Raw genomic sequence first — 100,041 nt, forward strand, 5'->3', positions numbered from 1 at the left:
GCCGCGCCGCCGACCGTCGTCATCCCCCCTGACCGACCCGCCGCGCCGCCGACCGTCGTCATCCCCCCTGACCGACCTGCCGCGCCGCCGCCAACGACCGTTATCCCACCTGAGCGGCCTGCTACTCAGCCCACGCCGCCAATCATTCCACCCACACCGAGCGCAAGCGCGCCACCAGACCCTTTTATGCCACCGTCATCGGGGTATGGTCAACCGGGTAGCAACATCCCCTCTTACATCCCGCCAGCGCCACCGATTTCAAACAGTCAACCTAACCGGAAGCTGATCTGGGGGCTGTTAGGTGGAATTGGGTGTTTGCTAATCATCCTGGTCGCAGCCTGTGGCTTTATTCTGGTCGCACTGTATACAACCGCTACCAATGAGGTAACCAGCGTCTTTTCTACACCTGCGGTGAATGAAGGCGGAGGCGGAGCCGTCGTATCAGGCATTGGTGGAACGGAGCTGCTGCGCGACGATTTTGATAACCCCACAACAAGCAGCCTGGGTGTTCGTAATGACAGCAGCTCAAGCTATTCCTTTGAACAGGGAAGCTACGTGATCGAGGTCAAGGAGCCAGAATTGCTGGTGTGGGCATTGATTGAAGGTAACTATCGGGATGTCGTGATTGAGACCAGTTACTCAACGCCACTTAACGCGCCAAATCTGGCTGCCGGACTGATCTTCCACTATCAGGATGAAGATAACTTTTACCTGTTTAGTGTCTCGAATGACGGTTACTATGCGCTTGAGCTGCTCGAGAACAACCAGTGGATCACACTGATCGACTGGACGCAACATAATGCGATTGCAGCGGAGAGTAATCGACTGCGGGTTGAATTGAGCGGCGATCAAATCACGCTTTTCGTTAATGACCGCCGGCTAGAGCAAACCCGCGATCCAACTTTCACTCGCGGTGAAGTGGGGTTGGCAGTAACGAGTTTCGATGAAGGTGGAGCGGTTGTGCGTTACGATGAGATCATTGTGCGACAGCGCTGATCTTGTGGCACACCGACGATAGATTGCATTCGCTGCCTCCTTTCCCACGTTGCGCGAGGGGAGGCAGCGTGTATTTCTCTCGCTCTGGTCAGTATGTTCCCCATAGAGGCGCGGCACTACCGCGCCCATCCCCCCTCTACCTCCGTAAAGACTGCACTGCCGCGCCATCCCCACTACCGCGCTGCCCCGCCCGACACTCACGAAGGTACCCCTCTCGTCGCAGCGCGATAACCCTGGAAGCGCTTTCACGGTTTTGTGCAAGTGATTCGCGCTTTTTGACAAGCCAGCCGCTCCTTCTTTCGATACGATAAGCGTAGTTGGAAGCGTTCCCAGTCAGTGGCGGCAAGGCATATGAACATCACTCTTGATGACATCGCCCGGCGAGCCGGAGTCTCTCGCTCGACTGCATCGCGGGTACTCAATAATCACCCTCACGTCAACCCGGCAGTGCGTGAGCGAGTCTGGCAGGCGATCCGTGACACCAATTATCAGCCCAACCATCCGGCTCGTTCGCTGGCCAGCCGCCGCTCACAGGTGATCGGGATCGTCATTCCCCAACCGATTAATGCATTATTCGCCGATCCCTACTTCCCGCTCTTGATTGAAGGTATTGCGCAGATCTGCAACGAACGTCAGTTCTCAATCATGCTGGAGCTGGCTACTACTACCACAACCGATGGCAACCCCTATCGTCTGATCGGTCAACGCGGGTTTCTCGATGGCGCGATTGTTGCGTCAGCCGTCGAAGACGAGTTTCTTTTGCAGTGGTTGACGCGCGAGACGATACCGGTTGTGGTAGTAGGACGCATTACGTCGCATACTTCCATTCCCTACGTCGATGTTGATAATCGCTACGGCGCGCAGAAGATGATCGAACATCTGCTCGAGCAGGGGTACCGGCGAATTGCGACGATCACCGGCCCGATGAACATTGTGGCCGGGCGCGACCGCTTTGCCGGTTACTGCGATGCGCTGACGGCTGCCGGATTGCCGGTAGTGCATGAACTGGTGATTGAGGGAAATTTTAGCGAGCAGAGTGGGTACAACGCAATGCGGACACTCTTGCAGTGCGATCCGCTTCCTGATGCGGTCTTTGCCGCCAGTGACATGATGGCTCTGGGCGCGTTGAAAGCCGCGCGCGCCGCCGGATTAGATGTCCCTACTGATCTGGCGCTTACCGGCTTTGATGATATTCCACTGGCTGCCGCAATGACCCCGCCACTTACTACAGTGCGCCAGCCGATTGGCGAATTGGGCCAGAGCGCAGCCCGATTGCTGCTCGATTGGATCTCGTCCGCTGCCACGCAACCGGCAGTTCAGCAGGTAGTTTTGCCCACTGAATTGATTGTGCGCGACAGTTGTACTCGATCCTGGTGAAAGGAGGTGATGACGGCAGCTTCTCTACCCACATTTCAACGGCAGGTTTGATAACAATGGTGTAGCTGTTCCAGAGGAGGAGACGCGATGAAATCGTTCAAATTCACACTCCTGGGCCTGATGCTCATGTTTGCCACCCTGATCACTGCTTGCGGTAGCGGAACGACAACCCCATCTGCCCAACCAACCAGTGCGCCTGCGCCAACCGAGGCCGCTCAGGTACGTCAGCCAACCCAGGCGCCGGCACCGGCGCAAACTGATCGTATCAAGGTGCGCTGGTTCGTTGGTCTGGGGGCCGGTTCTGATGAGGGCGCTATTCCAGCCCAGAACGCCTTCGTTGAACGCTTTAATGCCAGCCAGGATAAGATCGAACTGGTGATCGAGATTGTCGATAACAATGTCGCTTACGATACGCTGGCCACTCAGATTGCTGCCGGTAACGCTCCCTGCCTGGTTGGTCCGGTCGGTATTCGCGGTCGTGACAGCTTCAAAGGCGCGTGGCTTGACTTGCAGCCGCTGATCGACAAATACAACTATGATCTGAGCGACTTTGACCCCAATCTGGTCAAGTTCTATCAGGTGAAAGAAGAGGGTCAGCTTGGCATTCCGTTCGCGATCTTCCCCTCATTCATCATCTACAACAAGGATCTGTTCGACGAAGCGGGCCTGCCCTATCCACCAGCCACCCATGGCGCGCCGTGGGTCGATGAAAACGGGGTTGAGCGACCGTGGAACATGGAAACCCTCACCGAACTGGCAAAGAAGCTGACCGTCGATGTCAATGGGAACGATGCTACTTCGCCTGATTTCGACCCGGAAAAGATCGTGCAGTTCGGTTGGATGAACCAGTGGACCGACCCGCGCGGCATTGGCACCTTCTTTGGCGCCGGCTCGCTGGTTGACGAGAATGGCAACGCTCAGATTCCTGACCATTGGAAGGCGGCCTGGAAGTGGACTTACGATGGCTGGTGGAAAGACTGGTTCATTCCGAATGGCCCTTACGGTGGCGCAGACTTCCTGCAAGGACCCGGTGGCCCCTTCTCGTCCGGTAATCTGGCAATGATCCACATTCATATGTGGTACGTCGCGCCGTGGGCATTGGGGAATGTTGACTTCGATTGGAATCTGGCTGCCACTCCCAGCTACAACGGCACTATCACGGCCAAGATGCATGCCGACACCTTCGGTATCCTCAAAGGGTGCCCCTATCCCGATGCTGCATTCGAAGTGCTCACCTACATGCTGAGCGCCGAGCACGTTAATGAACTGCTCACGATTTACGGTGGCATGCCGGCCCGCCTGTCATTGCAGAATGACTACTTCCAGCAGTACAATCAGACCGCCTTCCCCAACAAGAGTGATCTCAACTGGAACGTAGTGGTCGAAGCGATGGCATATGCCGATAATCCCAATCACGAAAGCTGGATGCCTAGCTTCCAGGAAACAACTGACCGCTACAACGAATTCTGGAACTATCTGGCGAATACACCTGACGCCGACTTCGAGGCTGAAGTCGCCAGGCTGAAGGACGATTTGCAGAAGATTTTTGACGCAGCAAACAAGTAGGAGCAATGACCGATCGGCAGCCCTGCGCCGTTTACACAGGGCTGCCGATTGACAAGGAGGTCGGCGATGGCGCCTTTACCAGAATTCGGTGGCATCCTCCGGCGCGGTTTAGCCAAACCGCAGCGACGAAAACTGAGCAAGCTAGAAAAGAAAGAGATCAGTTGGGGACTATTCTTTATCAGCCCGTGGATGATCGGATTTCTTCTCTTCTATTTGCTGCCGATGATTGCGTCGTTTGGCTTTTCGCTCTACGATTTCAATCCGGCTGTCCCTGATCAGGCTCGCTTTGTCGGTTTAGCCAACTGGGAACGCGCTCTGTTCAATGATCAAGAGGTCTGGCTCTCGTTGGGCCGAACCATCCACTTTGCGGCCATTTCGTTGCCGATTTCGCTCCTGTTTGCGCTCTTTCTGGCCGTTTTGCTCAATTCTGAGCATGTGCTGGGCAAAAGTGTGTACCGCACCCTCTTCTACATGCCGACGATGATCCCATTGGTGGCTACTGTCTTGATATGGAATGGAGTGCTGAACGATCAGACAGGTTGGATTAACGTTATCATCGAGCGGCTGACCGGGATTCGGGCCACCGGCACGCAGGGCTTGCGCTGGCTGGCCGACCCTAATCTGGTCTACTACGCCTACACAATGTTTGGATTGTGGGGTGTTGGGAATGCGATGATCATCTTTCTGGCCGGCCTGCAAGGCGTGCCTACCGAACTGTACGAAGCAGCTCAAATCGACGGCGCCAACTGGTTCCACCGCCTCTTCTTCATCACCATTCCGTTGATCACACCGGTGATCTTCTACCAGCTTGTGTTGGGAGTGATCGGTTCGCTGCAATATTTTCTGGCCCCCTTTGTGCTCAACGGCGGCACCGGTTTCCCTGAGGGCATGACCCGGTTTTTCATGATCTACTTCTACAAGCAGTCGTTTACCTTCTTCAATATGGGCTATGGCGCAACGCTGGCATGGTTGATGCTGTTCATCGCCATGGTGATCACGATTGTCCTCTTTGGCACCTCGCGGTTCTGGGTCTTCTACGCAGGGGAGGAACGGTGATGGTACACGCTCAACGCATGTTCGGTGGCGGCCTGCGCAAGTCAACCCAGGTCTTGATTGCTCGCATTACGCTCACCAGTCTGACTCTGGCGATCCTCGGCTTGTTTCTCATCCCGATGGTGTATGGCATCACCACGGCGATGAAGACCGATATTCAGATCTCCAGACCCGGCGCGCCGTGGTGGCCGGCCAGCACCCGCACATTCACTTATGAAGGCAAGGCGTATGAGGTCTATCTCGTGCCGATTGATGGCACAATCCGCGAGCTGGCTCTCTACCGTCCTGGTCGCCAGAGCAGTCTGTTTATCGATCCGGAAAATCCTGATGCCGGGCCGATTGAGTGGCAAGGCCAGTGGCGACAACTCGAACGGGCCTGGACGCTCGACATTCAGTGGGCCAATTTCACCCGGGCCTGGAATACGATCAATTTCCCCAACCTGCTGCGCAATACGCTGATGTACGCTGGCATTACTACCTTTGGCGCAGTGCTGTCAGCGGCGTTGGTGGCCTATGGCTTCGCTCGTTTCCGCATTCCCGGCAAGAACATTCTCTTTATGATTATGCTTTCGACGGTAATTTTGCCTGGAGCGGTGACTCTCATCCCCACCTACTTCGTCTTCCTGCGCATCGGCTGGGTCGGCACGTGGCTACCGCTGATCGTACCGGCTTTCTTTTCTTGGGGAACGAATGTCTTTCTGCTCCGTCAGTTCTTCCTTTCCATCCCACGTGATCTGGAAGAGGCGGCGATGATCGATGGCGCCAGCCCGATTCGGATCTTCTTCTCGATTATCCTGCCCATGTCGCGCCCGGCGCTGACGGCAGTCGCCCTGTTTCACTTCTTCTGGGCCTGGAACGATTTCTTTGGCCCGTTGATCTACCTGGCCGGCAATCCAGATCTGTATCCGATTACCGTTGGTCTCACCGCATTTAACAACCTCTACTCGCAATCGACCAATCTCATCCAGGCCGCGTCGCTGATTTCGGCAGTGATTCCGATTGTGGTCTTCTTCTTCGCGCAACGGATCTTCCTGGAAGGGGTTGTCATCAGTAACCTGGAGAAGTAGGCGAGCTATGCGATGGCGACTGCTCTGCCTGATCGGATTGGGGTTGTTCATTGTCGGCGCTTGTGGAGCGCCTGCCGCGCCTCCAATTGCAACCGCAGTGGTCAATCAGGCTGCCACGATGTCGATTGCCGAACGGGTTGAGGCACTCTTGCAGCGAATGACCCTGGCCGAAAAGATCGGGCAAATGACCTTGATCGAGAAGAATAGCCTGACTCCCGATCAGGTGCGGGAACTGGCGATCGGTGGCATACTCAGTGGCGGAGGTGGTTACCCAACCACCGAAAATTCACCGCAAGCCTGGGCAGCGATGGTGAACACCTTTCAGCAGGCTGCGCTTGAAAGTCGACTCGGCATTCCGATCATCTATGGCGCCGATGGCGTTCACGGGCATAACAATCTCTATGGCGCGGTAATTTTTCCGCACAATATCGGGTTGGGGGCCGCCAATGATCCATTGCTGATGGAGCAAATCGGACGGGTGACCGCGATTGAAATGGCAGCCACCGGCGTCTTGTGGAATTATGCGCCCGGGGTGATGGTGCCGCAAGATGTGCGATGGGGCCGCGCTTACGAAGGGTATGCCGAGCGGCCCGACCACGTGGCAACGCTGGCCAGCGCCTTTCTACGCGGGTTGCAGGCTGCCGATGTGGTGGCGCCGCAACGGGTGATCGGCACTCCCAAGCACTTTCTGGGCGATGGCGGCACAGCCTGGGGATCGTCGAAGACCGAAAACTATGCGCTTGATCAGGGAGAAACCATCGGTGATGAGGCATGGCTGCGGGCAGTGCATCTCCCCCCGTACCAGGCAGTGATCGATGCAGGAGCGCAGGTAGTCATGGCCTCCTATTCGAGCTGGCAGGGAACAAAGATGCACGCCAGCTCTTACTGGCTGACCGAAGTGCTCAAGGGCGAAATGGGGTTCACCGGCTTTATCGTCTCTGACTGGGCCGCGATTGATCAGATCGACCCTGATTATTATCGCGCAGTTGTGACCGCAATTAATGCCGGCATCGATATGAACATGGTTCCCTACGATGCCCGGCGCTTTATCGATACGCTGACCCGAGCAGTTCAGGCCGGTGAAGTGAGCGAGGAGCGGATCAATGACGCAGTGCGACGGATTCTCACCGTCAAGATGACGATGGGACTCTTTGAACATCCCTTCGCTGCGACCGAATTGATCGGGCAGATCGGCAGCCCCGCTCACCGCGAGCTAGCGCGCACAGCCGTGGCTAAATCGCTCGTCTTGTTGAAGAATGAGCAGCAGTTGCTCCCGCTCGCCAAATCGATCCCACACCTTTTCATCGGGGGCCAGGCGGCCAATGACCCCGGTATGCAGGCTGGCGGCTGGACAATTGAATGGCAGGGCAAAACCGGCCCGATTATTCCGGCGACGACGATTCTGGAAGGCATTCAGGCCGCCGTTGCGCCGCAGACGGTGGTGGAATATGACCGCTACGGGCGGTTTAGCGGTGATCCAGGCGCCGATGATGCGGTTTGCATCGCGGTCGTGGGCGAATTACCCTACGCGGAAGGCCGGGGCGATAGCGCTCAACTTAGCCTGCCACCAACTGAACAGCGCGCGTTGCAGCGAATGGAAGAAGCCTGCGCGCGCCTGGTGGTTGTGCTGGTCACCGGTAGACCATTGCTGATCACCGATTCGTTGCCGAAATGGGATGCGCTGGTTGTAGCCTGGCTGCCGGGGAGTGAGGGGGCCGGCGTTGCCGATGTGTTGTTTGGAGATCGCCCGTTTACCGGCAGACTGCCAGTGACCTGGCCACGCAGTCTCGATCAGCTCCCACTGGGGAGCGGCACCGGCGAGCCGCTCTTTCCGTATGGGTTTGGCTTGCAACCGTAGGGCAGGATTGCCCGGAGCGCTGCGCCAGAGTACCCGATCGAGTACCCCTCATGTTTCCGCTAGACGAGGGGATCGATGCTCAGGTGATAGACGAAGTGCTGTCATTGAACGCCTTGCCGCCGAACTTGATCTGATCAGCACAGGGAGAAGGTGAAGGACTGTGAGAGTACGTATGACCGAACGGATTATCCGTCGCTGCTGCCAGTGCTGGTTGGCGCTCCTGGCGCTGACCGGATGCACAACGACGCCTGCGGCGTCGATTGCCCCCGAACCTCAACCAACTCCATCGCCGTGGACGTTGGTTTGGAGTGATGAATTTGACGGCGAGACTCTCAATCCACGAAACTGGTTGTTTGACAAGGGCGCTGGCGGTTGGGGAAACAACGAATGGCAATTCTACACCGACCGGCCAGAAAACATTCGGATTGAGAACGGTGTCTTGATCATTGAAGCGCGTAAGGAGGAATACCTGGCCTGGGAATACACCTCAGCCCGTATCAAAACCCACTACCTGCACTCGTGGGCGTATGGGCGGATCGAGGCGCGGATCAAGTTACCGCCCGGAGGCAAGGGTATCTGGCCTGCCTTCTGGATGTTAGGCGAGAACATTGCCACAGCCCGCTGGCCGGCGTGTGGCGAGATCGACATCATGGAGAACATCGGTAATCCAACGGTTGTTTACGGCACCGTACACGGGCCAGGCTATTCTGGCGGCAATGCCATCTCGCAATCGTTTACCAGCCCGGTCTCGCTGGCCGATAATTTCCACCTTTACGCGGTGGAATGGGAAGCCGACGAAATTCGCTGGTACGTCGATGATCAACTCTACCACACCGTTCGGCGTGATCAAACGCCAGGCGAGTGGGTCTTCGATCATCCCTTCTTTATCTTGATCAATCTGGCGGTTGGCGGGAACTGGCCGGGGTATCCCGACGAGACAACCGTCTTTCCGCAACAGCTTCAGATCGACTACGTGCGGGTCTATCAGCAGAGCTAATCAGGCCGGAGGGAGCTGACGGTTTTCCGCACCTCACCTCCAGTCAGGTCAATTTGCAAGAGTTGGTCAAGTCATCACGCAGAGCACAGGTAAAGGACACAGTATGCTTCATCATGACACCGAAACAATCGACTCCCTGCTCACCCAACTAACCATCGAGGAGAAGATCGCGCTGATCGCCGGCGCTGATGCCTGGCACACCGTTGCCATCCCACGCCTGGGCATACCGGCCATCAAAGTCACCGATGGCCCCAATGGCGCCCGCGGTGTGAGCCGCAACGGCGCCCATACCTCGGCCTGCTTCCCGATTGGGGTGGCAATGGGAGCGACGTGGAATCCGTCCCTGGTGCGTCAGATCGGCGAAGCGCTGGCCGAAGAGACCAGAGACAAAGGCGCGCATATCTTGCTCGCGCCGACGGTCAACATCCATCGCTCACCGCTGGCGGGACGCAACTTTGAGTGCTTCTCGGAAGATCCCTACCTGACCGGCACTATGGCAATTGCGTACATCACCGGGTTGCAAAGTCGTGGCGTTGGCGCATGCATCAAACATTTCGTCTGCAACGACTCAGAATTCGAGCGGTTTAGCATCAGCTCTGATGTCGGTGAACGACCGCTGCGAGAAATCTATCTGCGCCCATTCGAGATGGCAATTCGGCAAGCCAAACCCTGGACAATCATGTCGGCTTACAACCGGATCAACGGCGTCTGGGCCAGCGAAAACCACCGGCTCCTGGTCGAGATTCTCAAAGGTGAATGGCAATTCGATGGCCTGGTGATGTCTGACTGGTACGGAACGTACAGCGAGCGCGCAATCAGCAACGGTCTCGATCTTGAGATGCCGGGGCCGGCGCGCTGGCTCAGCCGGGAACGGGTACTGGCAGCGCTTGAGCGCGGCGAGTTGCGTGAAGCCGAGCTTGATGACAAGGTACGCCGACTGTTGCGCGCGATCGAGCGGGTAGGCGGCTTTGAACGGCCAGCGCCTGCTGCTGAACAGGCCAATGATCGGCCCGAACACCGCGCGCTGATCCGCCGCGCTGGTGTCGAGTCAATCGTGCTGCTGAAGAACCAGGCCAATCTCTTGCCCCTCCAGACCGAACGGCTCCAAACCATTGCCGTGATCGGAGCTAACGCGCATTGGGCAGCGATTATGGGTGGTGGTAGCTCGGAAGTTGCGCCGCACTACGTGGTAACGCCCTTGCAGGGTATTCGCAATCGCGCCGGCAGTCATTGTCGCGTTGAGTATGCCATCGGCACGCCTATCTTCCGCCGCTTACCTCATCTGGATCCGGCCTGGCTGCAATTACCTGATAGTGATCGAAGCGGGGTACAGCTCGATTACTTCGCCGATCTGGATTTCGATAGCGCGCCACTGCGCACCGATACGCTGAATACCCTGGAAGCAAGCTGGTTTGGCGATCGGATTGAATATCTAGACCTTACCACCTTTGCCACCAGACTAAGCTGCGATCTGTTGCCACCGCATACCGGAACTTACCAGTTGGGGTTGTCGTGTATCGGCCAGGCTCGCATCTGGCTCGATGGCGAACTGGCGCTTGATCGGTGGCACAAAGAGGTTATGGATGGCAACGAACAGCGCCAGACGATCACGCTGGAAGCTGGACGCCGTTACCGGCTGGTCGTCGAATTTCGCTGGCCGGTTGCCGGTAACTGGCGAGGGCTGCAAGTGGGGCTATGGCCGGAAAGCGACCGCGACCCGATTGAAGAGGCTGTCGAACTGGCCAGCCGGAGCGATGTGGCGATTGTCTTTGCCGGTCTGACCAAGGAATGGGAGAGCGAAGGCTTCGATCGCAGCGATATGGAGCTGCCAGGACGGCAGAACGAATTGATTCGACGGGTAGCGGCAGCCAATCCCCGCACAATCGTTGCGCTCAACGCCGGCTCACCGCTCAGCATGCCGTGGCTTAATGACGTTGGGGCCGTGGTACTGGCGTGGTACGGCGGTCAAGAGGCTGGCAACGCCATTGCCGACGTACTGTTTGGCGATGCCGATCCGGGTGGACGCCTGCCGACCACCTTCCCCAGGCGGCTGGCCGACAACCCGGCCTATATCAACTATCCTGGCGAAAACGGTCACGTGTTGTACGGCGAAGGGTTATTTGTTGGCTACCGTTACTACGACCGGAAAGGAATTGAACCGCTCTTCCCGTTTGGCTTCGGACTGAGTTACACCGACTTCGCATACAGCAACCTGCGCCTCTCAGCCAACGCTATGCGCGCCGACGAAACGATCACCGTCAGCGTTGATGTCACCAACAAGGGAACGCGCGCCGGGATGGAGGTGGTACAGCTCTACATTCACGACCAGGCAGCCCGGTTGATGCGACCCGACAAAGAACTGAAAGGCTTTTCCAAAGTAGCCCTACAGCCAGGTGAGACAACGACCATCACCTTTACGATTGACCGACAGGCGCTCAGCTACTACGATCCGGCGGCGCCGGGTTGGGTGGCCGAACCGGGTGGGTTTACCGTTCTGATCGGTCGCTCAGCGGCTGACATTCGGTTGCAAGCGCAGTTTGAATTACTGAGCAGCGAATGAGCGATAGACACTGGTGAACGCTAAACACGACAACCGTGGGGCGAATCATTGCCTGTTCGCCTCGCGGTTGTCATATCGACCACTCCACAGAACAGAACGGTGTTCCCGTTAGCAAGATGAATGTCCGGCGGCGAGCAACTGGAACACGGGAATATCACTCGCTCCAAATGGTATCAGTTATTGAGCAGGGTATGCCATCAACATGCAGGAAGCTTCTATACTGGCGGCCAGGGCACATGGGGGCCAGGGCCGGGAGGCGGGTAGCGACCGGTTTCCAGCAGATGGTTGAGGCGGCGGCGCAATGCCCGCACCTCAGCTCGATCGAGCAGGGTATAGAGTACGTTACTCAATTGCGGATTCTGATCGAGCTGCTGGCGAAAGCTGGCAAAAGCAGCCATAACCTCATCGGGCAGCGGCTCGCCGACAAAATCCCAGAGCACGGTACGCAATTTTGGTTCGACATGGAAACAGATGCCGTGATCGATAGCCCATAAGCGGCCATCACGCCCTTGCAGGCAATGACCACTCTTGCGGTCGGCATTATTAACCAGGCAATCAAACGCGCAAAGTTGCCGAATCTCCTGTTCGTAACCGCCCTGTTTCAACATGGTAAAGAGATGCACTTCTTCATCATTATCGATGAAGAGCTGCACCATACCAATCCCATAAGGCCCGTCGCGCACCACGGTAGGAGGCACCAGGTGAAAGCCAAGCGCCTCACTCACCACGTAGGCCGCAGCTTCGCGCCGGTAGAGAGTACCACGGGGGAAATCCCACAACGGGCGCTCACCGCGCTGCGGTTTATAGACCGCCAGCAGATGCAGATCTTCGTGGACAACACTGGTGAGCAGGGTGTAGTTACTGCTATACGGCATTGCTGCTTCGACGCTCATCTCACCCTGGGCCAGCGCTGTCAATACGCGAGCGACGCTCAATTCGTGCGAGTCATGCGAGTGGCTGCGCTCCATACCATTTCCTTGCCGTAACGGAGACTGACACCGACACGCAACACTGACCAAAATACCGCAATGAGCAGCGCTGCTCTGGCGATCTGTCAACCCGGCGCGCGTCTCGCGATCACATCAACTGTAGACCGGACCGTGACCGTTGCGGTGCGGGCAGAAATGGCCGCTCGGGTCAATCGGGCGACCACAATTTCCACAGATTGGACGACCGGCAGCGACAACTCGCTCAGCATGGATGCTGAGCGCCTTCATCTGTTCGCGGGTAGCGGAAAAGCGTGCCGACAATGGCTCGTCGTCGCCTTCTGGCATCCCTTGCGCCAGTAATACCACCCGATCGCGCTCACTATCGTATCCTAACCCCAACTGGTAAATACGAAATTCTGGTTCGAGCGGCTCTTCGAGACTCATATCGGTCACCAGCAAATCGTCAGACGTAGCCAGCCGCGGGTTGCGCTCGCCAATCGTCTCGAGCAATCGGTTGATTGCGTTAGCCAGCTCGCGAATCTGTTCCTTCTCGGCCAGTAAGGTCACCAACCGGCTACCACGTCGGGCCTGCAGGTAAAAGACGCGCCGACCGCGCGGCCCGACTGCGCCGGCAGTAATCCGATGCACCGATTCCAGATCAAACGTAAACTCTGCCATGGTACTACTGAGCCTCCGTCGACAACGGGGACACTGGCGCCGGTTCCGCTGGCGCGGCAGGTGGTTTGGGGCGGAGGTGGGCCAGCGACCCGGTCTCATTGTAGGCTAACAGGCGTGGACCCATCGGCTCAAAGGCAATAGCACTCAATGAGCACGGATTGATCACCAGCCGCTGAAACAGGTCAATATGCATGCCAATATAGTATGCCAGCGCCAACCGGATCAAATCAGCGTGCGATACAACTGCAATCATCTCACCCTGATGGCGCGCGCGCAATTGATCAAGCGCGCTCACCATCCGCATTTGCGCTTCACCTAAGGTCTCGCCATTGGGGAAACGAGTGCCACTGGGATAGTGTTGCACTCCAGGCCACAACTCGTGCTTATAAAGGTCTTTCAGCTCAGCTCCCTCCCATTCACCGTAACGCACCTCACCGAGCTGCTCGACGATGCGCAACGGCAGACCACGCGGTTCGGCAATCGCGCGCGCCGTTTCCACACAACGGTCAAGCGGACTCGTGTACAGCGCCGTAATCGGCAAATCGCCGAGCCGTTCGCTGAGCGCTGCCGCCTGTCGCCGGCCCTCTTCGCTGAGATGAACACCCGGTAGCCAGCCGGCCAGCCGGCCATGCACCCAGTCGTTCATACCGTGGCGAATTAACAGCAGGATGGTTGGGCGGCGTTCTGGTTCTGACACAACTGCACCTGTCATCTTTCTGTGTTTGGAAATTACCAGGCGTGGACAACAATCAAGGGCTCAATCTGCTACGTTCGCCCTTGAGACGTTCGGCAAGGCAACTAACGACCGCGCAAAGCTCTTGCATTACGTAGAACACTACTCACGGGCTGAAAGTCAAGTGGCTCCTGCGCGCGATGATTGTGCCCTACCTTCACCCTGGCTTTGGTGAATAGAACTTTTCGCTCTATGTCATGATACCATGGATATCCGTCACAACGAACGTACTAGGCCGGCTCTACCCCGCTCGTAGACAGCGATGCGGTTAGTCTGGCCGCATCGAGAGTGAAGGCGCGCCCAAAGCCACCTACGTAACGCGCTTCGCGCAACTCAACCCGGAACAGGGTGAAATCAGGCAAAGAGAAGAGATGCTGCTGGCCGGGCAACCGCGCCAGATAACAAGCCTGCGCCTCTGCATAATCGGGCGCATCGCGGAAAACTGGCTGCGCAACACCTTGCAAGGTCACCCGCGCTACTGCCTGCGGATCAGGCACACTATCCGGCGAGGCAGTGATCAGGAGGGAGAGTCGTGGATCGGCCCGCAGATGGCCGGTATGCGCCGCCAGCCGGCTGAGCAAGAGCAATAACCCCGGCGCGTACCCGTCACGCCGCTCTACCGCATAAAGGACATACGAAACAAACGGCGCGCCTTCCGGCGTGATCGTACCAAGAGCCGCAGTATGGTGTTCTTCAATGAGCCGACGCAACGCAACTCGATCTTCGTGACGCATGCATTCACCCTCTTCCCGGTCAACAACCTGTTAATGATCATAGCGCTGTTCGCGCATTGGCGGCAATCTCGGCCAGTGCCGCATCGTAGCGAGGAGCAAGAAACTCCCAGCGATATGGAGCTGCCAGCGCCATCCAGTCGCGCCGGCTCAATTCTGGCAAGCGCGCGATCAGGCGTTCGAGCGCCGCCGGTAATGCGGCATCATCACTGTACAGACAGTCGTCATGCCAGGCTGACGGGATGAGGTCAGGGTAGTTAAGGCGCGCCGGCAAAAGGGGCACACAACCACAGGCCATAGCCTCAACAATTGCGATCCCGAAGTACTCCTGAATTGCCGCTGAAACCACAATATCAGCCTGCTGTAACAGGCGCAAATAGGTATCACGATCTGCGGCATACCCCCAATGAATCGTCTGCGCAGCCCAACGTTCGCGCGCGGCAACCAGATCGGCGGCAGCAGGATCAATATGCTCGCCGGTAACAATCAGGCGAAAATCGATCCCGCGCGCCGCCAGGGTTTCCAGCGCCGCCATAACCACCTGCGGCTGCTTATCGTACTCCCAGCGCGCATTCCACAGAATCACCAGCGGCGCGGCTGGCTCACGCGGCAACCTTGGCGATAACGGCGGCAGATCAAGGCCGGGGGGTAAAACCAGCGCTTTCGCCGCAATTTGATCGACCGTCTGCAACTCGTGATAATCGTGGTAGCGTCGCAACAGTTTCGGTAGCGCGGTAAGAAAATCGTGTTGATGAAACGCGGAATTGAAGATCACTGCATCAGCTACCAGCGCGCTGGTGAAATTGATCCACGCAAAGGCATCATCACGTTTGCGTCCTGGCGGCAGTGGGTAGGTTAGTTGATTTTCGTGAAAATAGACCGCCATCGGCACACACCCCAACTGACGACAGGTCAAGGCGCGCCAGGTTGCCAGATCGAGCATATCGGTCGCGACAATCAAATCGGGTGGCTGGCGCAATGCAGCGACCTGGCGGGCCAGCGTCACTGCGCCGCCGCGCATGCGCCAGCGCCAGCCACCGGCCTGGCTGAGCGTGATCAGGGTAACGCGATGCCGGCTATGCGCGGCGTACCCTGCCGCCACCGCCGCATGCGATCCACCGTGAAAGGGATCAAGCCACCAGATATCCATAAACCCAGGCATCTCAATCTAACGTACCGGTCAACCGAAGTAGCGCATCACCCTGGATCAATCTTCCACCCGCATCAGATATGCATTCACTCCCGCCGTTCCCAGTTGCGCTTCCAGGTTGAGCAGATAACGCAACGGCTGCCGGTAAGGATGATGATCGTCAAGCATTCGCGCCGCCGCTTTCCGGCTGCCGAGTTGCAAGAGGTGATGATACGCCACCCATTCGGCATGCCCTTCCCGCAGAAATTCGTTTTGGAGGAGTGGGCAATGCTCTGATTGCCAGGCATGGGCATACTCGTGCGCTGCTGTGATCCGAAACATCAGTTTCGGCAACCCGTGCAAAACATAGATCACACGAATATGTTGCTGGCGTCGGTAAAGACCAAGCGTATGTTGGCCGCGCGGCAACGGGCCACGCAACTGAGACATCGTGGGCGCGTCAACCAGTCGAAATGCTACCCCGATGTTCAACTGCAACCCCATACCCTCAACCAGCATTGCCGCCGTCTGCTGGAAAATCTGCAATGCCTGCGCCGGATCGTAGATCGCTACCGCGTGGCAGGCATCACACTGTCGCCGTCCATCGTGTAACTGCCAGAATCGATTGCCCAGCGGCGCGCCACAGGTATCGCAGCGGGGTCGGGTCGCAATACACTGTGGACAAAACCGGTCGGGCCGGTCAACCAGCACATAGTAGCCGTTGGTCAACGATTGTCCACAACTGGCGCAACGCGAGCGATCAACCGGCATTGCCTGCCTCTACCTCACCCGAAAGAACTATTCTCCACTGTGCGGCGGCGGCTCATCAAGACGTTCAGACAGCCAGTGCTGCATCAAGCTCAACCCATTCGGATGCAAACTATGCCCAACCGGATCTTCGTGGTAGCGATGGCGCGGCGCATACGGCGCCAGTAGATCGCGCGTAGCGCGGGCCTGCTCGACCGGGATCACCTCGTCGTAGCTCCCATGGAGCTGGAGAATAGGCAATCGCGCCAATCCTGCCGCTGGCGGCGGCATAGCCAGCGCCGGATCAAGATAGCCATTCGCCGCAATAATGCCGGCCAGGCGTTCGGGAATGCGCCAGGCCAGTGCCAGGCTGAGAATGGCGCCCTGACTGAAGCCAAACAGGTAGGTGCGCTGCGGATCGGTGCCGATCCGATCCGGCAGTTCACTTACAAAACGGATGAGCAGCTCAACCGCCTGTGCCCGGCCAACCGGATCGGGGATGAGGCGTCCGGGAGCGCCGCTAAGTTCGTACCAGGCAAAACCACCCCATGGCAGCGCAATTGGCGCGCGCGCGCTTACGATATGCATCCGGTCATCGATCAGGTCAGCCAGCTCAAACAGATCGCGTTCGTGGCTACCAAAACCGTGCAGCATCAGTAACAATGGCGCCGGCCCGGTCTCAATGAGCGGACGACGTTCAATTGTGCGAATGGTTGTCATGGAATCACCAGTTCCTGGCCCACACGCAGGTTATCACCCTGCGCGGGAGTAAGATTGTTGGCCTGCAAGATTGCTTCAATTGTAACGCCAAATCGGTCAGCAATCGCGCGCAACGTATCACCAGCCTGCACGGTATAGCGGCGCGGGCCGGCGGCAGTCGGCTCTGGCGTTACCGTTGGTTCCGGCGTCGCGGTTGGTTCCAGGGTTGGCGTTGCCGTTGGCTCCGGTATCGCAGTTGGTTCCAGGGTTGGAGTGATCGTTGGCATCGGCGTCGTCGTTGGCCTTGGGGTCAACGTCGGCACCGCCGGCAACGGCGACAAAGTGGGGAACACCGGTACCGGCGCCAGTTCCGGCTCGGTCACCGCAGCAATCGGCGGTTCCCATGCCGGCAGCAGGGTCAAATCGCCGATCCGCAGTGGCGGCAACGGATTGCGGCTGATCGTCAACAACGCCACTGCGGCAATCGTCAGCAAACCAGCCGCACCCAGCCCAACGCCAACACTGCCAATGCGTGGCTGGAGGAGACGCAGCAGGATGGCGCCAAGCGGTGGCGCCAGCAAGGCTAATCCGAGCAGGAACCAAAGGGTTGTTTCCGAGAGCATACTACCGCTCGTCATTACAAATTACGCAAGCGCAGAAGAAACCACGCGATCGGCATCCCATTCAGACACCGGGCTGAATGCTCTTCCGACAACCAGCCAGAGATCACGGCGCCAGTGCCCACTGCGGATTGTAATCCTGTCCCAACACCAGCACAATATCGGCGCCCAGCGGCTGTGGCGGCGCATCAGGCGGCGGTGTCGCGAAGACTTGCGTTGCCGGCAAGCCGAGATGAGCAGCCAACCGCGCCAATGCCGTCGATTGACCGGTGTAATCGATCAGCATAGTTGTCGCCCGTCGTTCAGTATTACCGGGTGGCAAAGTTCGAAAACCAACACTTTCCAGCGCGCGACTGACCCGCGCAGCCAGACCATTCACCGGCGTTCCATTGAGCACCTGTACATTGGCCGACTCACGGTCAAGTCGCGGCCCGGCGCGCACTCGATCGACCAACGCCATCAGATCACGCCGGTTCCAGTAGATATCCGATCCAATCTCGGCCACTACCGCCACGTTACGCGGATTGATACTGAACGTTGCCACCCGATCGGTGTCGATCATTCTGGCCAAATCGATCAACTCGCGCAACGCTGCCGGATCATCAATCGGCAGCGTCGTCTTGATGCTACGCTGCGCCTCGGCAAGCAGAGCCGACACGGCGCCAGCCTGATCGAGCAAGCCACGCATGCGTATCGTCGCGAGCGCAGCGCGCAAAATTTCCTGTTGACGACGCGCGCGGTCGAAATCGCTAGAGCCGTGGCGCGAGCGGGCATAGCGGAGCGCAGTTGCGCCATCAAACACCTGCAACCCGGCGGGGATCAAGATGCGTTCGTAGCCGTAATCCTCAGTGGGAAAACTGCTATCAAGCAGCGGATACGGCACATCAATCACCAGGCCGCCGATTGCGTCGATCAGTCGTTCAAAGCCGGCAAAATCGATTTGAACCACATAATCAACCGGCAGATTAAGCAGTGTAGAGACTGTCTCGGCGGCTAATGCGCCTCCTGCCGCCGCCGGATCAACGCCGCGACCGTACAATTCGACAGCATTGCGATAGCCGTAACTATAGGCAGCGTTGATCTTTTGTTCGCCAAGGCCACGAATGACGGCAACCGTATCGCGCGGAATCGAGAGCAAACTCACCCAGCGCTCAACCGGATGCACATAAGCCAGCATCAGCGTATCGCTACGCACTCCTTCGGCGCCATCAGCGCGCCGATCGATCCCCAGGAATAATACCGTAAATGGCTGGCGAAAGATGGTATTTGCAGGAGCGCTCCTGTTCGACTGACGCGGATCGTCTAGCCGTAGACCGGCTACTGTCGCATTCCACAGTGACACTACACTCCAGGCTGCCAGCAACAAAGCGAGCGCAATCCCACCCGTTGCAACGATACGCCGCCAGCGCTGCCGCCGCTTCGCGCGCAGATATTCCACCCGCTCGCGCGCGCTCAACCGCGCGCGTTGCTGTCGCTCATCACCATACCGATCCATACATACCGACTACATATCCTGAGCTTCACCGTTAGCGGGATCATCAGGCGGTTCATAGTAACCAGTCGCAATAATCGGCGCACTCACCGTCATGCGGCGCAACCCGGGCGCATCACCGCATGGCAAGACACCGAGCACGACGATACTCATATCATCAGTGGGTTGACCCTCGTCGAGCGCAAGCGCTTGCTGCATGATGCTATCAACCAGCGTCTGCGGATCGCGCCCCTCGCGCGCTGGCCATGCAGCCAGATAGTTGGGTAAGCCCAAATCCTCGCCCCGCCGCTCACCTGCTCGCAGCAACCCATCGGTAAACAAGACCACGTAGGTATACGCCGCAATCGGCAATTCGCTGATCTGTGGCCGGATCAACGGTTGCAACCCGATTGGCGTCGAGGGTGCATTAAAGCTCCGCAATCCCTGCGGAGTCAGGACAAAAAATGGCACCGGGTTATGGCGTGTAACCAGAATCTTGTTGCCGGCAAAATCGATCGAGAGAATATTCAGCGTCGCCGCCACCTTTCCCATGCGATAGGTATACAGATAGTCATGCACTGCGCGCGCCACTGCCCCATCGCGCGCGCCATCCTTCAGCAAAGCGATCGCTCGCGTCGCCACCAGATGGGAAATCGTTTTGGCCCTTCGTCCGCTACCCTGTCCGTCAACCAGCACAAACGAAAACCCGCCGCCCGGTCGCTCGATTGTCTCGATCGTCTCGCCACTCTCGATCTCGCCATAGCGGGGAATTTTGGCAACTGCAACACGCATTTCCAAATTTGCCATCATTGACATCCCCTCTCGATCGCTCAATATCCGTTACAGCATACCATAATTTGCCGCATGCTATAATCAAGATGTTAATGCACAACCAGTCTGAAGTTTACTTTTATGTCAAGGAGGACGAAGATGTCCGCACCGCGGATCTTTCACAACCTGATCGGCGGCGAATTTGTGCCTGCCCAGAGCGGAAAAACCTTTGAGCGCCGCAACCCGGCTGACACGCGCGATCTGGTCGGTGTCTTTGCCGATAGTGACGAGCGTGATGTCAATGCGGCGGTTGAAGCCGCTAAAGCCGCCTTTGCGACCTGGAGCAAGGTACCGGCGCCGAAGCGTGGCGAAATTCTGTTGCGCGCTGCCGAACTACTGCAAGCGCGCAAAGAGCAGTATAGCCGCGATCTGACGCGCGAGATGGGCAAACCGTTGTTTGAGGCTGGCGGCGATATTGTCGAAGCGATTGGGATGGCTCAGTACGCTGGCGGCGAAGGCCGACGCATGCACGGGGTAACAACCCCTTCGGAGTTGCCCAACAAATTTCAGATGAGTATCCGACAGCCAATTGGTGTAGTCGGTCTGATCACTCCCTGGAACTTCCCGATGGCAATCGCCTCCTGGAAGATGTTACCCGCGATTGTCTGCGGCAATACCGTTGTGATCAAACCGGGCGAAGACGCCTCGGTCAGCACCTACAATCTGGTCCAGTGCCTGATGGAGGCCGGCTTGCCCCCCGGCGTGGTCAATATTGTTACCGGTTATGGCCCACGCGCCGGTCAGCCGCTGGTCGAACATCCTGACGTGCCGGTCATTTCCTTTACCGGCAGCACCGACACCGGTCGATTGGTTTACGAGCTGGGCGCGCGTCGGATCAAGCGAGTCAGCCTGGAGATGGGTGGCAAAAATCCCCTGATTGTCATGCCTGATGCCGATCTTGATCTGGCGCTCGATGGGATTGTGTGGGCTGCCTTCGGCACCACTGGCCAGCGCTGCACTGCAACCAGCCGACTCATCGTTCATCGAGCGGTGGCCAAAGAGCTGGTTGATCGCGTAGTTGCCCGCGCTCAATCGCTACGGATTGGCAACGGCCTCGATCCGAACACCGAAATGGGGCCGCTGGTCAACGAGAAGCAGATGCAACGGGTGTTGAACTACATCGAGATTGGCAAGCAAGAGGGAGCAACGCTGCTCTGCGGCGGGTATCGACTGACCGGTGGCGATTACGATTACGGTCACTTCATTGCCCCTACGGTCTTCACCAACGTCACCCCACAGATGCGCATCGCGCGGGAAGAGATCTTTGGACCGGTGCTCAGCGTGATCGAGGTTGATAGCCTCGATGAGGCAGTCGCCGTCGCCAACGACGTTGCTTACGGTCTCAGCTCGGCCATCTACACTCGTGACATCAATGCCGCCTTCCGCGCAATGCAGGCATTGCAGGCCGGTATCGTGTACATCAATGCCCCGACTATTGGCGCCGAAATCCATCTGCCCTTCGGCGGTGTCAAGGCTACCGGTAACGGCCATCGCGAAGCCGGCCCCACGATGCTCGATGTCTTCTCAGAATGGAAGAGCGTGTACATTGACTACAGCGGCGCGTTGCAGCGTGCCCAAATCGACAATGCCGACTAGGGCAAGTCGGTATCTCACAGCGTAACAATGTCGGGGTGGTCGCGATGCCACCCCGACCGTCCACTAGATAAACATATTGTCATCAACTATTAACATGGCAGGTTCACTATCGTAATGGTGTGGCAATTCCGCATAATATGCTGAATTCAGGATGATATTTCTTCGTCAGGGGTCTTTGTGCGATTGTTGCTACCGTTCATCTTGTTTGGCTGCTGCCTGTTCCTGGCCGCATGCGTCACTGCTTCGCCGTCTCCTTCCGTTCCGGCGAAACTGACTATCGCCGGCTGGCACGGGTATATGCCGCCAGAATTGCTGGAGGCATTTCAGGCCGAAACCGGCATTATTGTGGAGTACGCAGGCTATGATACGCAGGAAGAAGCAATTGAGCGACTGCGGCAGGGCGAAACATATGACCTCATGGTGATGGGCAATGCTTTCATCTCATCGCTGGTTGCCGATGAGATGATCGTTCCGCTTAACTACGCCAATCTTCCCAACGCGCGTAATATCAGCTTGAATTTCCGCGATCTCAATTTTGATCCCGAGAGCCGCTACTCAGTCATCTATCAATGGGGAACGACCGGCCTCCTCGTTCGCACCGATCTGATTGATCGGCCAATTACCCGCTGGACTGATCTGTGGGATCCGGCGCTCGATGGCAAAATCTTGCTCTGGCCGATACCTCGCGATACTGTCAGCGTGCTGCTCAAATCGCTGAGCTACTCAATCAACACGATTGATCCTGCCCACCTTGAGGCAGCCTTGCAACGCGCGCCAGAGCTGGCGCAACGAGTAAGTATGGCGCCGCCAACAGCCGAGTCTGCAGTTCCATATCTTGTCAGTGGAGAATTCGCAGTCGCGCTGGGCTGGTCATTCGATGCCGTGCAAGCCCGCGATCAGGATGCGCCAATCGCGTACATTATTCCTGCCGATGGCACCATCCTCTGGTTTGATTGCCTGGTGATACCGGCATCCAGCCGAAATCAGGCGTGGGCTGAACGATTTATCGATTTCTTCCTGCGACCAGAGATGAGCGCGCTGGTGACGAATCGTTTGGGCATCGCAACCGCTAACGAAGCCGCTCTGCCGCTCATCGATCCAGTTTTGCGCGCTGATGAGAGCATCTTCCCATCACCAACTGTTTTCCAACGGGCCGAAGCGGAACTGGCCCTTGAACCGGCAATTCAGGCCTACCACAATCGCATCTGGCAGGAGTTTCAAGCCAATCGACCCTGATAGGACTCGGCATATACTATGTCCAGCGAAAAAGGTTCAATCGCGCGTCAACTGCAACATTTGCCACAATCACTCTACCACTACCTGAATACCAGCTTGCAGGTCAAGCTGTCTCTGCTGCTGGCGATGCTGCTGGCCATCATTCTGCTGGGAGCAGGGTACAGCGTTTTCCAATTCGTCGAGTCGATCGAGCAAGAAGGCTGGGCCGGTCGCCAGCGCGAAGCGGCAATCAGCGCCGTCCATACCATTGACGATTTTCTCTTGCGGGCAGAAGATGTGATGAAACTGGTGGGCGCGCTCTCGGTTGAGCAGATTCAGCGCTCCCCTGACCTCTTGCCGGAACTGCTCAATCGGTCGCCGGCATGGATTGAGATCGCTCGAGTTGATGCAAATGGTCAGTTGATCGCCCAGGCTACTCGTGATCGCCCAATCATTGGCAATCTGGTCACTATTCCATTGGCCAACTGGTTTCAACAGGCGCGAGCCGGCCAGCGTTACCTGGGGCCGTTGTTGATTACCGCCGAAAGCGAGCCATACATTGTGATGGCTGTGCCAGCCGCTGATGGTGGTGTCGTCGCCGGACGACTGCGCATGAACCTGATCTGGGAAACGGTTGCCACCCTTCGCTTCGGACGACTAGGAACGGCATTTATCGTCGATGAACAGGGGATCATTATTGCCCATCCCAATCAGCAGGTGATCCTCACTTATACCTCGATGATTGATCGGCCAGAGTTTCGCGATGTTCCACCTGATGGTCGCCAGCGATTTTACATCAACATTTTTGGTGAAGAGACACTAGGAGTTTCGCTCAACATCCCCGGCACGCCATGGCGTCTCTTTAGTGAAGTTCCAGAGAATGAAGCAACCGAACTCTCAACGCGGGCCGGAATCGTCTTCACGTTCAGCCTGATTGTGTTTGGATTAATCCTGCTCGGGACGATGAATTATCTGCTTCACCACATCGTTTTCCGTATCCTGAAGCAGATAGAGCAAGGCGCCGAACGGATTGGCAAAGGCGATTTAAGCCATCCTCTGCCGGTCAGACCCGAACGCGAAGTGGCCCAGGTCGCGCGCGCCTTTAATGAGATGATGCGCCAGTTACAGGAGCGAAATGCGGAAATTGCCCGCCAGACTGCCAGTTTGCAGGCCGAGGTTCAAGAACGACGCCGGGTTGAACGAGAGCTGATTGGCGCGCGCGATGCTGCCGAGGCTGCTTCGCGCGCTAAGAGCACCTTTCTCGCTACTATGAGCCACGAGTTGCGCACGCCATTGACCGCTATTATCGGGTACAGTCAGCTCATGGAACAACTGGCAGCGAAGGGGATTTATGACACGGTGGCCAGTGATGCCAGCCGCATTCGAGCCGCCGGGCTGCATCTACTGACCTTGATTAACGACATCCTCGATATTTCGAAGATTGAGGCCGGACGGATGACGGTGAACGCTGAATATGCCAGCGTCGCCGAGCTGGTGCGCAGTGCGGTTGATGTTGTTCTGCCGCAAATGCAAAAGAACCGGAATCGGCTCCAAACGCATTGCCCGCCCGATATTGGCATCTTGCACAGCGATACAACCAAAGTGCGTCAGGCGTTGATCAATCTGCTCAGTAACGCGGCCAAGTTTACCGAAGATGGCGAGGTGACCCTTACAGTCACTCGCCACCAGCACAATGATCGTGTCTGGTTCCGCTTCGAGGTTGCCGATACCGGAATCGGCATTCCAGCCGATAAGATAGATAAACTCTTCAAAGCCTTTTCCCAGGTTGATGACTCACCCACCCGCAGGTATGGCGGCACCGGATTGGGACTGGCGTTGAGCCAGCGTTTGTGTGAGTTGATCGGCGGTCGCATCACTGTGCAGAGTGTTGTGGGCAAGGGTTCGGTGTTTACAATGGAGATTCCGGCAGAACTCGGTAACGAGTTACCGACGCCAACGCTCATCGAGACGCTTGCGCCGGCATCAACAGCTCCCAACGGAGCAGCGCCATCACCGGTCGAGGCCGACGCATCAGCAAGTAATGCGCTCGTCCTGGTCATCGACGATGACCCGACCATTGGTGATCTCATCCGGCGGCTGGTGCCGGCCAACGATGCATATGTGATAACTGCTGAAACCGGTAGCGAAGGCGCGCGAATTGCGCTTGATCTCATTCCAGATCTGATCGTGCTTGATCTGAAGTTGCCCGACCGCCATGGGCTAGAGGTACTGGCCGACTTGCGATCAAAACCTGAGCTGGCCAATACCCCGATTGTTGTGTTGACGATTGACGAGCAAGCGCAGCGCGGTCTTACCCTGGACGTGGCTGAGTATCTGGTAAAGCCCATCGAACCGCAACGACTGCTTACGGTTGTGCAACGCTACTGTCGCCGCACCGATAAGGGATCTCAGCCCTTAATCCTGGTGATTGAAGATGATCGGGACCTGGCCGAGCTGGTGGCACGAACATTGCGCACTGCCGGATGGCAGACCGAGGTAGCTTTTGACGGCGCTACTGGACTGTCGATGGCGCTCAGTCGCCAGCCTGACCTGATCTTGCTAGACTATATGCTGCCGCAGCTCGATGGCTTACAACTCCTGACGCAGTTGCGATCTCAACCGGCGGGATCGGCTATTCCGGTTATCTTCATGACTGCGCGCGATCTGACAAGTGAGGAACGGAGTTATCTGGCAACCAGCGCAAACGCGATCTTGCGTAAAGCCGATCTGAATATCGAACAGATCGTGGTTCATATCCGACAGATCATACAACCACTATCCACTGCAACACCACAGCAATCAGACATGAATTATCAGCGTTCATCGTGAAAGTGCAGGAATGACTTATGGCGCGAGTGCTAATCGTTGAAGATGACGCTAATAACCGTGAGCTGATCGCCCGCCTGGTAGCACTGATGGGACACGAACCGATTCTGGCCGAAGATGGTGCTCAGGGAGTGGCGCTGGCCCGCAATGAGCTACCGGATCTGATCATTATGGATATGGGTTTGCCGGTGCTCAATGGCTGGCAGGCCACTCACCGGATCAAAGCTTATTCCAAGACCAGCCACATCCCGGTTCTGGCCCTTACTGCATATGCGCTGAATGAAGATCGAATCCGGGCTCTGGCATCTGGCTGCGATGACTACGAGACGAAGCCGATTGACTTTGCCAGTTTTCAGCAAAAGGTAACCAACTTACTGCAAACCGGAGGAAAGAGATAAGTCGCTGTTGTTGAGCATGCAAGAGCGAGCAGTTGATGCTTGATTGTTCTCACAATCCGACCGGTATCTCATCGCAATGCCAGTGAAGGCCAGACCTACGCGATAACGCCGGGTTTGCCACACTGCTTGCCACACCGACATCCACCCGGGCAGTTTAACTACATTCCTCTTCATTGTGCGGCAAATCGCCATCACCGCGCCGTTAACGCCGTTTCTCGTGCTATACTGCTCCAGAACGGAAAGGAGCATCTATGGCGTTGACGCAGTGGCGACTGGTGGGATTCCTGCTGTGCTGCTGTCTGGTTGCGTGCTCAAGCCCGACCGGATTACCTTCCCCCACCACAACCACAACCCTGATCCCTACTCTTCCAACCGAACCGCCGCTGACGCCGGCAGATCTTCTGCAACGCGCGCAAGCTGCCGCTATGATCGGCGATGCTGAAACGCAGGGCGCCGCGCTGAGCCAGTTATTACAGCTCTTCCCCACTGCCGACGAAGCGCCAGCGGCCCGGCTGTTACTGGCTCGCTTATTTGCCGACTATGGCCGGTGGACTTCGACGATAGAGGTGTTGCGACCACTGCTGACCGATCCTGCCACACCGGTCTATGCGCCATCCTTACTGCTCAGCGCGCGAGCGCACGAGGGGGCCGGCTCGCACGCGGCGGCGATCGATGCCTATCAGCGCTATGAAGCGCTCGGCACTCCGCTGGCACCATATGCAGCACTGCGCGCTGCCGCTCAATTTCAGGCCTTACAGCAGTTCGCAGAAGCTGAAACATCCTATCTGCGCGCGGCAACCGGCGACATTGCCATCGGGCAGCGCGCCGCAGCGTATGAGCGGGCAATCGAGCTGGCAGTCGCGCAAGGTCGTCTAAACGACGGATTGGCATACGCGCAAGGAATCCTCGGTTTTGCCGTTCAGCCCAATTACCGATCGCAAGTGCTGGCGCGCGCTGCCGATCTGGCGGCAAGCGCAGGCGACCCGGCAACCGCAAGCGCGTTACGCCGTGACGCGATCGCAACGTATGCCGGCGCAGCGGCAGCCAGCGCTGCCGACGCTCTGCGCGCGGCTGGTGATCCCGCCCTCGACCCATACGCCGCAGCTCAGGCCTACCGCGCAATGGAGCGCTGGCAGGATGCGATTGCTATGCTCGATCAGGCGATTGCGGCTGGTCAAAATGTAGCCGAGGCGCTGCGTCAACGCGGCCTGGCCCGACGCGCGCTGGGTGACTTTAGCGGCGCGCTGGCCGATCTGGCCGCGGCGCGCGATGATGATGCCGGGAGTGACACCAGCCGACAGGCAGCACTCGATTGGATTCAGACTTACGGTCAGAGCGGGGCAACGGCTGAAGCAGCCGCATTGTACCGTCAATACGCGGCTGATTTCCCCACCGATCCGCGCGCGCCGGTTGCGCTCGACCGGGCAGCTCAACTGTATGACCGGTTAGGCGACGAGGCGTCGGCGATGGCCGTCAGGCGCGAACTTGGCGAACGTTATCCGACTACAACACCCGGTATTACTGCGCTCCACCGGCTGGCGTTGAGCCGCTTCGATAGCGGTGATGTTAGCGGAGCGCGCGAAGTCTGGCACCTGCTTGCGCAGCGCGGCGAGGGCATCGGGCAGGCACTGGGCGCATTCTGGGCCGGAAAAACAGCGCAAAGGTCAGGCGATCCCATAGCAGCCGACTACTTCCGCCAGGCATTGCAAGCTGCGCCAGATAGTTACTACGCGGCGCGGGCAGCAGAAGAGTTGGGCGAAGTGCCGGTTAGCATCATCCCGCCCGATGCGCCGATAACCACCGAAGCCTGGAATGCGCTGGCCGAATGGGTACAGACCTGGACATCAACCAACACCGATCAGACGCTGGCTCTAGTAGCCGAGCGAGCCAGATTGCTATATGAGGTTGGACTGTATAGCGAGGCTTTGGGCGAATGGCTCGACGGTTTGCGGCAAGCCGGCGAAACACCCCAACTGCTGCTCGATCTTGCTCAACGCGCTTACCAGGCTGGCGCAACCTACCCGGCGCTGCTGGCGGCTGAGCGGTTGGCGCTGCTAGCGCCGGCAGACGTGGCTGCGCCAACCGCTCTGCGCCGATTGCGCTTTCCTACACCTTACCCCGAACTGGTACAGCGAGAAGCGGCAGCCTTTGGAGTTGACCCGCTCTTGATGTATGCCCTCATTCGCCAGGAAAGCCTCTTCAATCCGGCAGCAACGTCATGGGTTGGCGCCCGTGGCCTGGCGCAGATCATGCCCGACACTGGACGCGGGATTGCCCAGAATCTGGGTGTAACCACCTTCCAGCTCGATGATCTCTACCGGCCTCATGTCAGCATTCGCTTTGGAGCCTTCTATCTCGGTCGTCGGATCAGGGACATGAACGGCAGTCTCCACGGAGCGTTGGCGGCCTACAACGGCGGTTTGGGCAACGCCCAACGCTGGGCAGGTGGGAATGTGGTGCTCGATCCCGATCGATTTGTCGAAACCATTGACTTTAGCGAAACGCGCCATTATGTTTGGGCAGTCTATGCCTTTTATGGAGTCTACCGCGAGCTGTATGCGCCGCCATCAGAGTAATCAGATCAGGGCGAAACCTGATTCGCCCTGATCCAGGCTCGCGATCTTCGCACCTTCCTCCGACTGGCGCAGGATGAATGTTGACATCCTGTCATTGGACAGAGATAATATCGTGTAGCATCCCCATACTTCAGCCACGTCTGCTTCACCGACACTGTTGCCGTCGGTTTCTCCACCGTCGCAGTTTGATGATGATGATTCGCTCGCCGCCGTCTCATAGCAGGTGAATAGACTATGGCGCTCCTGGTCATCTTACTTACGGTCGTTATCCTCACCGCCAGCATCGTGTACGTCCTGCTGCAAGATGCGCGCGCAACTGCCAATCGCCTCTTCGCCCTCTTCACCAGTGCCTCGCTCTTGCTCAGCAGCGCCGGCGCAGTGCGCTTCGCGAGCCGCGATCCGGCTGAGATCTGGCTGCTATCCGGTCTGCTCACAACATTACTGGCGATCATTCACGGGTTGTTAGTCTGGCTGATCATGCTCCTGTTCATGCCACACCGGTATCGACAACCTTCGATCCGTTGGGCAGCATTCGCCCCCTATGCCACCATGACTATCGTGTTAGGAGTAGACTGGTATGGCGGCATTGGCCTGATTGGGCGTGATGTGGCGCTCGCCGATTCGGGCCTTCTCGAATTTGTGCGCGGACCGCTCTTCTGGCCGGTATTTACCCTCTATCTGATCGGGTGCGTCCTGGTGCCGTTGATCATATTGATCACGATTGCTGTGCGGCATCGCTCTGCGCGTGGGCCGGCGCTCTGGCTAACCGGCGGCGCATTCGCAACCTTTCTCACAGGGTATGTATTCCGCGAGGTCGGGCTGCCGGTCCTGACCTATGTCAGTCTCCTGCCACTCCACCTGTCATTCGGTTGGGTTACGCTCCGTTATGGTCTGTTCCGACCATCGCAGATTGCCTTACAGGCGGCGGTAGAAAACCTGCCCGATGGCATCCTGGTGCTTGACAACGAAAGAAATGTGCGTTTTGCCAATCGGGCCGGACAGCATTTGTTGTCGTTACCGCAAGGCAATCTTCAGCGCTTTGAGCAGGTCCTGGTTCAGCTCGGATTTCACGAACAAACGACCGCCACCGATCGAGAACAGGGAGTGCGGCGATTTCACCGCCGTGATGGCGATGAGCGAACGTTTCTGGTTACAGAGGTTGCTGTCGTCGATGAGCAGGGAAAGGCCAGTGTGGTAACGCTCCGCGATGTCACGATTGCCGAACGTCAGCAGGCCGAATTGCTCGCTTCGCGGGCGGCGCTAGCTGAGCGGACAGTCGAACTCGAGCACTCGCTGGAAGAGATTCGGCAGCGCGATGCCCTGATTACCCGCCTGACCTTGCCGCTGATTCCGTTGACCGAAACCGCGCTGGTCGTCCCCCTGATCGGCGCTTTCGATCAAGCTCGTTGTCAGGCCCTGATCCATCTCGTACTCAACCAAATCGGTCAACGAAATGCGCAGACTCTTTTAATCGATCTGACCGGCCTGACCGTTTTCGATCAGACACTGGCGCACGCGCTACGCCAGCTCAGCAATGGCGCGCGCCTGATGGGAGCAACGATGGCATTGTGTGGCGTTCGCCCCGAAGTAGCTGAGGTCATGATCCAGACCGGCAATGCCTGGTCTGATGTGCGCCACTTCGCCACGTTGCAGGATGGTGTAATGGCATTGCTTGCGCCTGCAAGGCGAAACCAGATGAATGCTCAACGCCAGGATGCCGGCATCGAGCCTGCCTGAGCGTAGCGACGCAAGAGAGCAATTGACGCTTCACTCTATTTGCCGCTGCCACAGCAGTCGCCTCAGCCAGGTGATCGCCCTAAACCGGCCAGCGCCTGCGCCACCGTTAACCAGCCTCGTCCCGGAAAGAGTTTGGCTACCTGCGACGAGAAGATCAGGCTGTTACCGAGCAGCTCAGTAGCCGGCCCTTCAACGACCACCTCCCCTTCACCGAGCAATACAACCCGGTCGGCACAAGCGGCGGCCAGTTCGACATCGTGGGTCGCCATAACCACTGTGCGCCCTTCATCGCATAAACGACGCAAGATTGCCGTCAAATCCGCTTTGGCGTGATAATCCAGACCGCGCGTTGGTTCATCGAGCAGAATGAGCTGTGGATCGCCAACCAGTCCGGCGACCAGCGCAGCCCGCTGCGCTTCACCACCACTCAGGCTGCGCGGATACTGCAAACCCAGATGAGCAATGCCCAACCGGGTCAGAGCTTCGGTAATTGCGCTCACAGAAGGTCGCAGCCCACGCCCCCGCATGCTAAAAGCTATTTCGTCGTTGAGAGTGTCGTGAAAGAGCATACTGCGCGGATCTTGCGGCACATAGGCGATCCGGCGAGCCAGCTCTTCGACCGGGATCGGCGCAATATCGCGTCCCTCAATCTCAACCGTGCCAGTAACCGGGCGCGCCAGCCCGATCAGCGTTTTGAGCAGCGTGCTCTTGCCGCTCCCGTTACGCCCCATTAAAGCAACCAGCGCGCCGCGCGGCAGATCAAGGTTCACCCGGTAGAGTGCTTCATGCTGCCCATACTGCACAGTCACGTTCCGCAAGCGCGCCAACGGCGGCGCGCCAGCCCTTGCATTGGCAGTCGGTGTCGTCACTGGCAGATCATTGGGCACAAACCGCCGTCCTTCCTTGATCGTCAGCGGCAACGGTTCCCAACCTAATGCTGCGCCGAGGTGTTGCAGAGGCGGACGCAACTCAATCCGCGCCAGCACTTCCCGCGGCAGACCGAGTTCGATCCGGCCACCCGGCGCCAGATAGAGCATACGGTCGGCGTATTGCACGACTCGTTCCAGGCGATGCTCACACAAGATCACGGTAATGCCGAGATCGGCATTGAGCTTTTGCAGCGCGGTCAAGACCTCTTCAGCGCCATGCGGATCAAGCTGACTGGTCGGCTCATCGAGCACTAATGCGCGTGGTTGCGCCGCCAGCGTAGCCGCAATTGCGACGCGCTGCTGCTCGCCACCACTGAGCGTGGCAACATGCCGATGGCGTAAATGAGCAATCGCCAGTTGATCGAGTACCTCTTCCACCCGCCGCCGCATCACTGCCGGCGGAACGCCTAAATTCTCCATGGCAAAGACGATCTCGTCTTCCACTCGTTCGACTACAAACTGGCTTTCCGGGTCTTGAACCACGAAACCGACCAGGTTGGCCAGATCCCGCGGCTGGCAGGTCAACGTATCGCGACCCCATACACGCACTCGACCACTGAAACGACCGCCGTGGAAGTGGGGCACCAGACCGTTGAGCAGGCGTAAAAAAGTGCTCTTGCCAGCGCCGCTCGGCCCACAGACGAGCAAAAACTCACCCGGCGCGATCTGGAGGGTCACGTCACGCAAGATTGGCGCCGCCGCGCCGGGATAGGTATAACTTACACGGTCGATGTCAATCATAAGCGCCATTCTTTGATCAGGCGAGCACTGCTCGCAGTCCGGCCAGCAACCGGTCGATGTCTGCCGGGCTATTGTACGCCTGAATCGAGATGCGGATCAACGGTTTCCCTTCCCAGATGAAGCATGGCACTTCCACGCGCCATTCACGCCAGAGCCGCGCCTGCACCTGGGTTGGATCGCATGGCGGCAATGGCAACGACCGCATCTGTACCCACCAGCCATTATCATCGGGTGTGAGCGGTGGCAAACCACTTAACGCTAACACGCACTGCGATGCTTCGCGTAACAATGCATGACAGGCCCGGCGCACTGACGGCCAATCGTTGTCCTGCTGAAATTCAATCGCCGCCGGAATGGTGAGTAACGCCGATGGTTCATCTGTCCCCATCCATTCATAATATGCCTGCAACGGGCGTCCTTCAGGATAGGCGAGAAAACTGCCCGACAGTGGTTCCGGCGGTTGCCAGCCCCAACTGACCACCAGCGGTTCAAGCATCGATTGCCATTCAGATCGCGCGTACAAAAACCCTGCCCCCTTGGGCGCGCACAACCACTTGTGGCAATTGCCGCCGTAAAAATCGGCGCCCAATGCAGTCAGATTCAGGTCGATCTGTCCGGGGGCATGGGCGCCGTCAATCACGCTGATGATACCCGCTGCCCGGGCGCGACGACAGATTTCGGCCACCGGCATGATCAGCGCCGTTGGCGATGTGATGTGACTGAGCAAGATGACGCGAGTTCGCGGCGTAACACCCCGCCAGATCTGCGCTACAATCTCGTCAGGCGAGGTGACGGGCAATGTCACCGGGTGATTGACGTAGGTTGCCCCGCGCTGGTGGCAGACGTAGCGCCAGGCCCGTTCGATTGCGCCGTATTCGTGGGTAATCCCCAACACTTCATTTCCTGGTTGCAACGCAACCGAACGAGCGACAATATTAAGCGCATAAGTCACGTTGGGAACCAGCACCAGATCGTTAGCCGCCGCTCCCACAAATGTTGCCACCCGTTGCCGTGTCTGTCGGAGCAATTCGGATAAGCGGCGACCGAGAAACTCGACCGGCTGTGCCTCCAGCGCGCGTTGCCACTGTTGATAGACGGCAAATACCGGACGCGGACAGGCGCCGAAACTGCCATGGTTGAGAAAGGTCATATCGCGTCGGAGCAGAAACTGTTCGGCGAGCCTGGGGATGGGCAGTGATTCAGTGGTTGTAGTCATACCATCATTCCTTATCGGTGGAACCTGACCGATACCATGTTCACCAGAAATGGCATCAGGTCAAGCGGTTTGATCTGGTCGCGATTGAACGTTCGGAAATTCCTTGACAGCATTGTTGTTTTGGTAGATACTGCCGACGGCGTATCTGGCGCCTGCACAATCAGGAGATGGCAAACTATTCCGCTGTGATCGTGTCAGGCGATATGGCTGCCTCACCGGTGGCGGCGCCGCAGAACGCGCGGGAAATGAACGCATTATAAGGTGTCGGCGTGAGATGATTTCCAACGAACCCTAACAGTCACCAGGCCGCTCCGGGCAACGCCGTGCCTGGGTATCACCAGGTCGTTGCTCACCGCGCAGAGAGGAAGGAACAGCGCGCAAACGATAACCGGGCACGGGCAGGTAACGAAGTATCCTCCCCACTGCCAGATGGGTAGACCGGAGCCGGCACACTGCTGAGCAAAGTGGCAGGCGCTGACGGCGCGCTACCACCAGTAGAATAATCCGCCCAGGATCAATACGCTGCGCATCACCATCGCCGGCAAATCATAGCGCACTACAGGCCAGGTCGCAATACCTGCCTGCAACGCAGTTCATCAACCTCCTGCAAGAGGGGATACATCTGCTGGAGCGTCAGCTCGCCGACAAGTAAGTTGAACCGGGCAGTCGCGCCGATGTGATTGTTAGCGCGAGGCATAGAACGCGCAACGACACCTGCTCTATCCGGTGCGTAGTCGGCGCAGAGTTCGTTTAAGGATGGAAGACAATGTGGCTAATCGTCGGATTGGGCAATCCGGGAGAACGTTATGCGCGCACCCGCCACAATATTGGCTTTCGCAGCGTTGAAACGCTGGCTGAACGGCATGGACTGACCTTTCGCAACCAGCGCGCAAACAGCGAGATTGCCGAAGGCAACATTCGCGGGCAACGAGTAGCTCTGGTCAAACCACAAACCTACATGAACCTGAGCGGGCAGGCTGTCGCTGCTTTGCGCGCCTGGTACAAAATCGATCCGGCGCGCGAGCTACTGGTCATTTACGACGATCTTGATCTCCCCTTTGCCAAACTGCGTCTGCGCGAACGGGGCAGCGCCGGCACTCACAACGGCATGCGCTCAATCGTCGCTCAACTGGGCACTACCGAATTTCCGCGGTTGCGGGTTGGTATCGGTCAACCGCCGGGCAAAATGGATGCTGCCGATTATGTGTTGAGCCGTTTCACGCCCGCAGAAGAAGCGATGTTGCCCGATCTGTTAACCCGGATCGCCGATGCAGTTGAGGTTGTCTTGAGTGAAGGGGTGATCACCGCAATGAACCGGTACAATCCGTTGTAGCGATTTTGTGCGATCAGGCGTTATCGGTTGGCAATCTGAGGTAGACTAACATAGGGAAGAACGAATTGGGCCTGATAAGGAGTCGTTATGCCTCAAGAGTTAGCCACGTTAGCCGGCGGTTGTTTTTGGTGTCTTGAAGCAGTTTACGATCAGGTGATCGGCGTGCAGGATGTTGTATCCGGGTATATCGGCGGGCACGTCCCTAACCCTACGTATCGACAGGTCTGCGATGGCAACACCGGCCACGCCGAGGCAGTGCAGATCCGGTTTGATCCGGCTCAGATCAGCTATCGTGAACTGCTCGAAATCTTCTTTAGCATTCACGACCCAACCACGCTCAATCGGCAAGGCGCCGATATTGGCACTCAGTATCGCTCGGCCATCTTCTACCATTCAGACGAGCAACGACAGATTGCCGAACAACTGGTACGTGAACTGACCGAACAAAAGGTGTTCCGCGACCCGATCGTAACCGAAATCGTGCCGGCGACCACCTTCTACCCCGCCGAAGATTACCACCAGGAGTATTTTGCCCGTAACCCTTACCAGCCCTACTGCCAGTTTGTGGTTGCGCCCAAAGTGGCGAAGTTCCGCAAGCTGTTTGCCGGGAAGGTGGCGCGCTAAACCTCCTGGCTTGAAGGCGCAACACCTGAGCGCATAAGCACCTTGTTGCGCCTTCACTCTTGCGTTTCAGGGCGGTGTTCATTGCGCATAATCTGCACAAAACGCCAGCCGTACTCTACAAACGAAATACTGAACGGCACTAGCGCGGCGTAAAGCGCCGGCTTCCCCCAACGCGATCCTCCGGCAAGGTAGAGCAGCGCAACAATCGTCATCGCCAGCGTGGTCAACTTGCCGCTACTCTGCGCGGTAGTGATATGAGCTTTGCGGCGTAGCACAATCAACCCGGCCAGCAAAATACCGACATCGCGGAAGATGAGCAGCCCGGTTGCCCACCAGGGGAAACCGCGGGTGCGCGAAAGCATCACCGCTGCCGAGTCGATCAACACCTTATCGGCAATCGGATCGAGGATCTGCCCTAACTTTGAGACCTCGCCTCGCCGTCGCGCAATCGGCCCATCGAGCGCGTCGGTCAACATAGTGATTGCCAGTAACACCAATGCCCGCTTGCGGCGATCAGTGCGCTGCATGTAGTAGATCGTCGCCGGCAAGAGCAACAACCTGCTGATTGTGAGCAGATTTGAAGGGTAGAGAAACTCGCGTGGATCGATGAGGTCACGGAGCGCCATAACCTTCTCCTCACTCTTGCAACAATGGCGATGAGACCTGGCGAACCGCTTGCCCAAGGAGATGACCGAAGACCAGCGCTGCGTAGGCCGTTGTAAACAGCGCACCGATGACCAATCCGACTGCACCCATACCGGCGACAACATTGCACAGGATCGAAAGCAACCACAACACCAGCCACTCAGCCGGATTGCGCTGGAACAATGACAGAACGCCGCCTATCTGCAAGGCGGATCCCACTGTGCCGGAGGCCACGTAATTTCCACTACCGACGATCAGCAAGACCTGAATGATGACTGAGAGAGGCAGAAGCAGAACGTTGAGACACAGCACAGTTACTACCAATATCCCAGCCGCCGTTTGATCGTTACCGGTTGCTACAACTACCGCGACTGCGAAACATACAAACAGACAGACAAGCAAAAAGACCGGCAGATAGTAGGTGATGGCGATAAGCGCCCCCTTCAGACCTTCACTAAACACTAAACCGAACTGATTGAGACGGGGCAGCGGACGATCATGACCACTGACGACTGCGCGGGCAACAAACAAGACACATCCCAGAGCGGCAATTTGCCCGATGACAGGCACCAATTGCAGCAATCCCACCACCAGGACAGGCTGCCACCAGTCAGGATCATCGAAAACAAAGCTAAAGGCGCGTGTGACATTCATTGAGGTGCTCCGGTTCTTGCTTGTTGCCTTAATCTGTGAAGGCTGGCGAATCTACCGGTTATCGGCGACGAAGCAACCAGGTCGAGGCATCCCGACCAGGTAAACAGGCTCTGTCAAGCACAGCTTGCGCCGTGAAGCTGGCTCAACAGATCGGTCACTGAAAAGGACGATCCAGACTACGCCAATGATCGCTTCCTGGCGTCAACTGTACCATAAGATAGCAGATTATGCGCGCTGCGTCATCTGCGCCTGTCGTTCAGCAGCTACATACAGTTGCGCGCCAACCAGTTGGGCGAAGACGCCGGCGCTGCATACCAGCCAGCCGGCCAATCCGATCACGACCAGTGGCGCATTGAACGTGATCAAAAGACCGGTCATAAGCGCCAGTAACGCTGCTGGCAGATAGGCGGCCAGGCTGGCCAGGCGAGCGCGCCAGAAGAAGATGCGGTAGGGCGCGCTCAAAGCCCGGCGAATCGTTTCGAAACTGAGCGCGCGTTCAATCTGGCCCTCTTCGGCAAACAGGAGCCGGCCAATCGGAGCCACCCCGATCATAAAGAAGCATAACCAGACCAGCCCCATCAGGGCCAGGATAGTATTGATGACCGGCGCGAGCAATGCAGTTTGCGCTGCCAGCGCAAGGAACAGACCACTACAACCCAGGATAAGGCCGCCGATCATCAACGGCAGCAGAAAGAAGGCCAGATCGATCAGGAGGGCAAAAATTCCGGTCAACGCTCGCAGCGTCCAATCACGCCATGGCGGCAGAGGTAGCGGGTAACCACGGCGAGTATTATCATAACTCTCCATGATGAACCCAACTGCCAGCGGCAACCCGATGATCGTTATGGCCAGCGCGCCATGGAGCAGGCACTTACGCCACCAGGTTGGATCACGCCAGATCAGCTCAACCGCAGCGCGAAGCGTGGTAGGAGGAGGGAGCGGCGTATACACTACTCAGATTCCCCGGCCAGATAGCGGCGAAGTAGATCGAGCGCCGCTGTGCCGATAAACTCACGACCATCACCCGAGCGCAGATCGAAGGGACGGGTAAGCCGGCGTTCACCTCCCGGCGCCAGCAGGACGAAAGCGACCGGAGTGAAACCCTGCTCATCGTGCCCGCTAGCCGGTTGCACACCTAACCCCAGATGACTCTGCCAGCGGTCAGCAACCGAGGCCGCGCCAGCCGCAGCCAGATCCGATGCTGCCAGCGCATCTGCCGGACGGTCAAGCGGATGGATTTCAACTCCGCGCAAATACTGCTCAATGTCAGGCGCGGCCAGCAGAGCGCGCAACACCGGCCCCTGGAGGATCCCTTCGTACAGCGCCAGCGTCAACTGCCGTTCCCGCAGGAGACGGGCCACCACGACCGGCAACTCCTCTGTGCCCAGCAGATAGGGGCCGAGCCGTTCACGAATGATCGCCTCGGTCTGCGCAATCATCGCCTCTGCTTCGGCCTGACTCTCGGCGCGAGCGCCGATGCGGAGTTCGTACCGCGCCCGCTTGGCCGAAATACCAACGGTTGGATTGGCCTGTTGCATCAGATCGGCGATCCGCTCACCGATGACACTCTCTCCCAGACCAACTGCATGCAGTGTGCGCACGAGAATGACCGTCGTGACCCCTCGCTCCTCACGCAGATACGGGATCACTACCGTCTCAAACAGATAGCGCATCTCACCCGGCACGCCAGGCAGAACGATCACCGTCCCGCGTTCATCCTCGATCAGGAAAGCCGGCGCAGTCCCGCGCGGATTGGGGATGACCCGCGCCCCCGCCGGCACATAGGCCTGACGCCGGTTACTTTCACTCATCGGACGATTCATCGCAGCGAAGCGGGCCGCAATCTGATCGAGCAATTCCTGATGAAACTCAAGCGGACGGTTGAATACGGATGCCACCGCTTCGCGGGTAACATCATCGAGAGTTGGGCCAAGACCACCGGTACAGATAACCAGATCAGAGCGTTCCAGCGCCTCGCGCACTGCCGTCGCGATCCGCTCAACATTATCGCCCACCACTGTCTTGCGATAGACATTGACGCCAGCGGCAGCCAGTTGACCGGCCAGGTAAGCGCTGTTAGTATCAACTGTTACGCCCAGTAACAATTCTGAGCCGATCGCGATAATTTCGGCATCCATAGCTCATTCCTCTGGCGCACAAAGACACAGACATGCTGTGCCACTCACAATGCCGAAACCGGGAGGATAACAGAGTAACTGGGCGGCGCGTAGAACGCTGCCCATTGCCTCTGAAACGCTGCGGTATCTGCGATTCACATCATGCCAGCGGTTCTGATGGCGGCTGAGGTGGTTCGCTGATCCGTTTGCGATACTCGCGCCACAATTCTTGTTCACGCTGAGCAGCGGCGCGCTGCCCGGCAGCGATAGCAGCTCGCAATCGCTCGGCAAACGACTGCCGTGTTACTCCGGCCCGCGCCACGAGCGCCTGGCGAATATCGCCACCTGAACGCGGATTGAGCAAGGCTACCGCAGCTACGCCGATAACGGCGCCAATCAGGACGCCGGCAATAAACGCGCCGGTTGCCGATGCGGTTTGGCGTTCGTGTTCGCGGCGTAACGCTGCAAGCAGGCGCTGCGCCGCTTCACGCTCAGCAGCCAGCGCCTCGAAGGTGGCGGCGCGTTCGGAATGGAGCGCTTCGGCGAACCGGCGCGCGACTTCGGCAATCGCATCGTTCTCAACGGTCATCGGGAACTCCTCAACTGCTGCGGGTGCGAATCTCTTCCAGAGCGCGGGCCAAAAATGCATCAACCGGCATTGCGCCGAGATCTTCACCGGCCCGGGTGCGAACAGCAACTGCGTCAGCAGCCTCTTCTCTGGCTCCGATTATAAGCATATACGGAATCTTCTGCAACTGCGCCCGTCGAATCTTCCCCTGCATGCGGTCACGGTTATCGTCAAGTTCAACCCGCAAACCGGCAGCAAAGAGGCGCTGGCGAACCTTATGGGCAAACTCCATCTGCTTATCCGTGATCGGGATGATGACGGCCTGTACAGGCGCCAGCCAGAGCGGGAAGGCGCCGCCGTAGTGCTCGATCAAGACCCCCATAAATCGCTCGGTAGTGCCGGTCACAGCGCGATGCAACACGACCGGCGTATGCGGCCTGTCATCTTCGCCAATATATTCGCATCCCAGGCGGGCCGGCTGGATAAAGTCTACCTGGATCGTGCTCAACTGCCATTCACGCCCCAATACATCGCGGGCCAAAAAGTCGGCTTTGGGGCCGTAGAACGCCGCTTCACCCTCAGCCTCGAAATATTCGACATCGTTGGCTTCAAGCGCAGCGCGCAATGCGATGGTCGCCTGTTCCCACTTCTCATCGTCTTGAACGTATTTCCCATCCTTGCCGCGCAGCGATAGCCGCACTTTATAATCGGTGAATTTGTACGTGCCTAACACCTCTCGGATTACCTGCAACGCAAGGCTAAACTCAGCTTGAATCTGATCGGGTCGGCAGAAGATATGACAATCATCCTGGGTGAGGGCGCGCACTCGCGTCAAACCACTTAAGGCACCGCTATCTTCATAACGGTAGAGCGTGGCAAATTCGGCAAAGCGTAACGGCAAATCGCGATAGCTGATCACGCCGAGCTGATTGTAGAGCGTCATGTGGCTGGGACAATTCATCGGCTTGAGGCGGAAGACCAGCTCTTCGCTCTCGACCATCGGCGGGAACATACTATCCCGATAGTTGTCGTAATGGCCCGACTTGCGGTAGAGCTGCTCTTTGACGACATTCCCCGTCCAGACATGTTGATAGCCGTAGCGCGTCTGCACTTCGCGTACGAACTTTTCCATTTCGTAGCGAATGATTTCACCCTTGGGGGTAAAGATCGGCAGACCGGGACCAATGTCATCAGAGAAGAAAAACAGCCCCAACTCTTTACCCAGCCGGCGGTGGTCGCGCTTGCGCGCCTCTTCCAACCGGTGCAGATAGGCTTCCAGTTCCTCTTTGGTATTCCAGCCGGTGCCGTAGATGCGCTGCAATTGGCGATTCTTCTCATCGCCACGCCAGTACGCACCGGCGATACTCATCAGCTTAAACGCTTCCGGGTTGATTTCGCCGGTATGGTTGAGGTGTGGCCCGCGACAGAGATCCTCGAAGGTGTCCTGGCGATAGGTGGAAATAACCGTATCGCCATGATGGGTTTCGCCATATTCATCCAAACCCTTAGCCAGCCCTTCGATCAATTCCAGCTTGTAGGGCTGGTTGGCGAAAAGCTGCCGGGCTTCTTCAGCGCTGACCTCACGATAGATAAATGGATGGTTACCGGCAATGATCCGCTTCATCCGCTGCTCGATCTCGGTCAGATCTTCGGGAGTCAGCGGTCGTGGCAGATCGAAATCGTAGTAGAAACCGTTTTCAATCGGCGGCCCAATTGCGATTTTGCCTTCAGGAAACATTTCGAGCACAGCCTGCGCCATCACATGGGCCAGTGAATGACGCAGACGGTAGTAGGGATCGCTGTTGGGATCGACTGGCATAGTAGCATCTCCTTTTACCTGGTTACGATGGTAAGCGAACCGTCTTCAATCCGGGCCGCGACGAGCTGACGCCCTTGCCGGACCAGCTCGGTGTTAATCCGTTCATTCAACACTGTTGCCAGATCATCGGCTGAGACAAATGCCACTAGCGGACCCTCGATCTGCGGCGCGAGCGGCACGATCCGGCCATCACGCACTGTAACGCCGCTGCTGACCACGCTTGTCATACCATAGGCGCGCACGGTGATGATTGCCCGTTCGGCCACCAACTGCACCCTGGCCTCTTCAACCGGCAACACTGCGTCGATCCCGCCGAGATAGCTATTAATCTCGGCTTCGCTAACGGTGACTTCACCGTTCGGCAACGCCGCAATTAACGCCGGTAAGGGCGCCGCTGCTGCCGGCGCATTGACCGGTGGCACAAGCAGATCGGCGAGATAGCGACCAATGGCGGCGCTCAGTTGCGGTCGGGCCAGGAACAGATAGAGCGCTACAATGAACAGCAACCCTAACCCCAGGCGCGCAATCTGGCCGCCGCAGCTCCCCGCCTCACGGCGTCGCGCCGGTAACCGACGCGCAGAAGAACGCATAGACAGCCCCCTGGATGCGGGCAAGGTCGTCATAACCGGCTCCATACATCTGCGCAACCTGATATGCCGACCTTCAACTCAAACAGCTCTCCGCCCGCACCGGGACGAAGAGCTGCTTCGTGGTTCCACCCTGTGTTCACGCAACGCCGGGTAGAGGCGTCGCGCCTCATTGCTCGCGATAACGGGCGAATCCCGTGCTCCCATACTGGCTTTGCGCGTTCCGGGAGCCGCTCGGAGGTGGTTTTCGCCCGACCCATCTCCAGACGCGCTCTCAGTCACGGCGCGCCCTCCCTGTGGTCGGAATCGGGGTACTCGTCCTCGTCGGCGCTTTTTGATGTTGTTTGCCATGGTAGCGCGAAGCGCGCTGCGCGTCAAGGTGAAGATGCGGAAATCGGTGACATTCCTGCCATCAATTCATAGGGGATTGCGCAGGCGTGCCGCAGACACGAGACCGGCAAGCGTATGGCCCGCAACGACCGGCAAACGACCGCAGACTGGCCGATTGCTTTGTTTCACGCTAAGCCCCTACTGCACTGTAGTGGTACACACCATTTCGCCAAAGCCAGCGCAGCAGCAAACCGAGTGCGATAGCCCATCCCAGTTGATGCGCTAACCCCCAGCCAATGGCCGCTGGATCGAGCCGACCCAACAACAGCTCCAACGGGAAGCTGAGCATCGCCCGAAACGGCAACCACATCAACACTGCCGTTACCGGCGGCGGCAAGAGATCGAGCGGAATGAGGTAGCCGCTGCTGAAGGCGTACAGACCAAACCAGAAATCTTGCAACGCCAGCACCTGCGTCCACCAGAAACTTAATGCGCCGATGCAGCACTGGTTGAGGAAGTAGACAATAAACGCCAGGACGATGGCCAGCGGCAACACTGCCCAGGATAACGGCTCAGGTTGCGGAATTGCGCCAGGAGCAATCAGGGCAGCGATCAACGCAATTGGCGCCACCATGACCAACCGCAACGGCTTGTCAGCCAGCGCCATCGCCAGATAACGCCAGAGCGGATGCACCGGTCGCAACAGGTACGGCGAGAGTTCACCTAGCCGAATTTCGCGCTCCATATCCCAGATGATCCAGACGCCGGTAAGCTGACGAATGCAGAGCGCCCCGACAAAGTAGGCGACAAAATCGTCGCTGCCATAACCACCAATGACTCCGTCACCAGCCAGCGAACGCCAGACTGCCAGCATGATCAGTGGCAGCATGCCGGTAACAACCCAGATAAAGAGTTGAGCGCGATAGGCCAGCGCATCAGCCCAGGCTGCGCGCATCAGAACGGCAAATTTGGCGAGCATAGACGCGCTACCTTCATGTCACTGCCGCAACGCTCGCGCGTTATTATCGATCAGACACTCTTTCTATTGTAGCAAAAGTGGCGCAACATTTTGAAGTTGTTGTCCATCCGCAGAGTTACCTTGCGCTGCTGAGCGGTCGGCATTGATCTTTTACTGATGACATTGAACAAATTCCCGCTCTTTACAATGATCTGGCTCGTTTCGATTATGATAGAGAAGACAACGCACTCTAAACGGAGAACTCATGCGCATCGCTTTTCTCGACTCGTGGATTCAGCAGGTGGCCGAAGGCAGTGGCACCGCCGCCGCAATTGGCGGTCTTGGCTACGCTTTGCGCAAACACGGCCATCACGTCGCCCGCATTTCGCCACCGGTCATGTGGCCACCCAACCTGACCTTGCGCCGGTTGCTATTCAACCTGTACGTGCCGGCACTGCTCCGCGCGCTACCCTACGATCTTATTGTCGGGGTAGATATTGATGGTGTTCTGGTAGCAGGACGAGTCACTTCCCCCTATGTCTGTAGCATTAAGGGAGTGATTGCCGAAGAACTGCAACACGAACGCGGCAACGTCCGTCGATTGCTCTGGTTGCTCTCGCGTCTCGAACGGATCAACGCCCGTCGCGCGCCACTCGTGATTACAACCAGTGTCTACTGCCGGCGCAGCGTGCAACACCACTACGGGGTGCCGGAAGAACGCATTCGGATTGTGCCCGAAGGGATCGATCTGGCGGCCTGGCCACAACCAGAGCGGCGAGGCGATGGCCAGACAATTCTCTGCGTAGCCCGTCAATATCCGCGCAAACACATCGCCGATCTGATCCGCGCTTTTGCTCAGGTACGGCGACAGTTCCCACAGGCCAGACTGGTGATCATCGGCGATGGGCCAGAACACGCCAACCTGCGCGCGCTGGCCGCCGGGTTAGATCTTAACGACGCCTGCCAGCTACTCGGCGCGCTGCCCAATGATGACGACGTGAAGGCCTGGTATTATCGCGCCGATCTCTTCTGCTTGCCCAGCGTGCAAGAAGGTTTCGGCATCGTCTTTCTTGAAGCGATGGCTGCCGGGCTGCCGATAGTCGCTACCACTGCCGCCGCAATACCCGAAGTCGTGCCCCACGGCGAAGCCGGTTTACTGGTTCCACCCGGCGATATACCGGCGCTGGCTTCAGCGTTGAGCGCCTTGCTAGCCGATCCGGCCCTCCGTCAACGCTACGGCGAATTCGGTCGCGCATACGTCGATCGGTTTGATTGGATGCTCGTCGCCGAACGGTTTCTGACTGTGACCCGTGGTTGGTGAAGTTTTCGGAAAGAAATGCTGTATGTCGATTGAAGTTCGCAATCTGCGCAAATACTACCAGGTCCATCGCAAAGAGGCCGGCCTTGCCGGATCGCTGCGCGCTTTCGCGCGCCGGCGTTACGAGACCGTCAAAGCAGTTGACGGTATCGATTTCACCATTGCCCCAGGCGAAATGGTCGGGTTTCTCGGCCCCAACGGCGCCGGCAAAACGACAACGCTCAAAGTGCTGGCTGGCCTGCTGCACCCAACCAGCGGCGAAGTGCGAGTGCTTGGCTACACGCCCTTTGACCGCCAAACCGCCTTTCTCAAGCAGATTACGCTGGTGATGGGACAAAAACAACAACTGCTCTGGGACCTACCGGCAATCGAGACCTTCGAAGTCAATCGGGTCATCTTCGAGGTACCGCTTGCCGAGTACCGCAGCACACTCGCCGAACTAATCGATTTGCTCGATCTCGGCGATCTGCTCAACAAACAGGTGCGCAAGCTCAGTCTCGGCGAGCGGATGAAGTGTGAACTGGCCGCAGCTCTCCTCCATCGCCCTAGAGTCCTCTTCCTCGACGAACCGACTATCGGCCTCGACGTAACGATGCAGGCGCGGGTGCGCGAGTTTGTTGCCGAATATAACCGGCACTACGGCGCGACCGTACTGCTCACCAGCCATTACATGGCTGATGTCACTGCGCTCTGTCGAAGAGTGATAGTGATCAACCACGGACGCTTACTCTACGACGGCAATTTGCAGAGTATGATTGAGCAGGTCGCCCCCCACAAGATCATCCATCTGGTTTTGAGCGAACCGGTTGCGGTAGAGATATTGGCGCGCTACGGCGAGGTGCAACGCGCTGAGGGGCTTGAAGTCGAACTAAAAGTTGCCCGCAATGAGACGACACGCATCGGCGCGCGGCTACTGGCCGAACTACCGGTCGCCGATGTAAATATCGCTGAACCGCCAATCGAAGAAATTATCGGCGAAGTGTTCGGTCAGCCAGTGTAGGGAAGGTTAACAGCCCTCTTCAAGCCGACGCGCCATAGGTCACGACACTACCAGGCGCAACCACGCTTTGCGGCGCAACAAACGACCGCGCGGCAATCACAGCGCCGCGGGTACGCATCTCGGCCAGCGATAGTACACCGTTGACGACAGCCACCGGCTGCGCATCAGGGAGTTCAGCCGCATTCAGCGCGGCATGATGGCCAATTTGAGCCTCGTCGTCGATCCATGAATGGCTCACCATGGCATCTGCCCCTACCATCGCTTCAGCCCCAATCACCGAACCACCCACCATCGCGCCGGGACCAATTGTTGCGCCGGCTTCGAGCACTGAAGCAACTACCAGCGCGCCCGGCCCAACTATAGCGCGCGGGCCGATCACCGTCGGCCCGACAATCCGTGCCTGAGCCCCGATCTGCGCCCCCTCTCCGATCACAACCGTCCCCTCCAGCTCAACCTGATCATCGATCCGAGCGGTGGATGCAATCTGCGACTGCGCCATCCGCGCCAGCAAAAAGCGGGCCGCCAGCAATGCCTCCCAGGGTGTGCCGACCGGAATCCAGTGACCGGCACAGATGTGGCAGGCGATTGGATGGAGAGCGGACAGCAAGGCAATAAGATCGGTCAGTTCAAGTTCCCCGCGCGGCGACGGGATGATCTGCCGCGCCAGTGGAAAGACCTCCTCATCGAAATGGTAAATGCCGGGATTGGCAAGCGCATCAGCCGGCGGATGAGCCGGTTTCTCGATAATCCGGTAGACCAGCCCATCCCGCACATCAAGCACGCCGAACGACCGCGGATCGGCAACGCGCAGACCGGCAACAGCGTAACGATGCTGACAGACCCCGATCACATCAGCGCGGTCAATCAGGTTATCGCCGTACAGCAACAAAAAGGGTTCATCAATTGGCGCAGCAGCCAGTAACGCCCCAGCCGTGCCGTTAATCACGGTCTGATGGACGTAACGGAGCGCCATCCCACGATATTCGGCGCCAAACTGAGCTATTATCTGATCGGCGCGATAGCCAACCACGAGGGTAACACGGTCGATCAGGCCAACCAGCTCATCGAGAATGTGCGCCAGTAGTGGCTGGCCAAGCAGCGGAATCAATGGCTTTGGACGATGTTCGGTTAGCGGACGAGTGCGCGTTGATGCGCCGGCAACCAGAATTACCGCATGACGAGCAGCAGGCATAGTCTCCTCCCAGAATAGCTCGCTCCAGATTCAGGATACCACAGCCTGCTTGCAAATCATCTGCCATCTAAGCAACCGGCGTCTATCGATGACACTGCTAGCCATTTGACAACTGGTGGGTCAACAAGATCGCCTGGGCCACTTCCCGCATCGTCTTGCGGTTACGCATCGCCATTTGCTGAATCCGGCGAAACGCCTCGGCCTCAGTCAAACCGTGTTGTTCCATCAACACACCCTTTGCCTGCTCGATCTCTTTGCGTGTCTCAATCCGGTCACGCAACGCCATCACCTCATTGCGACGCGCCTGATACATCTGCCAGCGCGCCAGGGTCACTTCGATCAAGGGCATCAACTCAGCATCGCGAAACGGTTTGATCAGATAGCCAAACACACCGGCCATCCGCGCGCGCGCAGCCAGGTCTCGCGAAGCCGACGCGGTCAGCAAAATCACCGGCGCCACCTCCTCGTGGCACAGGATAGTTGCCGCTTCCAATCCATCAAGCTGCGGCATTTTGTAGTCAAGCAAGACCAGATCGGGGCGAAGCTGACGCGCCATCACAACCGCTTGCTGCCCATCTGCTGCTTCGCCAACAATCAGATAACCGAGCGACTGCAACGTTTCGCGTAGATGCATTCGAATCAGCGATTCATCATCAGCAATCAAGAGTCGCGCTGCCATGCGTGCTCCAAAAAAGAATAAGCACCCGCCGCCGCAACAGTGCGACGCGCAGGTGGCATCAATGCGAATAGTATCGATGTAATTTCAGTATACGTAAACAGAGCAGTACATGCTATGGTTGAATTGCACAATGTGTTATGGATAGGAGTAATAGAAAACGCTGCGCATCAATCGACGATGCCAGCGCAACTCCTGCTCTGTGAGCGCGCTACCCTCACCATCTCCCTGCTCGTACCGACTGCTACGCGGCGAGTTGACAAACAATGCCTGGCGAAGACTTCCTGATGCGGAAACTGCTGGTGGAAACGCTTGAGCAGATCAACGAGGGAGGTAGCCGGTCATCGTCACCCGCGACGCGCAACCGGGCGCGCTCCGCTTTAAGGAAGCCGCATGCGACCAGCGCCGGGATACAGCAGTACACCATCGCCGTCGCGCTCATCCGCCGATACTAATCGAGGCTCGAACAGTTCCCTGGTGTCGGCAACCAGCGCCGCGATGGCCCGGCGCGGACAGAAATGAACGAGACTGTGCAGTATGCGCCGAGAAATTTCCCAATGCAATCGGAAGACCCTTAACTGCTCAGTTCGTAGAGGATAATACTATCGCGTTAGTTGAATTCGTGTTGACAGAAGAGGGTGTAAGGGTTTCCTCGGAAAGACATTATCGTTTAGTGTCTCTCGATGACCTTTCAGAAGAGGAGATTAAAGAATACAACCGACATCGCTTAACTTAATCTTGCAATAATGGATAGATTATCATTTTCCCCTCTACCTCTACCCCGAAGCCGAGCGCAAAGACCTCTTTAGCGACCAGGAGCCGCAGGGGCGCCGGCCAAATCTGAAACCAGACCTGCTCGCGGTGCTGCAAAAGGCGTATACTTCCTCCCCCCAGCCCCCTCCCCGCGAGCCGTATAACCCCACCCCCGCACCCCCTCCTCGCGAGCCAGATAACCCCACCCCCACACCCCTCCCCACGAGCGGGGAGGGGTGTGGGGGGAGGGGTCTTGGCGTACCCCGCCGCACCTCTGGGAAAAACTCAAGCCCCTCGCCCAGGAGATGCGTCGGCATCCCACACCTGCGGAGAAGATGTTGTGGCAACACCTGCGGGATAAGCAACTCTTGGGATACAAATTCCGGCGTCAGCACACCATTGGGCGCTTCATTGTGGATTTCTATTGCCGGGATGCAGGGCTGGTCATTGAGGTGGATGGGCCTATTCATCAATATACCGCAGAGGAAGACGCAATCCGCCAGGAGTTCCTGGAACGTCAGGGATTGCGCGTATTGCGTTTTACCAACGACCAGGTCTTCACCGACCTAACGAGTGTGCTGGCCGCCATTGGCCGGGCCTTGAAAGAATCGTCGGTCTCCGTTACTCCGGAGCAGGTCTTCCATTACATCTACGCCGTGCTATACGCCCCAACCTATCGGGAGAAATACGCCGACTTCCTGCGCCGGGACTTCCCCCGCATCCCCTTCCCCGCCGACCCTGAACTCTTTGCGGAGCTGGCCGCCCTGGGCAAGAAACTGGTCGCCCTGCACCTGCTCCGTTCGCCCGACCACGATCCGCCCCTCGCCCACTTTGAGGGGACGGGGGATAACCGCGTGGTCAACGTCGCCTACGACGCGGCAGCGAAGAAAGTCTCGATCAACGAGACCCAGTACTTTGCGCCGGTTGCCCCAGACGTGTGGGAGTACACCATCGGCGGTTACCAGGTGTGTGAGAAATGGCTCAAAGACCGCCGGGGCCGGTCACTCACCCTGGACGACATCCGCGCCTACTGCCGCATCGTCACCGCCCTGGCGCGCACAATGGAGATTCAGGCGGAGATTGACAAGCTGTATCCGCGCGTGGAGCAAACGCTGCTATCTCTGAAAACCTGAGCAGGATTGCCATTGCCCAACATGCCCATCCAGCCGACACGCTCCGCTTGCTGCGCTTGCTTCGCGCGCGACTGATGCCCAGCCTGGAGTATCGAGCAGCAGGCAATGTCAGCAGCGAGAGGTGAAAGGCTCGGCGAAAGGTGCAGGTACGCCAGGCTCTCAAGTTCGGCAGGACTATGGCGCAGCGCTTGCCATGGCCGGCCTGTGACGACGGTGAACGGTTAGCGGGTGTTTTGGTAATAGTGTTGTGCTACCGTTGTGCTACAGTCATTGCGGAGTATGACAATATCGTTTGCGCTTTGCCAGAAGTGATAGGCGGGCTTGCAGACGGTGGGGTTTTGCTCCAGTCCGCATTGGCACCCAACAAGCGATTCACCTGACGCCGCTGCGCGGCGCAGATGGAGCATATGCCGTTAGCCCGCTTATTTTAAGAAGACATATGATGTGTCGATTTTTTTCTGCGTTGTTTTTATTAGCATTGCTGGTAGTAATAAGCGGCTGCGGCTCCGCATACCCTGAACCTACTGAAATTAGCAGGAATACCATTGTGTATGAGATGAGATTATCCGCCTCAACAATGGTGGAGGCAAAGGAGACACAGACCAAATAGTAGCAAGAGATGTTGCAACAACTATTGAGTTTGGAGCAGGAATTGCTGCTGGATTTAAGTCCGTTGTAGAAGGAGCCATTTCTGCAAAGTACAGTGCGTATAGCAACACTTCAAAGAGTATCCGTGTAGTTGCACCCCCTGGAACGAATATGGAGTTTGTTTTGCGCTGGTTCTATGATGTGCGGGCCGGCAATGTGCAAATCAACGTACAGACCACGACATACGAAGTCCGAATACCGATTTCGGTCGAACAGATCTCAGCCCGAGATAGGGGTTGTTAAATATTGCCCTCTTAACCTACACAGAGCGCCAGCGCAGTCCATACTACTTCACGACCATACTTTACAAACTGACGGCTCATTTCGCGAGCACAAGTTAACGCCAATTGCAAGTACAGGAATCATAGCCCAGGGGACATATTGTGGCGGAATAGCCCCATTTGACGAAACAGAAACCTCGCAAAATCTTAATATTCAGCAAATAAGACTTGAAGAAATTTCAAATAGATGTAACCACTATCCTTAACATAGAAAAATCTAACTTTTCTTCTATAAAGACATCGCTATCCATAAAAAAGTTTTTAGAACAACAAACAAATCAATAGAGAAACATGGTTATGTTTTTGATATGCATATCAATACAGGAGACAAAAAATTTTTTAACACACTTTGAACCATCAAAATCCATATAGTTTTAGATCTAGACTTATATTATCATTGTGATAGTTACTGCTATCTTGGCAACTGCAAATAATATCAAGCGGGCTAACTCTCACTTGCGCCTGACACCGCCGCGCTACGCTTCGCGGCACGGATGAAACGCAAGCGGTTAGGCGCCAGAGAGTGTTTGGCGTCAAGACATACCATCTCAGCGTATTGAGGTGTACAGGTATGAAACTGTTGAAGCGAATTTTCAGATCTCAGGAAAACAATCTTGTTGTCTGTTTTCGAGTTCAGAACTATGCAGAGATGTGCCAGCGCGACGCAAAAGCAATCCTGAAACTAGAGCACAATCTTGTAGAATCAGGAGCAATTTCTGCCAAAATTGACGTTCCATCAAAACTCTGTTGCGTAACAATTACGGATCCAACCGTGAAGCCCGAAGACATCCGGCAAGTATTGGAAACGCTCGGCTCCCGCGTTATGCCCGAAATCAGGGAGGCGTAAATTGACATGAGCAAGCTTACCCGTAAGACTTTTTGAAGATAGGGCAGCAAACCCGGCAAGCCTCACTGCCAACCAATGCTTCCCCCCGACTCACCCACTACAACCTGCGACCGTTCTTGCCGTCCCGACTACCATAGACCAGTCAGCGGAACTTCTGTATTTGACTGGCGAGTAATCAGCCGCTCAGATCGAATGAGATTAATAGCGCTCTCGCTCGCGAGAGCATGAACACGCAGGAACTCTCGATCAGGGATTAACGCCATGACCGGCGGTGATGTGGCTGAGGTCGATTGTGCCACCGCGCAACACAAAACCGCCTGAGAAGGGATTTTCAGCCAGAAAGAGCGGTGTATCGAGATCGACAAAGCGGAAGCCACCCAGACCGGCAGCAACATGCGCTGACATAGTCATCGCGAGAATCGATTCAACCATCCCGCCAATCATCAGTCCTAATCCGGCAGCGCGCGCAATTGCCGCAATCTCTAACGCTTCCACCACCCCGGTCTTCATCAACTTAATATTGATCACTTGAGCTGCCCGCTCAAACGCAATCCGCAACACATGTGCCGCGCTGGAAGCCGTCTCATCGGCAGCAATCGGCACGCCGCTCCACCGCGCCAACTGCCGCATCCCTTCCCAATCGTCAGCCGGTACCGGTTGTTCAACCAGAGCCGGCACAATCTGCTGCAGGCATAACGCTCCCAGCAACTCCAGTGTCGTCTCGGCGGTCAATCCGCCATTGCCGTCGAGAATCAACGGCGCGTCGGGTGCCACCGCCCGGATCGCTGTAATGCGCGCCAGATCGTGTTGTAGATCACTGCCGCCGATCTTAACCTTGATCTGGCGAATACCACGGTCAAGAATATCGAGCGCAGCCAGTGCCGCTTCCTCTACCGTACCGGTGGTGATGGTCATATCGGTTTCCAGCGTTTGGCCGGCGCCACCGAAGAAGACGTACAGCGGGATACCGTAGTGGCGCGTCAGCGCATCGAGCACTGCCGTCTCGATGGCGCAACGAGCCGATCCGCTTGCCCCGATCCGCTCGCGCAACAGGTCGGCAATCGCTCGCCACTCGCGCGCGTCTGCCCCTTCAATTGCCGTTCGCACCGACTCGATTGCCGCTTGTGCTCCGGCCTGCGTCTCGCCGTTGAAAGCGGGGAAAGGAGCAGCCTCACCGTAGCCCCGCACCCCATTTGCGAGTTCCACCGTAACCAGCAAATTACGGGCGATCTCCTGCGCGCCACCGGCAATGCCAAACGGACTGCGCAGCGGAATATCGAGCGGAGCGACATCGAGCGCGCGGATCACGGTATCCATAGCTTCCTCGCTGCACGTTCATATCACCCAGACCCAACAATCTTACTTCCTGGCGTGGGAACGACGCAAATAGATGGTAATCGTCACCAGCACGATACCTGCGCCCAACACTTGCCAGACACTTTGCAACTGCTCACCGAGCAACAATGCTGCCAGCGCCAGCGCACTGATCAGACGCCAGCCCATCGTGCTGCTGACCATTGGCGCGCCAAGCTGGCGCAAGGCCACAATCTGGCCAAGATTGGCGCCAAGCAGCACAAACACGATGAAAGCGGCAAAGACTGCCCAATCGAACGGGCCGATAACGGTAAACTGCTGCCACGGCTCACTTAAGAGCAGACTCATCGCGCCACAGGTCACGGTGAGCGCAATCAGTTGGATCAGCAGCATTGCTTCTGCCCGCACGTGACCGGTGCCGGTCGCGCGCGGTATCAAGATCATGTACAATGCCAGCGCGCAGGCCGAGACGAAGGCGATGGCAATGCCGATCAGATCGCTACCGGTGAGGCGCAACATGGCGCCACTGCTCAGATCACCGCTCATCATCAGCAACGAACCGAAGATCGAGAGACCGATAGCCGGCAGCGTAAACGGTGGCAACCGTTCACGAAAGAACACCTTACTCATCAACGCGACAATGAGCGGGGTTAGCAACGTAATCAGTTGCACATAGATCGCCAGCGTGAAGCGCGCCGAGGTGAGGTTGGTCATCGCCCGCGCGCTGACTACCAGCGCGAAAAGCCAGATGATCGGTGTTAACCACACGCGCCGATCGAGATGGCGATAGGCAAAGGGCAGGTAGATGAGCAGTGCAATCGCGTTGCCGAGAGCGAGAATAGCCATGCTGGGCAGATGGCTAATCGTTTGCAGATAGCGAGCCAGTACGGGATAGGCGCCCCAGCCGGTATGGGCAAAGAGGGCAACAATCAGCCATGTCCACGTAACACCGGCCCGGGTTGCGGTAGCGGCAGATGAATTACTCATGGCGAGTATTATAGCAAAAGTTGACTAAGCTAAAAATGTCTTTATGCCTGTCTGTCCGGGAGAACGCCTATGCCTGTTCAGCTCGCCGATCTGATTGCCGCTGGTGGCACTCTGGTTGGAACTGCTTTTACCGATAGCTTCACCGATTGGAGTTATGACTCGCGGTTGACCGCCGCCGGCGAATGCTTTATCGCCCTCCGCACTGCCCGCGCTGACGGTCACGACTACATCCCGGCGGCGCTGGCCGCCGGAGCGCGTGGCGTGTTGTGCAGTCGCCCACCACGCGCTGACATCAACGCAACCGTCATTGTCTGCCCTGATCCGCAGACGCTCCTGCTGCGCTGGGCCAGTCAGCGCCTGCGCTCATTGCAACCAACCGTTATTGCAGTTACCGGCGGCATCGGCAAGACGTTAGCCCGCCGCGCGATTGCAGCCGTACTGGCAACCCGGCACCCCACCTTTCAAAGCCGGCGCAATTTTAACTCGCTGCTCGGTCTGCCAATTTCGCTCGCCCGCCTCCGCGACGATGACCGCTACGCAGTGCTCGAATTCGCCGGCGAGCACCTGGCTCCCCTGGCGGCAGCCTTTCCGCCGAGCCTGGCCGTCATCACGCCGGCAGCCGATCCCGGGATGGCAACGTTGCTGGCAGCGCAAGGAGCCAGTGTGCTCATCGCGACCGACAACTTTCACTACGCCGGCGCAGGCGGGATCGAGATCCAGGCCACAGCGATTGAATACGGACGCCACGGCGTTACCTTCATCGCTCAGGGCAGTGGGATCAGATTGCCAATCGCTACTCCCTTGCTCGGCCCGCCGGGTGTGGCTGCGGCACTGGCGGCAGTTGCCACCGGCCTGGCCTGCGGTATCGCGCCATCAGCTATATCGCAGGCCTTGACCCAATTGACTACCCCTGCCGGACGTTTGCGACCCTTGCCGGGATCACGCGGCGAAACCATCCTTGATGATAGCTTCAATGCCACGCTCCCGGCTATGATCGCTGCCTTGCAAACTCTGGCCGCATTGCCTGCGCAACGACGCATTGCCGTGCTGGGAACACCTGCCGAGCTACCGGCTATCGATCCTACGCCGATGTTGATCGACCTGGGCACGCAAGCGGCGCGGAGCGCCGATTACCTGATCTTTAAAGGCATCGGCGCGGCGACGATGGCACATGCAGCGCGAGCAGCCAATCCCAATGCAGCCATCCATATCGTTGACACCAATAGCGCCGCCCGCGCCGCCCTTCCACATGACCGCGCTGCCGCCGATCTGATACTGGTATCAGGCGGCGCAGGCGAACGCCTCGAACAGATCATTGCGCCGCTGCTGGCGCCCGATCATCCGCCAGAACATTATCTCATGCGGCAAGAACCGGCCTGGCGCAGCGCGCGGATCGGCGATCCCGGTCGGCCCACATGGGTTCATCTCGATCTCACTGCCATCGCCGATAATATCCGCCTTCTGCGCGCCCACGCTGGCGTGCCTCTTATGGTTGTCCTCAAAGGTGATGGCTACGGCCATAGCGCGGCGCGGGTAGGAAGAGCCGCCCTTGCCGCTGGCGCCGACATGCTGGCCGTCGCCACACTCGGCGAAGGACGGGCATTACGCGCCCAGGGTATCAACGCGCCGATCCTCGTCTTGGGGTACACCCCGCCATGGCAGGCCGCCGACGCAATCCGCCTCGACCTGATGGTGACCCTCTTTGATGACGACACGGCCCAGGCTCTCAATGCCGCTGCGCGCGAACTCGGCCAGCGCGCGCGCGTCCATGTCAAAGTCGATACCGGTATGGCCCGTCTCGGGCTGTCGGTCACGGAAGCAGGCCCTTTCCTTGCGCGCCTCAGTGACCTTCCCGGCATTGAACCAGTAGGTATCTACACGCACTTTGCCCGCGCCGACGAGGCCGATCCTGCGCCAACTGAACGCCAGATAGCCAGATTTCAGACGGCGCTCAACGAAATTACTGGCGCCGGCCTGCGACCACCAATCGTGCATGCAGCCAATAGCGCCGCTACCTTACGATTCCCGGCAGCCCGATTCGATATGGTCAGACCCGGGCTGGCCTGCTATGGTCTCGCGCCCAGTCCAGCTTCGCCACTTCTACCCGGCATGCGCCCTGCGCTCAGCTTCTACAGCGAGGTGGCGCAAGTCCGCGAACACCCGGCAGGAACACCGATCTCGTATGGCGGCGTGTACGTCACCTCGCGACCTTCCCGCATTGCCACTATTCCGGTCGGTTATGCCGACGGTTTGCGCCGCTCGCCGCCATGGCGCTTTGTGCTCATTCGTGGTCGCCGCGCGCCAATTGTCGGTCGAATCTGCATGGACTACGCGATGGTTGATGTCACCGACATCCCTGGTGTGCAACGGGGCGACGCGGTGACAATCATCGGCCGTCAGGGTGACGACGAAATTGGGGTGGATGAAATTGCCGGTTGGTTAGGAACAATCAGCTATGAGGTACTCACCGGTATTTTGCCGCGTGTGCCACGCGAGGTTGGATGGTGAAGCTTGCGCGACATAAGTTGGCAAAACCTGACAATCTATGCTATAATATCGACAACTTTGAATGCAGGAACGCCGGGCTGCGCCGGCCCGCGCGCGATTACGCGAGGAGGAACCACTCGTGGCGCTTGAAAAAGAGGAAAAGTCGCAAATTATCAACGGGTATCAAATTCACGAGAGTGATACCGGTTCGCCCGAAGTTCAAGTTGCTCTTCTAACTGAGCGCATCAATCAACTGATTGAGCACCTGCGCGTCCACTCCCACGACCACCATTCGCGGCGTGGCCTGCTCAAGCTAGTCGGGCGACGGCGACGACTGCTCAACTATCTGCAGTCTAAGGATCGTGAACGTTATCGTAGCCTGATTAATCGCCTCGGTCTGCGCCGCTAAGTATGGTAGGGGCAACCGTCGGTATGAAATAAGGTCGAGGAGGGCGCCAGCGGTATTCGCCGCGCGGCGCTCTTTGCTTGTCAGTGGTCTGGCGCGGTGGTTCGGGATTGGCGCGTGCGAATGATACCCTCGTGCGCATACGCCAGTGCCGAACTCCGCGCCCCGGCTGCCAGCGCAGCCGTAGTTTGGTTTTGAGCGGGCGAGTAATGCCCATTCTGGTCAGGAGTAGCAAGCACGTATGACAGAACGAAAAATTTATACCGTCAGCGCGGAGATTGCCGGTCGTACTTTAACCCTGGAAGCCGGACGTTTCGCCGAGCAGGCCGATGGCGCAGTGGTAGCCCGCTACGGCGACACGATGCTGCTGGCGACTGTTGTCTGCGCCAAAGAGGCGCGTGAAGGCACTGATTTCTTCCCGCTTACCGTCGATTACGAAGAGAAGATGTACGCGGTAGGCAAGATTCCTGGTAATTTCTTCAAACGCGAAGGCCGACCTACCACCACAGCGATTCTCATCTCACGGTTAACTGATCGCCCACTGCGCCCCCTCTTTCCCAAAGGGTTCTACAACGAAGTACAGGTGATTATCACCACCTTCTCGATCGACATGGAGAACGATCCCGGTCCACTGGCCATTATCGCCGCCTCGGCTGCCTTGTCGATCAGCGATATTCCCTTCGCCGGCCCGGTGGGAGCGGTGCAGATGGGGCATCTCAACGGCGAGCTGGTCGTTAACCCCAAGATGGGAGACATCGAAAAGAGCCGGCTTGATCTGGTTGTTGCCGGCACGAAAGATGCTGTGTTGATGGTCGAAGCTGGCGCGTATGAGTTGACTGAAGACGAGATGCTCCAGGCGGTCATCGATGGGCACGCCGTCTGCAAACAGATTTGCGAGCTGCAAGAGCAGTTGGTGCAGCTCTGCGGCAAACCCAAGCGGCCCTTCACTCCGCCTGTAATCGATACCTCGCTCGAAGAGGCAGTTAGCGCCTGGATGGGCGATCGCCTGCGCCAGGCCGTTCGCAGTCCGATTAAGCAGGAACGTGAGGCGCAAACCGAGGCGCTGAAGGCCGAGGTGATCGCTCACTTCACCGCCGATGAGCCGGAGGAAGAGATACCGAACCGCACCAAAGAGGTGACCAAGGCGTTCGAGAAGCTTCTCAAGGATGAAGTGCGCAACGCCATCCTTGATGAAGGCATCCGGGTCGATGGCCGTGCCCTCGATGAGATTCGCCCGATCAGCATCGAGGTCGGAGTCGTGCCTCGCGTCCACGGTTCGGCAGTCTTTACTCGTGGTCAAACCCAGGTGTTGACGATCACTACTCTCGGTTCGCCCGGCGATGAGCAAAAAGTTGACGATCTTGGCATCGAGACGACCAAACGCTACATTCACCACTATAACTTCCCGCCGTTTAGCACCGGTGAAGTGCGCCGACTCAGCACCCCTCGCCGGCGCGACATTGGCCACGGCGCTCTCGCCGAGCGCTCGCTGTACGCTGTGCTCCCTAGCGAAGAGGAGTTCCCGTACACGATCCGTCTCGTCTCTGAAGTGCTCTCATCGAATGGATCGTCATCAATGGCCTCAGTTTGCGGCTCGTCGCTGAGCCTGATGGATGCCGGCGTGCCGATTAAAGCGCCGGTAGCTGGGGTGGCAATGGGTCTGATCACCGGAGCAGATGGGCGCTGGCGTGTGTTGACCGATATTCAAGGCCTCGAAGATGCCCTCGGTGATATGGACTTTAAGGTAGCCGGCACTGCCAAAGGTGTCACCGGTTTGCAAATGGATATCAAGACTACCGGTATCACCTACGAGATTATGCGGCAGGCTTTCGCGCAGGCTCGCGCCGGACGGCTCTTCATTCTCGAGAAGATGAACGCAGTGATCAGCGCACCGCGCCCTGAGTTGTCGATCTATGCGCCGCGCATTATGACGATCCAGATCCCGGTGGAAAAGATCGGCGCGCTGATTGGCCCCGGCGGTAAGACGATCCGGAATATTTGCGATACGACCGGCGCTCAGATCGATATCGAAGATGATGGTCGCGTCTTTATTACCACACCTGATGGGGAAGCGGCTAAGAAGGCAATCAGCATGATCGAGGGGCTGACCCGCGAAGCAAAAGTGGGTGACATCTTTCTCGGCAAGGTAGTCAGTATTAAGCCGTTCGGCGCTTTCGTCAATATCCTGCCCGGCAAAGATGGCATGGTACACGTATCAGAACTTGACGATAAGCGAGTTGAGAATGTCGAAGATGTGGTTTCGCTCGGCGATGAGATCAATGTAATGGTGATTGATATTGACCGGACAACCGGCAAAATCAGCCTGAGCCGCCGGGCAGTGCTGACCGGCGAGACGCCGGAAGAACGAAAAGCTGCTGGCGCCGCGCCGCGCCCGCGTCCGCGGGATGAACAGCGCGGTGGACGCGATGAGCCGCGCAGTCTGCGCGAAGAGTTGCGTGGGCCGCGCCGCGATGCCGATCGGCCACGCCCAAGACGGCGCGACGATTAGGCTGGCGGCTGAATGTCTCCAAGATGGTTCGATTCGGTTTTTTGTGACCAAAGACAAAGGACGGCGCGACGATTAGGCTGGCGGCTGAATGTCTCTGCCTGTTCTCTGTGATCGATGGGCAGTATGTCATTGTTGCGTCGTGTGTATGACGGTTACCGGGTTGTCAGATCGCGTAGCAACTGCAACCCGGTAACATAGCTCGATACAAATGTAAGGATAATTCAGGTGGGCGGACACTGAACCGGCTATCGGGAACAGTCTCTTTCTCCGCCCGTCTGCTGTCTGAAGCCTGGTGACAATGTTCCGATGACGACCATGTCAGTCACCATCCCAACCTATTGTGAGCTCGGAGGCCATGGCCCCCGTCTCATCCATATCGCGCCTGCTAACGGCTTTCCGCCAGAAGCATATGTCCCTCTCGCCGCCGGACTGTCGTCCTTTGGACGCATTCTCGGATACCGGCCACGTCCGTTGCGCGTCGATGGTGATTCGCAACCGGGGGGGACATGGCGCGATTTGGCGGCGGATCTGCTTGCCGATCTGCAAACTGTAACTCACGAACCGGTGATCGGGATCGGTCATTCGCTCGGTGGGATTTTATCGCTCTTTGCCGCAGTCAAACAACCGGCATTGTTTCGCGGCCTGGCACTCATCGACCCGGTCTTCTTTCGCCGACGGCTACAGATGCTGATCTGGCTGCTCCAGCGCAGCGGTCAGGGGCATCGCTTCCCCCTGGCCCAGGGTGCGTTACGCCGACGCGATCACTTTGCCAGCATCGATGAAGCGCGACAGCGCTGGCAAGGTCGCGGCGTGTTTGCCGACTTCACGCCTGCCGCGCTCGAAGGCTATCTCAACGGTGGCTTGCGTCGCCATAGTAATGGCTACAAGCTGGCCTGGCCGAAACAGTGGGAGTCGCACATTTTCGCCTCGTCACCGGTCGATGGATGGCGCGATTTGCGCCGCTGGCAAGGCCCCTTGTTGATTGTGCGCGGCACCCGCTCTGAGCTGATTACCGATTCGGTCTGGCGCCGTTTCCATCGAGCAGTTCCTCATGCCCGGCTGGTTGAAGTTGAGGCCGGCCATATGGTGCCGATGGAGAAACCGGCTGAAGTGGCGGCTATTATTGCCGATTGGTTGCGTGAGTTAACCTGATTGCAGCGCAGTGGGCTGGTAAGGGTAGGAGCAGGATTGCGTTCGTTATGCTCAAGCTGAAGTCGTTGATGCTGGTTGTCCCTGCTTGCTGAGCTTGTCAGTATTCACAAGAGATAGGCTATCTGTCGAAGTGGCAGTGCTTGCCACTTCTTTTCGCGATGAGCGGGCAGAATACGCGCAACCACCCTTGCCGGTCGCAATCAGCATAGCCACTCCAACCTGCTTCCGGGAATAATTTGCCGCGTCTACCCTACCGTCTCGTCTGACCGCACTTCATAGATTGCCATCCACAAACACACAACCGTGATGACGATCGCAAATGCAGTATAGACCAGCCATGGCGACGGTACCCACAGATTACCCACCGAGGAGGGAATCTCCCACAGCCATGGGCCATTGCCGGTTTCGAGCGCACCGGCAGTCATAGACAGCGCAATGAACGGATGCAGACAGAGGAAGGCCCCCATCGTGTAGATGTACCATGGGGAAAGCAGGTCATTGAAGGCGCCAATCAGTAACGAGATGACAAAAAACAAGAATGGCACCAACAACAGGATCGCAATAACCGTACCCTGGGCCAATACCGTCGCAGCCAGTGTCGAGCGCATCACTGTTGACCAGAATAGACCAATCGTTGCGTAGCTGATCGCCGTTGCCAGCAGACCCACAGTGCCGATCAGTACTTCTTGCCCGGTAACGCCCCCAAAAATGAGCGCCAGGCCCGCAATCGGCAACGAAGACGCTATTAGCAGTAGCGCAAAGGCGATGGCAGAGATCAGTTTGCCGATGACGATTTGCCCTGGCGACAACAACGATGCCAGCAGCAGATCGTAGGTTTGTCGCTCTTTCTCACCCACAATTGCGCCGGCAGTCAACGAAGGCGAGAGAAAACAGACCTGTATCAGCGCAGCGGTCATCACCGTAAAGAAGATAGCCTTGCCAAGCGAGCGAGACGCTTCTGGATCATTGAATCTCGTCGAACTGGCAAAAACCGCGTAGATCAGTAAGGTTATTGCGCCGATGACAGTCAGATAGCCGGTCAGAATCAACCAGGCATTGCGTCCGCGAATGCGACCGAATAGCTCGCGATGAAGCACCGGATTAGCAAGCAAATCGCGCATCAGTATACCTCTCTCACCCAATTACGCCGCTGCCTGCGCTCAGATCGAGACGGTCATCCGGCGAGTTGTTTCACCCCGGTATTGCCACGATCTCCCTGTTTATGGTATCACAAGAAGGTTCCGGCTGCTCATCGACCCATCACTGCCCGCAATTAATCCGATCCAACAGCGAGGTAACGGCATAGATCGCGCGCAAGGTAGGCGCCGGCGTGCCGGTCAATTCGGCCAATTCAACCACTGCCCCCAATAAGGCGTCAATCTCAGTGGGACGTTTGGCTTCAATATCCTGCAACATCGAGGTCTTATGAGCGCCGATCTCTTCGGCCATTCGAATCCGACGCTCGATAGAGACTGGAAACCGCGCGCCCAACGTCTCGGCAACCTGTTGCGCTTCTGCCATCATCGTTGCCGCCAATGTGTACGTACCCTGATCGGCGATAATCCGGTCAAGCGTAGCGCGTGTCAACGCACTGATCGGGTTGAAGGAGAGATTACCCCACAGCTTGAGCCAAATCTCATTGCGAATATCGGTTTTCACCGGCGCGCGCAGACCAACCGATTCGAGCAGTTTACTCAGCCGCATCGTCCGTTCGCTGCGACTGCCATCAGGTTCGCCAAGTGTAAACCGATTGCCCTCGATGTGGCGGATCACACCGGGTCGCTCGATGGCTGCTGCCGGATAGACCACACAGCCGATCACGCGCTCGATTTCAGTATTGGCAGCAATCACACCGCCGGGATCGACCGACTCGATCCGTCGCCCTTCATAAGGGCCGCCATGACGCAGAAAATACCACCATGGAATACCGTTTTGCGCGTACACCACTGCTGTAGTTGGGCCGTAGAGGGCGCGCATCGGCGCCGCCAGCGCCGGCAACGATTGCGCCTTCACCGCCACAATCACCATATCGTGCTGGCCGGCAGCAATCATATCGGCAGTGGCCATTGCCGGTTTCACCACCTCCTGGCGGCCATCCTGGTATATGATGGTCAATCCATGCGCTTCAATCGCGGCCAGATGCGCACCCCGCGCAATGAGAGTCACTTCGGCCCCGGCCTGAATCAACTTCGCGCCGAGCCAGCCCCCAATTGCGCCAGCCCCAACAATGCAAATCCGCATATCACTTCCTCACTTATGACCAGCCGCCACGACCGAGAGGGCTACCTTTGGCCAGCAGTTACGCTACTACAACTTCCGCAGATAGACCCGCTCGAGTTCATGCCGCGACCCTTTAACCAGTATCAGATCGGCGCTCCAGCGCGTCGGCTCGATGTTTTGCTTCAAGTTGATGTAGTTAATTTCACGCCAGATCCGGCGAGCAGTCGCAATTGCCTCAGTTTCACTCAACTCAGCATAGCGGCGAAAATAGGATGAAGGGTCGCGGAAAGCCGTTTCACGCAACCGCAAAAAGCGCTCGATATACCATTGCTCGAGATCGCGCTCATCAGCATCGACATAGATAGCAAAATCGAAGAAATCAGACACATAGAGCTGCGGTTCACGGCGATGACTGGCGCCACGTTGCAACACATTCAGACCTTCGACGATCAGCACATCCGGGTGATCGACCACCTGCACCTGATCGGGCACTATGTCGTAGATCAGATGTGAATAGACCGGCGCCGTCACCGGACCATAACCCGATTTAATATCGGCCATGAATTGTAACAAACGCCGCCGATCATAACTCTCTGGAAAACCTTTGCGGTGCATGATGCCCCGCTCTTGCAACACTCGATTAGGGTAGAGGAAGCCATCGGTGGTGATGAGATCAACCTTCAACCGGCCAGGACCGCGCGTCAACAGCGCCTGCAAAATGCGCGCTGTGCTACTCTTGCCAACTGCCACGCTACCGGCAATCCCGATCACATATGGCACGCGCGCTGTTGCCGAACCAAGAAAAGAACTCGTTGCCTGATATAATCGGCAGGCATTTTCATAGTAGAGCTGTAACAGGCGAACCAACGGCAAATAGATGTCAGCCACATCTTCGATTGAGACGCTGTCATTGAGACTAACCAGCGAATCCAGTTCGGCTGCGCTCAGCGGCATTGGCGTACCATTCCGCAATGCCGCCCATTCTGCGCGCGAAAAAGCCAGGTAGGGCGAGAGACGCCGTTCGAGTTCAGGCTTGAGAGTCATGCCGCTTCCTGTCCATCAACAACGGGCATTGATTACCGGCAGCACCATTGCAACGTTACGCATGCTCGCGCATTTGCGATCGCAAATGCTAGTATCATACCAGTTATCGTCAATTTGCCGACAAACCAAACCCCGGCGCTTGCGCCTTACGCTCGCCACGGCGATACATGCGCGCCTCGGCGCAGCTACACCAAACCCAACGTTTTGGACATCGTAATACGCTGTAATTTGCCGGTAGCACCGCGTGGCAAGGCATCGAGAATATGGATCGCCCGCGGCACTTTGAAATCGGCCAGCAGACCGGCGCAGTGATCACGCAATTCGCGTTCACTGGCTTGCATTCCCTCGCGCAAGACGACCGCCGCATGCACTTCTTCCCCTAATGTTGGGTGAGGGACAGCAAAAGCCAGCGCCTCGGCCACTGCCGGATGGCGCAGCAATACATCGTCGATCTCAAGCGGGGAAATCTTTTCACCACCGCGATTGATCAACTCTTTAATTCGACCGGTCAGACAGAGATAGCCATCCTCATCGAGATACCCTTGATCACCGGTGCGGAACCAACCATTCACAAACGCAACCGCATTTGCGTCAGGGTTGTTCTCGTAACCGTCAACCACATTTGGCCCACGCACCACTACCTCACCTTTAGTGCCTGCCGGTAACAGTTGGCCATGTTCGTCCATAATAGCAACTTCCACCCCGAAACCAATTCCAACCGAGCCGGCTTTCCGCTGAGCGGGCGGCAATGGATTAGAAGTCATCTGATGCGACGCCTCAGTCATGCCGTAACTCTCAATCACCGGCGCGCCAAAGACCTGTTCCATCCGTTCCATCACCACTGGCGGCAGTGGCGCACTTGAAGAACGGATGAAGCGAAACGGATTGGCGGCAATGATCGCCGCATTTCGCTCAGCGCGCGCCAGCAAGACCTGATGCATTGTCGGCACTGCTGAGTACCAGGTAGGCCGCTCCTGCTCAACCCAGCTCCAAAACTTGAGCGCATCGAAACCGGGCGGGCAGATCACTGCGCCTCCGGCAGCGAGCTGACTGAGCAATGAGGCCACGATACCATGAATATGAAAGAGTGGCATTACGCAGAGCGAGCGGTCAGCGGCGCTCAGCCGGTAAGTGGCAATGATATTGGCTGTCGAAGCAGTCAGATTGCGATGGCGGATCGGCACTCGCTTGGGCCGACTGGTCGTGCCACTGGTATGCAGAATCATTGCCACATCGTCAGGCCCGGCCATCCCATCGTGGCGCGGCGCGCCAACCGCACCACTGGCAGAAAACGTCAGGTTTCCTTCGGTATTTAACGCCGCCTCGATCAGCAACATTCCTGGCCGCAGGGCAGCCCGTGCCTCTTCACCCTCGCCGGGAGCTACGATCAAAGCCCGCGCATTGGTATCTTCGTAATAAAAGGCAAACTCCTCTCGCCGATACCTGGGGTTAAGCGGCGCAGCGGTAGCTGCTGTGGCCGCAGCCAGAAAAGCCATTGCCATCACCGGGCCATTGCCAAGCGCAATGGCGATCCGGTCGCCACGCCCCAACCCGCGCGCCTGCAACCACTCGGCCAACCGGCTTACCTGCGCTTGCACCTCAGCAAACGTCCACACCTGCCCGCCAGGGGCGATCAACGCCGGATCGCGCTCGGCGCCGGCGCGCAAAAGTTCAAACAGCGTCGCTCTGCGCATCGTCATTGTCATTGATCTCCACTGACCCTCAAACCAACCGTAGCTCTCTACCAGCCTACAGCCAGCCCATCACAACGCGGTTCGGTACCGGCTACATAACACCCGCTGGCTAACCGCCAGATCGCCTGCCCTCGCCCAAAGCCACCTAATTCACTCTCAACGACCACCTGATGACCACGCGCAGCCAGACCCTCTATCACATGGCGCGGCGTCTCAAGTTCCAGACGCAACGTACCATCGCGCTCCCAGCGCCACCGCGGCGCATCGAGCGCCGCTTGCGGATGCAGCCCGTAATCGAGGGTATTAACGATGACCTGCACGTGACCTTGCGGTTGCATATGCGCACCCATCACGCCAAAGGGGCCAATTGGCGCGCCATCTTTGCTGAGAAAACCGGGAATGATAGTATGGAACGGTCGCTTGCCGGGCGCTACCTGATTGGGATGACCGGGCGTAAGCGTGAAACCACACCCGCGATTGTGCAGCGCAATGCCGTAATCAGGGATCACCACCCCTGACCCAAAACCCATGTACGTCGATTGGATCATGCTGACCATCATGCCATCACGGTCAACTGCGGCAAAATAGACGGTACCGCCTTGCGGCAATGCTGACGGACCGTAATTACCTGCCCGTTCGCCGATCAGCCGACTGCGCGCTGCCAGCCGCTCGCGATTGAGCAGCTCTTTGACAGGGACAGCAACCTTCGCCGGATCAGCCACATAGGCAAACGCATCGGCAAAAGCCAGCTTCATCGCCTCAATCTGCCAGTGGAAAGAGGCAGCAGAATCTCGCGGATAGCGGGACAGATCGACCTGATCGAGCATGCCAAGCGCCATCAATGCGGCAATACCCTGCCCGTTTGGCGGAATTTCATGCACTTTGTAGCCGCGGTATTGCATACAGATCGGCGTCACCCACTCCGAGCAGTGCGCCGCCAGATCTTCGGCGCGCAGCAGGCCACCGGTAGCGCGGGCAAAGCGGTCGATCGCCAGCGCAATTTCACCGCGATAGAAGACATCAGCGCCGTGACGCGCAATGAGACGGAGCGTGCGGGCATGACCGGGACTCACGAAACGCTCACCGGGACGTGGCGCGCGGCCATCAATGCTAAACGTGGGCAGGAAACCGGCAAATTCGGGACCGCTACGCGCATGCGCCATCACCACTCCCCGCGCCCAAAAGTAGGCCACCATCGGCGGCACCGGCGCACCCTCTTCGGCATAGGCGATAGCCGGCGCCAGCACCTGCGTCAGCGGCAAGCGACCAAACCGGTCGTGCATATCTCCCCACAACCGCACCACTCCCGGCACCGTTACCGGCCACCAGCCATGTACCGGCATCTCGTGGTGACCTGCCGCTGCCAACGCTTCAGCAGTAAGACCAGTTGGGGCCGCGCCTGATCCGTTGATACCGTAAAGATTGTCACCGGCCCAGATCAGGGCAAATCCATCACCACCCAAACCATTTGAGGTTGGCTCAAGCACGGTCAACGCAGCGGCAGTAGCTATCGCTGCATCAACGGCATTGCCCCCAGCCTGCAACACCTGCATACCGGCCTGCGATGCCAGCGGATGGCTACTGGCAACAATACCGCGTTCGGCAACTACTGGCACCCGCCTTCCAGGGTAGGGGAAATGGTGCAGGTTGAGATCCATGACAAGGCTCCTTCGCGCAAGAGAGGCGGATCGTGACGTGATATTTGATTATACAATGAATAATACTGCAGCCTGACAACGCGACGAGACAACCTCAAATGCGAGCGTTACCTGCAAGCTGGCTTGACATCACTGCTCGCTGATGTTATCCTACATAACAATAGAAATAACATTTGTTGCGATCGCGGATGATCGTTACAGGGTGAAAAGATGCGGCCTGGCGTTGCACGCCGGGCGTTTTTGATCAGGTATTGCCGGGATCAAGCGCTCACTACCCGCATGGCCGGCAGCAATGCTGCGGTAATCCCGGCGCAGCACTTACCGAGCTACACCCTGCACGATGGCAGGCAGCAGACCGGAACAGCTAGCAGAGCGCGCATTGCTCATCAGGCATACGCAGCCAATATATGTTACGAGCGAACGCATGGGCTTGACCCGGCAGCAACAAGCCTCGTCAGCAGTTTATGGCCACCTGAACTGGAGCGGCTATCATGGATGACGCAACGATTACCTCTTCCCTGGAGCTGGTCTTAGAGACGCCAGATGGTGCAGCAATGAACGAATCGCTACCACCACTTGCGGCTGAGCTGCTGAAACATAAAGTGATGCTCACCATTGTCGAGCAGCAACAGCGTCGCGGTTGTCAGGCCACGCTCGAAACCGTACAAGGCGCCTTCGTACAGGCCTATCACTCGCCCTCGGTAGAAGCACTCATTGCCCGCCACCGCGAATACCTCCCCAACGCCGATTTTGATCTCATTCGCCGCTCATATGCCCTCGCCGCTGTCGCTCACGAAGGACAGCGCCGCCAGTCTGGTCAACCTTACCTCGATCACCCGATTGAAGTGGCCCTGATTTTGCTCGATCTCCGGCTCGATACCGAATCAATCGCAGCGGCACTATTGCACGACGTAGTAGAAGACACCGGCGTCCCGTGTGAAGTGATCGAGCGCTTCTTCGGTAAGCAGGTCGCCAATCTAGTCGATGGCGTTACCAAGCTCTCAGGTTACGAAAACAAGAGCAAAGAAGAGGTACAGGCCGGCACCTATCGCAAGCTGATCATCGCCTCTGCCGATGATCCACGGGTGGTCTTGATCAAACTTGCCGACCGCCTCCACAACATGCGCACGATTTACGCCACTCCGCCGCAAAAACAGCAGCGGGTCGCGCGCGAGACGCTCGACATCTATGCGCCGCTGGCCCACCGTCTCGGCATGTGGCAGATGAAATCAGAGCTGGAAGATCTCGCGTTCAAAACGCTGCATCCCGACCGTTACAAAGAGATTGCCCAGGGCCTGGCGATGCGCAAAGAGGCGCGTGACCGCATCGTGCAGCGCGTCATTGCCCAGTTGAAAGAGGCCCTGGCTCGCGAAGGCGTCAAAGCCGAAGTCACCGGGCGCTCAAAACATATCTATTCGATCTGGCGCAAGATGGAACGTAAGGGTGTGCCGCTTGAGCGAATCTATGATCAGCTCGCGGTACGCATCATTGTCGAAGATACTACTAATGAAGTCGGGGCATGTTATCAAGCGATGGGTGTCGTCCATAGCAAAATGAATTGGACGCCGGTTATGTCGGAGTTTGATGACTACATCGCCGCCCCTAAAGAGAGTTCGTATCGTTCCATCCACACCACGGTTATTTTGCCCGAAGGTCTGCATTGCGAAGTGCAGATCCGCTCGCGGAAGATGCACGAAGAAGCCGAACACGGGATTGCGGCTCACTGGCGTTATAAAGAAGGCTTCAATAACCGCAGCGACAAAGACTATGAGAATAAGATTCGCTGGTTGCGCGAACTGATTTCGTGGCGCAACGAGACGACCGATAGCGAATTTGTTGACATGCTGCGCGCTGAGTTTGAAGAGCGCGTTTTTGTTTTTACGCCCAAAGGTAAGATTATCGATCTGCCAGAGGGTTCAACGCCGATCGATTTTGCCTATCGCATTCACTCTGAAGTGGGCCACAACTGTATCGGCGCAAAGGTCAATGACCGGATCGTGCCACTCGATTACCAGTTGCGGAATGGCGAAATTGTCGAGATTCTTACGGCAAAGTCGCCTCGCGGCCCGAGCCGTGACTGGCTGCGCATCGTGAAAACTCCTTCGGCCAAGAATCATATCAAGCGCTACTTCCGCCGTCTCGAACGCGAAGAGAATATCAATGCTGGCCGCGAGATGCTCGAGAAAGAGCTGAAGCGGTTCGGTCTCACGCACGTTAGCTTTGAAAAGCTGGTGGAACTGGCCGGCCCCTCAGTGCGCTCGGTTGACGATCTTTTCTATCAAATCGGGGTCGATGATCTCAATGAGCGCGCGCTGATCCAGAAATTATTATCTTCCCAAGAGCCACCGGCACCTGAACCTCTGCCAGCCTCTTCCCAAAGTCAGCCACTTGCCCGGGTAAGCGCTAATGGAGAAATCTTTCTTGAGAATACCGGCAGGATTCCTTCGCGACTGGCTCGTTGTTGTAATCCTATCTTCGGCGAACCGATAGTCGGCTTCACCACTCGCGGTCGTGGCGTCACCGTTCATCGCACTGATTGCCGCACCATCCAAAATCTGAGTGAGAGCGAGAAAGGTCGGCTGATGCCGGTCTGCTGGGGTAGTAACAATGGATCAAACCAGCAATTTCCGGTGCCGTTACGCATCGAAGCCTGGGATCGAGTTGGCCTGTGGCGCGACATTTCGCATGTGATTGCTGAAGCCGGTATCAATATCACTGATGTTCATCAGAGTAAAAAATCCCGTGCTGATGGACGCACAGCCCTCAATGTCACGGTTTCTCTCAATTCGATGACTCAGTTATCGCCGCTGATCGAAAAGATTAACCGTATTCCTGATGTGATCGATGTCTATCGTAGAACCTAGCGCGCCCGTTGTCGATGATTGAGTCAATCCAATCTGATTTGCTGCAATGGTTTGCATCCCATGCGCGCGATCTGCCCTGGCGACGCACACGTGATCCGTATGCAATAATGGTCGCCGAAATCATGCTTCAGCAGACGCAGGTTGATCGAGTCATCCCCAAATATCACGCCTTTCTGGCCGCTTTTCCCACGCTGACGGCGCTGGCTGCTGCTCCTACCGCCGAAGTCATTCGCCTGTGGGCCGGGCTTGGCTACAACCGACGCGCGATCAATCTGCAACGCGCTGCCCAGATCATCGTCACGCAGCACAACGGGCAGGTACCGGATTCAGTCGCTGTCTTGCGCACCTTGCCCGGCATCGGCCCCTACACCGCAGGCGCAATTGCCTGTTTCGCGTTCGAGCAGGATGTAGCCTTCCTTGACACCAATATTCGCCGTGTCGTGCAACGACTTTGTGTTGGCGCAGACCACGAAGCAACCGCCACCAACGCCGACCTGCTGGCCCACGCCGCGGCACTCATCCCACCAGGACAGGGATGGACATGGAATCAGGCCATTATGGAACTTGGGGCGTTGATTTGCACTGCCAGTAATCCGGCTTGCTGGCGTTGTCCGCTGCGCCGGCATTGTCGCGCTTATACCAATGCTCTAAACGCCGAGCCTGCTTTGCTGGCGCCTGTCGTTGCGCCGACGATGAAGCGGGTTGCCGAACCACGGCCTACCGAACCATTCGTAGGTTCGCGCCGCTGGTATCGTGGCCGGATTATCGCTGCGCTGCGCGCGCTCCCCACTGGCGCCATCCTGCCTCTGTTCGAATTAGGGCAACAGGTGCGCGCAGATTTTACTGCCGATCTTGAACCCTGGCTGCAAGAGCTGGTGCGCGATCTCGAGCGTGACGGGTTACTGGTGGTGAATGAACAAGGCGCGCGATTGCCAGATTGAGGTTCGGGTAGATTAGATCTGCCGCCGAATGCTACCTTATCTTTCAGTCTGATCGCAGGTAAATTTCTGCAACCACCTGACGCAATCCTGCCTGATTCTCGATCATAGCCTGACGATTCAAGCGATCAACCTGATAACCTTGCCCGCTTGCTTGCGATCGGACTCTGGCTAAAATGTCCGGTGAGGTTACATCTGAGTGGCCGGCTGTAACGCCAACTGCCATGATCACTGAACATGCCAATTGGCCGACTGGCTAGAATCGTTCACGTCAGCACACAGCGCTCTCATTGACCGACCGCCAGGATAGAAGCGTGAGATCAAACTGCAATGCGAGCCGACTCACCAAAACCAGAGCCAGACCAGATTTGAGGAGACGCACTCCATGCACGCAATTCCTCTTCCCTTACGTGGATCGCTGATCGGATTGTGGATCGCCGCAGTGCTGGTGGGAAGCATCTCGATTCTGCTGGCGCCACCGGCTCCTTTCGATGTAGCAACGTGGCTGGCAGTCATCTTGTTTGCGTTGGGTCTGACCATCTTCGAAACCCTGACGCTTGTCCGCGACGGCGACCGTCCTTTAGCGGTAACCCTGGCGCTGCTCATTGCTGCAATGATCATCTTGCCCTGGCCGCTCTTCCTCCTGGCCACAGCGATCGGAGCAATTGCCGGCGCGCTGGCTCGCAATATGCTCTGGTGGCAGGCGCTTGCATTACTGGCAGTGCGCTGGATCGCATTAACCGCCGGTAGCGTGGTGTTAATGCTGTTTGCTCAGCAACATGTCTATGGCGTCAATGTTGCGTCACCGGCAATGATCATCGGGTTAAGTTTGTGTGGCGTGATCGTTTACCTGATCGAACGTGTAGCCAGCGCTAGCCTGACCGTCCCCCTATCTGGAGAGCGCTTCTTGACAAGTTTGTCGTTGCGGCTTGACGATGCCGGCTGGTACGGATTGATCTTTGCCCCGTTAGGCGGCATACTGGCCATTCTCTGGCAACAGGAGGTGTGGGCTTTTGCGCTCGGTCTGGCGCCATTAGCTATGGCGCAGATCAGCATGCGGCGCCAGAACCGGTTAGAAGAGGCTCTCTCTGCCGCCGATGCGCAATTAAGAACGGCTAATGCCCGACTGCAGAATCTCTCGCAGCAGAGCGATCATTTGCAAAATCTGGTGGTTTCGCTGATGACCAGCCGGGACGTTCCGACCATGCTCCATCTGCTTGGTGAACGTCTGATCGGCCTGATGAAGGCCGATTGCGCATGGGTAACCCTCTACGATGAGTATGGCAATTTGCAACTGGTTGCCAGCCACCATCTGCCGGTACCTACTGAGGGAGTCGGCCCACAGCCCATTCCCCTTCCCCAAGCTTACGAATCTGCACTTGAACGCGGTCGCGTCACCCTCTTCACCGATCAGCACGTGCAGACACTGGCGCCGGTAACCGCATTGCGCCAGCATTCACCCTGGCAAGCCATCATACTGTTGCCACTCCTCGATGAACGACAACGGTTAGGCGCCGTTTGTTTGGCTTTCGAAACAGTGCGTGGCCTCAAAGAGGATGAGCAGCGCCTGCTGGCAGCCTTTGCCCGCCATGCTGCCGCAGCCATTCAAAATGCGCGCCTCTTCCGCCGCTGGCAGGAAACCCAGACGGAACTGGGACGCTCGGCTAAACTGGCCGCAGTCGGCACGTTTGCTGCCAGTATTGCGCACGAATTTAACAATCTGCTGGCTGGTATGTTAGGCTATGCTCAACTCGGTCTGGCTGATGATCAGGTTGAGACGAAGAATGAGGCTTTGAAAGTGGTGCTCGATACCTGCAAGCGGGGACGCAGTATCACCGGGAGCCTGCTTACCTTTGCCCGTCGGCGCGACTCGCGCCGCGAGTTGTCTGATTTACGGGAAGTGATCGATGGTACGATCACCCTGATGGAGATCGAACTGCGAAAACACAACATCAGGGTAGTCCGTAAGATCGAGATGGTTCCCCCGACGATTTGTGATGCCGGGCAAATTTCACAGGTCTTTCTCAACCTGCTGACCAATGCCCGCGATGCTATGAAACCACAGGGTGGCACACTAACCGTCACCCTCAGGTCTGAAGCTGACTGGATCATCCTACAGGTAGAAGATACCGGTCATGGCATTCCTGAAGCAATCCGCCGACAGATCTTTCAACCGTTTGTGTCAACCAAAAATACCACGGGGAGTCAGTCAGGTACCGGCCTGGGCCTGGCGGTCTCTTACGGTATCATCCAAAACCACAACGGTCAATTCGAGGTCGAGAGCGAGGTTGGCAAAGGAACTAAAATGACGATTCGCCTGCCCATCGTGCAGGAAGAGGCTCAGCCCGACAACCTATCACCTATTCCACCGCAAAAGATTCTGGTGATTGACGACGATGAAGCGTCCGCGCAAACCTTGACCAACCTGCTGACCCAGGCCGGTCATCACGTCACCTACTGCGCGCATAGCGCCGAGGCAGTGGCAATCTATACCGCCAATCAGTTTGACCTCGTGCTATCGGATGTCGTTATGCCCGAACTCGATGGTATCAGTCTGCTGAATGTCTTGCGTTCCTACGATCCAACGGTCAGTGTCATTCTGTTTACCGGCCAAATCGAACCCGATCAGGTCGCGACAATGGCGGCCAGTGGCGCCTACGCCGTGCTGCGCAAGCCCTTCGCCGCCGACGAGTTACTCGCTACCGTGCAGGCTGCTTACCACGATCGCGAACGCGCCCGGCGCGCCCTGGCCGGGGTGAGGAGTGACTGAGGCGCACCCAGAACAGTGACATGGCGCGGTCATGCGCAAGGCGCCAGACACCTGACTGCGACTGTAATGTCCCACACGAGCCGGAACGCCATCTCTGGCGCGCCTGGAGATTGCTGCCCATTGGCGAGACAGGTCTATGGGGCAAAGGTATCTCACCCTGCGCAAAGGTCATGCGTGTAGCAGGCCGGCACTTTCCTTATCCCCCTTCGAGCGCATACCCCACAAAGACAGGGAGTAACGAACAACACAAAGGGAACGGATGAACACCTTGCCGGCGGCGTGATGTTCACACGTTCCCCACATATTTATTTCTTAACCTGCCGCGGCAATACCCTGAATACCGCCCTCGGTCATCTTATACACATCGAGCAGAGCATCCACCTGTTCGGCGGTGAGCAAGCCCTTCTCGACCACCACTTCTTTGATTGTCTTGCCGGTAGCCATCGCCTCTTTCGCAACCGCAGCGCCGTTGAGATAACCGATCACCGGATTGAGAGCAGTGACCAGAATGGCATTCTTGGCCAGCCAGCCAGCCGCTTTCTCTCGATTTGCCGTAATACCAACGACACACTTCGTCGTAAAGGCGTTAATGGCACCGATCATCACATGCATCATCTCAAACAGGTTGTGGGCAATGATAGGCATCATCACATTCAGCTCAAGCTGCCCGGCCTGCGCCGCCAGCGCAACGGTCAGATCGCAACCCTGCACGTGATAACAGGCCATATTCATCATCTCGGCCAGCACCGGGTTGACCTTGCCCGGCATAATTGACGACCCGGGTTGCACTGCCGGTAGCCGAATCTCATCGAGACCGGTTGCCGGCCCCGACGAAAGCAGGCGAAGGTCGTTGGCAATGCGGCCTAGCGTGATGGCCAGCGTGCGCAGGCTGGCTGAGAAATCGGCAGGATCGGCCATACTCTGCATCGACTCGAACAAATTGCCCGATGAGTACAGCTCGTGACCGGTCAATTCAGACAGTTTTTCCACCATACGCGCATGGTATTCGGGGTGGGCATTGAGACCGGTTCCGGTTGCAGTGCCACCGATACCAAGCCGGCGCAATCGGTTGGCGGCAGTCACGATTCGCTCCATATCGTTGCGCACCGCTTTGGCGTAAGCGCCGAACTCTTGTCCGAGTCGCACCGGCACAGCATCTTGCAGGTGAGTGCGGCCTGACTTCACCACATCATCGAATTCAACCGCCTTGGCTTCCAGAGCATTAGCCAGATCGTCAATTGCGGCCAGCAATTCCGGCAAGCGCCACAAGCAGCCGAGCCGGATTGCGGTTGGGATGGTGTCGTTCGTCGATTGCGCCATGTTCACATGGTCATTTGGGCTGACCGGCTTTTTCGGATCATCGAGGCTATAACCCAGAATCTGGTTAGCCCGATTCGCCAGCACTTCGTTGACGTTCATATTGTGTGAAGTGCCGGCGCCGGCCTGAAACGGATCGACCACGAACTGATCGGCGTGCTGACCGGCCAGAACCTCTTCGGCGGCTTGAATGATTGCATTGGCGATCGGCGGATCGAGCAAACCCAGATCGCGATTGACTTCAGCCGCAGCCCGCTTGATCATCGTCTGCGCCCAGACAAAGGCGGGATAGGGGCGCATACCGCTAACCGGGAAGTTTAACACCGCGCGCTGCGTTTGCGCGCCGTACAACGCATCAGCCGGCACCTGCATCTCGCCCAACGAATCGCGCTCAATGCGATAACGCTCAGTCATACATTCAGCTCCTTTCATGCGCCAGGGGTGCCCACTGACCCCTGTTCGACATGGGGATGATTGCTGCACGAGGCGATTGTATCACACCCGGTAAACGCAGTTCACAATTGCTGCTGCTGTCTCACTCTCTCTAATGCGACCGGCAACGGCGCTCACCGCATCTGTGCGCTGTGGGATAAGAGTGCAGCGAGGAAACATTTTTTTCTCTCCCACAACCCCAGGAGAGAGACCGATTACAACCAGACAGGTGAGCGATGGCTACTTGCGTAGACACAATTCTCTCCTCAGCGAGCGAAGTGTCGGAAAAGCAGGCAGGTGATAAGGGAAAGAAGCGTTCCGCCTCAACACGATGCAAATATCTCTTACAGTTTGATGAAAGTCTGTTCGCAATGAAGGCACAGTGTGCTATAATCAGGCCAAATCACTGCGCCGCTGACTGCGCTTTATGTCGATATAATACCAAAAAAACGACACCACCAGCATTCTATCGGACAAATGTTTCAAGGCCTGGATCGCCTGTTTGCCTTTGATCGCGTCTTTCAAGTGTAAAGAGTTTTTACTGCGAGCACGCCCATGCATGACTTTGTTCACCTGCATGTCCATTCCGAATACAGCCTGCTTGACGGCTACGCCACCACCAAAGGTATCGCCCAACGCGCCGCCGCGCTGGGTATGGACAGCATCGCGCTGACTGACCACGGGGTACTGTACGGCGCAATGGAATTTTACGAGGCGGCAAAGAAGGCCGGTATTCGCCCGATTATCGGGATGGAAGCTTACATGGCTCCCGGCTCGCTCAGCGATCCGATGACCAGGGGCGGCAAGAACTATTTTCACCTGTTACTGCTGGCGCAAAACGAGACAGGCTATCGTAATCTGGTTAAGTTAACTACTCGCGCCCATCTTGATGGCATGGGCAAGGGTGTTTTTGCCCGTCCCCGGATTGATCGCGCTCTGCTCGAGAAGCATCACGAAGGTCTGATCGTGACCTCAGCCTGTCTGGCTGGCGAGGTGCTCCATTATCTCAAGAACAACGACCGTCGCACCGCTGTCGAAACCGCCGCCTACTATCGCGACCTGCTCGGCCCCGATCGCTACTACATCGAGCTGCAATTACACGATAACACGCCCGAACTCGAACCGCTCAACGATGAATTGGTGCGCATTGCTCGCGAACTCGGCATCCCGCTCGTTGCCACCAGCGATGCCCATTTCGTCCTGCCGTCTGACAAAGAGACGCAGCACAAGGTGATGGCAATGGGCATGAATATGACCTACGCCGAATTCTGCGCCCGTGAATATGCGATGGATGAAACCTACCACATTATGTCGGGCGAAGAGATGTGGCAACGTTTTCGTCGCTACGGCGCCGAGCCGCTTGAAAATACCCGCCGGATTGCCGATATGTGCCGCCTGAAGCTCGAGTTCGGCCGCGTGCAGTTGCCGGTCTTCGAGCTGCCCGAAGGCCATACTGCCGCTTCGTATCTGCGGCTTGTCTGCGAAGAGGGGTTGATGCGGCGCTTCAATGGCCGACCACCAGAGGAGTATGTGCGCCGCCTTGACTACGAACTTGATGTGATTAACCAGACTGGCTTTCCCGATTATATGTTGATCGTCTGGGATTACGTCAAGTTTGCTCGCTCGCGCGGCATTCCCTGTCTCCCACGCGGCTCGGCTGGCGCCTCGCTCGTGCTTTACGCTCTTGGCATCACCGATGTCGATCCGGTCAAGAATAAGCTGCTCTTCGAGCGCTTCCTCTCGCCTGAACGCCTCGAGATGCCCGATATTGACACTGACTTCGCCGATTCACGCCGCCAGGAGATTCTCGACTATATTGCCAATAAGTACGGACGCGAGAATGTAGCGCAAATCATCACCTATGGTACCCTCGGCGCCAAAGCTGCCATTCGCGATATGGGTCGCGTGCTGGATCTCGATCCGGCAGAGGTTGATCGCGTCGCCAAGCTCATTCCGGCGCTGCCGGTCGGCACAACTATTGCCCAGGCGCTCGAGCGGGTACCCGAATTGAAGCAGATCTACGAGACCCAGCCCCATCTGCGCGAGCTGATTGACCAGGCGCAAAAGGTTGAAGGTCGGATGCGTTCGGTTGGCACTCACGCTTGTGGCGTGGTGGTGAGCCGCACACCGCTCGAAGAGATTGTGCCGTTACAACGCACTACAAAAGACGAAAATGCCTTGATGGCCGCGTTCGAGGGGCCGACCCTGGCCAAGATGGGTCTGCTCAAGATGGATATCCTCGGGCTGACCAACCTGTCGGTGGTAGCCGAGGCGCTCAAGTATATCGAGCAGACGACCGGGCGAAAGATGTGGCTTGATGAGATTCCGCTAGATGATCCGAAGGTGTTTGAAGCCTTGGGCCGCGGTGAAACCAAAAATGTCTTCCAGCTTGAGTCGGCGGGGATGACGCGCTACCTTATGCAGTTGAAGCCGACCCGGGTAGAAGACCTCTACGCCATGGTCGCGCTTTATCGCCCCGGTCCGCTCGAACAGATCCCGGTGTACATCGAGAATAAAAACAACCCCTCCAAGATTCGCTACCTCCACCCGGTGCTTGAGCCGATCCTGGCCGACACCTATGGCGTGATCGTCTACCAGGAGCAGATTATGCAACTGTTGCAGACGGTCGCCGATTATACCCTCGGTCAGGCCTACATTGTGATTAAGGCAATCAGCAAGAAGAATAAAGAATTGATGGCCGAGAATGAAGCCATCTTTAAACAAGGATGTCAACGCAAAGGGATTAGCAAAGAGATCGCCGATCAGCTTTGGGAGTTGATCCTGCCCTTCGCTGGCTATTCGTTCAACCGGCCCCATGCTACTCTGTACGGCTTGCTCAGTTACCAGACGGCCTGGCTCAAGGTGAATTATCCGGTCGAATATATGACCGCAGTGCTGACCGGCGCCAACGGGGTCATCGAAGATGTCACCAAGGCTGCCCTCGAAGCGCGCCGACTCGGGGTGGCTGTGTTGCCGCCTGATGTCAATCGGTCTCAGAAGGGTTTCACTATCGAGCCGCTCGCGCCGCCACTGCCAGCCGGTGTGATCCACCAGCGCGGGATTCGCTTTGGTCTTATGGCGATCAAAAATGTGGGTGAAGGCCCGGTTGATGCTATCATCGCCGCTCGCGAGGCGGGCGGGCCGTTTCAGTCGCTCGAAGACCTGTGCGCCCGCGTCGATCGTCACGCACTCAATAAGCGCACTCTGGAAAGTCTGATTAAGGCCGGCGCCCTCGACTCGTTGCCCGGCACCCGGCGCCAAAAGCTGGCCATTCTCGATCAGGCGGTGAATGCCGGGATTGAAGCGCAAAAGGCGCGCGAGATCGGCCAGAGCAGTTTGTTCGACATCTTTGGCGAAGCGAATAACCCGATTGGCCCCGGAGTCGCTCGTATCCCCATGCCCTTGATCACCGAGACTCCTGCTGAACAGAAAGAGGTGCTCTTGTGGGAAAAAGAGCTACTGGGGCTGAATATTTCTGATGATCCCGTCGCGAAGGCGCTAGAGGGGATCGATCTGCGAGGGGCAACCGATCTCGGTTCAATTGAGGCCGAACATATCGGTGAGACCCTGACCTTTGTCGGAGTGTTGAGTGGTGTGCGTCGTATCGCGACCAGGAAAGGCGATTCGATGCTGGTCGCCACGCTCGAAGATCTGACCGGTAGTATCGAGATCGTCGTCTTCCCTAAAGTGTTGGCGAAATGTGCCGATCTCTTGCAGAACGATACGGTTGTGCGGGTGACGGCAAAAGTTGATAATCGCCGCGATACGCCGCAGCTTGTGGTTGAAAGCGTGGAAGCGCCGGGTACGATTGATACCACTCAGGCTGTCCAACCGGTTGAGATGGATCTCGAGGGGGTGAGCGACGAAATAGTCGGTGAGCTGATGATTGATCTGCCTGACCCTGCGCCGGTATCGGCTCCGGTAACACAACCGATTGCAGCAACAGAATCGGCCTCAGCGCCGGCTAAACCACCGGCAGTGCGCGCGCGGCAGCCGGTGAAGTTGAATGGGAGCGGCAACGGCCATAGCAATGGCCATGGGCAGAGTAATGGCAATGGTCATGCCAGGACAACCGAACCGACCCGAACCGAAAGCCAGCCAGCGCGCAACCTGCGCATCTATCTACCGCGCACGAATGATTTCGATGCTGATGTTGCGCTGATGCAGCAGATTCACCATCTGCTTAGCGCCACACACGGCAACGATCAGGTGACGCTATATCTGCCCAATGGCGTGGGTATGGTCGTGTTGCAATCGCAGCAAACGATCGAGGTATCGGAAACGTTGATCAACGAATTGCGCCAGATCCTGGGGCCAGAACGGGTGCTGGCAGCCTGACCGGCAGGTGTGGCGGAACGAATGAGGCAAGGTGACCGCCGATCAGGCGCGATCCTTGCCTCATTCCTGTATAGATGATTCATTGCGAGCGGATGGTAAAATCACCGACAAATGTCTGTTGCGAGTGATGGCTGTATAACACTAGCGTATAGTCGCCGGCTGGCAAATCACGGATCGCGAATGTGCCACGCACCCGACCGTCACCGTCGGCACGCGCGGTAGTCACCGTTACCGGCGGCGCGCCGCCAGGAGGGTTATACCAGATGCCAACCGGCTCGCCGGGGGCAAAACCTTCAGCGGTATATGTCAATGTCTGAGCGTCCAGTGTCAGACCTGGAATCCGCCATGTTACGAGCGCTGGCTGAGATCCAACAGTAAGGCGGGGGAGATTACTCTGACCACGCCCGAACTCAGTCAGATCATCGCGATACCACAATCGAGCCATTCGCCCGATGGCAAAGCCCAACGGCGCATCATCCCGCACCCGAAACCGGATGGTAATCGTAACCAGATCGCGGACAGCCGCCAATGGGCCGGTGCGAATGGTTATGAGTCCTGGCTTTACCTCGCTCACCCACACATCGGCGCGACCCGGATTCGCGTCAAGCAGGATCAGAGCAGCGTCATCGAAAGGCAGCTCAATCGTTGCCTCTCGCATTGGCCCACGCCCATAATTTTCCAACACGAGATCGAGCGTCAACACTGTGCCAGGTTGGGCCACATCATCGACTCGTTGCGCCAACACCACTCGCGCCGGTCGCGCTCGCTGCACTGGCAGTAACGTGTACTGAATATCGTCGATCAGCCATGTATCACGAAGGCCACTCACCTCAACCGTAGCGATTGCGCGACCCGTCGGCGCAGTGAGCACCACCTGATCGAGCTGCCCGGTGAAAGTATTGGCGTTAACTACTACTGACCCCAGCACACTGCCATCGGTCGCAAAGGCGGTAAAGGTTAACGGCTCAGAAGTTGCAACCATGCTACTAAAGGCGATCACGCCGCCAGGGAAAAAGATCCAGCCTTTGCCATCGCCGCTAACGCGAGCAAAGCCGTTGCCGTTAAGCGCAAACGCGCAAACACCACCAAAAGCGGGACAGTCGTTGGGAAATGGCGCGTTGTAACGCCCACTGCGCACATCGCCAAACCGCCAGCCGGGACTAAAGCTCAATCCACCATATTCGCCAATCGTTTGATTGTCGGTAAAACCCTCAAAATTGAGCGTGAACGTTTGGGTTGGTTGCGCGGCAACCGATGATGGAGAGAGAAAAAACCAGATAGTGAAGAATATCGCGAGATAACGATGCATAGCGCATCCCCACAACAGCGGTGATAATACCTTATTATAGCGGTAGATAAAGGAATATGGAATAGCAATTTTGTTAATGATGAACAGAAGAAAGATAAATTTTTTGCTATGCGATCCCTCTATTCCCCTGACTTCAGATCAATGCTATAGTAACGAACACAGCTTCTGATCGCCGTCTCACCTGTGTAACATCATCCGCCGATAGCACGTACATAGTTGCAAACCATGCTGGAACTCGCCGGCACAAACCATTGAAGAAGTTCTCAGACGTTTGCCTGCAAGCTAACGGTGACTTCACAAGGAGGTTGAGAATGTCCGCTCGCCGATACTGGTTCGTTTTTTTCGCTGGCCTTCTCATCGCCGCGCTTACCGCCTGCGGTAATGGCAACGCTTCACCAACTGCCGCGCCCACCCAGGAGGCCGCTGCGCCAACCCGCACACCCAGACCTACCCGTCCGCCAGACCCGACCCCCTCTCCTCGCCCTACGGAACCCATATCTGCGCCAACCGCAGCGCCAACCAATCCGAGCAATCAGCTCGCCATGGTTAAGATTGGCCCGCTGGAAACCTACTCACACTCAAGCGGAGTCTTTCGTCTCGATGTTCCCAACAATTGGACGCTGCAAGATAGCAGCACGAATGACGAGTTGTTGCTTATCTGGACGGATCCCACCGGTAACGGCGCGATTCTAGTCAACATCTTCGAGGATAGCCGCAGCTACACCGATAGCCAGCTTGTTGAGCTACTGAACAATTTCCTCATCGACCGTTTCGGTCGTCAGCCCGATTTCTATTATGAAGACCCGCGCCCGCAAAGCGATGGTAGCCAGCTTGTAGTCTGGTCGTATACTGCTACCGCAGACAACAATGTGCAGGCAACCCTGCTGGGGAACAGCTTTGTCGAACAACGTGGTGATAAGATTTCAATCCTGACCACGCTGGTTCCCGAAGACCAGTTTGAGACATTGGTCAGCCGAACTGACGAGATTATCAATACCTACCGAATCAACACGAGCGCCTCAATCGGCGGCACCACGATCGGCAGCAACAATACCGGGGGCAGCGCAAGCAGCAGCGGACTGGCTCCGGTTGAGATCGGGCAATTACGCACCTATACCCATACATCGGGTGTGTTCCGCATTGACATTCCGGTAAACTGGTCACTGACCGACAACAGCCGGCCCGGCGAATTGATTCTGGTCTGGACCGATCCCTCAAACAATGCGGCGCTGATTGTTGACATCCTCGAAGACAACACTCAGTACAGCGATAACGAGCTGGTTGACAAGCTGGTCGCCTTCTTGCAAAGCTCGTTCGGCAATCAACCCGACTTCTTCTACGAGGATCCGCGCCCGCAAAGCGATGGTAGCATCCTGATTGTGTGGGGATACACTGCCACTGCGTCTAATAATGTGCAGGCATCAATGCTGGGCAACAGCTTCATTGAGCAGCGCGGTAACAAGCTTTCGGTGTTGACAACCCTGGTGCCCGAAGACCAGTTTGATACGCTGGTCAGCCGGACAGATGAAATTATCAACACCTATCGGATCGATACCAGCGCGCGCGTACCATAGGCGGTACGTTTCGTGAGCGGAGGATGGGGCGCGGTATACCGCGCCCCATCGATGTGATCGGCCCAACCAGTGGCGCATAACCATCGGTTTCTGATGATCATCAGAAACTGCGACATCCTCGATGCGCGCAAGCGACTCGATAAGCCGGGTTGCCGGTCTTCAACCTGACCTTGCGCGCTTCGCGCCTCTTTTCCCTCACTTCCTCTACTACCATAAAGATCGATGTTCTTCCTGAACACGCGGCTGCAAAAAGTGCTGTAAAGCTCTTACCCTGGAAAACAAGTCACCCGGCTCATTGGGGCAATAGCCCACATCTTGTTCGCGCCACCTTTTCCAATCCGTTCCAAGCGATTCGATTGTGCGTTCACCTCCAACGCTCTTCGCTACAATCTGCTCTACCTGCGCGGAAAGGAAACACTCATGACCATCTGCGCCACCATTTCCAGGGTTGCTTTCATCGCGCTATTGACAGGGACGATACTGGCGCTGGCGCCGATCACCACTGCCACGTTGTCAACCGCTGATCTCATGCCGCTCAGCACAGCCATCTTCACCAGGCCCGGCTCAATTGAGGCTATGACGCCACTCTCTGATAACCGTATCCTGGTAGCCGGACATTTTACCGTCATTGGCAATAGCGTGACTCCGTACAGTCTGGCGATCATTCGTGGTGATGGATCGGTTGAGTCAGTATTGCCATTCGAGCAAGACCTGATTGTCAATAACATTACTGACATTGCTGTCCAACCCGATGGCAAAATCCTGCTGGCCGGCATGTTCAAGTGGAATACTATCAATCACTTCTTACTGCGCCTCCACGCTGATGGGCGCATCGATCAACCATTTCTAGCGGCTACCACAGGCATTTTTGGCAATATTTACACCGTGTTGTTCGACAATAACAAACTATTGATTGGCGGAAACTTCTATAACCCGACGCCATACCTGGCCCGCCTGAACCTCGATGGCACTCCTGATCCATCATTTACGCCAGCTACCGGACCTAATGGCATCGTCTACGATATTGCCCGCCAGAGTAACGGACAATATGTGATTGCAGGTAGTTTCAGCACATACAACGGAGTCGGACAAGTCGGCATGGCCCGGCTTCAGGCCAATGGTGCGCTTGACACCAGCTTCGTGCCCGGTGGATCTCGCCCCATGCGGCGAGTAGCCATACTCAACGATGGCACCGTCATAGTTGGTGGCGAAGACATCTGCAACGATCGGTCATTTGAGTGGTATACAGTCAGTGGCGCAGCCAGGCCACTACCCGATTGGCCTTCACCATCTCTGTTTGAATCAATCACAGCATTCTTGCCGCTACCCGATGGCGGTTTTCTGGTCGGCGGATGGTATTCCAACAATTGTATCAATGGAAATCCAACCCAACATCGAGGCGAAGTCTGGCGTTATGCAGCCAACGGCGCTTACCGCACAATGATAGGGCTAGGCGATCAATCCGACATACTGGCGCTGGCCATGCGCAGCGATGGCAATGTTATGGTCGGCGGCAAGAGTGAACCGCGATCCGCCAGTGCCATCGGGCTATTTAACGGGCTAACGTTACTATCAGCGGCAAATAATGGCCTTGAACGAAATCCTGCGTTCAACCTGCTGGTCGGTGACGAAGCCACCATCTACGACCTCAGTCTCTACCCCGATGGTCGCATACTGGTTAGCGGTGATTTTAGTTACGTCAATGGCCAACCCCGCTTCGGTCTGGCGCGTTTGCTGGCCAATGGCCAGCTCGACGAAGGATTTGCGCCATTAGCCAACCAGCCGGCTGGTTGGGTCAGCGTGGCGCTGGCATTGCCCGATGGTCGCGCAGTGATCGGCTGGGCCAACGGATTGTACGTCGTAGACCAGGCGCAACAGCTCACCAATATTTCGGCGTTGATCAACTACTTCTGGCCAACGTCACTACTCAGGCAACCTGATGGTCGGGTGCTGGTGGGCGCCAGTAGTGTGGTATACCGGTTAAATGCCGGTCTTAATGCAGTAGATTTCCAATATAACACGGACAATCGCGTGCGCGATCTGGCCTTCGATCCGGTGAGCGGTAAGCTGATCGTCGCAGGTGATTTTGGCGTGATCCGACTCAACAGTAATGGCACGCCAGACCCACAGTTTTCGGCCCCCACCTTTACCCGCGACGAATTACCGGCAACCATCCGAAGCGTTGCGATCACCAGTGATGGGCATCTGCTGGTTGGCGGCAACTTTAACCAGGTGAATGGGGTAGCACGAACGGCATTGGCGCGTCTTGCCAGCTCTGGTTCGCTGGATACAACCTTTCCGGCGCCAACCGGCTTCCAGGTCGTTAACGACATATGCATTCAGCAGGCAACCGGAGCAATCTGGATTGGCGGAACGGCGCTGGCCAGACTGAGCGCCAGTGGCACCGATCGGATGACATTGAACTATCAGCCGTTTCAAAGCAACACCGACTCTCTCAACCGACTCATCTGCGCCGACACTCACCTGCAGTGGGTTGGCGGGCAGTTCGGCTTCATCGAGCAGCGCCCGTTCCACGGGGTCGTTCGCTATCTGAACGTTCACAGCCGCGTCTTCGTGCCCTTACTCACCCGATAATAGATGCAGATGACTTCCCTGGAGGCAGGTCAGCGTATCAATAACGAGAAGGGACGACGCAATGCGTCGCCCCGATCCAAATCATGAGCGGTCAGCGCTAGCTCTTTGCCGCCGCGTAATGCTCGGCGACCTTTGCCCAATTCACCACGTTCCACCAGGCATCGACGTAAGCGGCTCGCTTGTACTGATACTTCAGGTAGTAAGCGTGCTCCCATACGTCGAGGCCGAGAATGGCGTGTTTGCCTTCCATCAGCGGATTATCCTGGTTGGGAGTGCTCATGATGCTGAGGCTACCATCTGGCGCAGCGATCAACCAGGCCCAGCCCGAACCAAACCGCCCCAATGCCGCTGCCTTAAACTTCTCTTTGAAAGCGTCAAAGCTGCCGAAGGCGGCATCGATGGCAGCAGCCAGTTCGCCATCGGGAGCGCCGCCGGCATTCGGCGCCATAATCTCCCAGAAGAAGGTGTGATTCCAGTGGCCGCCACCGTTGTTGCGCACCGCAGTGCGGATCGCTTCGGGGATGGCCTCGATATTGCTCAGCAACTCCTCAATGGTCTTGCCCTGCAAATCGGGATAGTTGGCCAGCGCGTTGTTTAAATTGGTAACATAGGTCTGATGATGATTATCGTGATGATAATGCATCGTCGCTTCGTCAATGTGCGGCTCAAGCGCGTTGTAGTCGTAGGGCAACGGCGGAACTTCGAATGCCATGAGAGACCTCCGTGGCAATTTCAAACAATGACGGCCACCTCTGGCCGTCTCTGGTTTGTACTGTTATTGTACCGCGAATTATCAAAATGATGCTAGGCTGGAATACGATAACGGCAGCAATGACCGCCTTCTGCGATGGTCATATCGCGTTCGATCGGCGTTGCCAGCAGCTCTTCGTATAAACGAAGCTCTTGATCACACATCTGCGGATAACGGCGCGCCACACAATCAAAAGGACAGTTGTATTGCGCCATGATCAGATCGCCATTGTCGAGCTGCTCGCATTCGCACATATACCCCTGATCGGCCAGTCGCTCGGCCAACGCGGCAACCTGCGCTGCTCGTGGCTTGCCGGACAGTTGCGGAGCAAGCTCGGCGCTTAGGGTCTTGCGCCGCTGCTCTAACACCGCGCCTATCGCTGCTTCCCCACCTACCGAGGCAACACTTTCGATCAGCTCACAGACTAACCGTTCGTAATGCTTGGGAAAGAATGCTTCCGCTCGTTCGGTCAGCGCGTAGAGGTGGGCTGGCCGGCCAACATTCCGGCGCAGACCGCAGATATAGACTAATCCCTCTCGCTCAAGAGCGGTGAGGTGTTGGCGAATGCCAACCGCGCCAATATCGAGTGCGGCGCTGAGTTCGACCGCGCTCATCTGGCCATGTCGACGCAGCAACTGTAAGATACTGCGCCGGGTTGCTCCCTGGGCTCTGCGCTCCACTTTCATTGCCGGCTTCACCACTTTACGAATTTTGACCTATTAATACAGCCTTAGTGTGAGTATAGCAACCGCGCTATACCCTGTCAAGCAACATAATTGCAGTCTCGGACTTTAATAATATTTTGCTTTCTTAATTCTCTGGTATAATGAAAGAGACGCGCAAACAGGCAGATGGAGTAAAACGCATGGGTCTCTTTTCAGGCAACCAATCGGCGCAGGTAACGGAAGAGCAGATTTTGGCGGCGCTCCGCCAGGTGCAAGAACCCGAGTTGGGCGGCGATCTGGTCTCGCGCCAGATGGTGAAGCATATTGCAATTTGTGATGGGATTGTCCGCTGTACTATCGAGCTGACCACACCGGCTTGCCCGCTTAAAGATCAGATCCGCACCGAGGTTGAAACGGCAGTGCGCGCCGTCCCCGGTGTGAAAGAGGTGAATGTTGAGTTTACCGCCAATGTGCGCCGGCCCGCCGGTATCCCTGAACAGGCCGCCATTCCCGGCGTTGCCAATGTGATCGCAGTTGCTGCCGGTAAAGGTGGTGTCGGCAAGAGCACGATTGCCGCCAATCTGGCTGTAGCGCTGGCCCAGATGGGCGCTCAAGTAGGTCTGCTCGACGCTGATGTCTTCGGGCCGAGCTTGCCACTGATGTTAGGCGCGCGTGGCCAACCGATGGCGGTCAGCGATGAACATGGCCAGCCGCTAATGCTTCCGCTAACGAACCACGGCATCAAAGTGATGTCGGTCGGTTTTTTGATCGATGAGTCGCAACCGGTGATCTGGCGCGGCCCAATGGTGAGTCAGTTGCTGCGTCAGTTCCTCTATCAGGTCGCGTGGGCGCCGCTCGATTACCTGATTATCGATATGCCGCCCGGCACCGGTGATGTGGCTTTGACCCTGGCCCAGAGCCTGCCGCTTACCGGCGCACTCATCGTGACGACACCGCAACAGGTAGCGACAATCGATGTCGTCAAAGCTATGGAGATGTTTCGCAAAGTGAACGTGCCGTTGCTCGGTATCGTCGAGAACATGGCCTATTTTATCGCCCCCGACACCGGCAAGCGTTACGACATCTTTGGCAGCGGCGGCGCCGAACGACTGGCGCGTCAGCTTGGCGTTCCCGTGCTTGGTCAGATCCCGCTCGGCATGAGCGTCCGTGAAGGCGGCGATAGCGGTCAACCGGCAGTGATCAGCGATGCGCCTGATGCCTATGCCGATCTCTTCCGTGAACTGGCCCGGCAGGTCGCGGCTCGCATTTCCGTGCTGCAATACGCCACGACGTAAATTGACCGCACCGGCGCAAAGTCCTTCTCGTTCGGCATTCTAGCCACTACGTCTCGCCAGGACTTTGCGCCACCCAGGGTATCGCTGTTTTGCACGATGAGGTGTGTTCATGGCTGCTAGACCGCTCTCCGGCACCACGCCGATCATCTTCTACGATCCGGTGCGTCATCCACGCTACCCGACCGACACCCCTGCCCTTGATCAGTATGGCCGTCGGATCGATTATCTGCGCGTCTCGCTGACCGATCGCTGCAATATGCGTTGCGTCTACTGCATGCCGGCGGTCGGTGTGCAATTCGCTCCCCGACCTGAATTGCTCACCAACGATGAGCTGTTGCTCGTTATCCACGCTGCAGCCCGGGCCGGATTTCGTAAGCTCCGCCTGACCGGCGGCGAACCGACCCTGCGCCACGATTTGGTGAATCTGGTGCGTGAACTCAAACGGATCCCCGGTATCGAGCATATTGCTATGACAACCAATGCGCTGCGCCTGCGCAAGCTGGCCCAACCACTGCGCGACGCCGGCCTTGATCGGGTGAATATCAGCATCGATACACTCGATCCGGTAAAGTTTCGCATGATAACCCGTGGTGGCAGCCTCGATGAGGTGTGGGCCGGCATCGAGGCCGCAGATGCTGCCGGCTTGCATCCGATCAAGCTCAACGCTGTCGTGGTGCGCGGGATGAATGATGAAGAGGTGGTGCGACTGGCTGGCTTGACGCTGGAACGTCCCTGGGAGTTTCGCTTTATCGAGGTCATGCCGCTTACCGGTGTGGCCGGCCTGGCCGAAGAGGGGATCGTATCGAGCGCCGAGCTGATGGCCCGCCTCGAACAACACTATGGGCCGCTGGAAGAGATCGGTCACGCGCCAAGTGATCCCGCCCGCACATACCGCTTGCCCGGCGCTAAAGGCGTCATTGGCTTCATCTCCAGTGTCAGCGATCCCTTCTGCGCCACCTGCAACCGGATGCGGCTCACCGCCGATGGCCGCCTGCATCTATGCCTGCTGCGCGACGATGAGGTCGATCTTCGCGCCGCAGTGCGCAGCGGCGCCACCGTCGATCAGATTGAACAGATCATCCGCCACGCGGTGTACATCAAACCCTGGGGTCACGGCCTCCCCGCCGGTGTTAAGCCGACGCTGCGCGGAATGTCAGAACTGGGAGGTTGATTGCTTTGACGGTGGCGAAGATTTCGGTAAGCGTTGATCTGGCTCTCACCGCCAAACTGGTGGTGAACAGTTGACCGTTGCCATCCTGGTGAGAGTGTCTTCGTCGGGATCATCATTCCCCAACGATAGATCATCGGTATCGTCAAAGCGCTCGGGTCAACTCTTAAAGATATTCTTGCACCCGTCGTTCATGATGGTTGTCGTAGTATTCCCCGGCTGCAATTTCCAACATCTCTCTAACGTTCAAAGACCGAATAAGTGATTACAATGCATGCTAGCGCATTATGTTGCGCTTGACGAGACATGTTTCCGTCAAGCTCGATCGGCTTTTAGCTTCAGCGAGGGAGGGCTATGACAACCGAATCGTTGACCGAAACGGGTCGGCAATCGCATACCTTCAAAGCCGAAGTGCAGCAGGTGCTGTACATTCTGGCCCATTCACTCTACACCGACCGCGAAATCTTTTTGCGCGAACTGATCTCCAACGCCTCCGATGCGATCAACCGGATGCAGTTCGAGATGTTGACCAACCGCGAAGTACGAGATCCAGATCTCGAACCCCAGATCACCATTGAGGTAAACAAAGAAGCGCGCACCATCGCGATCAGCGATACCGGTATCGGCATGACTGCCGATGAAATGGTTGAGCATCTCGGCACAATTGCCCAGTCGGCGGCGCGCGCCTTTGTGAGTCAGGCTGGTGAAGGCGCGAAACAGACGGCCAGCGAGATCATCGGTCAGTTTGGCGTCGGTTTCTACTCGGTCTTCATGGTTGCCGATAAGGTGACGGTGGTGTCACAGTCGTATCGACCGAATGCGCCGGCGGCCATGTGGGAGTCGACCGGTGGCGATAGCTTCACCGTTGGCCCGGCTGAACGCGCTCAGCGCGGCACGACGATCACCCTCCACTTGAAGGAAGATGCCGCCGAATTCGCCGATCCCTGGCGGATCGAGCAGATTGTCCGTCGCCATTCCAACTATGTTGCGTTCCCGATCATGCTCGATGGTCGCCAGATCAATGCCCGCACCGCGATCTGGCGCAAGGCGCCGCGTGATGTGACCACCGAAGAGTACAACGATTATTATCGTCAGTTGACCCTCGATAGTCAGCCACCCCTGAGCTACATCCATATCTCAACCGACGCGCCGGTTGATCTGCATGCGATTCTTTACATTCCTTCGCGGCGCGAACGGGGTATTCTCGAACGCCGGATTGAAGGTCAGATCAAGCTCTATTCGCGCAAGGTGCTGATCCTCGAAGAGGCGAAAGACCTGCTGCCGGCCTATTTCCGCTTTGTTGAGGGTGTGGTTGATAGCGAAGACCTGCCCCTGAACGTATCGCGCGAGAGTGTGCAAAGCGGTACGGCTGGCGGATCGCCAGTGATGCAACGCTTACGCAAGACACTTACCGGGCGCCTGCACAAGGAGTTGAACGATCTGGCTGAGCGCGACCCTGAAAAGTATCGAACTTTTTGGAAAGAGTTTGGCCCCTTCATCAAAGAAGGCATTGCCACCGATTACGAGCATCGTAGCGACCTGCTCAAGTTGCTGCGCGTCCAGACCACCAGGAGCGGCGATGAGTGGATTACGCTGGCCACCTACAAAGAGCGAATGGTTCCCGGTCAGAAGGAGATTTACTATCTGATGGCAGCCAGCCGCGAGGCGGCGCTGAGCAGTCCGCACCTGGATCCATTGCGCGCCCGCGACATCGAGGTCATCCTCTTTACCGATTTGATGGATGGTTTCATGTTGTCCGGTCTGCGCGAGTACGATGGCCTGCGTCTGCGCAATATCGACGAAGGCGAGCTGGATCTACCGGGCGAAGTTGAGCGGCCCGCTCCGGTCATCGATGATACACAATTCACTGCGCTGGCCGAGCGGATTGCTGCCACTCTTGGCGAGCGGCTAAAAGAGGTGCGCGCCTCGAAGGTCCTCCGCGACAGTCCGGCCCGGCTGGTGGCCGATGAAGCGGCATTCGGTCGTGAGATGCAGCGAATCCAGCACATCCTCGGTCACGAAGTGGAGAGCAAACCGCGCATTCTGGAACTCAATCCAGCTCACCCGTTGATCGCGGCGCTAGCGCGCCGCGCCGCTGCCGATCCCAACGATCCGCTGATTCCGCTGGCTGCCGAGCAACTCTACGATAATGCGCTGCTGATAGAGGGTCTCCACCGCGACCCGGCAGCAATGGCGCCGCGCATTCTGCGGTTGCTGGAAATGGCAGCAGGGATAGGGGCAGATACTGGCGAATCGGCGTAGGATACTGGCCTGATGCGATCATTGGCGAGACACGCTTCCGATCGCGCTAAGCCTGTCTCGATAACGATCACGAAGGGGCGCTTGAGTGTGCGCCCCTTCGTGATCTATCAGCTTAGCTTTGCGTTCATCTACCGCCGGCGTCGCGCAACGAACCAGCCAGCTCCACCTAACACGATAACGGCCAGCACAATCCACAACCACCACAACCCGCCGACGCCACTGCCGGTTGCCAGCGATGTTGGCGGCGACGCAGGGGTTGGCGCTGCACTCGTCGGCGCTGCACTCGTCGGCGCTGCGCTCGTCGGCGCTGCGCTCGTCGGCGCCGTAACTGTCGACTCTGGCGCAGCGATCAGCGGACGCGGCCCGACAAACACCACCGTCGTTCGTCCGGGCACGCTAAAAGTACCGTCGGCGCTGTAACGCGACGCGATCACGCGCTCGTCACTCGAAGACACCTGCACATCGTGCAAACCCAGATCACCGTTAGCCAGTTCGGGGATGGTAATCGTCACCGGATCAGGGCGAGCATTGAACAGCACGACCACCTGCCCGATATTCGGATCAAGCCGAGTCGGGCCATTGTCGCTAATGCTCATGACAATCAGACCAGGGATCTGATCGGGACCATTGTTAAAGAATGAAACCATTCGCTCAACTTCGGCGGCAGTGCGTAACCGGAAGAGCGGCGTACTGCGGCGAATACGCAACATCTCGCGGAAGTGGTCGTAGGTCGCGCGCATCAGCGTTGCGTCAGGCTTGAGCGCAGGATTGGCCAGCAAGGGCGCCATCACCGGCCAGTTGCTCTGGTTGTCCCAGGCCGGAGGCAAACCCGATCCGAAGGTGTTTTCTTCGCCACGCCAATCGATCCGGTTAAACCAGTCAGAAGAATTGTAGCTGTTGCGATCGAGTGATTTCGACCGCAACAGTTCATCGCCGGCATGGAAGAAGGGGATGCCTTGAGCCAGGGCGGTGAGCGAAAGACCCAGTTGCGCCATCCGTGCCCGTTCGCTAATCGGCGTACTGGCCGCCGCTTTCAGTTGCACGGCGTCAAAGAGAGTCTCGTTATCGTGCGCTGAAACATAGACAATCTGCTCTTGCGGATCGAGTGTGTAACCACCGGCAGCGCCACGGTATTTGATCTGCTCGCCCGGCACCAGCCGACCTTCGTAATTCACCATCCGGTAGGTTTTGAGATTGCCGGCCAACCCTAACTTGATCAAATCAGTCTCAGCCAGCAACTTGATTCGCTGCGCCTCAGGCGTACCCTGCGCAAAGTCGCTCGGATCGGTTGCCAATCCCGAAATAAAGCCCTGCAAGCGCGGATCATCGAACGGGCCGCCGCCGCGGGCCGCGTCGCGCAATCGGTCAGAGAAGGTGGCAATGCCGGTGCCGGCCATATTGAACTGCGTGGCGTTGATGCCGCGCGCATTGTTGGCAACCTCACCGAAATTCCAGCCTTCACCGTAAATAATGATCGACTTGCCATCAACGCCATCACGTTCCAGGGTCAACGCATCGAGCGCCTGGCGGACTGCCAGCATGTTGTCCTTCATGTGATGGCCCATCAGGTCGAAGCGAAATCCATCCACTCTGTAGTGCTTCGCCCACAGCACGACCGAGTCGATCATCAATTTTTCCATCATCCGGTGCTCGGTAGCAGTATTGGCGCAGCAGGTTGAGGTGGTCACATTACCTTCACCGTCGAGCCGGTGATAATAGCCGGGCACAATCCGGTCGAGCACCGAGCGCGGATTCTGACCGCTGGCATTCGTATGGTTGTAGACGACATCCATCACAACGCGCAGACCGATCTGATTCAACGCCTGCACCATTTCACGGAATTCCAGCGTGCGTTGCGGGCCATCGGGATTGGTGCTGTAGCTCCCTTCCGGCACAGAGTAGTGGTAGGGATCGTACCCCCAATTGAAGCCATCGAGATCGCGGATCGGCTCGATCAACGCCTGCTGTTCGGGTGAATCGGGCGGCAACGCGCGCAACTGATCGTAAGGCAGTGGTTCCTGCCGCTCGCGGATCTCTTCAATCGTTGCAATATCAAATACCGGCAACAGATGGACATGCGTCACACCGGCCTCGGCCAGCTCGGCCAGATGACGCATCCCTGCGCTGTCACGCGCGGTAAAGGCGCGGAACGTACCGCGCAGATCGGCGGGCACCGTTTCATCGAGAATGCTGAAATCACGCACGTGCAATTCGTAGAGCACTACATCTTCCGGCGCGGCCAGCGGCGGCTTTTGCAGCGTATCCCACCCTGGCGGCTGCAAAGCCGGATCGTTCAGATCAATAATCTGGCTGCGGGCACTATTGGCGCTCAGCGCAATTGAATAAGGGTCGGTAACCAGATTCGACACCACCCGGCCCACAGCGGGCACATAGACATCAACCTCAAACAGATAGTACTGACCGATCCAGCTCGCTTCGCCCCGAATACTCCAGACTCCGGTAGCCGAGTCGAGCGTCATTGGCAACACAATTGCACTCGTTTCCGGATTGGAATCGACGAAGCGATGCAAGCGCACCTGCCGCGCCGTTGGCGCCCATACTCTAATGACCGGCAGGCCGTCTTCAATCGCCACCCCGAGGGGGCCATCGTAGGGGAAGAGCGCATCGAGTGCACCGGGAATCTGTACCCGCGTGGCATCGAGTGGCTGACCATTCTCATCATACATCGCGACCACGAGCTGACCGCGGGTCAGACCGATCAGGCGGGCGCGATCGAGTGGTGGCAACTTGAAGGCACTAAACCCGGCCAGATGCGGGAATTTGGCTAACGCCGGGCCGGGGCCGGCAGGGGTAAACGTGAGATCGATCCGACGACCACCGGAAACTCCTTCCGGTGTAAGCCTGATCTCACCGGCGGGATCGCTAAACAGCGCATAACGGTAACGCGGTGAACCGATCACATTCCAGACAATCGTATCAGCATCAACCCAATAAGCGCGGGCGCGTGAAATATCGCCTTTGGGCGCGCCGGCGGTTGAAATCGTCACTTCGCCACTCCTTGCGTTGTAGCCGATGTATACCTCACCGCCCTCCGCGACCTCGATCACAAACGGCGATCCGTTTGGCCCACCCTCGCCGATAGCGCCATCGAGTGTCTCACCGATTGCCAGTCGCAACCGGTATTCCCCGGCGGGAATACGGTTGGTAGTGAAGGTATACAGGCCATCGCCATCAGGGTCTTGCAACCATGATCCGAGACACGTCGGATCATCGGCAACAGCGCAGCCGAGGGCAGGCTGAAAATCACCCACGGCCACGATGAGCGGTGTATTGATACTATCCGTCACCCAATGCGTCTTGTGGTCGTAGACAAAGCGCACCGTGGCGGGCGCAGGCACCTGCAACGGAATGTTTGGCCCGTCACGACGGGCATTGAGGCCATAATTCTCTGCCCAACTATCATTCAATGCGACCTTATACTCGTAATACCCCGACGGCAACTCAAAACGCGCGCTCCAGACATCAACTGTCGGGTCATAGGTCAGATACGTTACGCTACACGACGGTTGCCAATCACCCGGGCAACCCAGCACACTCTGGATGGTACCAGGAATGGTGACCGTTTTTGGATCGGGCGTCGTTTGCGCTGCGGTTGGCAAGGCAGCTAACGGCCAGCAGAATAAGAGCGCCATCACCAACACTGTTGACGCGCGGCGGTACCAGGCACGGGTCAGCATCATCTTCACCTCTGAATAGTTGGCAGCGAAACTATTTGCGCGTAGTATAGCAGGAGACCCGGAGAAAAGGCAAACGTCAACTGGCCGGGCGCAAGTGGGAACGATCCGGTAGTCAGAACTCAAAGTCTGGATCGAGGCATGGATAACCAGCGTCAGGCTACAGGCAGGAACGATCCGAGAGTCAGAACCGTCAAGCGCGAATGGCAGTGGCAGGCGAAGCTGAAATAAGGCGTGACATCGAATGGCGCGAGCGCAGAATCTTTGGTAACAAGCGCAGCTTAGGGGCAGGCATGATTGCAACTACAACCCGGCGCGCCCCGAAATCTGCCGATACTATCACTCGATGCTACCGATCCAGGCCTGAAAATCGGCATCAATCGCGCGCGAGAAACCGGTAATCATATGGTTCATTTTATATTCCATTGAGCGCTCGCCAATCGATTGCAACACATGGCCAGGCATAAACCAGAGCACTTTTGGCACCGGAATCGTCATCGCCAGCTCGACGGTATACTCGACATCGGTACCGTGGGCATGGGGGTAGAAGACTGCTTCGGCGAAAAGCTGTCCAGGAAAGACAAAGCCGGTCAGATCGATAGGAGGCCCATCATCAACCGGCACGATACGGATCGCCCGGTGAGGCTCGAAGATGGCGGCAATATCGAAGTAACCGGCCATCGCATGACCATGGCCATCAGTTGCTCCGACCACCAGCCGATACCGGTTGGGAGCGTAAGCGAACACTTCGATCACGTCTGGCAGCAGACTGAACACTGCCGGAATGTCACAAAAATACTCGTAGGCGAGATCGAGTGGACTGTTGAAGCGGAAGAGGTGAACGGCAGCGCCATGTAGATCAACGGCGCGACGTTGATCATCTCTGACAGCGGAAGATGGGTAGGGCGCCGACATAGACGCTCCTCGGCGCAACTCCGGAAACGGAGAGCGCGAATTTCATATATGACATCAATCACGGCCAGTATAGCATCTCTCCTGGCTTTACGCAAGCAACATCAGGATTGACGTTTTGCTTTTTGCGTAATAGAATGAACAACAGGACCGCGATCACAACGCCGCTGCCGATTCGGCTGCGGGAAGGAGCGACCAATGGCTGTCAAAGAGAGCGACGGCATCTTCAGCATGATGTTCCGCGAAGTCGGCCTCTTCTGGGAACAGGTATGGAAGTGGACTGAAGAGCAGACCAAAGCTGATCGCGAGCAAGAGAAGATTGATCAGCAGCGACGATTGGCCGAAGCACAGGCGCGCCTGCTCGAACAGATTCGTCTGGCGAAAGAGGCCGGCCTGGATGTCGATCGCATCATGGCCGCAATGCAACAAGAGCTGAAAAAATAGTTACGGACATAACCCGATTCGGTTCGAGTATGCCGCTGCAACCGTCTTGTCAGGGTAGTCAGATCCCGCTCTCTGTGAGAGCGGGATCTTGTATCATGTAATATATACCCTCACTCACACTGCGCCGCGCGATATTCGCGTATCTCGGCTATAATAGCGAAAGGGATCAGCGCCGCGCGCTGACAATGAGTGTTTATAACCAGCCCGAGGAAGTGGCATGCCAAAAGACGTTATTACTCAACGTAGCGTTGACTATAACCAGTGGTACCTTGATATTGTACGCGAAGCCGATCTTGCCGAAGTCGCCGAAGTGGTGCGCGGCTGTATCGTCGTGAAGGCGCACGGGTGGGCGATCTGGGAATTGATGCAGCGCGCGCTAGACGAACGGATCAAGGCCACTGGCCATGCCAACGTGCAGTTCCCGCTGCTTATTCCCAAGAGCTTTATTATGAAAGAGGCGCAGCACGTTGAGGGATTCGCGCCTGAAGTAGCCGAAGTGACCCGCGCAGGTGGCGAAGAACTGGCCGAACCATACGTCATCCGTCCCACTAGCGAGACGATTATCGGCTACTTCTACAGCAAGTGGATCCGCTCGTACCGCGATCTGCCGTTGCTCTACAACCAGTGGGCCAACGTTATGCGCTGGGAAATGCGCACCCGCCCCTTCCTGCGCACTGCCGAATTCTGGTGGCAAGAGGGTCATACCGCGCACGCCACCGAAGCTGAAGCCGAAGAAGAGACACTCCGCATTCTGCACGAGGTCTACGCCGACTTTGTTGAAAAGGAGATGGCGGTTCCCGTCATTCGCGGTCTCAAAACCGAAAAAGAGAAGTTTCCCGGCGCGCTCCGCTCGTACTGCATCGAGGCAATGATGCAAGACGGGCGCGCCTTGCAAGCCGGCACTTCGCATAACCTTGGGCAAAACTTCGCCCGCGCCTTCGATATTACCTTTACCGACCAGAATAATACCATCCAGTACGCCTGGACAACGAGCTGGGGCGTGAGCACCCGGCTGATCGGCGCGTTGATTATGACCCATTCCGACGATGAAGGGCTGGTATTGCCACCGCGTCTCGCTCCTATTCAGGTCGTAGTGGTACCAATTTACAAAAACGATGAAGAGCGGAGCGCAGTAATGGCCGCTGTCACCCGCATGACTGCCGAATGGAAAGGGCGACTGCGCTTTAAAGTTGATGACCGCGATAACTACAGCCCTGGCTACAAATTCAACGAGTGGGAACTGAAGGGAGTGCCAGTGCGGATCGAGATCGGGCCGAAAGATGTCGCTAAAGAGACAGTCGCCCTCGCTCGCCGCGATCTGCCCGGCAAAACCGGCAAGAGTTTTGTTCCCCAAGCCGGTCTGACCGAACGTATCGAAGCGCTCCTGAGCGAAATGCAAACTGCGCTCTTCCAGCGCGCGCTCGCCTTCCGCGAAGCCCATACTGCCGATGTGACCACGTATGAAGAACTAAAAGCTCAGGTCGAACGCGGCTTTGCCCGCGCCTTCTGGGCTGGCGATACCGCCGACGAGAAGCGTATCCAGGAAGAGACCCGCGCGACAATTCGCTGCATTCCACTCGAGCAGCCCGGCATAACCGGTCGCTGTGTCTACACCGGTCGCGAAACCGATCGGCAGGTAATCTTCGCTCGCGCATACTGAATCAAGATCGCCGAGGAGCGCTATGAGTGCCACACTGCTAGAACTGGCCGGCTTTATTCGCGAACGTCTCCCGCGAGAGAGTGAGCGATTATGCCGAACACTTCAAGAAACCAGCAGCGGCTATGCCGCGATCCCGGCTGATGAATTGCGCCCTGCCCTCCAGCGCTCAGTCGAAACTATCTGCGCGCTCTTCGGCGATCAGGACAGCAAGCCAGTGCAGGCCTGGGCGCCGCAAATTGGCGAACGCCGCGCCCGCATGGGGCTATCGCTCGATGACATGATGACCGTCGTCTCGGTTATCCGTGAATTCTGCTGGCAAGAACTCGATACCTTTGGCAATGAACGCCTGACGATCAACGATGTGCGGATGTTTGAAGATGCGATCAACGAATTTAACCGCTTGCTCCTGCTCGGATACAGTCAGGCGATGATTTCGCTCCAGCAAGAGCTGCGCGATCAGGCGGAACAGATCGAAGCCCAACAACAGACCATCCGCGAGCTGAGCACGCCTATTTTGCCGCTCTACGAAGGCATTCTGGTCTTGCCCCTGGTCGGCGCGATCGATAGCTTCCGCGCCGGTCAGATTATGGAACGGCTGCTCACCGCGATTGCCGAACGTCAGTCAGACATCGTGATCATCGACATTACCGGCGTGCCGGTGATCGATACCGCCGTCGCCAACTACCTGCTGCAAACGGCGCGCGCCGCCCAACTGATCGGCGCCCAGGTCATTCTGGTCGGGATCGGCCCGGAAATTGCTCAGACTATCGTCCAGCTTGGCGTTGACCTGAGCGGTATTGCGATTGGCGCCAATCTGCAAGCCGGGATTGAGCTAGCGTTGAGTCGGCTAGGATTTGCGATTCGCTGATTGAATGAGCGGTGTGAGCTATGGACAACGTATTAGCCGAGATCGCCGCCTTTGCCGAAACCAAACTGACGACTGCTGCCGAAGTTTTCACCGACCGTCTGCGCGCTCAACAACCAAACTATGCCAGCATGGATCGCGCTGCGCTGTTGCAGGCGATCACGACCTCACTTAAGACGTTAGCTATTGCCATGAGCACCGGCAATACCGGCCCATTCCTTGCTCACGCCAAAGCTGTTGGCGAGGCGCGCGCAGCAAGTGGGTTTATTGCCGCAGACATGTTTACGGCTCTCAACGGGCTACGGCATACGGCCTGGGAACTGATCAATTCCTTTGACCGCGACCGCCAGATTGTACAGGTATGGCACGTTCGCCAAGTAGAAGACCTGTTGCAAGAGTTTGGGCGAACATTGTTGATCAGCTTCAGCAACACCTATCGCAATCTGCAAGAGCAGATCTCCCAACAGGCCAGGCAAATTGAATCCCAACAACAGACCATCCGCGAGCTGAGCACGCCCATTTTGCCGCTTTACGAAGGCATTCTGGTCTTGCCCCTGGTCGGCGCAATCGATAGCTTCCGCGCCGGCCAGATTATGGAACGGCTGCTCACCGCGATTGCCGAACGTCAGTCAGACATCGTGATCATCGATATTACCGGCGTGCCGGTCATCGATACCGCCATCGCCAACTACCTGCTGCAAACGGCGCGCGCCGCCCAACTGATCGGCGCCCAGGTCATTCTGGTCGGGATTGGCCCGGAAATTGCCCAGACTATCGTCCAGCTTGGCGTCGATTTAAGCAAGATTACCATTGGCGCCAATCTGCAAAACGGGATTGAGCTGGCTCTCCACCGCATTGGGCCGGCCATCCAACCGGTCAGAGCCATTCGGGATCAACCCGGTTCGCGCCTTATGGCCGACATAGTGAGGCAACCAAGGATCATCTGGAACTGATTTGGGAATCGAGGGGGATTGAATAGTTGGCGCGCTGTTCGACCAGCACAGCTCTGATTGTCGGACAGCGCAGAGCGTCGAGTGGAGGGAGTGCCTGAAACAATCGGCATTTCCCATCCTGGTCAGATCACCGCTTGCGCTACCTGCGCTATCCCCGAACAGAGTATGCTTAATTCAAAGAAAACCGCATTAGGGGGCAGTAAGTTTTTGTGTTACAAAACGAGTTTCATAACAACTGTTTGCCACTATCAGACCGGCTCAACGCATAAACTACCTGCTCGAGAATGGCAAGTCAATACACATTAGCAGTATAATGTATCAAGGCCCAATTGCTGCCTGATGGCAAACCATACCTTGCAAAGGTTGCAAGCAGACGCTGACAGTTGCCGGGACGCAACACAAACATTGCCTGATAATCTGTTTCAGCGACAGGGAGGTCGCGTGACCAACGTTTTTACTGCGCTCCAGGATTTTCTCTTCAGCCGTCGTGAGTGGATGCTGGCTGAGCTGGCTCATCGCGCGCGGCAGCAAAGCCAGGGCTATGCTGCGTTTAATCAGGAAGACCTGCTGGCTACGATGAACACGACCATTGAGGTTCTGGCTGAAGCGATTGGCACTCAGGATCAACTGCCATTTATTGCCTATGCTGAAGCGCTAGGCGAGATGCGCGCCCTCGAAGGGTTTACTCTGACCGATGTACTGATTGCGATCAATAACTTTCGTTCCCTTACCTGGGAGGTGTTTGAGGCATTTGTCGCCGAACAGCCTGATTGCACAATCAAGCATGCGCGGATTGTCGAAGATTTGCTTGAACAATTCAAGCGGGCGATGATAACAAGCTTCAACCTTACCTATCTCCAGTTACACCACCAGTTGCGCGATCAGGCCGAGCAGCTCTCAGCCCAACAACAGACCATCCGCGAGCTGAGCACGCCCATTTTGCCGCTTTACGAAGGCATTCTGGTCTTGCCCCTGGTCGGCGCAATCGATAGCTTCCGCGCCGG

At 57.3% G+C, this 100,041-nt stretch carries 73 protein-coding genes and 1 pseudogene; 38 read left to right on the forward strand and 36 right to left on the reverse strand.

The window, feature by feature from the left end:
• From Q0650_RS10830 to Q0650_RS10865, 8 genes are all read left to right on the forward strand, one after another.
• On the forward strand, positions 1–996 hold a 996-nt coding region (locus Q0650_RS10830; RefSeq protein ID WP_298818829.1), incomplete at its 5' end, for a zinc ribbon domain-containing protein.
• Positions 997–1,347: 351 nt separating this feature from the next.
• Entirely contained in the window at positions 1,348–2,373 is a 1,026-nt protein-coding gene (locus Q0650_RS10835; protein WP_298818831.1) for a LacI family DNA-binding transcriptional regulator, read from the forward strand.
• Between the two features lie 87 nt (positions 2,374–2,460).
• Complete coding sequence (locus Q0650_RS10840; RefSeq protein ID WP_298818833.1) at positions 2,461–3,939, forward strand: ABC transporter substrate-binding protein; 1,479 nt, start codon at positions 2,461–2,463, stop codon at positions 3,937–3,939.
• Positions 3,940–4,005: 66 nt separating this feature from the next.
• On the forward strand, positions 4,006–4,995 hold the full coding sequence (locus Q0650_RS10845) for a carbohydrate ABC transporter permease (protein WP_298818835.1): 990 nt from the start codon (positions 4,006–4,008) through the stop codon (positions 4,993–4,995).
• A complete protein-coding gene (locus tag Q0650_RS10850) occupies positions 4,995–6,059 on the forward strand; it encodes a carbohydrate ABC transporter permease (RefSeq protein ID WP_298818837.1) in 1,065 nt (354 codons plus the stop codon). The genes Q0650_RS10845 and Q0650_RS10850 overlap by 1 nt, the downstream gene beginning before the upstream one ends.
• 7 nt (positions 6,060–6,066) lie before the next feature.
• Positions 6,067–7,917: a glycoside hydrolase family 3 N-terminal domain-containing protein gene (locus Q0650_RS10855; protein WP_298818838.1), complete on the forward strand. Its 1,851-nt coding sequence runs from the start codon at positions 6,067–6,069 to the stop codon at positions 7,915–7,917.
• A 160-nt stretch (positions 7,918–8,077) separates the two neighbouring features.
• A complete protein-coding gene (locus Q0650_RS10860) occupies positions 8,078–8,914 on the forward strand; it encodes a glycoside hydrolase family 16 protein (protein ID WP_298818840.1) in 837 nt (278 codons plus the stop codon).
• A 103-nt stretch (positions 8,915–9,017) separates the two neighbouring features.
• Complete coding sequence (locus tag Q0650_RS10865) at positions 9,018–11,474, forward strand: glycoside hydrolase family 3 C-terminal domain-containing protein (RefSeq protein WP_298818842.1); 2,457 nt, start codon at positions 9,018–9,020, stop codon at positions 11,472–11,474.
• Between the two features lie 215 nt (positions 11,475–11,689).
• Here Q0650_RS10865 and Q0650_RS10870 read toward each other — a convergent pair whose 3' ends face one another.
• From Q0650_RS10870 to Q0650_RS10915, 10 genes are all read right to left on the reverse strand, one after another.
• A complete protein-coding gene (locus tag Q0650_RS10870; protein WP_298818844.1) occupies positions 11,690–12,442 on the reverse strand; it encodes an SCO1664 family protein in 753 nt (250 codons plus the stop codon).
• A 114-nt stretch (positions 12,443–12,556) separates the two neighbouring features.
• Positions 12,557–13,081: a DUF3090 domain-containing protein gene (locus Q0650_RS10875; RefSeq protein ID WP_298818846.1), complete on the reverse strand. Its 525-nt coding sequence runs from the start codon at positions 13,079–13,081 to the stop codon at positions 12,557–12,559.
• Between the two features lie 4 nt (positions 13,082–13,085).
• Positions 13,086–13,778: a histidine phosphatase family protein gene (locus Q0650_RS10880; RefSeq protein WP_298818848.1), complete on the reverse strand. Its 693-nt coding sequence runs from the start codon at positions 13,776–13,778 to the stop codon at positions 13,086–13,088.
• Positions 13,779–14,044: 266 nt separating this feature from the next.
• Positions 14,045–14,548 (reverse strand): HugZ family protein, encoded by a 504-nt coding sequence (locus Q0650_RS10885; protein WP_298818849.1) that lies wholly within the window; start codon positions 14,546–14,548, stop codon positions 14,045–14,047.
• Between the two features lie 37 nt (positions 14,549–14,585).
• Positions 14,586–15,695, reverse strand: a complete 1,110-nt coding sequence (locus Q0650_RS10890) for a DUF3524 domain-containing protein (RefSeq protein WP_298818851.1) — start codon at positions 15,693–15,695, stop codon at positions 14,586–14,588.
• 57 nt (positions 15,696–15,752) lie between these two features.
• Positions 15,753–16,445, reverse strand: coding sequence for a TFIIB-type zinc finger domain-containing protein (locus tag Q0650_RS10895; protein WP_298818853.1), 693 nt, complete (start codon positions 16,443–16,445; stop codon positions 15,753–15,755).
• Positions 16,446–16,472: 27 nt separating this feature from the next.
• Positions 16,473–17,141 (reverse strand): alpha/beta hydrolase, encoded by a 669-nt coding sequence (locus Q0650_RS10900; protein ID WP_298818855.1) that lies wholly within the window; start codon positions 17,139–17,141, stop codon positions 16,473–16,475.
• Positions 17,138–17,743, reverse strand: coding sequence for a LysM peptidoglycan-binding domain-containing protein (locus Q0650_RS10905; RefSeq protein ID WP_298818857.1), 606 nt, complete (start codon positions 17,741–17,743; stop codon positions 17,138–17,140). The genes Q0650_RS10900 and Q0650_RS10905 overlap by 4 nt, the downstream gene beginning before the upstream one ends.
• Positions 17,744–17,846: 103 nt before the next feature.
• Entirely contained in the window at positions 17,847–19,235 is a 1,389-nt protein-coding gene (locus tag Q0650_RS10910) for an LCP family protein (RefSeq protein ID WP_298818859.1), read from the reverse strand.
• 9 nt (positions 19,236–19,244) lie between these two features.
• Positions 19,245–20,018, reverse strand: a complete 774-nt coding sequence (locus tag Q0650_RS10915) for a PP2C family protein-serine/threonine phosphatase (RefSeq protein WP_298818967.1) — start codon at positions 20,016–20,018, stop codon at positions 19,245–19,247.
• A 123-nt stretch (positions 20,019–20,141) separates the two neighbouring features.
• Between Q0650_RS10915 and Q0650_RS10920 the strand changes: the two genes are divergently transcribed.
• The 6 genes from Q0650_RS10920 (at position 20,142) to Q0650_RS10945 (ending at position 30,390) form a co-directional block, all read left to right on the forward strand.
• Complete coding sequence (locus Q0650_RS10920) at positions 20,142–21,638, forward strand: aldehyde dehydrogenase family protein (RefSeq protein WP_298818861.1); 1,497 nt, start codon at positions 20,142–20,144, stop codon at positions 21,636–21,638.
• Positions 21,639–21,815: 177 nt separating this feature from the next.
• Entirely contained in the window at positions 21,816–22,874 is a 1,059-nt protein-coding gene (locus Q0650_RS10925; protein ID WP_298818862.1) for a PotD/PotF family extracellular solute-binding protein, read from the forward strand.
• Between the two features lie 18 nt (positions 22,875–22,892).
• On the forward strand, positions 22,893–25,682 hold the full coding sequence (locus tag Q0650_RS10930) for a response regulator (protein ID WP_298818864.1): 2,790 nt from the start codon (positions 22,893–22,895) through the stop codon (positions 25,680–25,682).
• A gap of 17 nt (positions 25,683–25,699) precedes the next feature.
• Entirely contained in the window at positions 25,700–26,077 is a 378-nt protein-coding gene (locus tag Q0650_RS10935) for a response regulator (RefSeq protein ID WP_298818866.1), read from the forward strand.
• Positions 26,078–26,328: 251 nt separating this feature from the next.
• On the forward strand, positions 26,329–28,653 hold the full coding sequence (locus Q0650_RS10940) for a transglycosylase SLT domain-containing protein (RefSeq protein WP_298818868.1): 2,325 nt from the start codon (positions 26,329–26,331) through the stop codon (positions 28,651–28,653).
• A 234-nt stretch (positions 28,654–28,887) separates the two neighbouring features.
• Positions 28,888–30,390, forward strand: coding sequence for an STAS domain-containing protein (locus Q0650_RS10945; protein WP_298818870.1), 1,503 nt, complete (start codon positions 28,888–28,890; stop codon positions 30,388–30,390).
• Positions 30,391–30,452: 62 nt separating this feature from the next.
• Here Q0650_RS10945 and Q0650_RS10950 read toward each other — a convergent pair whose 3' ends face one another.
• A complete protein-coding gene (locus Q0650_RS10950) occupies positions 30,453–32,060 on the reverse strand; it encodes an ABC transporter ATP-binding protein (RefSeq protein WP_298818872.1) in 1,608 nt (535 codons plus the stop codon).
• 16 nt (positions 32,061–32,076) lie between these two features.
• Positions 32,077–33,276 (reverse strand): aminotransferase class V-fold PLP-dependent enzyme, encoded by a 1,200-nt coding sequence (locus Q0650_RS10955; protein ID WP_298818874.1) that lies wholly within the window; start codon positions 33,274–33,276, stop codon positions 32,077–32,079.
• Between the two features lie 766 nt (positions 33,277–34,042).
• Between Q0650_RS10955 and pth the strand changes: the two genes are divergently transcribed.
• Both pth and msrA read left to right on the forward strand, forming a co-directional pair.
• Positions 34,043–34,609 (forward strand): aminoacyl-tRNA hydrolase, encoded by a 567-nt coding sequence (gene pth, locus Q0650_RS10960; RefSeq protein WP_298818876.1) that lies wholly within the window; start codon positions 34,043–34,045, stop codon positions 34,607–34,609.
• Between the two features lie 87 nt (positions 34,610–34,696).
• The gene (gene msrA, locus Q0650_RS10965; RefSeq protein ID WP_298818878.1) at positions 34,697–35,233 is read left to right on the forward strand and encodes a peptide-methionine (S)-S-oxide reductase MsrA; all 537 of its coding nucleotides are present in this window, start codon (positions 34,697–34,699) and stop codon (positions 35,231–35,233) included.
• A 53-nt stretch (positions 35,234–35,286) separates the two neighbouring features.
• Here msrA and Q0650_RS10970 read toward each other — a convergent pair whose 3' ends face one another.
• The 8 genes from Q0650_RS10970 to Q0650_RS11005 all read right to left on the reverse strand — a co-directional run bounded on the left by Q0650_RS10970 (position 35,287) and on the right by Q0650_RS11005 (position 42,932).
• Positions 35,287–35,859 (reverse strand): CDP-alcohol phosphatidyltransferase family protein, encoded by a 573-nt coding sequence (locus Q0650_RS10970; RefSeq protein WP_298818880.1) that lies wholly within the window; start codon positions 35,857–35,859, stop codon positions 35,287–35,289.
• A gap of 10 nt (positions 35,860–35,869) precedes the next feature.
• Positions 35,870–36,532: a DUF4013 domain-containing protein gene (locus Q0650_RS10975; RefSeq protein ID WP_298818882.1), complete on the reverse strand. Its 663-nt coding sequence runs from the start codon at positions 36,530–36,532 to the stop codon at positions 35,870–35,872.
• Between the two features lie 225 nt (positions 36,533–36,757).
• Entirely contained in the window at positions 36,758–37,483 is a 726-nt protein-coding gene (locus tag Q0650_RS10980) for a DUF4013 domain-containing protein (RefSeq protein WP_298818884.1), read from the reverse strand.
• Positions 37,483–38,670: a CinA family nicotinamide mononucleotide deamidase-related protein gene (locus tag Q0650_RS10985; protein WP_298818886.1), complete on the reverse strand. Its 1,188-nt coding sequence runs from the start codon at positions 38,668–38,670 to the stop codon at positions 37,483–37,485. Before Q0650_RS10985 ends, Q0650_RS10980 begins: the two co-directional genes overlap by 1 nt.
• Before the next feature lie 139 nt (positions 38,671–38,809).
• Entirely contained in the window at positions 38,810–39,238 is a 429-nt protein-coding gene (locus Q0650_RS10990) for a hypothetical protein (protein ID WP_298818888.1), read from the reverse strand.
• A gap of 10 nt (positions 39,239–39,248) precedes the next feature.
• Complete coding sequence (gene thrS, locus Q0650_RS10995; RefSeq protein ID WP_298818890.1) at positions 39,249–41,036, reverse strand: threonine--tRNA ligase; 1,788 nt, start codon at positions 41,034–41,036, stop codon at positions 39,249–39,251.
• Between the two features lie 14 nt (positions 41,037–41,050).
• Positions 41,051–41,626, reverse strand: a complete 576-nt coding sequence (locus Q0650_RS11000; RefSeq protein WP_298818892.1) for a hypothetical protein — start codon at positions 41,624–41,626, stop codon at positions 41,051–41,053.
• Between the two features lie 517 nt (positions 41,627–42,143).
• A complete protein-coding gene (locus tag Q0650_RS11005; RefSeq protein WP_298818894.1) occupies positions 42,144–42,932 on the reverse strand; it encodes an ABC-2 family transporter protein in 789 nt (262 codons plus the stop codon).
• 244 nt (positions 42,933–43,176) lie between these two features.
• Here Q0650_RS11005 and Q0650_RS11010 point away from each other — a divergent pair, with 244 nt between their 5' ends.
• Both Q0650_RS11010 and Q0650_RS11015 read left to right on the forward strand, forming a co-directional pair.
• Entirely contained in the window at positions 43,177–44,232 is a 1,056-nt protein-coding gene (locus tag Q0650_RS11010) for a glycosyltransferase family 4 protein (protein ID WP_298818896.1), read from the forward strand.
• 22 nt (positions 44,233–44,254) lie between these two features.
• On the forward strand, positions 44,255–45,229 hold the full coding sequence (locus Q0650_RS11015; RefSeq protein WP_298818898.1) for an ATP-binding cassette domain-containing protein: 975 nt from the start codon (positions 44,255–44,257) through the stop codon (positions 45,227–45,229).
• Positions 45,230–45,248: 19 nt separating this feature from the next.
• Here the strand turns inward: Q0650_RS11015 and Q0650_RS11020 are convergent, their stop codons facing one another.
• From Q0650_RS11020 to Q0650_RS11030, 3 genes are all read right to left on the reverse strand, one after another.
• Positions 45,249–46,421: a sugar phosphate nucleotidyltransferase gene (locus Q0650_RS11020; RefSeq protein WP_298818900.1), complete on the reverse strand. Its 1,173-nt coding sequence runs from the start codon at positions 46,419–46,421 to the stop codon at positions 45,249–45,251.
• A gap of 97 nt (positions 46,422–46,518) precedes the next feature.
• The gene (locus Q0650_RS11025) at positions 46,519–47,100 is read right to left on the reverse strand and encodes an ANTAR domain-containing response regulator (RefSeq protein ID WP_298818902.1); all 582 of its coding nucleotides are present in this window, start codon (positions 47,098–47,100) and stop codon (positions 46,519–46,521) included.
• A gap of 729 nt (positions 47,101–47,829) precedes the next feature.
• A complete protein-coding gene (locus tag Q0650_RS11030) occupies positions 47,830–47,967 on the reverse strand; it encodes a hypothetical protein (RefSeq protein ID WP_298818904.1) in 138 nt (45 codons plus the stop codon).
• Between the two features lie 119 nt (positions 47,968–48,086).
• On the opposite strand from Q0650_RS11030, the gene Q0650_RS11035 reads away from it, so the two are divergent.
• Positions 48,087–48,983: a type ISP restriction/modification enzyme gene (locus Q0650_RS11035; RefSeq protein WP_298818906.1), complete on the forward strand. Its 897-nt coding sequence runs from the start codon at positions 48,087–48,089 to the stop codon at positions 48,981–48,983.
• Between the two features lie 1,500 nt (positions 48,984–50,483).
• The gene (locus Q0650_RS11040; protein WP_298818907.1) at positions 50,484–50,759 is read left to right on the forward strand and encodes a hypothetical protein; all 276 of its coding nucleotides are present in this window, start codon (positions 50,484–50,486) and stop codon (positions 50,757–50,759) included.
• A 246-nt stretch (positions 50,760–51,005) separates the two neighbouring features.
• On the opposite strand, the gene Q0650_RS11045 is transcribed toward Q0650_RS11040, so the two are convergent.
• Positions 51,006–52,076 carry a dipeptide epimerase gene (locus Q0650_RS11045; protein WP_298818909.1) on the reverse strand — a complete coding sequence of 357 codons (1,071 nt, stop codon included), beginning with the start codon at positions 52,074–52,076 and terminating at the stop codon, positions 51,006–51,008.
• 42 nt (positions 52,077–52,118) lie between these two features.
• The gene (locus tag Q0650_RS11050) at positions 52,119–53,060 is read right to left on the reverse strand and encodes a DMT family transporter (protein WP_298818910.1); all 942 of its coding nucleotides are present in this window, start codon (positions 53,058–53,060) and stop codon (positions 52,119–52,121) included.
• Positions 53,061–53,129: 69 nt separating this feature from the next.
• Here Q0650_RS11050 and alr point away from each other — a divergent pair, with 69 nt between their 5' ends.
• The 4 genes from alr (at position 53,130) to Q0650_RS11070 (ending at position 59,614) form a co-directional block, all read left to right on the forward strand.
• Positions 53,130–55,568 (forward strand): alanine racemase, encoded by a 2,439-nt coding sequence (gene alr / locus Q0650_RS11055; protein WP_298818912.1) that lies wholly within the window; start codon positions 53,130–53,132, stop codon positions 55,566–55,568.
• A 118-nt stretch (positions 55,569–55,686) separates the two neighbouring features.
• On the forward strand, positions 55,687–55,956 hold the full coding sequence (gene rpsO / locus Q0650_RS11060) for a 30S ribosomal protein S15 (RefSeq protein WP_298818969.1): 270 nt from the start codon (positions 55,687–55,689) through the stop codon (positions 55,954–55,956).
• A gap of 238 nt (positions 55,957–56,194) precedes the next feature.
• The gene (gene pnp, locus Q0650_RS11065; RefSeq protein WP_298818914.1) at positions 56,195–58,462 is read left to right on the forward strand and encodes a polyribonucleotide nucleotidyltransferase; all 2,268 of its coding nucleotides are present in this window, start codon (positions 56,195–56,197) and stop codon (positions 58,460–58,462) included.
• A 306-nt stretch (positions 58,463–58,768) separates the two neighbouring features.
• A complete protein-coding gene (locus Q0650_RS11070) occupies positions 58,769–59,614 on the forward strand; it encodes an alpha/beta fold hydrolase (protein ID WP_298818916.1) in 846 nt (281 codons plus the stop codon).
• Positions 59,615–59,859: 245 nt separating this feature from the next.
• On the opposite strand, the gene Q0650_RS11075 is transcribed toward Q0650_RS11070, so the two are convergent.
• The 5 genes from Q0650_RS11075 to Q0650_RS11095 all read right to left on the reverse strand — a co-directional run bounded on the left by Q0650_RS11075 (position 59,860) and on the right by Q0650_RS11095 (position 66,230).
• A complete protein-coding gene (locus tag Q0650_RS11075) occupies positions 59,860–60,735 on the reverse strand; it encodes an ABC transporter permease (protein WP_298818918.1) in 876 nt (291 codons plus the stop codon).
• A 139-nt stretch (positions 60,736–60,874) separates the two neighbouring features.
• Positions 60,875–61,855, reverse strand: coding sequence for a 2-dehydropantoate 2-reductase (locus tag Q0650_RS11080; RefSeq protein WP_298818920.1), 981 nt, complete (start codon positions 61,853–61,855; stop codon positions 60,875–60,877).
• Positions 61,856–61,921: 66 nt separating this feature from the next.
• Positions 61,922–62,878, reverse strand: coding sequence for a type I pantothenate kinase (coaA, locus tag Q0650_RS11085; protein WP_298818922.1), 957 nt, complete (start codon positions 62,876–62,878; stop codon positions 61,922–61,924).
• A gap of 185 nt (positions 62,879–63,063) precedes the next feature.
• Positions 63,064–64,578 (reverse strand): acyl--CoA ligase, encoded by a 1,515-nt coding sequence (locus Q0650_RS11090; protein WP_333691604.1) that lies wholly within the window; start codon positions 64,576–64,578, stop codon positions 63,064–63,066.
• Positions 64,579–64,619: 41 nt separating this feature from the next.
• Complete coding sequence (locus Q0650_RS11095) at positions 64,620–66,230, reverse strand: gamma-glutamyltransferase family protein (protein WP_298818926.1); 1,611 nt, start codon at positions 66,228–66,230, stop codon at positions 64,620–64,622.
• Positions 66,231–66,721: 491 nt separating this feature from the next.
• Between Q0650_RS11095 and Q0650_RS11100 the strand changes: the two genes are divergently transcribed.
• The 3 genes from Q0650_RS11100 (at position 66,722) to Q0650_RS11110 (ending at position 72,802) form a co-directional block, all read left to right on the forward strand.
• A complete protein-coding gene (locus tag Q0650_RS11100; RefSeq protein WP_298818928.1) occupies positions 66,722–69,094 on the forward strand; it encodes a bifunctional (p)ppGpp synthetase/guanosine-3',5'-bis(diphosphate) 3'-pyrophosphohydrolase in 2,373 nt (790 codons plus the stop codon).
• Between the two features lie 14 nt (positions 69,095–69,108).
• Positions 69,109–70,035 (forward strand): A/G-specific adenine glycosylase, encoded by a 927-nt coding sequence (locus Q0650_RS11105; RefSeq protein ID WP_298818930.1) that lies wholly within the window; start codon positions 69,109–69,111, stop codon positions 70,033–70,035.
• Positions 70,036–70,417: 382 nt separating this feature from the next.
• Positions 70,418–72,802, forward strand: a complete 2,385-nt coding sequence (locus Q0650_RS11110) for an ATP-binding protein (RefSeq protein WP_298818932.1) — start codon at positions 70,418–70,420, stop codon at positions 72,800–72,802.
• Between the two features lie 312 nt (positions 72,803–73,114).
• Here Q0650_RS11110 and Q0650_RS11115 read toward each other — a convergent pair whose 3' ends face one another.
• On the reverse strand, positions 73,115–74,533 hold the full coding sequence (locus tag Q0650_RS11115; RefSeq protein ID WP_298818934.1) for an aspartate ammonia-lyase: 1,419 nt from the start codon (positions 74,531–74,533) through the stop codon (positions 73,115–73,117).
• A 573-nt stretch (positions 74,534–75,106) separates the two neighbouring features.
• Here Q0650_RS11115 and dnaE point away from each other — a divergent pair.
• Positions 75,107–78,889, forward strand: coding sequence for a DNA polymerase III subunit alpha (dnaE, locus tag Q0650_RS11120; RefSeq protein ID WP_298818936.1), 3,783 nt, complete (start codon positions 75,107–75,109; stop codon positions 78,887–78,889).
• A gap of 79 nt (positions 78,890–78,968) precedes the next feature.
• On the opposite strand, the gene Q0650_RS11125 is transcribed toward dnaE, so the two are convergent.
• Positions 78,969–80,198, reverse strand: coding sequence for a hypothetical protein (locus Q0650_RS11125; RefSeq protein ID WP_298818938.1), 1,230 nt, complete (start codon positions 80,196–80,198; stop codon positions 78,969–78,971).
• Between the two features lie 311 nt (positions 80,199–80,509).
• On the opposite strand from Q0650_RS11125, the gene Q0650_RS11130 reads away from it, so the two are divergent.
• Positions 80,510–81,772, forward strand: a complete 1,263-nt coding sequence (locus Q0650_RS11130; protein WP_298818940.1) for a hypothetical protein — start codon at positions 80,510–80,512, stop codon at positions 81,770–81,772.
• Positions 81,773–82,192: 420 nt separating this feature from the next.
• Positions 82,193–84,367 carry a hypothetical protein gene (locus tag Q0650_RS11135; protein ID WP_298818942.1) on the forward strand — a complete coding sequence of 725 codons (2,175 nt, stop codon included), beginning with the start codon at positions 82,193–82,195 and terminating at the stop codon, positions 84,365–84,367.
• A 97-nt stretch (positions 84,368–84,464) separates the two neighbouring features.
• Here the strand turns inward: Q0650_RS11135 and Q0650_RS11140 are convergent, their stop codons facing one another.
• Both Q0650_RS11140 and Q0650_RS11145 read right to left on the reverse strand, forming a co-directional pair.
• Positions 84,465–85,079: a superoxide dismutase gene (locus tag Q0650_RS11140; protein WP_298818944.1), complete on the reverse strand. Its 615-nt coding sequence runs from the start codon at positions 85,077–85,079 to the stop codon at positions 84,465–84,467.
• Between the two features lie 92 nt (positions 85,080–85,171).
• On the reverse strand, positions 85,172–85,804 hold the full coding sequence (locus Q0650_RS11145) for a metalloregulator ArsR/SmtB family transcription factor (RefSeq protein WP_298818946.1): 633 nt from the start codon (positions 85,802–85,804) through the stop codon (positions 85,172–85,174).
• 179 nt (positions 85,805–85,983) lie between these two features.
• Here Q0650_RS11145 and apbC point away from each other — a divergent pair, with 179 nt between their 5' ends.
• From apbC to htpG, 3 genes are all read left to right on the forward strand, one after another.
• Entirely contained in the window at positions 85,984–87,078 is a 1,095-nt protein-coding gene (apbC, locus tag Q0650_RS11150; RefSeq protein ID WP_298818948.1) for an iron-sulfur cluster carrier protein ApbC, read from the forward strand.
• A gap of 109 nt (positions 87,079–87,187) precedes the next feature.
• Entirely contained in the window at positions 87,188–88,249 is a 1,062-nt protein-coding gene (moaA, locus tag Q0650_RS11155; protein ID WP_298818950.1) for a GTP 3',8-cyclase MoaA, read from the forward strand.
• A gap of 351 nt (positions 88,250–88,600) precedes the next feature.
• On the forward strand, positions 88,601–90,508 hold the full coding sequence (gene htpG / locus Q0650_RS11160; RefSeq protein ID WP_298818953.1) for a molecular chaperone HtpG: 1,908 nt from the start codon (positions 88,601–88,603) through the stop codon (positions 90,506–90,508).
• Between the two features lie 128 nt (positions 90,509–90,636).
• Here the strand turns inward: htpG and pulA are convergent, their stop codons facing one another.
• Together pulA and Q0650_RS11170 are read right to left on the reverse strand one after the other, a co-directional pair.
• Positions 90,637–94,209 carry a pullulanase-type alpha-1,6-glucosidase gene (gene pulA / locus Q0650_RS11165; RefSeq protein WP_298818955.1) on the reverse strand — a complete coding sequence of 1,191 codons (3,573 nt, stop codon included), beginning with the start codon at positions 94,207–94,209 and terminating at the stop codon, positions 90,637–90,639.
• A 333-nt stretch (positions 94,210–94,542) separates the two neighbouring features.
• On the reverse strand, positions 94,543–95,118 hold the full coding sequence (locus tag Q0650_RS11170) for a DUF1997 domain-containing protein (protein WP_298818957.1): 576 nt from the start codon (positions 95,116–95,118) through the stop codon (positions 94,543–94,545).
• A gap of 195 nt (positions 95,119–95,313) precedes the next feature.
• On the opposite strand from Q0650_RS11170, the gene Q0650_RS11175 reads away from it, so the two are divergent.
• The 5 genes and pseudogenes from Q0650_RS11175 to Q0650_RS11195 all read left to right on the forward strand — a co-directional run.
• Positions 95,314–95,559 carry a hypothetical protein gene (locus Q0650_RS11175; RefSeq protein WP_298818959.1) on the forward strand — a complete coding sequence of 82 codons (246 nt, stop codon included), beginning with the start codon at positions 95,314–95,316 and terminating at the stop codon, positions 95,557–95,559.
• 217 nt (positions 95,560–95,776) lie between these two features.
• Positions 95,777–97,219: a proline--tRNA ligase gene (gene proS / locus Q0650_RS11180; protein WP_298818961.1), complete on the forward strand. Its 1,443-nt coding sequence runs from the start codon at positions 95,777–95,779 to the stop codon at positions 97,217–97,219.
• Positions 97,220–97,241: 22 nt separating this feature from the next.
• Positions 97,242–98,087: an STAS domain-containing protein gene (locus Q0650_RS11185; RefSeq protein WP_298818963.1), complete on the forward strand. Its 846-nt coding sequence runs from the start codon at positions 97,242–97,244 to the stop codon at positions 98,085–98,087.
• A 20-nt stretch (positions 98,088–98,107) separates the two neighbouring features.
• Positions 98,108–99,037: an STAS domain-containing protein gene (locus tag Q0650_RS11190; RefSeq protein WP_298818965.1), complete on the forward strand. Its 930-nt coding sequence runs from the start codon at positions 98,108–98,110 to the stop codon at positions 99,035–99,037.
• Positions 99,038–99,478: 441 nt separating this feature from the next.
• Positions 99,479–100,041, forward strand: a pseudogene (locus Q0650_RS11195) (STAS domain-containing protein); the annotation flags it as partial.

This window comes from uncultured Chloroflexus sp., assembly GCF_937129525.1.
In the GTDB taxonomy this organism is placed as follows: Bacteria; Chloroflexota; Chloroflexia; order Chloroflexales; family Chloroflexaceae; genus Chloroflexus.

Excerpts from the sequence above, each read along its gene's own strand:
- apbC (WP_298818948.1), top strand. The coding sequence starts at position 85,984 with ATGGGTCTCTTTTCAGGCAACCAATCGGCGCAGGTAACGGAAGAGCAG.
- Q0650_RS10850 (WP_298818837.1), top strand. The coding sequence starts at position 4,995 with ATGGTACACGCTCAACGCATGTTCGGTGGCGGCCTGCGCAAGTCAACC.
- Q0650_RS10920 (WP_298818861.1), top strand. The coding sequence starts at position 20,142 with ATGTCCGCACCGCGGATCTTTCACAACCTGATCGGCGGCGAATTTGTG.
- msrA (WP_298818878.1), top strand. The coding sequence starts at position 34,697 with ATGCCTCAAGAGTTAGCCACGTTAGCCGGCGGTTGTTTTTGGTGTCTT.
- Q0650_RS10955 (WP_298818874.1), bottom strand. The coding sequence starts at position 33,276 with ATGACTACAACCACTGAATCACTGCCCATCCCCAGGCTCGCCGAACAG.
- Q0650_RS11075 (WP_298818918.1), bottom strand. The coding sequence starts at position 60,735 with ATGCGCGATTTGCTTGCTAATCCGGTGCTTCATCGCGAGCTATTCGGT.
- alr (WP_298818912.1), top strand. The coding sequence starts at position 53,130 with ATGCCTGTTCAGCTCGCCGATCTGATTGCCGCTGGTGGCACTCTGGTT.
- Q0650_RS10905 (WP_298818857.1), bottom strand. The coding sequence starts at position 17,743 with ATGCTCTCGGAAACAACCCTTTGGTTCCTGCTCGGATTAGCCTTGCTG.
- thrS (WP_298818890.1), bottom strand. The coding sequence starts at position 41,036 with ATGCCAGTCGATCCCAACAGCGATCCCTACTACCGTCTGCGTCATTCA.
- Q0650_RS10915 (WP_298818967.1), bottom strand. The coding sequence starts at position 20,018 with ATGGCAAATTTGGAAATGCGTGTTGCAGTTGCCAAAATTCCCCGCTAT.
- Q0650_RS10940 (WP_298818868.1), top strand. The coding sequence starts at position 26,329 with ATGGCGTTGACGCAGTGGCGACTGGTGGGATTCCTGCTGTGCTGCTGT.
- Q0650_RS11010 (WP_298818896.1), top strand. The coding sequence starts at position 43,177 with ATGCGCATCGCTTTTCTCGACTCGTGGATTCAGCAGGTGGCCGAAGGC.
- Q0650_RS11020 (WP_298818900.1), bottom strand. The coding sequence starts at position 46,421 with ATGCCTGCTGCTCGTCATGCGGTAATTCTGGTTGCCGGCGCATCAACG.
- Q0650_RS11025 (WP_298818902.1), bottom strand. The coding sequence starts at position 47,100 with ATGGCAGCGCGACTCTTGATTGCTGATGATGAATCGCTGATTCGAATG.
- pth (WP_298818876.1), top strand. The coding sequence starts at position 34,043 with ATGTGGCTAATCGTCGGATTGGGCAATCCGGGAGAACGTTATGCGCGC.
- Q0650_RS11135 (WP_298818942.1), top strand. The coding sequence starts at position 82,193 with ATGACCATCTGCGCCACCATTTCCAGGGTTGCTTTCATCGCGCTATTG.
- Q0650_RS10875 (WP_298818846.1), bottom strand. The coding sequence starts at position 13,081 with ATGGCAGAGTTTACGTTTGATCTGGAATCGGTGCATCGGATTACTGCC.
- Q0650_RS11090 (WP_333691604.1), bottom strand. The coding sequence starts at position 64,578 with ATGACGATGCGCAGAGCGACGCTGTTTGAACTTTTGCGCGCCGGCGCC.
- Q0650_RS10845 (WP_298818835.1), top strand. The coding sequence starts at position 4,006 with ATGGCGCCTTTACCAGAATTCGGTGGCATCCTCCGGCGCGGTTTAGCC.
- Q0650_RS10990 (WP_298818888.1), bottom strand. The coding sequence starts at position 39,238 with ATGACCGTTGAGAACGATGCGATTGCCGAAGTCGCGCGCCGGTTCGCC.
- dnaE (WP_298818936.1), top strand. The coding sequence starts at position 75,107 with ATGCATGACTTTGTTCACCTGCATGTCCATTCCGAATACAGCCTGCTT.
- htpG (WP_298818953.1), top strand. The coding sequence starts at position 88,601 with ATGACAACCGAATCGTTGACCGAAACGGGTCGGCAATCGCATACCTTC.
- Q0650_RS11185 (WP_298818963.1), top strand. The coding sequence starts at position 97,242 with ATGAGTGCCACACTGCTAGAACTGGCCGGCTTTATTCGCGAACGTCTC.
- Q0650_RS11145 (WP_298818946.1), bottom strand. The coding sequence starts at position 85,804 with ATGAAAGTGGAGCGCAGAGCCCAGGGAGCAACCCGGCGCAGTATCTTA.
- moaA (WP_298818950.1), top strand. The coding sequence starts at position 87,188 with ATGGCTGCTAGACCGCTCTCCGGCACCACGCCGATCATCTTCTACGAT.
- Q0650_RS11170 (WP_298818957.1), bottom strand. The coding sequence starts at position 95,118 with ATGTCGGCGCCCTACCCATCTTCCGCTGTCAGAGATGATCAACGTCGC.
- Q0650_RS10900 (WP_298818855.1), bottom strand. The coding sequence starts at position 17,141 with ATGACAACCATTCGCACAATTGAACGTCGTCCGCTCATTGAGACCGGG.
- Q0650_RS10895 (WP_298818853.1), bottom strand. The coding sequence starts at position 16,445 with ATGCCGGTTGATCGCTCGCGTTGCGCCAGTTGTGGACAATCGTTGACC.
- pnp (WP_298818914.1), top strand. The coding sequence starts at position 56,195 with ATGACAGAACGAAAAATTTATACCGTCAGCGCGGAGATTGCCGGTCGT.
- Q0650_RS11100 (WP_298818928.1), top strand. The coding sequence starts at position 66,722 with ATGGATGACGCAACGATTACCTCTTCCCTGGAGCTGGTCTTAGAGACG.
- Q0650_RS11110 (WP_298818932.1), top strand. The coding sequence starts at position 70,418 with ATGCACGCAATTCCTCTTCCCTTACGTGGATCGCTGATCGGATTGTGG.
- Q0650_RS11045 (WP_298818909.1), bottom strand. The coding sequence starts at position 52,076 with ATGGATACCGTGATCCGCGCGCTCGATGTCGCTCCGCTCGATATTCCG.
- Q0650_RS10910 (WP_298818859.1), bottom strand. The coding sequence starts at position 19,235 with ATGGATCGGTATGGTGATGAGCGACAGCAACGCGCGCGGTTGAGCGCG.
- Q0650_RS10835 (WP_298818831.1), top strand. The coding sequence starts at position 1,348 with ATGAACATCACTCTTGATGACATCGCCCGGCGAGCCGGAGTCTCTCGC.
- Q0650_RS11095 (WP_298818926.1), bottom strand. The coding sequence starts at position 66,230 with ATGGATCTCAACCTGCACCATTTCCCCTACCCTGGAAGGCGGGTGCCA.
- Q0650_RS10985 (WP_298818886.1), bottom strand. The coding sequence starts at position 38,670 with ATGGATGCCGAAATTATCGCGATCGGCTCAGAATTGTTACTGGGCGTA.
- Q0650_RS10950 (WP_298818872.1), bottom strand. The coding sequence starts at position 32,060 with ATGATTGACATCGACCGTGTAAGTTATACCTATCCCGGCGCGGCGGCG.
- Q0650_RS10865 (WP_298818842.1), top strand. The coding sequence starts at position 9,018 with ATGCTTCATCATGACACCGAAACAATCGACTCCCTGCTCACCCAACTA.
- pulA (WP_298818955.1), bottom strand. The coding sequence starts at position 94,209 with ATGATGCTGACCCGTGCCTGGTACCGCCGCGCGTCAACAGTGTTGGTG.
- Q0650_RS10885 (WP_298818849.1), bottom strand. The coding sequence starts at position 14,548 with ATGCGTCACGAAGATCGAGTTGCGTTGCGTCGGCTCATTGAAGAACAC.
- Q0650_RS11125 (WP_298818938.1), bottom strand. The coding sequence starts at position 80,198 with ATGCATCGTTATCTCGCGATATTCTTCACTATCTGGTTTTTTCTCTCT.
- coaA (WP_298818922.1), bottom strand. The coding sequence starts at position 62,878 with ATGACTCTCAAGCCTGAACTCGAACGGCGTCTCTCGCCCTACCTGGCT.
- Q0650_RS11115 (WP_298818934.1), bottom strand. The coding sequence starts at position 74,533 with ATGACTGAGCGTTATCGCATTGAGCGCGATTCGTTGGGCGAGATGCAG.
- Q0650_RS10930 (WP_298818864.1), top strand. The coding sequence starts at position 22,893 with ATGTCCAGCGAAAAAGGTTCAATCGCGCGTCAACTGCAACATTTGCCA.
- Q0650_RS10840 (WP_298818833.1), top strand. The coding sequence starts at position 2,461 with ATGAAATCGTTCAAATTCACACTCCTGGGCCTGATGCTCATGTTTGCC.
- Q0650_RS11015 (WP_298818898.1), top strand. The coding sequence starts at position 44,255 with ATGTCGATTGAAGTTCGCAATCTGCGCAAATACTACCAGGTCCATCGC.
- Q0650_RS11070 (WP_298818916.1), top strand. The coding sequence starts at position 58,769 with ATGACGACCATGTCAGTCACCATCCCAACCTATTGTGAGCTCGGAGGC.
- Q0650_RS10945 (WP_298818870.1), top strand. The coding sequence starts at position 28,888 with ATGGCGCTCCTGGTCATCTTACTTACGGTCGTTATCCTCACCGCCAGC.
- Q0650_RS11005 (WP_298818894.1), bottom strand. The coding sequence starts at position 42,932 with ATGCTCGCCAAATTTGCCGTTCTGATGCGCGCAGCCTGGGCTGATGCG.
- Q0650_RS11000 (WP_298818892.1), bottom strand. The coding sequence starts at position 41,626 with ATGCGTTCTTCTGCGCGTCGGTTACCGGCGCGACGCCGTGAGGCGGGG.
- Q0650_RS11105 (WP_298818930.1), top strand. The coding sequence starts at position 69,109 with ATGATTGAGTCAATCCAATCTGATTTGCTGCAATGGTTTGCATCCCAT.
- Q0650_RS10935 (WP_298818866.1), top strand. The coding sequence starts at position 25,700 with ATGGCGCGAGTGCTAATCGTTGAAGATGACGCTAATAACCGTGAGCTG.
- Q0650_RS11040 (WP_298818907.1), top strand. The coding sequence starts at position 50,484 with ATGAAACTGTTGAAGCGAATTTTCAGATCTCAGGAAAACAATCTTGTT.
- Q0650_RS11050 (WP_298818910.1), bottom strand. The coding sequence starts at position 53,060 with ATGAGTAATTCATCTGCCGCTACCGCAACCCGGGCCGGTGTTACGTGG.
- Q0650_RS11140 (WP_298818944.1), bottom strand. The coding sequence starts at position 85,079 with ATGGCATTCGAAGTTCCGCCGTTGCCCTACGACTACAACGCGCTTGAG.
- Q0650_RS10855 (WP_298818838.1), top strand. The coding sequence starts at position 6,067 with ATGCGATGGCGACTGCTCTGCCTGATCGGATTGGGGTTGTTCATTGTC.
- Q0650_RS11190 (WP_298818965.1), top strand. The coding sequence starts at position 98,108 with ATGGACAACGTATTAGCCGAGATCGCCGCCTTTGCCGAAACCAAACTG.
- Q0650_RS10890 (WP_298818851.1), bottom strand. The coding sequence starts at position 15,695 with ATGGATATCTGGTGGCTTGATCCCTTTCACGGTGGATCGCATGCGGCG.
- Q0650_RS10870 (WP_298818844.1), bottom strand. The coding sequence starts at position 12,442 with ATGGAGCGCAGCCACTCGCATGACTCGCACGAATTGAGCGTCGCTCGC.
- Q0650_RS11080 (WP_298818920.1), bottom strand. The coding sequence starts at position 61,855 with ATGCGGATTTGCATTGTTGGGGCTGGCGCAATTGGGGGCTGGCTCGGC.
- proS (WP_298818961.1), top strand. The coding sequence starts at position 95,777 with ATGCCAAAAGACGTTATTACTCAACGTAGCGTTGACTATAACCAGTGG.
- Q0650_RS10975 (WP_298818882.1), bottom strand. The coding sequence starts at position 36,532 with ATGAATGTCACACGCGCCTTTAGCTTTGTTTTCGATGATCCTGACTGG.
- Q0650_RS11130 (WP_298818940.1), top strand. The coding sequence starts at position 80,510 with ATGTCCGCTCGCCGATACTGGTTCGTTTTTTTCGCTGGCCTTCTCATC.
- Q0650_RS11175 (WP_298818959.1), top strand. The coding sequence starts at position 95,314 with ATGGCTGTCAAAGAGAGCGACGGCATCTTCAGCATGATGTTCCGCGAA.
- Q0650_RS10970 (WP_298818880.1), bottom strand. The coding sequence starts at position 35,859 with ATGGCGCTCCGTGACCTCATCGATCCACGCGAGTTTCTCTACCCTTCA.